We start from the raw sequence: 114,014 nt of genomic DNA, 5'->3' as shown, positions 1-114,014 counted from the left end.
CTAAACAACCCTGCCCTATAAAAGCAAGAATCGGGCTAATATATGGCTCTTTAGCCAAACTGAATCCAAACTTTAAAGATCGCCCACAGCAGAAGAAAGTGATCGGTGCAATTGCCCATGTTATGTCGCTAGAAGAAAGGGCTTCGGCTTGTATTGAGGCTGGTACTGGGACTGGTAAAACGTATGCTGCATTATTAGGTGCAGTCCCTTTCGCGCTTGAGGCCGGAAAAAAGGTACTGATTGCAACTGCAACTACTGCCCTTCAGGATCAACTGATAAACAAAGACTTGCCAGCTTTTCAGGTCGCATTTGATAAGCCTATTACTTTCATGAATATGAAAGGTCGTAGCAGGTATACCTGCCCAAAAAGGCTCTATTCAATGTGCGCTGGTGAGACTTCTAGCGATGAAAATCCCCAGGATGATGTACTCGGTAGACCATCATTCAAATTTAAGCCTACACCTGAAGATACCAAAGCCATTGAGCATATGGCTGAATACTTAAATGAGTCTCAGTGGGATGGTGATAGGGATACGCTATCTATACCTGTTTCAAACAATGCCTGGCAAGCTGTAACCACTGATTCAAACTCTTGTACCCGTAAGAAGTGTCAGCACTACAAAACGTGCCCCTATTACGTCAAGAAACGCCAGATTGAAGAAACAGACATAATCGTGACTAATCAGGACTTTCTTTTATCGGATATGAGTATGGGCGGTGGCATTATTCTTCCTGCCTATCCTGAACTTTGTGTTCTGATCGATGAGGCCCATAACTTTAGCGATAAGGCAGTTGCCGCCAGTGCTACTTCTTACACAATCAAGCTTCACGCCAATCTATTGGGTAAGGCTGAGCCATTGCTTAACAAGCTCAAGTCATCTGTGATTACTTTTCAGTTTGATACTGATGGATTAATTGAATTAGGCCTAGCTCTTTCTGATCATGTAAACCATTCATACTCATATTTCGATTCTCTGCACAAGCAATTCGCCAAAGAAGGTGAAGAGTTTCTTATGCTAAAGGTTGCTGATGAGCATGTCTCGCCTTTATTTGAAAATATCCGCACGCTTGCAAGTGACTTAAACAAAAAGCTTGGAGATCTATTGGAGCGATTTAATGATTTCGTCAAAGAACGTGAATTGCAAACTGATGTAACAGATAAGCTTGTTTCAGACCTATCCAATTACATTTCATACGTTGGTACCACATTAAAAACATTCACAGTGATATCTGAGCCAGATCCTGAAGATAAACCTCCATTTGCCCGGTGGCTGGAGAAAAACAGTCGTGGTAATGATCTGATAATCAACACTTCAGCAATCGATGCCAGTGAATTTATACGGGATGCCCTTCTTGATGTTGCATACAAGACAATCTTCTTATCTGCTACTGTTACGGATGTCTCAGGGTTCGATAGTTTTATCCAATCTACAAAATTGGACTCGCAGCGCTATTTCACCCTCAAGGTTGATTCCCCCTTTGATTTCTCAAAATCTCAGATTGTCATTCCAAATATTAAAAGTGATGTAAATGACACTAAGAATCATGCAAAAGATGTCGCCCAGGTCATCAATTCTGAGCCGCTGGAGCCTTCAACGGGTTCGCTGTATATATTTACCAGCAAAAGTAAATTAAATGCTGTTACAGCGCTTCTCAGTCCTGAAGTCCTTAAGCATGCAATTATCCAGGATGGCTCACTAAGCAAAGGTTTAATGATCGATAATCACAAGAAAGCTGTGGATGCTGGCCGCCATAGCATTATCTTTGGACTAACCTCATTTTCTGAGGGGGTAGATCTACCTTTGAAATATTGTGAGCATGTTTTGCTCGACAAACTCCCATTTAGTCCAGTGCGTGATCCATTACTGATTACTAAGACTGAATACTATGAACGTATAGGTCGAGATCCCTTTTCAGAAATTTCAATCCCTGAAGCGTTCAGAAAACTTACCCAGATTGTAGGCCGTTTAATCCGGACCGAAGAAGATGTTGGTAAGGTTACTATCTGCGACCCGAGGGCTAAGTCAAAGTCCTACGCTAAGAAAATGATCCAAGCACTTCCGCCATTTACTATCATTCAATAGTTCATCGTATTTTTAGGTAACACATAAAACAAAACCCCGGCCAACTGACCGGGGTTCCTTATTTCAGTGTTTCAGTTAAGGCACGATTCCGTTAACTCGTACTTTAGCGTCACCACTGTCAGTGATTTCAACGCTGACTGGGATGTTCGCCTTATCAGATGATTTTCTGTACTTCCACCTGAAGCTACGTGCGCCAATGTTTACGTTATCTACTGTCCAGTCGTAAAGCTTGATTCTACCGTCTGGATCAGTACAACTTACTTCTAGGTAAGCATCACGGTTATCAATTGGCGTTATCTTTAGCTCGCACACTGGAGGCACATTATCTTTCACCTCAAAGTTTGCAGTCTGTGTACCAACTTTTCCGTAATTGGTAGTCACTTTCACATTGATGTTGTGATTACCTCTTGGGATGCTTAGTACCTTACCAAAGCTCTTATTGCCAAAATCAAGCGGTGCGCCATCCAGATCATAAGCAATGTCTTTCACGAAGTCACCGTTAGCGCCGCCAGTTACCTGAGTATTCACCGAAATATCAAGTGGGGCATGAGAATGCCTAGATGCATTTGCGATGTTCATCTTCACGAAGATATCGCTGATGTCATTGCTACTCAACGGAACTTCGAGAGAAGTGCTGTTCCCACGCTTGTCACTGATTGTTACTCCAGCCATAAACGAACCACCCAAAGGGATGCTCAATTTTGCTGTTCCAGCCGTGACCCTGTTTAAGATCAATTCAGGATCGATATTCCAGCTGTAAGTAATATCTTTAGAGTTTATTTTCCTAAACGCTTCTTCGTCATCAGGTGTAACAACCAGTGTTGCCGTCGTTGGTGCCACATTCTTCGTCAAAGTAGCCTTCATCGTAAATTCAGGCCAAACGTAAGTCCACAAACCTAAAGGCCTATTGATGCTTACAAACGTTTCGTCTTTATACCCCTCAACCCAAGCTGAGTAAATCAGATTCACTTTACCTAAATTGGCAAACGATTTATCACTTGCATCTGGCATCCAGTTCAGTACGTTACCTGGTACTTTCTGTCCATCAGGCAAGGTCCATTCACCAACTGTCTTCAACTTAGTGTTTGACCCTTCAAAGTCTGTAATTACCTGCGCATTGAATGTTTGTACTACGTCCGTTTCTGCAACTTTAGGTCCAATAACTACAACTTTTGGTTTTCTGATAGCCTTGTAAAGTACAGTGAATTTATTCATTACAAAGTCTTTTACAGTCGGATCATCAATATCACTCCTTACAGCCCTGGCAGTAACGTATAGTGTCCCTGACTTACTGTTAGTGAATGATACCCTGTCCCCTGTACCCGAAGCCATCGTGGAACCATCCCTACTAGTACCACTCGTAACATTCCATTCAATGTTAGCGGCCACATCCTGACCCCGAGAATTTGTTGTCTTAATAATTAAATCAACCTTATCGTTTGGATAGTAGACATTTGCCCCTTCCATCTTTAGGTTTATAGCATCGTAAGCATAAACATCTAAGGGTTCACTGTATGACTCAGCTCCAGAATTCTTATTAACGAAATGTGCACGAACCTGATACCTACCTTCGTAGAACAATATGTTGCATAGCAGCCTGCACTTCTTGTCTTCATTCGTCACCCAGTCGCTACCATCTTTGCTAATTTCTAGGTTAAACGCGCCCAATGCAGCCACATCCGCTTTACCATCAAGTTTAGTCTCGAAACGAATGTTGAATGGTGCTGCGCCAGAAGAAGGCCTGTCGCTCTTAATTGTCAGTTTCCCATCGATAGGTTTACCTTTGACAATACGGATGTCACGATATCGAGATAGTCTTTTCACCTCAACCAATGGGTTGCTTGGTGATACAGCCATAGCCTCCACCATTAATCTCGCTACAGCCATTCCTACTACTGGCAATTCAACTTCTGTTTCTCCAATTTCATTCACTGATTTGAATTCAGATGCTGGAACAAAAACCCCATTCACTCTTGTTAGTAAACGCATTTTCCAAGTGCCCATTTCTACAGGCACGTAAGCAAAACCTCCCTTGCGGTATTCACCAATTCTCATCTTGATCTTGGCCGGACCTTCATCACCGTAGGTGTTGTTTACAATCATAAGCTCAGGTCTGACCTTTAAATCAGGTATCGATACCAGCGTTACAGTTTTTGCCGCCGCAAGAGTAGTGTTATCTTTCATCCTTAACTTAACAGATGCAGATTGCTCCGACCACAATGGTGCTGCACGCACTAACAACACTCTGCTACGCTTGCCACCTTTCACAGAAAACTTAAAATCATTTGACGCATTCTGCGTAAACGTTACCTCACCCTCGACTGATGCCCTGGTAGCATCAACCACTAATCTGGAAGCAATACCCCCCTGTTTTGGATAACCCAAAATATCGTCCGAAATGATATTTCCATCCGCAAACGAAATCTTTGGTTGCGGCGCTTCTTCTACGTCAAAGCTCGCCTGTTTCTCCTGAATCAGAGTTTTAGTACCGTTAATGTTTATGAATGAAATTGCAAATTTTATTGTTTGCACCCCCTTCTGGTTGAACATACCTTCCAGCTTTGGCAAATAAATGTCTGAATTCTGTGCAATACCATCAGGAAGCTCTGTCCACTCCACCAGGCACTTACCAGGTGCATCGGCATCGTTCCAAGTCGTTAGAGGACAACTATTTTTACCAACCTTTTTCAGACTCAGATTCACAGTCGTAATTAACTGCAACGGTCTATCAACCAATTTATCCAGGTCATAGTCGATTTCAGCAGCAGTCACATTCACACTTACATTTCCACTTTTTACCAAAAGCTTCTCAGTGCCACGTTTAAAGTAAGAAACAGTCCATCCAATATTACTTGTTCCTACCTCTGTGAAATAACCATTAAAACCACTATAAGTTTTATTAAGGCTCTGAGGCAAACTATCGAACTCAAGCAGGCATCTGAAGTTTTTATCCCCATAGCTGTTCATCGCTGATTCGAGATTCGTAGTTAATTCACAAGTGTTCTCAGAACCTTTCTTTACAGAAAAATCTGCCTTTGATAAAAATTGCACTACATCAATACTTTCAGGTGCTGAGAACTTCAGCTCAGTTAAAGCTGTGACATCAACTTTTTCAACTATTCTGCCAACAACTACTTTACCTTGTGCCGGCGAATTAACGCTTATCAACGCCGAGATGTTCTTCGTACCAAACGAATCAATAACCCCACTCATTTTTGATCTGTCCGTACTAATGTGCATCCCAACAGGCACGGTCTCCCATTGAATTAAACAATGAGTTGTAGGATTGGAATTAAACACAGCGCCACTGAACGTGAATTCACAATCTTTCACGCTTGGATCAGCAACAGTTGCAATTACTTCTTCTGTAGCCTGTACAACTAGTTTCTTATTGAGAACTATCGTCGGCAAATTGTATGGACTAACAGTTATAGAACTAAACTTAACCACTGGTTCCGCATTTGAATTCAAATCAGTACCAGTAACTACCAGTTGATAATTACCCGCATCTAAAGAATCAAAATTTATCGTTTGAGGCTGACCACCTGACACGCTTGGGAACGAAGATCCGGTAAATGTCTCCCATTCACCCGTGCTATTTCTCTTTTGTAGAACGTAATCAATTTTATAGTTAGATATGCATCCGCTAGCATTCAAAGTTACATCAACTTTACCTGCACGATATGCCTTAAGATTAGCAGGTAAAACTGTCCCTATTGTAAGTGTAGGTGCTAAACAACTAACCTTAACAGTAGCCTTACCGGTTGTATCTTCGTTACCTTTATCAGTGACAGTGATATCGAATGACTCGACTCCGCTAAAGGTAGAATTCGATCTATAAACAATTTTCCCATTTCTTACCGATGCACTGCCATTTGCTGGCTGTACAGGAACATTGAACGTAAACGATTCATTCTTATTTACATCCACTACTTTGGGTGTCATCTCAACTTCAACACCATTAAAGGTCTCGCCACTTGCGCTCACAGAACTTGCACCAAAGTTTGCGTAACCTGTAACAGTTACACTATCGCCAGCATTAGTGCCGATCCTAGGGATTACATAAAATTTATGAACTTCAGTATCTTCAATATCATTAAATCTATAGCTATATGTGTTAGTTGTTGCATCAAAGCCATTAGTCAATCCAACTATCTTGCTAACAGAATCGTCAATGACCACAATATATGAAGTAGCACTCTCTTTTTTGTCCCATTTAACAACAATCGACTCAGTTACAGTACCCTGTGAAGCACTAGCGTTCGTTACTGCGTCAAGCATTGAATATCCAGGATCAACACTAGTTTTAGTAAACACTGTACTCCCTGACATACTTGCAACTTGATAGCTGTAAACTTTACCTGAAACAATAGATGTATCTGTATAACTGGCTTTAGTGGCATCCACAGTAGCAATTTGAACACCATCTCTGAAAATAGCGTATCCAGTCGCCCCAATGGATCTTAGCCAATTCAGAACAACCTTCCCCCTAACCCCATCAGAAGCCGTGAAATTCTTTGGCGTTGCAACATCAGCCATAGTTGAACCAACATCACCACCGCTTCTTACATTAATCACTTTATTTGCCGGGTCCAGCGCTTCCACCCAGTAATTAAAAGACTTACCTCCCTGGACTGCTGCACTTGAGTCAACGTATGACGTAACATTGCCAGCAATCACTGCAAGTTCTACATTGTCACGCCATATCTTGTAGCTCTGTACATTTGTGTTTGTCGGGTTTGGCGATTGAAAAGCAAAGTTACATGGCGTATTCACGCAAAACATAACTGGCGTCCAGCTGATCGTAATCTTATCAAATGCAGAACCGTCACTAGCTTTCACATTCTTGGGTGTCGCAAGATCTGAAGAAGCGTATCCGGAAATTTGAGAACTTCTTATACCTAAAACTGCACCATTTGCCTTATAAGCCTGTACATAGTAATAATATTGAGTCGTGCCACTAACAGTGCTATCAACGTATGTCGTTCCGTATACCCCAGTTGTTGTAACACCATTTCTAGTCACCTTATAAGATGTGGCTTCCGCAACCGGATTCCATTCCAATTCAACAGCACCAAAAACAGTACCCTTAGTTGCTGTAAATTTTGTAAATGTTTGCCCTGCAAAACCATAGTTCACCGCAGAGTCTGTTCCAATTTGCTTCCCAGTCGAATCAAATGCTCTTATTGAGTATGCATGTAAATTTGTATCAGACACTAACTTATCCATGAACTCTGTTTTGCCAGTCACATTTTCCAGAACACTACCATCTCGAATAACATAGTATCTGGTAGCATTTTCAACTGCATTCCAGGTCACATAAATTTTTGCAGCAAAAGTACCATCGCTCGCATCAACGCCTTCCACTGCTGTTTTAGCAAAACCGCTATCTGCAACACTCCCTCCACCAAAGTACACACCATCTTTCAGCGCCCTTGCACGGTAGAATGCAGTATCTGTACTCACCGCTGCGTCACTAAAATTCAAATTTGTACCTAAGTAGATTTGCTTCCACTCACTACCATTTAACTTCAATAATTCATATTGAGTCGCACCCTCTACCTGGTTCCACTCAATTTGAATTCTGCTTTGGTATAAACCATCACTAGCCTTGAATGAACTAAAGGCAGCCTTTGCGTAACCCGTTTCAACAACGCTACCAACCCCATTTGCAGCACCTGAGTTATAACCCCTGACAAAAAATCTTTTTACTGAAACCTCGTCTACCAAGTAATCATAAGTGCCTACATTCCCACCAAGCACTGCAATTTGATTTTCTCCGGAATCTGTTTTCTCAAAAACTCTTATTTCATCGAAACCAGCTGCTGCATCCCATTGCATTTTTACTGATCCTACAGTGCTGCCATCACTTGCGCTGAAATTTTGAATATTCACAGAACTTGCACTCGTGAAACCTGACACATACTGTGGTTCACCCACTAACTTGCCCATAGTTGTGGTGCTTCCAACTTTATTACCCCAGAATGCAGTAATCTTGTAAGTGTGAATTCCAGGCCCAGGGCTATCTTCAAATGTACCACCCTGCACATAAGATGTACCTTCAATAAACGCATATGCATTTGTCAAAATTTGGGATGTCTTTATTACAGTTCCATCTCTTGAAAGTTGCACCCCACAACCTGCATTGGTACCGCAATTTTGGGATGACCAACTTAGTTTTACTACGCTAGGAAACTCACCCTTAGATGCCGTAAAGTTTGTGATATTCGAGAGAGCATATCCGGTATCGTAAGCCTCGGTACCGATGTACGTAGCTTTATAGGTCGTGCCAGATACTAATTCCTTTGCGTAAATCCTAGCTTGGTATTCATGAACCTTTTGATCAGCTACATAATCGACATATTGGTTAGTGCCAACCCATGCACTGCCATACTGGGTGTTATCACCTGTTAACGCCAGGCTCTGTGAAACAATGACACCATCTCTTCTAAACTCGTATCCACACCCGTATGTGCTTGGGCAACTAACTAATAAACCTGTTATAGCCTCTACTTTAGCTACAATTGCACCTTGATACTGACCTTTACTGGCTGTGAAATTCTTGATTGTTTCTCCTGCAAAACCTTTGTCTGTATCAGTAGTACCTATATAAGCGCTAGTGCCATTTGTTGTAGTTCCAGTTCTTGTTACCGAAAACAGCTTAATCTTGTACAAATGTGTAGCTGTGTCATTCAATGTTTGCACATACTCAGTCCCACCGACCCATACCTTTCCTCTGGATGTATATCCAGAAGGAAACGTAGGTGTTAAACTTTTGAACACACTAACGCCATCTTGCTCAATTTCAAACCCGCAACCATCATTTGACGGGCAAGACATCTCAATTGGATTCCATGTAATTCTTACCTGTCCTTGAGCGGTACCATCTGATGCCTTGAAATTCTGAATGCTAGGCAAGGCATTTCCATAAATCTCTGTACCATGCCCAAGTGATCTACCCACTATTACCCCGACCCCAGGCTTACTATCTGCAAAAGTATTGAATGCAAATCTTTGATATCTTGTATCGTTTAATGGGACTGTAACTTCAGTTGTTGGGTCAATCGTGTAGCCATCAACATCTATCTGACTCCTGTAAAATGTACTTCCATCCTCTGCATAAATCCAAAATCCACAACCATATTGGCTTGGGCAATCGAATGCAGGCGGTGACCATTTCAATTTAACCCCACCCGGCACACTCGTTGCGGTAATGTTCATATAGATATCACCCGCATAACCCGTGTCAGTCGCAGTTGTCCCAACCTGCGGTCCGTATATGGTTCCAGATCCACTGAATGTATCTTGGAATGTTTCAATTACATATGTATAAGTTGCATTGTTTGTAGCATCAAAATCGTCATGCGATAATTTTGAGTCCCACACGGCACCATTAGTATTAATAACTGAATTGTAAATATAGCTACCATTACGTTTTATTCTGTAACCACACCCGTAAGCGCTAGGGCAAATATCCGCAGGCATGCTCCATTCCAATCTCACAAAACCCTGCTTGTCGCCTTTAGTCGCCGTAAATTTATCGAATGTTGCTGAATTCGCGGTAAATGAAAGCAATGCAAAAGCTGCTAGTATTAATTGTTTTGCCAATTTTACGATGTTCATTTTTGATTGTCCTTTTATAGTCTCCAGGCGAGACAAGGCCATTTACAAGTTGGGATAATCTGATGATATTCTGTACAGAGGTGCAGTTATGTCTGCTAACGTGACCAATCACCCCTATTTTCTAGGGGGTTTCGCTCATAACTGCTGCTTGGCTATATATTCGCTTACATCTCTAGGCATTATTGGTAAGCAATAGAACAGACCATTACTCTCACCAGTCTGGCTCTCCGATTCAAGTGACAAGTCACCAAACCCCCTTAATTCAAGGTCTTTTTCTGCAACAACAAACCCGTCATTTTCTTCTCGTATTACGTGCAACTTGCTCATACCCTGCTCAGAACAATTTTCACTAGGAATCATATTGAAGTCCCCTACGCCGCCTGCCCGTGCAATGCGGCCACGAAGCTGATGAAGCTGGCTCAATCCAAGGTGGTCAGCTTCAAAAACACTTAAGGAAAACAAGTCTGGCAAAGTGATACCTGTTTCGATGATCGAGCTGCATATCAGAACCTTAAATTTTCCTGTCATCATTCCATCAATGACTTCAACTTTTTCATCAGTTTTTAATCGGCCATGCAGGATTGCCAGGTCGCTCCCAAACTCTTCCTGGAAGGCTGATATATGTTCATCAAGTGATCGTGCCTTTTTGCCCTTTTTAGGCTTCTCATCGGCACCCGATTCGCTGTTTTTCTTGCCCTTACCCTCTTTATCCAGCTGTACAAATACAACACCAACTTGCTTCCCGGCATCAGTGAACTTCTTAAGGTAACTGAAGAATTTTCGGTACTCGAATTCTCCGATAATCCGCGAGATGATTCTCTTTTCGACCGGGCACTCACGAAGGATGGAAATATCAACGTTGCCATACTGTAGCAATGCACCTGTACGCGGGATGCACGTTGCTGTCGAGTAAATGACGTTAGTATTGTCCTGAACTAACGCTGACTTTTGTTCTACAGAAAACTTTTGCTCTTCATCAATAACTGCAATGTCAAACTGAAGCCGGTATTTCTTCGCACGATGAACCATGGCCGTAGTACCCACAAGTATTTTCCCGTGATACATCCCATCATCATCATTTCCAGTCACCAGCTTCACATTGGCTCTTGGCTCAATAGCCCGAATCTTATCTACAATCGACCTAGCAAGAATCTCATTCGGTACCATGATGCCCAACTTTGCCCCGCCCATAAAAGCCGCAATACACGGCAGTAAGTAAGTTTCAGTTTTCCCGGTACCAACGTCACCATTCAACAAGCGAAGCATGCGCTTCTTATTCGTTAGTCCATCTTTGATTTCACCAATTGATCTGACCTGGCACCCAGTAAGACTGAATTTCAGTCTCTTTTCCAAACTCGATAGGTAGACTCCATCAATGGCAACGCTGCTATATGTAGCTGTCGTCCGCGTTGTTTCCTGTGCTTTCTCAACAAGGTATCTCACTGAAAGATCTTTAATCTTTTTAATCCCGAATTCAGCCTCACCCATGCATGAAGGAAAATGCACTGCTCTAATCACCTTGATGATCCCGCGTTCCCATGCCTGGTTAACTTCAGCATTACCAAAAAGGCTCACGTAGATTTGAGATGACACGTACTCAAGCTCACTAAAGCTTAGCTCGGTGATTGCTTTTCTGATCTCGTTTGATTTGTACTTATGTTTCCCTTTGTAAACAGGGATAATCGCTCCTAAGTTCTCATCTACAAGCTCAATTCCCTTGATGTAGTAGCTTTCGCCTAATTGCGTTGAGATACCTTCAAAACAAAATAACTCACCAGTAGGTAAATGCTCCCAATTACCAATTTCAGGACCCATGACATTCGCGTAAATACTGGCACCATTTAGGTCAAAGCTAAGCTTAAGTTTTCTAGGGCTTTGTGAGATATCAAGTCGTTTAGTCAAAAGCTTCAACCTGAATAATCTGCGTTTACCGTCAGTTATTCTCGGTGATTCAATTTTTGATAAGTCGATGTATCTAATTGGCAGCCATAATGACATTTCCTCTTCATGCTTGAAGTGAAATGCCTTGCTTACCGCTGCAAGAGAGCAATCCTTTTCAGGTGCATTAGCTTCTTGTTTTGTTGAATAGCTCATTGCGTAGAGTTAATATTTCTTCAGGTGAAAGTGTTGATATAAGTTGTCTGGCGTGCTTCATGTTTTCTGATACTTCTACGCCATTGAATATGCGCTCTTCCCGCTTCCCCATAGCTTCAAGTTCTATGCGAATATCCTCTTTTGAAAGCATTTCAAGTTTCACAAGCATTTCATCCAGGTTGTGCCTATTCACCTTGTCCACCGCCATCAAAAGCGTACTCATGCTGCACTTAGCTAGCGTAGAAAGCCTTTCGTCACGAACTCCCAGTTCAAAATAAAACTTGTGCGCCACTTTGATAAACTGATTTGCGCCATTTGCAGATAGTTGGTTGTCAGCAAGAAATTTATTAAAGCTCTCTGCCCTGCCCTCCCAGAAGCGGTGTGCTTTGATCAAATACAAAAGCACTCCGCTTTCTATACGAACCATCCCAAACTTATGCCTGGTGTCCGCAAACCTCCTGAGAATGTCACTCTGATCGCTGTTTTCAGACAGAAACATTAAGCTTGCCTCTGCTGATTTTGACGCTGCTGGTTCATGTCTGGCTTGACGTAGTGATATTGCGTGCATTGGTCTTTAATCCACTGGTGAATCAATTGATCATTGTTATCGCCAAACCAAGTTTTGATTCTTGAATACAAAAATGACTTCAATTGAGCGCTTTCAGCAAATGGGATTTTTACACCCTTCATCCCTTTTGCATTAATTGAGATATAACAACCACCATCCTGCTTCTCAATTGATAGTGTCTTCTTAATATCTGACTGACCATGCATTTCAGATATCCAACCTGCAATGTAGCCCATCAATACGCCATAAACGAAAATCATCTCATTGCATGAACACTGGAATGCAACCTTATTTCCCCAGTTATATTTTCTGTTTGACCCTTCAGCGAAATCGATATTGACCACTTCCTTGTCGTTTTTTTGTGACTTATTGAAACAACATGCGAACTTGTTTCCAAAAAAGCTCATAGACTCAAACCCGCCTTTTTGTTGGCCCCCCTCGGATGTGTCAGCTGTGTTCTCTCGATAATCATTCATGTGCGCAACATTGTCGTTACCTTGATTGTTTTGATACCCGCTTTGCTGACGATCCCCAGAACTCCTGTTGGATTGGGATGAATTGTTAGTCTGACGCTGCTCCTGTTGACGATACTCACGGGTAGGTTCCTCCTGTTTCTGGCTGAATTGGTTCTGAGACTTCCCCTCCCCTACCCTATCAGATGCGCTATTGTGATTTACATTGGATTGAGAGCCACCAGCTCTCTGACCCGCGCCATTGCTAGATGCTGCTGGCCTTACCAATCCTAAATGGTCGAAAATCTTATTGATTGCTACCTCTCTATCAGACCCTTTACTACTTAATGCAGAATTAATAAAAGATTTAAATAGATTAGCTTTTTCGCTAAATGCAATTTCAACCAATTTCGGAATCGAAATTTGAGTAACACCAATTTCTGTAATGCATTGAATTGCAACCTCTGAAACGCACTCGCAGATTGTTCTTAAAGAATCACTGCTTCTACGATCCCCATCCTCTGCTGCACTTACTAATTTAAGAAATTGATTTCTGCCAGTTGATTTAGAAATCTCTACAACTGCTGGCCCATTCATCTTAGGCATATTCAAATTAGCAAGAATACCAATTACTTGAGACAGGTTTTTAATGACGGTAGCCATGATTTATCCTTTTTAGGAAAAAATACAATAAATAAGTTATGGATTGAGTATATCAAAATAAAGCCTAAATAATCCAATTGAATAAATAAATATATAAATAAATGTTCAAGTGTTGTATTTAATATAATTAGAAATCAAATAAATAATAAATATCAATTTGCAAATAACTAATAAATAAATGTATTATGTTCTAAATGTGTGGGGCGAGGTGCTTCTCCCACAGGTGTAAATTTCGGTGTTTCACGCGTGAAACTCAATTGAAACAATGACATAAAGCTAGTTAAATGCTGTTTATGCCATTTTATTAGCATTCTATTCACTGCCTTTTGTTTCCTTTGTCTAGCTCAATTCATGTGTTTCACGCGTGAAACTACTGACGGTTTTTATTTGACAGGCAAGCTCAATCAGTACATTTGTCAAAAAATATTCAAATAATGATTTGACATATAAGCTTGTTAGAAAATAGAATTTGTGAAAATTAAGGAGACAATTTAAATGGTTGCAAAAATTATTGCTGTTTATAATCAAAAGGGCGGTTGTGGTAAAACGACTACTACGATGCAATTAGCTGGAACTTTAGGTCTGAAAAAGAAAGTGCTTGTAATTGATATCGATCCACAAGCATCTGCTACTGACTGGTATGACAATTCAAAGGGTGCTTTTCCAGCCAAAGTCATTCAAATGAATCCTGAAGACGATTCCTTTTTGCATAAAGTAGGCTCAATAGTCGAAACCCAGGAACATGATTTCCTCATATTTGACTGCCCTCCAAGCGATACAAACGCTGGTGCCAAAAAGGTGCTTAACGTTGCAGATCTTATGATTATTCCATTTAAGCCAAACCCAACTGATATTCAGCCTACATTGCGAATTCTTGAGGTAGCTTCAGAGATAAAAGCTGACAATGACACTTTGCTCGTAAAGCTTCTTCCAGTGATGATTCAACCAAATATCAACCTACACGGACAAACAATCAATATGTTGGATAGTGTGGATAACGTTAGTTTTTTTAGAAGCCAATTAGTGCAAAGAAATGCCTACCCAGAATCCTATTTAACAGGTTCAACAGTACATTCACTACCAGGCCAAAAGAAAGCTCAAATGGAAGTAACTGGACTTGCAACTGAAGTTCAAAAGCTTTTAAAGTAAGGGGAAATAAATGAGTGGAAAAAAAGTGGCAAACGAACAAGCTCTACAACAAGTCATGGGCAAATTCGCAACTGCAATGAAGAATACAGGTGAAGCCAAACCTCCGGTAGAACCTTCTAACACAGTGCATAAAGTTGAATTGCCAGACACTAAGCCTGTCGTTGCTGAACAACAGCCAGCAACTACGCCTGCTATTGAAGTAAATCCTCTAGCTGAAACACCCAAGCCTGCACTGGAAGCTAAACCTACTCCAGCAAAAACAAGTGCAACTCATGGTAAGAAGGCCACTCCAGCCGCTACCGCTGAGCCAAATAAAGATAAACCATCATCTACTCAGCCTTTAAAGCCAGCACCAAATAAAACTAAACCGGCTGAAACGGTAGTTGATGAGAATTCCGACTTGCTGTTGGTTGACCTTGAATTGTTATACGACAACCCTTACAACGCACGTTCCTTCTATGATCCTGAAGTAATCAAAGATAAAGCTGCATCAATTTCAGCGTCAAAACAGATTGTGCCAATCAAGGCTATTCCCCATCCTCAGATTGATGGTGCCTATATAATGATTGACGGCCACTATAGAAAACGTGCTATTCAATTCCTGAATCAAACTCAAGCGCGTGTAATCGTTGACCGCACGCCTATGACTGATGCACAAATGTATATTCAGTCATTTGTTACTAACAATGAGCGTACACCTCAGACTACCTACGACAACGCAGTGGCCTGGAGTAAGCTGCTGGAGCAGGGCGTGTTCAGTTCTTACGACGACCTTGCAAATGCAATTCACATTTCTAAAGGTAACATCTCCAAAACACTGTCAGCATTGAAGCTTCCTACATCCTGTCTGGAAATCATTAAAGAAGATCCTGCGAAATTCAGCCTGCGCTCTCTTTATGAATTAAACAAATATCATGAACAGTCCGAAGATGAAGCATTCATCCTAGAGCTGGTCAAAATGCTATTTGATTCTGAAGTCAGCATAGATATATCTCAGTTCATTGAGAGGCATGCTAAAAAGCAGGATAGAAAACCACGCAGCTCATCGAGAAAGCACACCCTATCACTTGGAAACAACCAGGTAGGGTACATGAAAGATTGGGGCACTGGCCGTCTTACACTTGAAGTTGAATTTCAAGGCGATGACCGCGAGAAATTCATCAAACATATGTCCTCATTTATAAACGTGAAGTAGTACATGCAGCAATCACTTAGCAAGTTAATCTCTCGTTATCAGAGAATGAATGTCATCGTTCTGTTTATTTTTGTGGCGGCCATGCTTTTTGAGTTCTATGCTCTGCATGAAACGACTCAAAAATATGAACAAGGCCAATTGCTTTCTCAAGTAGTAGATAACTACAAGATGCATTACATAAACCTGTCTCATGAGTATTCTGACATCTTGACCTTAAAGGATGCAGAATCTCATGACCAGTATCAGTACGAGTTAAATGCAATTGAAAATACACGTAAGCAGCTGGCAAAAATTATGCTGTCTTCCAGGTATCGCCATTACCCTGAAATCCACGATTACGTTCAATCATTAAACCAACTCATTGACGGTGCAGTTATCCACTTTAGGGACCACTCAAAGTTTGATCTAGTTGAAATTCGTGAACAGCTATCTTATATAGAGACACACTATACAAAGCCAATTAATGAAAAAGCGACAGCGATGGTTGCGGCAATCGCTGACATATCGGATAACACTGATTACACGTTCACCAATTTTCTTCTATTGGTAGGTGTTCAGACTGTTCTGACCTTATCCATTATTTTCATGTTTAACAGATCAGCAAACAACAACATCCTGAAACCCATTAGCAATATCTCTAACACTATCCGTGACATTCAAAACAAAAAATACATTTCAACTGATTACCAGCCATCTTCTTACATGGTTACAGAGCTGGCATTGCTGCAAAACGATTTGAGTACCATCGCTATGGGCTATATGGAAATGCAGGTCAAAGAGCAGGGCATGCGTATGCTTCAAGAAAGACTCGAAATGGTCCCTGTGGCAGCCCACAACATCATTGGCCCAATCTCAAGTATCAAATCCATCTCTGAAGAGCTTCAGTACAACTTCTTTACCGATCCAGACTCCAAAGGTCAGTTGCAAGACATTGATAATATATGTGACGGCCTGGTAAGGTGGCTTAGAAATCTGCTATTCCTCTTCAAGCAAACCAGCTTGAATCAGCAGACAACCAGGCTTGACCAAACACTAATTACTGCCATCAATTTCTCAAATCATCTGATCAAGAAAAAGAAAATTAAACTGACCGTAGCAGATATCCCACATGCCGCACTAGCTAACATTGATAAAGAATTAGTAGAGCAGAGTATTGCCTGTATCGTAACTAATGCAGCTGATGCCGTAAAACGTGTTGATGGCAGTATTGACATTACTTATACCGATGATGGTGACTCTCACATCATCACAGTGATTGATAATGGTATCGGCCTGTCAAAGAACTTCTTCGACGGTGATACCAAAACCACAAAACGAGCTGGACATGGTATTGGTGTAGCATTTGCACGCAACGTTGCAATGCTCCACAAGCCAGCCCTTTCAATCAACTTCGCAAATAATGACAATGGCGTTCCTGGTGCCAACGTTAAGTTTATTATCCCAAAACAGGTTTAATACATGCAAAATATCAGTGAGTTCAATAAAGAAAAACCCATAGTCCTTATCGTTGAAGACGAAGTGGATTTAGCAGATGTTGCCCTTAAGAGGGTAGAGCGTGCTGGATATGAGGTTCAAATTGCCGAAACAATCACTTATGGCATTGAATTAACATCACGATTCAATCCAGACATCATCGTATTGGATGTCAATCTCCCTGATGGCTCTTCACTCAAAAGTATCGACAGTTTCCTTAACAAAGGTGACAAGCTACCACCATCAATTATCCTGACTACAAGCGAGTCTAATGCAAAGGTGACTGAACTATTTGAGATGATCAAACAGGGGAAAATCAAAAGCTACCTCCAAAAGCCTTACAAAATGGATGACCTGGTTAATCAAGTCCACAAAGAAGCTGAAGCGCGCAAGCTGGCACCGGCACCTGAAATTAAACGCGAGGTAGCCAAGGTCATTGACCAGCAAATGGATCTGGACAAGCCTAATTTCATCGGCAACTCACCAAGCATGACCAAAGTTAAGAATCACATTGCGTCATTAGCTGAAGTATTCCAAAAGGCTCAAGAAAAGGGTGGCGACACAGCTACCCCAGTCGTTTATATAGCTGGCGAAACCGGCGCTGGTAAGTCCGAACTAGCGAAATACTTCAAATCGTTATTACCAGGCAAAAAATATATGCCTCTCGATTCAACACAATTAACATCAGAATTGATTGCTGTTGAATTGTTCGGTGCAACAAAAGGGTCTTACACAGGCGCTGATTCCAAAAAAGACAGGGTAGGCCTACTTGAAGATATCGGAGATGGAATTTTATTCTTAGATGAAATCGGTGAACTTAGCCTCGACCTACAAGCCCGGCTTCTCGTCCCTATACAGCAACGTTCTTTCAGGCCAATCGGCTCCAACGTTACAAAGCCATTCAAAGGCATCATCTTATGTGCAACCAATAAAGACCTGGAAAAGATGGTTGAAGAGGGTACTTTCCGTGCTGACCTTTACCACCGCATCAAAACCCATGAATTTCACATACCATCGCTGCGCGATAGAGCTGAAGACATCCCACTTATCGCCCAGGACTTTCTAACCAAATTTACTCCAGTTTACGATTTACCTGATCTATCTTTTGCAGATAGTGGAATAAAATTCATTACACAGTACAAATGGCCCGGTAACATCCGCGAGCTTCAAAATGCTTTGCACAAAGTAATGATGTTGTATGTCATTAATGAAGTTGACATTACACAACCACACATAACTTCTGATATGCTATCTTCAGTGATGAGAGTAAATCATATTGATGCTCAAATCAAAGAAGCAGCATTAGAAAAGTCTGCACTTGAAACACCTGAAATACCTGATCAACAAATAGCATTTAAACCAAATAAAGTTCAGACAAAAAGGTATAACCGTCTAATGAAAGCAATGCAGGCCAGCCCACATTTAACCCTTCGGCAAATAGCCAAAAAGCTGTCTATTCCTTATTCGACTGCACACCACACTATCGATCAGTTCGAGAAGTTAAATAAGAAGGCACCAGAATGACACCGCAGGACCAATCCCTATCTGCCACGGGAATCAATCTCATTGAAGAGCTGGTCGGTTTGTTTGTTACTAATTTCGTAAATCAAAACCACCAGCCTTTTAATGATGTTTTATCTATTGTCTATACTAAGCTCGACGCAACAGGCTTTTTTAATGAGCTTGAAATTCACAAGATCGATGAATCAGATATATCGCTGATCATCCCCTCTGAATCATCCTCAACATCAGCATCCGTTTTTCATGAAACTTTATTCAATAACAATTTGATTCAGAACAAGACCAGCGTATTTACATTGGAAAGCTCAACCGTCTTTCTCGCCTATATTCACAACATAACAAAACCAGAATATGTGATTTACGCAAACAAAAAGCTCAATATTCAAAACAGGCTAGTATCTTCCATGCTCAATGCCGTTACTACATTATTGAGCAACCTGACCACTCGCTACCCAATCTAGTTCTCTGCGCCAAGTTCTTGGCACTTTAATTGCATATTCGAGGTTAATAAACTTATTACTCTTCGATTGCTATGACCAAATCTATATACGCACTGCTTTTTTCCTTAGTTCTTCTCTTAAACAATCTATACGCCTTTGCCGAAGATGAAGTTCTCAGCGAATACCCGTTCTACCTAGAAATCCAGACCATGCCAATGCAGGCTGACTTTCGCCAGGCACGCAAAATCATTGCCTACAACAAGGGGCCGGTACCAGTCAGTATTTCACTCACTGTTACAAATCCCCAGAACGTGAGGTTTCAACCAATTATCTCAGGCGGTAATCATGCGATTGTGGTTCCAGCCAAAACACAGATGGTGCTAACGACTGCAACCAACCTCAAGGCGGATAAGCCATCCACATTTCAATATAACTACAAGTTTTTCTTTGGAGAGCCATCGTCATCACAAAAGCGCTCTACAACTTACAAAGTACCTTTCAATTCATCCATACCACTTTCGGCCAAGTCCTATAACGGTATTTACTCTTCCAATAAAAGCTTTGCAATGGATCTGGTTAATGCAATCCAGTTCTACGTTCCTCGCCAAACTGACATCCTAGCTGCAAGACGTGGAATTATTCTCGACGTAAAAGGCCTCCGCGATGGTACAGATGACGGTAAGACTACCAATCTAGGCAACTACATCCTCATGATGCATGAAGACGGCATCATGACTTATTACGCGAATCTAACCCCGCACTCAGTCTTGGTTAGGCCTTTGCAAATTGTTGAGCCTGGTGAAAAGATTGCGACCTCCGGCCATGAATTTAATCAGGATCTTAACTACTTTATTTTTTCAGTATTAAAGAATGCCGGTGGACATAAATCAAAATCAATCCAATTCGTCATAGACAACGGTTCAGATCAGCTTGAATCAACTAAACTCACTGGCTTTGTATCTGAAGCGCAGGCCGATGACCCCTACATTAAAAAATTCGAGGGTGGATACAATTCAAAACGCCGCAAAACTACAACCATTGAAGAGTTGCAAGACTCTGTGCAAACGGCCAAAGAAAAGCTGATCGAAACAAATAAGCAAATTGCTCCGGAAGCTGAGAAGGGTATAGCACATCGTATTGCATCCTATGCGTTCTATTTCATTGTTGCTATAGCGGTAATTTTTGTCTTCGGTTTCATGATCAAGGTTTTGGGCACAAAGAAAAATGATAATTCAGAGAAAACAAAGTTGTCTTTTTCTCTCATTGCTAAGTTTGAGCCTCTAACAGTCTTCATGGACGTTAATCACTACAAACTTTACAAGCGCATAGCCGCTTTATTACCGATTACGACAGATGCAAGCCTCAATACTTCCTATTCGTCGTTCCTAGCGCCCACCACGTTCAAAATCAACGTCTTAAATAATCCTATTTCCAACCTGCATGCGGATATTTTTCTATTCCAGAACACAACCCTCACACCGATTGCAGTTATCGATGTTGAGCATTCAATGTTATCCAAGCTAACTTCGCTGGTGGTACACCGTAAGAAAAGCATTCTTAAAAATGCAAAACTGCCATATGTGACTATTAAGCCTAATGCAACTGATGAAGAGATTGTCGAAGTGATTCGTGAGCTGCATTTCAGCACGCTGTCGAAAGAAAAGCGGAAGTAAAGCTAGGGTAGGGGAGAGATGCCGGCTAAGCCCGGCTTTTTTTCATTCTGCTTGTTGATGTGAGATTCTTCGACGGACTTAATTATCTTCCGACCAACTTAATTAATTATTAAGTCTCAAAACACACATTAACAAACAGCCTGGAAGAATCCAGGAACATGTTTGAAAGAATGCGACAAAATCATGCCACAAGTCGCAATCTTTTTTTGGCACGCAAAGCATCGTTAATATCACCCGTTTTTGGCGGATGATTTAAAGAAGGCAAGCCAGCTCCGGTTAATGAATCAACCAGTTCAATAGCAGCAGTTTGACCAGGATTCTTGCCATCAGCTCTACCTAAATCATTATCAAAACCAATCACAAAGAGATCGACATCATGAACACGTTTTGCTTCATGAAACCATTCTAAGCCATGCAATTTGTAAGTTTGTGTACCAGGTAAGCCCATGATGTGTTCTTTCCAACCTAAATCAACGGCAGAAAGCAAATCAATAGCACCCTCGGTAACTAACATACGATTTTGAATAATGCCTTCGTTAGACGCTCTCCAAATAAAAGGACTTTTGGAAACGTTATATCTAACTGACTTAGATTGATCCTCGTATTTCTTAGGACCAATTATTCTAAACTCAGCAGACCAGGCACCAGGCATAAAGAAAACTAATGGCCTGTAAGCAATACCAGGCATTTTTGCGTCTTTTTTCCAAATCTGAGCTAATTCCATTTCTTCACGGGTAGCAACAGACTTAAGTAATTCAAGACACTTTTTAGGATCAGAAGGCATCATCCCAATCATTCCACGTTCCATGGCTAAATCAACCGTGTTACGAGAAAGCATGCGCTCATCAAGAAGATAAGCCAATGTTTTGGGATCAATTTTACTTCTTAGAGCTTCACGAAGTTTCTTGAATATCGAACCTTTCATTTCTGAAGATAGAACTTCATCAACATCGGGTTCTTGGTTTGGATCTCTTTCCTTGATTTTAGCAACACGAACTTCATCGCTAATACCTAGAAGAGAGTTAGCTGCATCTTTAGGCGAACAACACCAAATAAAACTAGCAGCATCAATAATTGAACCACCTTTGCCGCAAGAAAAACAACTCCAGCTCAAATCTTTTAAAACAGAAATTCTAAAATGATCTGGTGAAGTGCCGCAGGCAGGGCAGGATTTGAAGCGGATACCTTTTGAAACCTTTCTTCCGGTTTCTTTGAACTGTTCCTCTAAAAAATCAACAAGGCTCAGTCGTTTCGCTTCTTCAAAGATATTTCTATCTTGAACTTGATTCATCACAACTCCTTAAAAAAAGAAGGGTGACAAATCACCCTATAGGGTAACAAGTCACCCGATAGGTTAAATAAATTAAGAATTAAGCCAGAAGGCTTATCTTTCGTGGAAACCACAATAGTGCCTCTAAATTACACTAAACACTTGCAAAAATCAAATGGTAGGGATGCGCATTTTTAAAATTGCATCGCCGCCGTTTTTCTTTAGGATATTTTCGAACATGAGTGAGGTGTAAAAATACCCGCCAATCACAATCAGAACACTGACAATTATCCGTACAGGGTCTTCTAGCCAGATTCCCACCAGCGCATACAGGAAAGGGAAGGCCGCTAAAGCTGGTATCAGGTAGCTTGCCTTTACACATACAGCCGCTAATGAGATAGCTCCCTCAACATTCTTCAAGAATCGCTCTATGTATTCAGCTGACAAAAGATACTCAAGCTCTTCACTAACCAACTCGGCAGTGGGCTTTATTTGCCTTCTGAACAAGTTATTCCTTGCCGTGATTATTTTCATATGCATATCGATACTTGCGTAGTCATTAACGCATGCGATTAGCTCATCGTAGCTTCCGCCGATAACGTTAGTGTCACTAATCACCTGAAACAAACGTTCCTCTTCATTTCCCAGAACCTTTTCAGTGAACCCCGACAAGTCAATGATTCTCTGCGTGATACCGTACAGGATTACTTCTTCAATTTTCTCAGCCAGCTTTACGTGAACAATACTCACCGGGCACGATAAGAAATATCTAGCCTTGATTAATCCATCGTCATCGATAAACAGATTACTTGTGCTGTTGATGTATACGATACCTTTACTCTTCAAATCTTCCGGGCGGCCAAATGATTTGATGATACTTTTTACTTTTTCATCAGTGGCTTCATTGAACTCCATCTCATAGACGGCTTTAATTCTAAGTTCGATTTTATGCGCTTCATCGAAAGTTTTTTTGTTCAAACACACTGGGCAATCCTGCTTGCCCTCATGGTCGCAATAACCGCAACGTACTTTTCCGTGAAGCTTGCATTTTTTACAACCAACACCTTTACATGAGCATGCAACAACCATCATGCCGCCGCACTGTTTACAACCAATTTTCCCTAATCCAGAGCAGCTGTTACACACTTCTCTGTATGTAACATAAGACTCTTCACCACCTTTAACTTCAGCTGTGAGAGAGCCGAAGTTGCTAACCCGGCTACTTGAAACAATTGTGATGTTCTGAATAAATTTAGACGCACTTGTTTCATTCGCAATGAACGTGTCGAACTGCTCTCGACCTTCGAGACTTTCTTTCACCTGGCCCTTGATATCCGAATCTTTTACTTTAGTTATGATCGGCAATACCTGGTACGTCACCAGCACAGAAAACTGCGCATCGAACGATTGGTTATCAACTACCTCGATTGGCCGTTCACTACTCGAAATCTGACCAACAAAGGCATCAACCCTTGATTTATGGTTGGATATCACGTCTTAACGCTTCCATGACCAATGCAGAATAACGGCGATCAGAAGAATGAAACCTGCGAATGTCGCTGGCAACTTGCCCATAATGAACGCTCCCATAACGATAGCTCCAATAACTGCTCCAAAGAAAACACCCATATCTATTCCCAATGCTAATTAGTGATTAAAGCTTTGTCTGCGCTAGAGCAGCCAATTAATTTTTTTACTACTTCACTTATTTCTTGTTCAAATACATTCACGTAGCCTTTAACTCCAAAAAGACACATCCGGCCAAGAATTAAACTCACGCCAAGCATCAGTGACCACACGAATGTTGTCCTAATCTGATGTATAACCTCTTTGGAGTTAACGATCCACTCAGACCAGTCATTCTGACCAAAAGCAATAATGCCAACTGTCCAACACCAAATTGCTGATGTGTACGTTAAAAAATCGAACGTTGTAAAAAACATTGCCCCTAGGTAGTTAGCTATCTGCCTGGCAATCACTGCCTTATCTGAAAGAACCCGGTTACGGATTGCTTCAAACTCATCAAAAGTAACTTCGCCAACTAGAATGCCCCTGACGTAAACTCTTTTACGAATTACGTCATGCAGCATTAGCCACCTCATTTTGTTTTTTTGGTATTTGGTTTTTAACTTTCTCAGCATCCATGATTACGAATACTTTGTACTTACCGATCAGCTGTACTGTTTCGTTATCTTTAAGCCTTTTAAGTGGCCCTCTACCTTTTGGACACTGAAGATGTTCAGCATTCGACGCGCCAAACAAACGACACATAAGCGGTCTGTCATCGTGTCTGGTGCATCCACTCTCACCAGCGAACCGACACTTTTCAGACCCTGCGATATTGGTTAATTCACCAACTTCAATGCCCAGTCGGATTGCTTCTGTCCTAGTAGTAAACACAGGCCCACAGCAATCAGAACATCCTTCAATGCACTTGAACTGTGGGATTTGCTTGTAAAGCTTATCTAGTAGCTTTTGCTCATTCATGAATCAGCACTCGCCAACTCTTTTTGAGCTTCAACAAGTGTGCTGTTGCTGTCCGCTACAATATCGAGACTGACCGGAAGATCGTCTACAACATCCGTAGCAGCTACTGCCCCGGCGATCTGCCCTTGCTTAAGTGCTTCTGCATTGCCATCAATTACACCTTTTACTAATGCTTTTTCGGTTGCTGATTGTTGGCCGCGTTTTGCTTTGGTTTGTACTGACGGTGTTGCCGCTGAAATTTCCGGCGCTGGAGCTGGCTTGTTACGTGCAGCATTTGCTTCACGTACTAGATTGAATATGCGACCACTATTGATCTTTGTAGTCGCGGTGATGCTGTGTACGTTTGCCCGGATCTTATCCAGTGCCTTAGACTTTTCTTCATCGCTGATGAATCCATCCATCCAGGCTGATGAGACAAGGCCAATATATTCGTCACACAGCTCAAAATATTTGAATACAACATTAGATAAGCGCGAGTTAACAATGAATCGTATTGTTGAAGGGTTTGACTTTTCCCCAACACCGCCCATGTTTGCTTTAATCAATGTAGTGATTTGCTCGATTAGATTATTAACCTTTTTGGTGTCTTTAATCAGAAGGTTTTCAATTACGTCAGTACACTGTCTAACAGTATCAGAGGACACTACATTGGGAGCGTATACCTGAATCACATATAACCGACTGTTGATGTACGGGAACTGGTTTGCAAAGAGTCTCGCAATCGCCGGATCACTAAAGTGACCTAGCTTATTCATAACCGTGCCGCGCATCGCAATCACGTTATCAATTCCCTTGTTTGTGATATCGATCACTTCGCTACCTCTAGGTGTAGCCTGCTTTACAGCCGCGTTACCCTGTGCCATTCGCTTTCTCCTAATTTTGTTTGTCTATATGTACCCCTCTCCACAGCATTTTCCATGCCATAAACATTTGTTGACAATTTGAAACATATACATGATGATTACTTCACTTCTTGCGCTTCGCAAAAGTCTTCACCTTCTGGTGAAATTTTAATTTTTCAACCCAATGGGGCTATTTGACCCATTGAGGGTTATCTAGCCCCTTCCTTTTTTTAGGAGCTAGATATGCAAACGAAATTACTGATTGTTTCAATCATTATTGTATTAACCTTCCATAAGGAAATCTTTTCCTTAATCGGTAGGTTTCTCAAATCCAACAAGTCCGTTAAGCCTGTAGTCATTCCAGAAATGGAATCTTCTGGTGAAATCGATTTTGTTGAGCCTCAAGTCTCAATCCAATCTAACAAGTCTGATTTGCTTTCTTATGAGCAATTGAAGGCTGGTGCTGACAGAATCATTCGTACTGATTTTGGTTCTCGCAGCAACAAGGTTCGCTTGATGTCTTACGTTTACGTTGAAGCTAACGTAGTCAGACGTGTTGTTTTTACTTCAAAGCGTGAAAGAATTTCTTTTGGAATGCTTCCGCTTTTTAATATCAACGAAGAGGCTGCAAACTTTAAATTAGCTTACTCAGCTTATTTAAATTCATCTCAACCTGTTTCTGAACCTTCAGAACAGCTCCAATCACCTGTAACACCTAAAGCTATCCCTGAAACACCAGCTAAAAAAGTAACTTTAGCTAGTTATACGGGAAAAATCGTTTCATTAGGATTTGCACCTTACAACGGCTCTGGCACTGTCAGTTATGTTGTAGATATTGAGACTGATGACGGTCCACGCAAGCTTTATGGTTCCGGACTTGAACGCGCCCTAAAGGATGCTTCACTCGGTAAAGGTGATGTAGTTACATTGACCAAAATGTCTGCTGTCGATGTTCATGATGGCAATTCTGGTTCAAAAACGTCCAAAGCTAAAATTTGGACTGCAATTAAGCAAGCTTAAATTTTTTTAAATTTATCAACCCACTGGGGCATTCTTACCCCTATGGGGTGAGTTGTCCCTTCTTTTTTGATTCAAAAAAGGAGTAACTTATGACAACAGCTTCAAATTCAAATCTGTCTGGCTCTGATGAAACCCTAGATTTAAATGGTTTTACAGAAGAGGGTGTTATTGAGCGTCTACATCTCGAAGTTTTTAACGAGGCAATGGACACACTTAATTTACCTTCAGCTAAACCAGCTGATTTAGCTGACGTTCTTGCTTGGATTCTCAGGCCAGCACGTATCTACAAAGACGGGCATTTAATTTATGACGGTATGCAAGTACCGTTTTCATGGCAATTGGCTTGTAAAGCAGTTGGCGTTGATCCCGATCTTTATCGTGAACAGTTAGTTAAGGAAGGCGTAATTGGTCAGGAATTAATTTCCATTGGTCAATATATCGCTGAATGGAAGGTTGTACAGCAACGTGATGCTAAAGCTGAGCGCAAGCTAGATAATCTTCTTGGTCCTAACTGCAAGCTGAGTAACGATGCGAAAATTGAAGTCATTAAACACCTGGCTACAATTTCTCAATTCGAGATGTTTTCGGACTTTGTAATCCCTGAAACATTACCTGCTGCTACTGTTGTTCGCTATAAACCTCAAAAGAAGCTCATTGTTAAGCCTGTTGAGTCTATCGCGTTATTTTAAATTGCACCCCGAGGCATCTTTCCTCCGGGTTTGATGCTTCTTCATTTTTCTAAATTAAGGAGCTTCATTATGCAAATTCAATCATTCACATCTTTGATTCAAGCAATTAAAGAGCATCAAATGATTACTAACCAGACTGGTATGGATATGGTTTACGGTGGCTTAAATGTTGTCGGTAGCCTTACTCCAGACGGTGAGCAAGTTGTTATTGCTTTACCTGATGAAGAAAAGTCGATTTTGTTATCTAACATCGATTCTTCCTTACCAATCGAAATTAGTGACACCATTCACTAATTTTCCACTGCTTTACTAAAGGACGACATCTTGTTGTCCTTTTTTCATTTCTGCTTCACCAAATTCATTCCGCAAAATATCCTATCAGTCTGTATATAATCTCTTACATAATTACTTACTAGGGAATCTTATGGCAGAAGAAATTAAGAAAGTCACTATCCACGCCGATTATCGTGAAGCCCGGTCTAAAATTAATTCTCTCCTTGAACAAATGCCAGGCGTTACGCTAGTCTCAGCTGACTTAAACACTGGTGATTACGTTATAGGCAATGGGGTAGGTATTGAGCGCAAGGAAGCTACAGACTTCGTAAACAGTATTATGTCGAACCACTTGTTTGGTCAGCTTGCTTTGATGAAGGAAGAGTTTTCTAAATCCTATTTGCTGATAGAGGGCGATCCGTTTTCAACGCGTTCAGCAATCAATGATGATGCTCTAATCGGCTTTATTTCTTACATTACAGAACTAACCGAAGTTAAAATCGTTCCTTCAAAAAACGTGTTTCAATCTGCTAAATTAATTCATCGGCTTGCCATACACGCAGAACACGGACTGGGATACATCCCTCCCTTAAGATCTGCCAAGCCAAAGGAATTCGGCGCATCAGTAGCGTTCGTTTGTCAGGGCTTGCCAGGCGTGGGACCGCAAACAGCAATAAATCTGATCAAGCATTTTGGCTCACTTTCTGCATTATTTACAGCCACCGTTGAGCAATTGCGTTCCGTCGATGGAGTTGGTCCCAAGATGGCAGATAAGATTTGGTCTGTGATTAATCATACCCACCTATAAATCGTTGCATTCTCGATTTATTTATGCAATTATTACCACATCTAACGGCTACGCCGATTCGCTCTTGCGAAATTTTAATTTAACATTAACTGATTGATTTCATTTAATGGGCAACTCAAGCTGATTCTTCAGCTTTTCTTGCTAAGTCAGTATTAACTTGGGATTTGTTTTCCCAATGTTTCTTACATTTTGGCTTCCTTTGGACATATCACCAAAGGGCCACCTCTTCGGTGATATGTTCATTCACACTGGAGGCCAAGATGCAAATTCACATTCTCGATTCAAAAAAGGGTTCATTGTTTTTATCCAATGGTGCCCATATACCAATCCCCGATGACATTGTTAACACTGCTCATCAAAAAGTCACATCTGATATCCGAGCCTGGGCATTACAGCATGGCTTGATTAACGATGCAGATACCGTTGCTTTCAGCATGATTTAACGCAACTGCCGCCTATGGCGGTGTATGTCTATACGCAATTGTGAACATACACGGCCAACGGCCAAAGATCATTCGTGCCATGCACAATGATTCACTGTTTCAGTGAAATTTTAATGTAACCCCATCGGGTGCACTTCATCCCGATACTGGGTGTTTGTGCGCCTATTCTTTTCTTAGGAGAAAAATATGTCCACAAATAATCAACTGTCAAAAGATGATATCCGTATGTTGGATAACATTGTCATCGTGTCTCTTGCAGGGACTCGTATCTACTCTGGTCGTTCTAAATTGACCAGAAAAGATTTAGGTGCTGAAGTTGCAGATAAACTGCCTCCAGATACACTTATTTCTTTAGGAGTTGCACGTACATGCGACTCCAAAGAACTCGCCAAATTTGCTAGTTCCCGATCAGCTGCTGAACAAGCATGCCTGGCCGTAGGAACTAGACTGTTAGGTGGGTTTGCTATGACTCCTGAATCAGCTAAAGAAGTATTGCCTAAACTCAAAATTATTAAGGATGGTTTCTACAGTTTGAAACCTGATTTCCTTAAGAACTATGAGTCCAACATTACCAAATGGGGCGATCAACCGCAGCACCAGGATTGGCGTCATTTAGTTGATGACCATTGCCATAGCGTTGAGTATGTTGAAGAAAATCTCCAATTTGGTTTCTCTGTCTTTAGAGTCTCCCCGGTTGGCGATGAAACTTTCGACTTAAACCTGATTGAGCAAGCAAAAGGCATGACTAATCAGATCCTCAATGAAGTATCCACATCTGCAAATTCGTTCTACAAGAAATTGACAGAAAAAGCTGCTGAAGAAATGACTGCAAAGGGATTAAATCCTCTACGTCAGATTCGCTCAAAGCTATCCGCATTGAAGTTAATTGATCCTAAGATTATTCCGATAATCGAACTGATTGATGCCTTCTTTAACAAGCTACCCTCAGATAACAGTATTGCTGGCAATGATTTTATGGCCGTATGCTGGATCGTTCGTATGCTTAGCAGCGTCAAGGAAATTAAAGCTTATGGCTCTACTCTCCTTGAAGGTAAAACGACAGCTTCTTCATTCGTGAATATGTATTATCCGAAAGATGAAGTTGTGCAGCCTGAAGTAATTCAACCTGAAGTCGTAGTTTCTACTGCTGTTGTACAGGAAGAAACTGAACGTTCATCATCTGATGAATTTGTACAGGATGCACCAGACGCACTCGAAACAGAGTTCTCCAGTGTTCACCCATCAGACTTGTTTGATGATGAGCCTGTAGTTGTTTTGAATGATGTTGATACTGGTATCGACCTATCAAGTTTAATTGTGTTTGACACAGCTGAACCTGACGTTGCCATAGCGTAAATCTCCCAACTGCATTTGGGATGTGTTTTTTCATTAAAACACTTCCCATGCAGGGGAAGTATTCTTTTTCCTGGAGATTTTATGTCTATTAGCACTTCTGAATCATTTCGCACCTTACAAGGCGCAACACAGATTGTCGCACAAGCGTTCGCGCGTGAAGCTGGCATTTCTGTGACTTTCGGCAATTATGCAACCGCATATATTGGCGTTAACAAACAAGGTAAAAAGGAGATCCATCTTCCTTCATTACCACCCAACCTAGAAGAAGCCAAGATTTTGACCTACGGCTTTCTCACACACGAAATTGCGCATGAAAACTATACTGATTTTGGTGTAGCTATTCCAAAAAATTCGAGCAAGCGTTCTTTGTTCATGGTTTTGGAAGATGTGCGTATTGAGTTACTTCGATCTGCCAGATATCCCGGTAGTAAGATTAATCTCATGCGTTTGCTTGAATTACTTGTTGCTCAAAACAAGTTCTGGACCTATAAGCCAGGCTTGTCTCCAAGTAATTTAATTGTTGGTTATACATCTACAGTCTTAAGGTCAGACTTACTTGGACAGGCTACAACCCAACTGGCTCAGATTTATGAGTTAGATCTAGTGAACAGCATCTCTATAGGTGCTAAGACGAAACTGGATGCACTGATATACACAATCGGTGATTTGAAAAATACGTCACAGGTAATCCAACTTGTTGATCAAATCTTTGACATGCTCGAAGATGAAAAACAGGATCTGGAAAACCCTCAACAGCCTGGTGCAGACGATTCTAAATCTGATGCAAATCAAAGCCAAAACTCACAAGGTAAAGGCAGCGATTCCAGTAACACTCAAACTCAAGCTTCCGAGCAAGATGATGAGCAATCTTCTAACCCTAGCAATGACTCAAAAGGTCAAGGTAAAGGTGACGATCAAAGCAAAAGTAGCGATAGTCCTGATGGTAAAGCTGATAATCAGAAACCCGACTCAAATCCTAGTGATTCTGACGATGGCAAAGATGATAAGCAAAACCAAAACGGCGATCAAAACTCTAGCGATGATTCAAACCATAGCCAAGACAAACAAGGTCAAGGTAAAGGCAAAGGTCAAAGCGATGATGATAGCTCTAATAGCGATCAAAACTCTAGCAATGACTCAAACCCTAATCCTGGCCCACAAAGTCAAAGTGAAGGTACAAACCAACAAAACGGCGATGGTGCTGGCGGTAAACTTGCATCTAACATCGATTCAATTCTGCAAGGAAAAGACGATTTAGGTGATGTTGACTTGGGAGACATCCTAAGTAAGCATTTGAATGAGCTTGCTCAACAACCTGCAAACCAACGCAATGCTGTTACTCCAATGCTTCAGGATTCTCTGAATTCTGGCGTTGATTCCAACTTGTTAACCGAAGTAAGAGCTTCGTCTAACGCAACTAGAATGCGAATCTTATCTTTACTTGAAGCGCAAGCAAAAGTAAGGAAAATACATTCAAATACCGGTTCCAAAATTGACCCAAAGCGAATTGCCAGGGTTGCGAGTGGTAATTTTGACATCTTTACTAAGCTGTCCCGCACTATCACTCAAAATACTGCTATCGAAATACTTATTGATATATCTGGTTCAATGCAATCAGGTGATAGGTACAAGTTAGCTTTGAATTCCGGTTTAGCAGTTGCATTGGCACTAGAGCAGGCAAAAGGTGTGAAGGTATCCGTATCTGCATTCCCTTTCGCTAACAAAGTTTTAAAACTTACTTCATTTGCCGAAAGAGCGTCAGGTACATCTGTACGTTATACGAAAGCAAAACCTAATGGTGGCACCCCTATGTCGGAGGCTATCATGACTGCAAGTTACGATTTGCTTAGTCAGGATAATGATCGTTTACTTTGTATTGTTATTACTGATGGTCAGCCAGATAACGCTGACTCTTGTAAGCAAGTGATTGAATCAGTTTCTGAAATGGGTGTTGAATTTGTGGGTTTAGGTATTGGCGTAGCCTTACCTGATTACTTCAAAGACTCACGCAGTATCTCAAAAATTGATGAACTGCCAATGACTATGTTTGAGCTTCTTAAACGTAAGTTAGTGGATAGACGTTAAATCTTAAACCCAACGGGTGTTCAACTTTCCCGTTTCGGGATTGTTGCGCTCATTCTTTTTCTGGAGAAAATTATGACTACTGCAACAAATACAAATACCAATACTCAAGTTAAACCTAGAGGCCAAGCTAAATTGCCACTTCACAGGCTGCACAAGCAATTCGCAGCTATTGATACAAGTGTCATGATTAACATTCATCATGATCTTGAAGCAAAAGCCTCATATGCATCGTTTATACCTGCTGAAAATCCAGTTTATCAGCATCGTTTAGATGAAACTCGCATGATGGTTGTTTTCCAAAATTCCAGTCACATTGCTTTAAAGCTGATTGGACCTAAAGGTACAGGTAAGACTACATTGGCCGAGCAATTTTATCAGCTAATTGGTTGCCCATTACTCACTCAAAATTGCGATGAGACAATGGACCGTAGTAACTTTATTGGATCTTGGGTTTTAACTTCCGAAATCACTCAAAAGCAAATTGATTCAAATGCTGTAATTGAGACTGATAAACAAGGCATGGCATCAATGATGGCTAAGCTTACAAAAGCTGTTGGCGCTCAACCAAAAATGAAATTTGTTCTTGGTTCTGTTCTGACTGCTGCACAAAACGGTTGGCCTGTTCTCTTAAATGAGTACAACGCTTTAAACCCTAATGCAGCACTAGCCTTAAATGACTTGTTGGAAGGTAAACCAGTTTATGTCGAGCAAATTGGCAGAACTATTACACCTAAAAAGGGTTTCAAAATCATTGCAACAGTTAACCCTGAGTCTCCTGGCTTATATGCAGGTCGCCATTCTCAAGACACATCTAACGATGATCGTTTTTGGGCTTACAACGTTGACTATCCTGAGTTTGAAGTTGAACAAAGGATTGTGTCAGAGTATTACGTTGCAAGTGGCATGGATTCAGTCGAAGCAATAGCAAATGCTAAAGCGATGGTTGAAGTTGCAACTAAAGTACGTGCTTCTTATATGGGTAGTTCAAATGCTTCCGCAGCACTAGAGCAAACCATTTCAACAAGAGGTCTGGTATCTTGGGCTGAACTGACAGTGTTTTTTAGCAATATGACTGACCGTGGTATTAGTCCAATGCATTATGCGTTGGAAATTGCGATCACTAATCATTGCAAGGCACCAGAATCTAAAGAAGCTATCCACCGGATTGCAACTGAAGTATCTGGAGCTGAATATGTCTCTTTAGCTGATGCAGATAAGAAAGCCAAAGCAGTTCAAACTGCTGCAACTGTCTAAACTGCTTAACCTTTATAAAGACAACGCCTCCGGGGGTTGTCTTTTTTTCATTTACCCACTGGGGCAAACATACCCAGATTCTGGGCGTGATTGTTCCTTCTTTTACAAAGGAATTATTATGGATTGCACTTATATTGGTTTTCAGAAACTCGTACAAGAAGCAGCAAAAGCTTACGATTACTTCACCGAAGATGAATTGGAAGCAGCTGCCGATGAATACAGAGCAAACGAAGCCGCTAAAGGGGATGCGAAATGATTTTTCATATCCTCGAAAAACAGAATACTGGTAGCACTGTAGTTTCTTACTGGGCAATTGGTATTAATGATCAGCAACAAGTTGAGGTTCGTACTTCACCAAATAACGATCTGGTATTTTCAGTTAAATCCATCCTCGATTTAAATGGCAAAACTCCCGCTTTCTTTATGAAGTCTGAGATTGTCATCAAAAATCGTGAAGGTTTTACAGTTTACGGTGAAGAAAAATACGATATTGATGAAAGTGGTGCAATCACGGCCATGATCACTAATGCTCAAACAGGCGCGCTGTTTTCAAAACCAATCATCTTCATGACCGGGCATGCAGCAAAGGACTTTGACTTCTCATTGTTCACCGCTCCACATGTTTCAGTGTTATTTGGCGGCAGGCTTGCAGTGGAAAAAGAATCTACTAAAACGACTGTTACCTATAATCACGATCTGTCTGAATATGAATTTTCCATCGTGTTTCGAGTTATTCAAACAACTGACTGCTTCAAAGTAGACTCATCGCTAAAGCATAACCATCCTCCGATGGCTGGCCTATTGATGTTGTACCTGGATTCAATTCTTCGGGACAATAACAATGGCTCAGTAAAATTTGCTGATGCAGACTCAAGCAATATGGAAATCAACCGAGCTTATAAACCATCCGAAGTTAAGAATTTTAATTTCATGGACATGCCAGACTTCAGGGACTACATGGAAGAGCTTGGTTTGATTAAGCAACTGTTCAATTTCAAACCTAAGAGCAATTCATTAGCTCACGCGGTTAGTTTTTGATTGAGAGGGGTATAGCATGTCTCAAGCTGGAAAGTTTAAGGTTTCTGCTAGTACCACCATCAAGGAATTTGCCTGGAATGGGACTCATCTTTTAGTCCATTTTCTTTCAGGCAAAACATATCAGTATACGAACGTATCTGAACAGGTGTTCGTTGATATGTCTAATGCTCCTAGTGTTGGGAAATTCCTCAATAGTCGCTTAAAGGGTAAGTACAACGAGTTTGAAATAACGCTGGCAGAATATACCGCGTTAACGCAGGACTTGTTCGAGTATCAAAATACAAGGCCTATTAAAAAAGTGTTGTTTGATTTTGGTAAGGTTTCCCTACGCGGCGCTGTTGCTTTTTAATTCTTATATGACTACTGCCTCTTTGGAGTAGTCATTTTTTTTTAGCCATTTTATGTCCTTACGCTCTGTATACACCACGCTCACGATTGACTCTTCCTTGCATGCAAACAGGACGTTTTGCAGTTCATTGAAAAAATATCGTTCAACCCGGCCATCCGGATTAACTTCAACGTACTCCAGTGTTACTTCATCAGCAAACACCAGCATAATCTTGCGCCAAGCTTCTTCACCATTTTGACCGAGGTTCCAGCGCTCAGCCACTCTTTCCATCGCGTGCATGGTCACTACAAACCATTCGCCACGAAAATCCTTTATTCGGTTATACAGTTCCTTTTTATATTCGATGTTCGATATATTCTGTAAAGCTTTCTCATGCTTGAAAGAATCATCCTGATCTACAATCACTTCGGCCTTCTCGAACCTGTTTCTCAGAAACGTACACCAGCCACCCAAGCTCTTAAAATTACCTTTCCCATTTAATGCCTTCTTCGTACCGCCCAGACTGCACTTAATAGATAGGTTAATACCTCCACATGAATCGCCCAGGAAGCGTTTATGCTCCAATACATAGTGAATGCCATGCAGCTCTGCAATAACGTCTTCCATGCCCCGTGCGCTAGGATGTACCTGCACTTTACGCATATCTAATCGCACGATACCTTGCTTTTTAGAACACCATTGCCAATGCACTTCGTAAATCCCGTCAGGATTTAGTGAAGTATTCACGGTTAGTATGTCTTTAAAGTGCATATAAGCGCTTCCCGCTTGGGTTTGTGGAATAGAAATTGCAATTTAACCCGCATGTTTAAATTAATCAACTCAATAATGGGCCTCCTTCAAAAAAGCGATGGAGTTGCATACCACCCAAATTCTGATTATTCAAAGGAACTGGACAACGTTCCACGCTGGCCTCCATTCGACAATGGCCTTCCAAATTTACCTGTCGAAACTATACTAAAAACTCAGAATGAGTTGATCGAGCAAATCCATAGGCAAATCACTAATCCGCTTGTCGATGAGGCAATATTGAATTTCGTCCGCTACGTGCATTTGCTACCTGCTACCAAAGATGAAAATCACCGTGGCGCTGGTGGTTTGTTCCGTATGGGCCTAGAGGTGGCTTATCACTCAGTACGCCAGGCAGAAGGTAAAATATTTACAGCCGCCGAAACGCCAGACGTAAGGCAGCAGACTGAACCTAAGTGGCGATTTGCTGCTTTTCTCGCTGGTCTATGTTGCGAAACCTACCGTGTTATGTCCGGCATGGTTATCACTGCACCAGATGGTAAGAAGTGGCCTGCTCTGAACACACCATTGGTAGATTGGTTGGAGCAGGGCGGCCATGAACGTTATTTCTTAAGTTGGGTTCAAAATAACTCACTCAGCTCGCATCAAGCCCAAACGATGTCCAGCTATGTGGCGAATCAAATCATCCCGGTAGAAGCCACTTTGCAGATTTCTACTGACTATAACGAAATCGCCCTCGCTCTAATGGCAACAATCAATGGTTCCGGCATGGATCACCCCAATCCACTTACCACCATTGTCCAGGATGTACGAGGCAAGATTATTCAGAAAGACATCGATGGAGACAAAAGCTCGTTTGGTAAAGCGATTGTTGGTACCCATCTTGACCCATACATCATTACGGCCATGCGTAAGCTCATTCACAATGGCACTTGGAAGGTTAACGAGAAGGGTTCCCGCGTATGGGTAGATAAGCTAGGCGGTATTTACATCATCTGGAAGACTGCTTTCCCTGAGTTGTATCAGAATCTTGAGTCACAGCAAATAAAAGGCGTACCAAACGACATGCATGTTATTGCAGACATGATGGTGAAGGGCGGCGCATTCAACCAAGATGCGGCCAAAAACAGCAACTATTTCATGATTTATCCTCCTACCTCAAATGACTCATATCCAGCTGTGAAAATCGACCGCTTAGATATCATCTTTGATCTGGATACTCAGCGTGCATTAAAGCCTGTTCCTAATGACTTGAGAAAGCCGGCACCAGCACAAATGACTGATGAGCAAATAGGTAGAAAAATATCCAAGGCAGTTACCAATGGGCAACAAAAAAACGCAGAAATTATTGGTAACATTGAAGCTCAAAAGCCGCAACAAAATCAACAAGATATGCTTGATTTGAGTGTCCAACCTAATATCCAACCGTTGGAAACAAATTCAGCTCAAATTGAGGTGGTTAATTACACTGATCCTGACCTATCAGATATTCCACCTCCTGACGCAGAATACACGCCAGATATCTCAGCACACATTGTATTTGGCGACCAGGATGATGAGTCTCACTCACCATCATCAGCGGAAGATGAGTTTATTGACCCTGATATGGGCTTGTTAATCCCGGTCAGCACATCAGAACCACAGCTCAACGCTAATCAAAAAATTGAGCTTCAAAAACTAGACCCTAAAACGGCTAAATTTATAGAATCAGCCATACTTTCTCACCAATTATCAAAAATCGATCCTAGAAATAAACCCGTTGGCTTCGTGCATACGCATAAAGATAATAGTAAGCAGTCAATCTTGCTCTATGCAATTCCATTGACCCACGCAGACACTTTAAAACTTGACCGCGTGCTTATGACAACCCAACTTCACAGCGCTAAATTCGCCTGGACTGAAGCTGGTAAGACCCAAAAGGTCGTTTCTCTGCATGTACCGCAAACAAATAAAAAAGAAATGTGCATTGTACTGAAGGCTGAAATTTCCAAGCTACTGGAGCTAACTACCTGATTGGCACATAGCTTGCTGTATCACTGGAAAATTAAACGTCAGTAAAAGAACATGGCATATTTCAGAGAAAGACCTTTTGATATCCCCTGGAGAAAAGTATATGAGGCCAAAGCCCTTGTGGTTTGGCTCATCTCCATTTCAATTACTATTTTCTATCTATTTGCTTTTGACCTACCTCAACAGCCAATTGTCCTTTCATTAATACTTTCCATGTGTTTCATCGGCTGGCGCATGAGCGCTGCCATGACCATCTGGGATTTGAAAATAGCGCTACTCGGTAAAGGCTTGCTGCTTCAGAAAACCGAAACAACCAGGCAACTCCAAGTTAAAAACGAAGGCCAGTTCATAGCTGGTCTGGGATTCGACTGGACTATTGACCACTCACAACGACTATATGACCTCAAGAAAGTAGATGTCACCCAACTCCAACCACCAAACTGGTATAAGCGGCTTCGCAGTGGTGTCTATGAACAGTCCAACTATGAGCGCGATGTGGGTTCTCCATTCATACACGGTGTAGAGCCTGAAGAAACTGAGCTATTTGTCCCGATGAAGCATCTTCAGGGGCACACGGCTATCTTCGGTACTACCGGCTCCGGTAAAACCCGCTTATTCGAGTTTTTGACATCACAAGCAATATGGCGCGGCGACGTTGTTATTGTCATTGACCCAAAAGGCGATAATGAATTGCGGGAAAGAATGAAGAAAGAGTGTGAAAGGGCGGGGCGCGGTAAAGACTTTGCCATGTTCCATGTCGCTTTCCCTTCACAGTCCGTTTTCTTTGATCCAATGTCGAACTTCAATCGGCCAACAGAACTAGCCTCACGCATATCATCATTACTGCCTTCAGAATCGCCAAACGACCCGTTTGTAGCCTTTAACTGGCGTGTAGCTAACATTATTTCAATGGCCTTGCTACAGGTTGATAAACGGCCAAACCTTAAGAAACTGCGTAAGTATGTAGAAGGTGACTTGGATCAACTGGTGGAAGACGTGATTATGTCTCACTTTGTAAAGTCACAAGTTAACGACTGGCAATCCCAGATTAAGGCATACCAGCAACGTGCTGCCAGTGGTGAGTTTGCCAAGCCAAGTAAAACTACCCGCGATGAAATCATGGCGTATATAGAATACTACCGCCAGGAAGTTGCACATACTCATCGTAATGAGATTGTCGATTCGCTGGTGAACATGTTCTTCCACGACAGAACCCATCTTTCAAAGATGATTACAACATTACTTCCAATCTTGGAAATGTTGACATCTTCAGACCTCGGAAACTTGCTGTCTCCAGACCACACCGACATTGAAGAGAATAGGGAAATTCTCAATATGTCCAAAATTATCGAAAACAATCGCGTCTTTTACATGGGCTTAGACGCGTTATCTGACCCGACTGTATGTAATGCCATCGCCACCATCGCAGTCGCTGATCTGGCGGCTACTGCCGGGCAAATCTACAACTACCAAAGCGATAAGCCACGCAAAAGAATTACTTTCATTATTGATGAGGCAGCTGCGGCTTTATCTCCACCGTTTATTGAAATTTCAAACAAGGGTAGGGGTGCAGGCATTGAGATGACAATGGCTACACAAGTATTACCCGACATCACCGCGCGTCTGGGTAGTGAAGAACGGGCACGACAAGTGCTAGGTAACTTTAACAACGTGATCGCATTGCGTTCATTGGATATCAAAACCCAGGAATATTTGATTGAGCGCGTTGGTAAAACCTACATTGGACAAATGCAATTCAGTATCGGCACTTCAGGCAGTTCAGCCATGGCCGCGACTCAATTCCAGTCCAATGAAGGCGCAAGGTTTGCAGAAGAGTTAATAGAACTGCTGCCACCAGATGTATTTGGGCAACTACCGAATTTCCACTACTTCGGTGTTTTCTCAGGTGGACGGCTTATAAAAGCAAGATTTCCAATATTTACTGATTAACAGGGAAGAGGGTGTTATATGTTTTCACTAGCTGAGATTAATCTACTTGTAATTCAACTCGTACAGTCTGAACTGAAACGCGATTACGAGACAACGCGCATTACTTACGGCTTAAGCGTTGAGGTTGCCGATACCATCAAAAATGCAACTATCAGCCAAGTACGAGAATTCACCATTAACAGCAAAACGCCACTGTTCGCAGTTGCTCAACCCAAAGACTCTAAGTTCTGGGCTGAACATGCTAATTCTGTGAAACACAACATCCCTAGACTGGATGGGATTGTGGCGATCCGTTCAATTATTTCAACGCTACACGCAGCTGCTGCATGAACTTCTCATTCCCAGAATTACGTGCTGAGATTGCCCAAATATCTCAGCACTTAAACAATGGCTCCAACAAGACTTATGAGCAGGTCCTTAATGAGACCTATGCTCGAATTCTCTACATAAATGGGGCTAAGACCTCATTGCTAATTGACCTGCTAGGTTTATCACCAAAGAAGGCCAGGGCCATCTACAAGGATATTTTTCCCGATCAGCCAAACAATACGAAGCGAACAATCGTAAGCCAAAGTTATCTTTGCCGTACTACCGAACAAAAGCTGCATGCAAACATTTTCATCCATGCGATGAACTTCGTTATGAAGCATCATGCCAATGAACACTCTGTCATCGCATTCATGATGATTTTCCACCTTTATCAGCAAGTCATTACTCAAAACCTTGTAGTAACAAAACCTCTTGATATTAATCAATGCCACTTTATTTTTAAGGTTCAGCAAGGCCGATACAGATTTCTCTCAAAAAACTGCAACCAATGTTCTCAAGTGTTCTTTCACGTTCATGATGAATTACAAACCACATGCCCAGTTTGCCTAAAGTCTGACACTGTTTCTTGCAAATCCTGCGGCACTGAAATCAATAAAGACGACACTGAGGATAGAGGTAAGCGCCCATCAAATTATTGTACCGAATGTCAGCGCACGAATAAGAACTCAAGCATTAGTTCTTCAAGGCAGGCCAAGAAGGGTGTAGAAGACGCTTTGGATATTAAGTAGAGAAACGTTACCTAAACCGCTGCAAATAGGCCACATGTACGACAAAACCAAAATTCAGTAAGCATTACCATCATTCCATAATAAACAACTGAAAAGTTATTATGGACCAACAAAACACCTCCATTGAAAAAGACCGCATTTTATCCAAACTAAATAATGAAACCCGGTCACATATTGAATTCGTTTGCGATGAGTATGATGACATCAATGATGTCATCACAAATTTCTGTGACTTCTTAACCCACGTTCTGCATGACACCGATGGCAACCTACTAGCCACTAATATCATTTCTAAAGCCTTTAAGCACGCATTCCCATCAAATGCTATTCCTACCCTTAAAGAGTATGCAAACAGGCCAAATCTATTCAAGTTGTCCCTGTTTAATGAGCTATCCATTCTTTCAAGATACAACGCAACTGGAATAGATCTTCTATCAGGTGAACCAATTACCTGGAATCCAAGGTTAGTCTCATTCTCTCAATGGTCTAGCGGTCGCGTAAAAAGCGAGACCCTAAAAATCACAATCACCAATCCAGTCGATACATCTACTGACTTCAGGATATCTGTCGCTATCCAGATTTTCGACTGCATCCAGTTTATCCAGGAGGACATTGTAAATGCTTAGAATCCTATTCGTATGGACATGCATCGCATTTTTTAACTTCATAGCCATTGCTTTCTTTATCCCGGTAGACCTCATTACCGACCATGCTAAAGAAGAGATTTCCAATACCAAAGAATTTATTGGTGACAGTTCTTATAGCTATCTAAATAACAAAACCTACATTACTTACAAGAAAGCCTTTGTCGATACCGGCATTCAGGAAGGCTCATTCAAGCTTTTCATCCCAACTGAAGACCAAAAGGATAACTCCGGTGCTTTACGCAACCTCGGCGCTCCGTTGTTCAAATGGATTGATGAAAAAATTAAGATGTACTGGAACCTAATTTACTTCGGCATGCTGCGGTTTAACTACCTTCTATTCTTTTTTCCAATATTTGCCCCTTTCATCATTGCAGCTGCATTTGATGGCTTTTACACACGAAGAATCAAGTTAATCACATTCCAGCTAACCAGCGCTACCAGGTACGGGTATGCAATGCATTCCATCATATTCTTGTTCTTTGTTCCGCTTTTCTTTTTCCTATACCCATTTTCCATACACCCATTCTTTGTACCGCTCTGGTTCATATTATTTGGGCTGTCTATACGCTTGTTGGCATCAAACTTGCACAAGATCTAATTATGCGTTCATTTTTCAGCATTTGCATTACCTCTATTTCAGCACTGGCGCTATCTCTAGCGCCATCTGTAGCTTCATCCGCACCCAAAGACATTTGGGATACGGCAGCGACTAATTCTGGAATTGAAAAAAAAGTCATCCAAAGTATTTGTATCACTGAATCCGGTATTAGGTTCGATGATGGCTTTAGACGGCCATGGCCTTACGTCCTGAATTCTCGGTATGGGCCAATGTTTTTTCACACCAAGGAAAAAGCATCAGAAATGCTTACTCACCTTATAAGCCTTAAGGTGAAGAACATTGATGTTGGTATGTGCCAGATCAATTTAGAGTATCACGGCCACCGCGTCACAAACCCTCACGATCTGCTCGACCCAGTTGTAAACCTCAACGTGACATCCCGTTATCTCAAAGAGCTAATGACTCGATATAACGGCGATATCACCAATGTCGTAGCTGCGTACCACACTGGTTCACTAGGCAAGAAAGAACAGGTCGATAGAGGCCAAAACTACGTGAACAGCGTCATTAAAGTAAAAGGCAAATTATCACAATGAAACAAATCACATTAATCTTGTTGGCTGCATTGGCAGCCTCTTGTGCTTCAACTAAGAAGGCCGAGGAACCAGTTGTCCAGGCTACAGTAAACCCAGACTTGCAGCCTTACTATGATTCTGACTATATCCAATCAACTGCACAGGCCGCGCAACTAGAACTAGCTCCGCAACACGTCATCGCATTGATGCCAAAGCGCCACTACGTTGTGGTCACGGTCGATACTTATCCACCTGCGAAGCCGGCACTCGACTTATCAAAGTTTCTGGCACCTCCAAAGCAAGCTCAAAAGCCTGTAGATCAACCAGCTGAAAAGCATCCAGAACCAACACAGTACATCCTTTACTTTGATCACGATAAATCAACTCTTAAAAAGGGTGAGCAGGAAAAGCTCGACAAGATTCTATCCGCGACCCCTAAGACCGCAAAAATCAGCATCACTTCTCATGCTGATCAGGATGGTGACAAAGGTTACAACCAAAAACTATCAGAAAAACGCAGTTCCGCTGTGAAGTCCAAGTTCGCCAAAGCCGGGTTCGACAACATCGAATCTCATGCTTACGGTGAAACAAAGCTCGCAGACCCACGGAATACATCCAAGGCAAAAGCCAAGAACAGACGTTCAGAAATCGAGGTGCAGTAATGAAAACAGTAATCCCAAGGGGTGTAGATGACCCCCCATTGATGCTCCTGTGGCCTCTGGATGAGTTTTTGTTCATTGTCGTACTGTTTGGTATCGGCATCATGATGAAAAAGCTCATGATCTGCATGGGCATTATCTGGATCACCATGAAAATCTATCGCAAATTCCGCGATGGTAATCCTAATGGATTCTTTTTCCATTGGCTGTATAGCATCGGCCTGATTCTTCCTAAATCCCATTTAGTCCGCAACCCATTCGAGGATGAGTATCTACCATGATATTTAAGAGCTTTCAAAAAACCTATAACACCATTATCGCGGAAAATAATTTCTACCGCTTCATCATCTTTTTCCTGATGCTCTTCCTGCTAATTGCAATGATGGGCTGGTTAGGCAAAGAAAATACTACCGTTCTTGTCCCGCCAACTTTGAACGAAAAAGCTGAAATATCAAATAAATCAGCTTCAGCTACTTACAAGAAATCATGGGCGCTATTCATTGCAGAACTACTGGGCAACGTAACACCTGGTAACTCAGACTTTGTTCTAAGTTCAATACAGCCTTTACTTGCCTCTGATGTTTATCAAAACGTCACTAACGGCATGCGTCAGGAAGTAGCAGTTATGAAGCGAGATGCAGTAACTGTTCAATTCCACCCACGATCAGTGTCATACGAAACCACGACAAACAAATGTTTCGTCACTGGCCGTACTTCTATCTTGGCATCTACTGGTGAGATTTCATCGTTCGACCGGACCTACGAGGTAGAAGTGTCTATACGCGCTGGTCGTCCAGTTATTGCTTACCTCGATTCTTATGTTGGAAATCCACACACCTCAGATGTTGTTGATCGTATGAATAAGAACCAGCAAATGAAGCAGAACATTGACCGCGCTAATGAAAGCAAAAAGCAATCAGATGAGCGCCGTGAATTAGAGCAAATAAAAGAACAGGTAAATCCTGAAGAAACAATCGAATAATTGAAGGTGACACTATGAAATCTACAAACAAAATTGCATGCGTTCTGATTGCTTTATTTGCAATCAATACGGCTATGGCTGAAGAGATAACTTCAACTACGCCTTCCGCTCAAACCAGCGAAGTAATTAACACATTATCAAACTCATACTCTCCTAATAAAGCATCGCTTCAGGACAAAGTTGAGATTGAAAATAACAAGAAGCCTGTCAAGCCACCAGCACCTGAAGTAAAACCACCAGCTGCTGATGGATTGCCACAGCCGTTAGGTTTGGACAATTTCAATACTAATAAGCTGCCATCGCCTAAAAAGGTAGATGCGGTATCTGAACCCGATGTGCCGGACTACTCAACGATTATTGTCCGCTCCAAGCGTACAGTGACTCAGGCCGGTGCGAATACAACTACTGCTGCTGACTACAAACAAAAGGCGGCTCCACTACCACCTGAATTACCTAAAGACTTTAATTTGCCGACTGACGGCGAATCAAAGATCGATATCACAGTTAAGCCTGGCGTTACTCAAATAGTCAAAATCTCTAAAGATTACTTGAATCGGATTATCACGCCTTTTCAGAACCCAATCCTTCCAACAATTTCAGATTTTGACTACAGCGTTTCTGACAACATTATCTACATTACTGCAAAAGGCACTGGGCCAATCTCAGCCTTTATCACTGATAAAAACAATCAGAAAACTTCAATCAACGTTCTGCTAATCCCAGACAACATCATGCCGCGCGAAATCATCTTTCACATTGAAGGCATGGAAAACAATTCAGAGAACCTTTCAACTGACGCACTTGAAGAAATGCTTAAATTAAACGGTAACAAAACTGACAATTACCTTGATCAGATTACAACTCTGATGACTGAAATCGCAAAAGGTAACGTACCCACAGGTTATGTTCCTGGCGAAGTAAAGCGCTCCAAGTCACCTCAATGTCGCTTTACCCAAATGGAAAGCGCCCCTTTGCAAACCTACGAGTCAATTAACCGCCGCATCATCGTATACAAAGTCACGAATCGTTCGGAACGCAATCAGCCAATCACTGAAAGCGCTTGTTACAGAAAAGGCGTAGTAGCTGTTTCCGCATACCCATACGTCAACCTCGAACCGAACCAAAGCACTGAGCTGTATGTTTTAACAGACAAAAACTACACAGTTGAAAACACTCAGAAGCGTGAAATCTTAGTTAAGTAAGGGTTTAGAACATGTCAATAGAATCTAAATGGGCAAATCTACGCCCGGCTCAAAAGCGAAACGTGATGCTGGCTGTTGCGGGTACACTCGTTTCAGGGGTATTTATCGCATACGCGTCTTCCGCTCCAAAATCTGCACCAGACAAACGTTCTGCGGCAGCTGCAAAACCAGAAGTTACTCTTCTGATGGGCCGAGACACAAAAGATGTGTCTACAGAAGTCCTTCAAGCAAGACTTGCCAATATGGAAAGTGAATTGTCCCAACTGGCAAGAAAACTCGCTGCTGTAGATGGCAACCAAGCAAACAAAGGAGCTTCACCTTCAGCTGACACAGTTTTGCCATATGAAGGCGGGTCCGACTTAGTTACTCTTCCTGGCACACCAATCGTCAAGAACGACCGTAATCAGCCAGGTAAGAATGCATCTCCAAACATCCCTAGCACGCCAATCAAACCACTGAACCCGCGTGAATTGACCACACCAACAAGCCAGCTGACTCCAATGCCTTATGCATCCCCATTGGGCGAGAATAAGCCAGCTGTAGTTGACCTGTCACCTATTCCTGACTTGAAAGATGACAAGCCATATTCCGATCAAGCTCAAACTGTATCTGCTGAATCACCAACTAAGTCAGGACCATCACAGTCTCGCATTCGTGGCTTTATGAGTACATCGCAACCACTGGTGCCACCCGCTCCAGAAGGTGAGGGCGCAAACGATCCTACAGTTGTAGCCGCCAATACATCAAAAAATGGCTTGCCGATGACCCAACGTGAGCGCATCAACCAATCGATTCAACGAAACAATCAAGCCTCCAAGCAAACTGAAAAGAAAGACACCTACTACATTCCACCAGGAACTATGTTGTCAGGTGTCTTAGTTACAGGTGCTGATGTACCAACCGGCCCAAACTCTAAGTCAGAGCCACTGCCAGTGCTTTTCCGCATTAAAGACTTAGCCATCATGCCTAACTTTGCGCTTCTTGATATCAGGGAGTGTTTCATTCTTGTTTCAACATATGGCGACTTAAGCTCAGAACGCGCCCACATGCGCACTGAAACCTTATCTTGCGTTACCAATGACAATAAGATTATCGATAGCAAAATCGACGCTTTTGCCTCTGGAGAAGATGGTAAAGCCGGTATACGCGGTCGCTTAGTAAGCAAGGCTGGCTCCGTGATCGCAAAGGGTGCTTTGGCAGCTTTCATTGAAGGTATGTCAAACATCTTCCAACCATCCCGTGTTCGCGCGTTAAGTATTAACCCAAGCAACACAGAACAGTTCCAAATGCCAGATCCTGAATTCGCGGTTACGCAAGGTGCTTTCGCAGGCGCTAGAAGTACAGCAAACCAGATTAAGGATTACTACATGAAGACTGCTGACTCCATTTTCCCAATCATCGAAATCGATGCCGGGCGTTCAATGGATTTCATCGTTCATCGTGGTGCGAGCATAACCCCCAAATCACAAGGCGAGATTACATCCTCCGCAGCTGGCAATACAGGTCTTATGGGGGGCAACGCTCCAAATAAAGTAAATAACTTATCACCCAAAAATATGGGTGCGGCAGCAATGGGTGCAGTGACTAGCGGCATGTTCAACGGACGCTAATTATCCCTGAGAATCAACACTAAATTGAGAAAACGCGCATCACATATTACAAACTTAGGCCCGAAAATTGCCTTATATGTGATGCATGTACGTCAAAACAACTTTTTTTGCGAAGGTAGAATTTAAATCATGGAAACAACGTTAAGAACAGCAGTTAAAGCCTCTCTAGTTGCAGTAGCTTTAAGTGCAATGATCACATCAGTAATGGCAGGGGAAGAATCCACCTCTGATGACGTTAAAAATGCGATGGGTGTTAAACAGTCCATTCGCAAAGTGGAATCACTTAAGAAGCTTCCATCTGGCGCTTTTGCTTTGGTAAAGGCTGATAATGAAAAGACTTATTTGATTTCTGAGAACGGACGTTTTGCGATTGAGAATCCAGTCATTTATGACACCTGGAATCTCTCGAAGATTACTACTGTTGAGTCTGCGGATAACGTGGATAAGTTGGATCTCAACAAAATTGGTTTTAACGGGACTGATATTGCTTATTACTCCTACGGAACCAAGGGTAAGCCGGAAGTAACAGTTTTTGTTGATCCGCGTTGCCCACATTGTACAGCTGTAACCCGCCAGATACCGGCATTGAAGGATAAGTATTCATTCAAGATTATCCCAATCCCAGTGTTAGGCGAAGAGTCAGGCCGTATCGTGAAAAACATGCACTGCGCGAATAATCAGGCTGAAGCCTTGAATTCAATCTTTGCATCTAAGTACACGAACCTGCCAATGGCTCAGCAAGATTGCAACATTGAGAAGTTAACAAAGACGATTGTGGCTTCTAGCTTATTAGGTATTAAAGGTGTGCCGTTTACGGTAATGCCAAATAACAGAACTGTTCCTGGTCGGATTGAAGATTTGTCAGTCCAGATTGAAAAAAACCTTAAATAAGTAAGGGCAGGGACAGCGATGAAAAGATTATCGATATATGCATGCCTGATAGCTTTAACTGGAATCACTTCAGGTTGTGCTTTGTTTGATTCCGGGAATAGCAAGTTTGCATGCCCTAACAATACAGAAGGTGTGCGCTGCTACTCAGCAAAACAGGTTTATGGATTGACCAACAATTCATCTCATATTACGGCCACAAGCCAAGAAGAGATGAATAAAAACATCGAAGCAGTTAATGCTGGCAAAGCTCCTAATGAAGAAGCCCACGCCCAAGAAGATGAATATGAAGGTCAAGCAGTCATGCTACCTGAAGCGGATAGACCGCTTCCAGTACGAATGAATGCAAAAGTTATACGTGTGAAGGTTTTCCCGTATGAGGATGAGCGCGGTGTGTTCCACGCAGGCGATTACCTCTACGCAGAAGTGCAAGGCCGCAAATGGACATTGACACCAGAGCAGACAAGCAAAACAACCGCTGCTGCAAACAAGGTGCTTACCCCTTTGCAAGCTAGTACAGGTGGAACCTCACCACGCAATTAAAGAATTCGCTGTTTACACGAATAGAGTCAATAACAACCCACGACTCTCACAAAAACGGGTTACTTTTTGAAGTTAAAACTTTTGGAGAAATAACATGAACAAATTGATGCAAAAATTGTTGGTAGCTGCTGGCCTGGTAGCTGTTTCTGGTGCTGCTTCAGCTACTTCTGCTGACGCTACTTTCGGTGACATCGTTACTACTCTGCGTGACTGGGCTGAAGGTTCATTGGGTCGTACCATCGCTCTGGCTATGCTGATCGTTGGTATCGCTACTGGTATCGTTCGTCAAAGCGTTATCGCAGCTGTTGCTGGTGTTTCTGGCGCGTTGGTTATGGCTTACGGCCCAACAGTTCTTGAAGGCATCTTCACTTACACAGTGTAAAAAAATCCGCGTCATGAGTGCAATCGTGACACGGCCAATTTTCTGACTGTAAAAAACCCCTACTAGCTACATACGGTTTGTGGGGTTTTTTCTTAACTGCCACTCCCGTTTAAGAAACTGCTCTTTGTAATAACCGAGTCAATAACAACCCGCGACTCCTAAAAAAACTGGTTGATACTGAATACACATTGGATGAAAAAAATGAATAAATTAATGCAAAAATTGTTGGTAGCTGCTGGCCTGGTAGCTGTTTCTGGTGCTGCTTCAGCTACTTCTGCTGACGCTACTTTCGGTGACATCGTTACTACTCTGCGCGACTGGGCTGAAGGTTCATTGGGTCGTACCATCGCTCTGGCTATGCTGATCGTTGGTATCGCTACTGGTATCGTTCGTCAAAGCGTTATCGCAGCTGTTGCTGGTGTTTCTGGCGCGCTGGTTATGGCTTACGGCCCATCAGTTCTTGAAGGCATCTTCACTTACACAGTGTAAAAAAATCCGCGTCATGAGTGCAATCATGACACGGCCAATTTTCTGACTGTAAAACCCTACCTTTTTAACCAGATGGTAGGGTTTTTGCTTATACAGGTATGTAGAAGCAAATATAACTATACCAAACATCGGTATAAAAATTGGAGAAGTTTTTAATGACTGACATATACGACCAGCTAGATCGTACCGTGGCGACCGACCTGCTCACACCACTTTCTTTCGATCCTGAATCAAAACTCTTTTATCTATCAGATAGAAAAATTGGTTTTGCCTTCATGTGTGACCCACTTAATTTCTGCAATCAGTCTGTGATTGACAAAGTAAACGTGCTGCTCTCATACGCCTTTCCAGCTGGCACACACATTCAGTTTAACTTGTTCGCATCACCAGATATTCAGAACTTCCTCGACCGAATGCTCGCAACACGTAGCAACGCTCAAACCCAAATCGTTGACGATATCACAAAGAACAAAGCCTCCTTTATTGAGTCAGGTTCCGAGCAACCGCTTAATTCCAGGGTGAAAAATTTAGTCAGAAACTTTGTCCTGATGGTCTCCGTGAAGATCCCATTTAATGGTAATGGTGACTTTCCAACCGAACAAGAAATGATTTCTTTGAACGAGTGTCGTGTATTCACTAAGCAAACTCTCGACTCCATGCAAATGATGAATGAGGATGTCACACCAGACATCTACATCCGTTACATGTCTTCAGTGTTGAACTGGGATGAAAACGCCAGTTGGCGCGATGAAGTTAACTACGACCCGCAACGCTTAATCCGTGATCAAATCTTGGATTACAGCACGATCATCACAAACAAAGACAACGTTTTAAAACTTGGCAATAAATACGTCAAAGTATTATCACCAAAGCGCCTTCCCGATGAAACCTCCGTCATGAATATGTTCTTGATGATTGGTGAGCCACGTTCCGGTACCCGTGGAATCTTTGGTAACTTTATGATTACCACTAACGTTTATTTCCCTGACCAGGGTAAAAGCCGCGACGAACTAAGCAAGAAGAAAATGATGACCGACTACCAGGCATTCGGCCCGGTCGTTAAATTCTCGCCACAAATCTCCGTCCGTAAGTCTGGCTATGACGCTCTCTTCAAAGAGTTAGATAAAGGCGACAAGATCGTTTCAGTTCAACAAACATTTTCCATGTTTACTGACTCAATCACAGAAGCCAATGAGCAGGCCGGCATGATGATTTCTTATTACCGCGAACTAGGCTATCAGATGAACGAAGACAAGTTTATCCAACTGCCACTATTTTTCAATGCACTTCCACTGCTTTCATCAACTGAACAAAAGATTGTTAATTTTTTCCGCAGATACAACACATTGGCATCATCACAAGCCTCACACATGCTGCCAATTTTGTCAGAGTGGAAGGGTACAGGTTACAAGCCAATTATTACCATGACATCACGATTCGGCCAGCCGATGTCAATTGACTTGTTTGACTCCCAAACTAATTTCAATACTTGTATTGTTGCTGCTTCAGGTTCCGGCAAGAGCTTTCTGACAAATGAAATCATCACTTCCTATTTGTCCGTAGGCGCAAAAATCTGGGTGGTTGACGTTGGCCGTTCATATAAGAAGCTTGCAAACGTAATTGGTGGTGACTTTGTTGAATTTACCAAAGACTCAGACCTCTGCCTAAATCCATTCCAGCTAGTCCAATCCTATGACGAAGAGGGTGAAATGCTTGTAGGCATTATCGCTGCTATGTCATCACCAACCGAAAAGCTGACTGACTTCCAGATGGCTGAACTACGCAAGATCGTCAAGGTTTGTTGGGATGCTCATGAAAAAGCACTCACCATCGATATCATTGCTAACTCTTTGCTTGAAAGCCCAGACACCCGTATATCCGATGTAGGCGCTCAACTCTACGCGTTCACATCAAAAGGCGAATACGGTCAATGGTTCATTGGTGAGAACAATATGGATTTCACTAATGACTTCACAGTTCTTGAGCTGGAAGAGTTGAAACCTAAACCACACCTTATGCAAATTGTACTGCTCATGTTGATCTACCAAGTTCAACAAAACATGTACCTTGGCAGCCGTGAGCGTAAGAAAGTTTTGATTCTTGATGAAGCGTGGGACTTGCTTACATCAGGTGGCGATATCACTAAATTTATCGTTACTGCATACCGTCTTTTCCGTAAGTACAACGGTGCTGCAATTTGTATTACACAGTCTTTATCTGACTTGTACGACAACCCACGCGCCACGCCAATTGCCGAAAACAGCGCGAATCTATTCTTCCTGGCCCAAAAGCCAGAAGTAATTGAGCAAATCAAACGTACAGGTAAGCTTGATATCGGTGACTGGGGTTTTGACACTCTCAAATCCGTTCACACGCAACGTGGATACTATTCCGAGATTTTCTTCTATACCAACGTTGGTCTGGGAGTAGGGCGGCTGATTGTAAACAGGTTTACTCAAATCCTTTACTCAACTCACCCTGATGACATCAATGCAGTTGATCAACGAGTGAAAACTGGCATGACGATTGCTGAAGCTATTGAAGATATTGTTCGATCTGAAGAACAACAATCATTAGCCGCATAGGAGAGTCATGTCAACGCTTAAAGCAGTGATACTTTCAGTATCCCTTTCTACAGCCATTACCTTGGGGGCATCTTATTTCGCTTACAAAAAAGCGATTGAGGTGCCAGTTCCAATCCCGATAGCAATCTTTGATGTCGGCCAGTATGTCAAGGCTGTAGATCTAAACGACCCCAACTATCAGTCTCAATCAAAGTTTTACGCAGATATGGCGAGAAACCAAGTTGAGTCACTTAAAAAGCAGGGATTCATAGTCCTAAATTCCACAGAAGTAGTAGCCGCCCCGGATGAATATTATGCAACAAACAATGTTAGCCCAAATAAATAAAGACAATACCTTCAAGTTCTACACGTTGATGGTTAACCATATTTACCGCAACATCTTCGCTTACATGCTGTTGATAGCTGTCTATTATTTATTCGCAGCAAACTACAAAATCGCTATCAATAACGATGTCTCTTTACCTGGTACTTTCTTCATTATTCACTATGGCGAAAAACCTGATATCAACGACATGGTGGCATTTAAACAAAACGCTAAATATGTCCCACCTAATCACAAGCTTGTAAAAATCCTCTCAGGCAAGCCTGGTGATTCAATCGTAGTTAAAGAACGTGACGTATACCTAAATGGAACCTATGTAGGGCATGCAAAGCCCCTCACCCGTAAAGGCAATCCACTTACACCTGTAACCGAAACCAAAGTCCCTCCCGGAAAATTCTACGTTGTCGGTACTCATAAGGATTCTTACGATTCTCGTTATGAAGAATTTGGATTCCTAGACGCTTCAGCGATTGAAGGCACTGTCTATGCTATTTTCTAAAAGCATACTGACCGCCATCCTCATTTCCTTTGCCACTCTCGTAGTGGCAGAGGATTTTGCCAATCCTGACTACTTGGATAGGTCAACCAAAGTATTGACCAACTCAATCAAGAAGCTCAATGAATCATCAGCCGATTACGAGGCTGAATCCGACTCACTAATTGATGATGCAATCAAAGCATCTAACGTCCAGCAAGGCCGTTTATACAATAGTGAGAATAGGCAACAAGCTAAGCAAGCTATTAAGCAATACCTACAAAACCTTAATGTAGGTGAGCCAGAAAATCAGTGTGACGGTTCAACAAACCTTACTGAATGCGAAATGGCAAAATTTAAGGACATGCCAAAGAATCAAGTCTATATCCACATATCTTCAACCATGCCTGACGGCCTAGTGCTGCAAGCCATGGAACAAAGCTCTAAACACAATGGCCTCGTAATTATTAACGGCCTAATTCCTGGCAAGAACATACTGGAAACCGCACGATACTTCTCTACTTCCAGGAATGCAGTTAAAGCCCCCCCACAAGTCTCTATTGATCCACGGCCATTCCGTCAGTTCAAGGTTACTTCAGTACCAGCTGTGACCGTAGTTACCCCTACAGGTCATGTAACAGTGCCCGGTACGCTTGATGTTGAATACGCTAAACGAATCCTAAGTGAAGGCTCCACTGGTATGCAGAACAAAGCTGCCAGCACATTTCCAATTGTAGAAAAAGACTTCTTGCTTGATCTGCAAGAGCGCTTCAAAAAGCTCGATATCCGCGAGCTTGCGAAAAAAGGCGTTAACGGTATCTGGAAGCATCAAAACTACATCAACTTACCTACGGCCAATAAAACAGAAACAATCGATTTCGACCCTACTTTTATTGTTGCTCAAGACGTATCGCTACCTGATGGAAGGCTTATCGCAAAACAAGGCTCTTCATTCAACCCACTACATGCAATGCCACTTTCAAAAACATACGTCCTGTTTGATGCGACAAATCAAGATCAACTCGATTTCGTTAAAGCTTTTGTGAAAGAAGCATATAAGACAGGCAAAAACGTGTCTGTAATGGCTACTAAACTTCCATCCGATACTAACTGGGACAAATTCCACAACATCCGAAATTCAATCGGTGGCGGCCTTTTCTTAGCAAACCAAGACATAGTTTCCCGCTTCAGGGTTTCCGCTTTGCCAGCGACCGTTAGCGGCAAAGATGGAAGATTAATCCGTACACAACATTCGATGCAAAAATGAAACTATTTATCTCAATACTCATCGCTTTCTTCTGCATTACAAACGCTAATGCAGCCGCCGACTATATCAAAGACGGAAAGGGCACCTCCAGTAACAATCTCTGTCCGGATGCTGAGATTTTCGGCCAGCGCCTTATAACAGGTATTTGTTGGTCCTGCATGCTGCCATTTAAGTTGTTTGGCATGGGTAGTCCAGACGGTGAACCTGATGGTGCATCTAACGCCAGCTTATGCTTTTGTGAAGGACCCCTTGGCATTCCTTCATTTGGATTCCATGTTGGGTTCTGGAATCCCCTAAAACTTGTTGAAGTAGTGCGTCAGCCTTTCTGCTCACCTGTACTGGGCGGTACTGCATTCGGATTTAACCCTACCCAATTCGGCGGTTACGCTGTTTCGCATGAGGGTGACTACACCACGTCACAACAAGGCTTCTATCACGTTAACTACTGGGCATTTCCTCTTATGTCCATTATGGAGTTGATCCTTCAATACAACTGCCAGGCTGATGCCTATAGTGAAATGGATCTTATTTCAACAAGCACCATTGACCCTATATTAAACGACCCGGAATTAGGCTTGCTGATGATTCCCGAAGTTGTATTGTTTGCCAATCCACTAGCTCAAGCTGCATGCGCTGTCGATTGCACACTTACTACCACTACAGGTAAGTCATCAAACTCATTCTTCTGGTGCGCAGGATGTTGGGGTTCTATGTATCCATTCACTACTCACAACGTCGCAGCTGAATCCCCTCCACGCGAATCAAGCCTTGTGGCTGCCAAATACATTGCTGTACAGCACAGGCGCGGCTTTGCACGTAAAACATTTGGTGACAACGCTATGTGTGGCGGTGAGATTTATCCATTCTTCCCAAAACAGCAATATCGATGGTCAATGATTCATCCGATCCCAGAAGCTCATGATGATGAGACCACCATTGCTTTTGAAAACCCAAGTGGTCTAACAACGCCATCAACCGGCGATGAAAAAAACAGCAGTGATGATTCAGTAACCATGTCATCAACTTTAAACGACAGGTGCTGCCATGCAACTGGTGAATCTACTTTTGTTTGGGGCGAGTGGAGAAACATCCCTGTGATTGGTGAAGATTTCGTCTACATGCTTTGGTCCTATACAGATTGCTGCGCTAACTAAAAAACATGAAAAAATTCCAACGATTAGTTTGTTCCTACCTCATCGTCACAATGACGATGAACCCTTTGTTAACCACATATCGTTTAATGCGTGCATTAGGCACTGTGCTAGTCCCTAGCTCGCTCTTCATCAACTCAGTAAACGCCATAGCTGATGAATTAAAAGACGCAGGAAACAAAGGGCAGCGTACTGGTAAATCAATTATCAAGAATTTCACTCTTCCTACTGTAAACCCAACCACCGGTCAAATGGATATGAACATCCAGGGAAGCCCAATCTCGCTTCAGCGTGAAGATGTGTTCCCTGGAGCAAGTTCTGAGGCGGCCACGCCAGCAAACTTATACGGACAAGACATCGAAATTACACAGCAAGCAGGGCAAAAATCTCAAAATTACTTAGATCCCGCTAATACTGACCCTACGGCCAATGCATACAAACTCTTGCGTGACCGTGATTTAGTTTCCAGGCCACGACTGACACAGGGCGATCCAATAGCTGTTAAGGCAAATGACATTTACTCAGATAGAAATGGCGACCTGTCTGCAATTCTTCAGGCATGCACATCCAATACGACCACAACTGGTGAAACCTTCATTAATTATGGCTCCCCAAAAATCGAAACATGTGACCGGCTTACTATTGCTGATGACAAGTGTGAAGTAAAACATGAGCTTCAACTAGAGACTATGTTAACCGGCATGTCCCTCTATGTTGCCGATAACAACGATTCTGGATGGAGTGCCGCGCCATGGGGTACATGCACACTAGACTTCAAAAACGGCACTTCTAGCTGCGTACCACACACCATAACTCAATGTGGTGGCGGATACATGGGTGTTCCATATACCTGCACCCAAGTAGCACGCGGGAACATCTGGTTTTCGATGTCTATTGTAAACACAATGCCATTTGCAGAAATGTGCCAGGCCGACTCATCGTACATCACAATCCGCACCACAGGCCCAAGTAACAAAGTATTAAGCCAATCTCCACAGCCATGGATTACTTACAACGGAAACGGATTCGGTTATTTAGACATTATTCAAGAACCATCATGCGCCAACGGCATGGTTGGTAAGTATCAATTCAGAACTGTTTGCGGTGAAGACCCTTGCGTATCTGGCCCTCCAGCCATGACAATCACTAATACAATTGCTCGAATCGTAAAAGACGAGTGGTATGTCGCCCCATCATGTGCTTCAACCTTCAATGCAATTGATGATGGCACCATCTGTCAAGGATCAGTAACTTGTGAAAACGATGATGCTAATGGCTGTGTAATGACAGCTGGCATTCTCAACTGCCCAACAGGGAAGATAGGCACTCGAATGAAGCCTACCCCTCCAGAATTGGTCAAATACAACATCCCAAAAACATGCACCGACATTAAGGTAGAAACCACTTGCAACACTTGTCTAAGTGATACTTACTGTGATCCTTCAAATGCACCAACACAAAACTGCACACAGTACACATCAGAAGCCGCTTGTGGAATTATTCGCCAAGATTGCTTAGATGGCTTCTCAAATCCTGATGGCACAGGCTGCTACGCATATCAGGAAACATATGACTGCGATCCAGATAAAAACCGAAATCCACAATACAAAAATTGTACTGAAACATATGGCACTGGCACTGGTACCAAAGTCATCTGCGACAAAGATGCAAATGGCATTGAGCATTGCCAGACCCACAACTTGGCTGTAGCCACCGACTCATGCGCACCTTATAAAAATAATGAGCAGTGTCGCTTGGTCTACGAAGATTCTGTTTCTGCCCTCAAGGACAACAATGAAGAGCCAGTAGGTAAACAATCCACCTACGATTGTGGTTTCCCTTTACCTGGGCAAATGAAGTCCACTACAGAAGCCACATGCAACGGTGCAACTATCCGCTGCATGGGAACTGATTGTATGGACGTTGCAACAGAGACCAACAAAGATTTTGGCCAAGTTGTAGCCATGTCTCAAATTGTAAACTTTTCACAGCAAGACTCTAACTGCGGAACCGATGGAAATTGCATCTTCTTCAAAGGGGAGTTCTTCAATTGTAAATCTGGATTCTTTGGCATTGTGGATTGCTGCTCTTCTCCCAAAGGTGTAAGTCCATTCGATTACCTTGAGTTAATTACAAACACTTGGGCACTTTCACAAAGAACTGAATTAGGTCAGGAATTGGCTGCAAAAGGTAAGGACGTTGCAGGTTCACTTCTAGATATGTCCCAAGGCACTGCTTTGCTAGACGATGTACTAAGCCCAATGACTTCAGCATTTGACCAGATTTCATCCACTATCGGCGGCTCTATCCTCCAGCCAGGCACAAATTGGTTAAATATTTCTCCAGACATATCGACAGGCATGTACAACTTCGTTTCTAGTGCCTTTGGAGATGACGTAGCACTCCAAATATTTGATCCTATCTATAACGGCACAGAACTTACCGGTCAATTCGGCATGAACGTAAGTAACTTCATGTCATTCATGCAACCGTTAATGACAATCTACATGTACTACCAGATAGCTGTATTGATTATTCAGATCATCTGGTCATGTGAAGAAGAAGAGTTCACCCTTGGCGCTAAAAAGGCCCAGCGCTTGTGTCACTACAACGGCACTTTCTGCGGAGACAAGATCCTCGGTGTATGCGTTATAAAGAAAAAATCATATTGCTGTTTCAACTCCCCATTCGCCAGGATCATGCAGGAGCAAATCAGACCTCAACTCGGAAAACCATGGGGTAGCGCCAAGCATCCTGATTGTTCTGGCATAACAATTGCTCAATTAAGCTCTGTAGATTTCTCGAAAGTGGATCTAGGTGAATGGATATCTCTGCTTCAAGTAGGCGGAATTCAGGATACCAGTATCGCTAACGCCACTCAGAAACTATCCCTAGAAAATATGACTAAATACAGCGACAAGGCTGCTTCTAACAAAGACAGCATATACGACAGGGTTGAAAAGGGCGTTGGTCAAGTTGACCTCATACAGATTAAAGATTCAGTCACACCATAACTATGAAAACAATACTCGCATCGTTCCTGATTTTCACTAGCCTATCGGCTAATGCTATTGATCCATTCTTCTCAGACAAAGAGCGCGGATGGTATTGGCGGGAAGAGCCTCCAAAAGAGGTTGATGAAGAGATTGTCCCTGAAAAGCCGGAACCACCTAAAGAAGCTAAAAAAGAACCTGAAAAGGAACCTACAAAGCCTGAAGTCGTCACGCCACCGCCACCACAGCCTTTTACCGCAAAGTGGTTTAAGGAAAATATGGATAATCTCCGCGATGCGGCTATCGACAACCCTACTGAAGACAACGTTGCTGCCTTTTACTATGCTCAACGCGTAGCAATGGATAAAGCTGAACGCTTTGCCCAGGTAGCGACTAACGTAGTTACCGCTGATCCATTTTTGGACGCTAACTCACGCACGCCAATCTCTACTGCTGGCCGAAATATGCTTGAGCAAAGCGCAACAGTAAACTCAAATGTCACCCTAGACACTATCGCTCAAAAAACCGGTATCTGGTTCTTTTTCCGATCAGACTGTGGATTCTGTCACTCTCAGGCAAAAATCCTGAAAGCATTAGCACAGGCTCACCATTTCAAGATTCTCCCAATCTCACTAGATGGCCTTCCACTAGGTAACGACTTCCCTGACTACCGTGTTGACTCCGGCCAGGCAGCAAAAATGAATATCACCGTAACGCCTACTATCGTTATGGCTACACCTCCAAGCAAAACAGTTGTCTTGGGTGAAGGCTTTATCCCATTGGATGAGCTGAAAACACGAATCGTAAATCAGGCAGGCAGCAACGGCACTATTAGCAATGAGCAGTTTGCTACTACCAGAATTGCGACAAAACCATTAGTACCGAGCGCATTGGGTAATGATGCAAGCGCTACAGACTTGCAAGATCCCAAAAAGCTAAAAGAGTACATCCTAAAATCTGTAAAAAAATAACGAGGTGAATCTGTGTTAAATAATCTTTGGAGAAAAATAAAGTCCTTCTACGCCATCAAACCAGATGTGGTCAACGTAGACGCGACTTCAGGTACTACAGACAGTCAACTAATGAGCATTCTGTCTAGTTCATTGGTATCAGACTTAATTAAGGAAAGAACTTCCGAAAGACGTTGGAAAGTCTTCAAGCGCAGCATGTTCACAATGGCCGCCGTAGTCATGTTCTCTATGTATTTCATGTTCAACATGACTAGCATGGGCTTTGAGTGGGTTCCATCCGACGATCTTATGGGTGTGGTTCGTATCGATGGCGAAATCAAAAGCAATTCAAAAACAACCTCTGCCGACAAGTTGATTCCTATCATCGAAGAGGCCTTCGAGCGCAAGAACGTAAAAACAGTAATGTTGCTGATCAACTCACCAGGCGGCCAGCCAGCTGAAGCAGATCGAATCACTGAATACATCGAACACAAGAAGAAAGAGACAAACAAAGAAGTCTTGGCCGTGATCACCGATTTGGGTGCTTCAGCTGCCTACATCATCGCTTTGCATGCCGACAAAATCTACGCTTCCAAGTACAGCCTTGTAGGTTCCATCGGTGCAATCCTTGCTACTTGGGACTTCCACGAACTTGCAGACCGCTTCAATGTTAAGCAACACACTATCACCTCTGGTGAACTTAAAGACATGCTCAATCCAATGCGTGAGGCTACAAAGTCTGATTTAAACAAAGCTCAGACACTTGTAGACAGCATTGCAAAAGTATTTCTTGATGATGTTAAAAAATATAGAAGCAACACGTTGAAAACTGATCTTAACTATGGCACTGGAGAAGTATGGACAGGTGAGCAATCACTGGCTATTGGCTTAGTTGATGGTCTTTCAAGCCCAGACAAGCTTGCAAATGAAATGGGTCTCAAGATCCATGATTTTGGACCTAAACCGCGCTCTGGTGGCTTTGGCTTCTCATCATTCCAAAATGTTGTTGATTACTTGTCAGAGTCAATCAGCGAAAACTTAGTTTTAAGCCTTAAATAACGAGGTCATACCATGCGCTACCAAACATTCAAAAACACGGCCATATATGCACTAGCGTTTGTGCTGTCTTTCTTTTCTTTGGCATCACATGCTGACCTCCAGGAAGAAATGGACAGCATGTTTGGTAGCTATGTAAACGTTACTCCAGGTCAAGTGTACGAAACACAAAGACGCGGCGGCTTTGCTGCCGGCTCAGTGTTTATTCGCAATAAAGTATCCAATCCACAGCTGGTCAACTTTGAACCACCAAGCTTCAAAGCAGGTTGCAATGGTATTGATATGTTCGGTGGCTCTTTCTCATTCATCAACAAAGAACAATTTATCAATGCTTTGAGAAATATCGCCTCTAACGCAATGGGTTATGCCTTTGAGCTGGCAATTAAGGCCTTATGTCCAAATTGCGCGCAAACCATGACTGAACTTAGGAATTTTGTTAACCAGTTAAACCAGGGCATGCTGAACTCCTGCCAAATGGGTAGGGCGCTTCTAAATAAGTCCGGTGTTGACAATATGATCACAGACTCGATGACTGGCGTGCGCGACACAATCTCTCGCGGCCTTACAAACCTGGGTTTCGCAACTGATAACAACGCTTCAGGCGCTTCAGGTGGTGATAGTGCAAAATCTCCTACCAAAATTGCTGATGAAGCTGGCGAACTCGAAAAGCAGGAAATTAATGTCGTCTGGGATGCTCTCAGCAAGTCAAACGCAGCCTCATGGTTCAGCACTACTGATATGCAGATGAAAGAGGCTTTAATGTCTGTAACAGGCACCATCGTACTTAAAAAGGGTACTGATGCAATTGGTGAAGTTGATCTTGTGCCACGGCCAATCGAAAGCACGTTGAAGCTAATGGATATCATCAATGCAGGTGCTGGTACAAAAGTTAAAGTCCTTGCTTGCGATGAAGATGTTCACTGCTTAAACCCAGTTACAACTGAAATCACAATCTCAAAAAGCTTGCGCCAAAAGGTCCAGCAGGCAATTGGGGATCAATCAAGCGGAATTATCGCAAAAATCAATGAGAAGGGTAGTACAGGCGTTTCAACGTTAACTACAGCTGAAAAGCAGTTCATTTCAGCAGTGCCTCAACCTATTTATGCTCAATTGAAAAACTTATCCCAAGATAAGCAGACAACCTTGCTCTTCGCAAATTACATGGTCGATTGCATCACAGCTGAACTCGCACAAGTCTTCTATGATGAGTTGCAACGCTCTGTTGAAATGGCTATCCCTTATTCTAATCATGAATTTGCAAACAACATGATGAACAAACTCCAGTCTCAGCGCCTGGAGATGAATGCCATGAAACAAAACGCTGTAAATAGCCTGAACATGTTGAGTAAAGGCTTTGAGGTGTACAACACATTACGCGTTGCAATCTCTCAACAACAAATGAACTCACGCTTAAACGTTACAGGCAGATAATAAATGGATTACACCATCGTCACATTTGGCGACTTCGGCTTAATGGTAATGGCCTTGAATGGTATCGCTGCCATTACAAACCACTCTTCTTTCATGTTCATCCCACTAATCGGGACCATGACAGGCATGTTCTTCTTGACTGCCAGGTACTTAACCTCCATGAAGGTAGACCTGCATCACTTGCTGACTGGTGTAATTTTATTCAGTGCCATGTTCGGCCCAAAAGTTGATGTCCTAGTTGAATCTGCGACCGGGCAAGTTCAACCAGTAGCCAACGTGCCAATTGGCCTTGCAACGCCGCTGTCTATAACAACCATCATGGGCCGATACTTTGCCGAGCAATTTGAGACTGTATTTTCAGTTGCTTCCAACTCAGCTCTACTTGAGCATGGCTATATGGACGCACTCTCCATACTTATCAAAGTAAGAGACTTTGACATACGTGCAACAGACGCAAATAGCTCTGAATCAACTGGAAACAAACAGGATGTACATAAAACCGTTCAATCCTATCTAACACAGTGTTTTCTATACGACATAAACTCAGTAAATGCAGAACACACCTGGGATCAAGTCAAGAATTACAGCGGCGCGAACATCTGGGAAGCTGTCAAAACAGAGTATGTTAACATCGACGGTATGAATTACTTGGGCACCGAGGGTGTACCAAGGAATTGCGCATTACTTTGGGACGACTTGAACACAGCTGTTTTCTCAAATCCGAGCAAAACTGGTGACATCAGTAAAGGCGTGTTGAAAAAACTAGGTAACGCCAGAATCGCTTCCATGACATTCGATGAGCGTATTGGTGAAGCTCTGGAAGCAATCCGCATAAATTCCGATCAAGCTCAGCGCTATATGTATAACTCGCTAATGGCTAACTGGCTAAATGAAGCTGACTCCCTATATTCAATGAAGGCATCTGACATGGGTGCCACCATTATGAAAACCCAGGCATCTGCCCAGAACAATCTACGTTGGGCAGCAGAACAAAGTCAATTTGAACGCTATGCCAAGCCTATTATTTCCTTTATCGAACTGTTTGTAGTCGCCGCAACTCCTATTATGGCCTTTGTCATCGTAGCGTTCGGTACAGCTGGCCTATCCCTAGCATTCAAATATTTACTCATGCTTGTTTGGGTAGCTTTCTGGGCACCGACTCTCACAATAGCTAACTTTTTTATTCACTATAAAGTAGTCGAATACATTGAATATCTAGCCACACAAAGACAAGTCCCTGCAACCAACGATGTCATTTTAAACCTGGGTGAGCTACCTTACTTATGGACCCAACTTCAAGACTGGGTAGCAGTCGGCGGAATGATGGCCGCAGCTACTCCTGCCCTCACCCTTATGTTGATTTATGGTACTTCCCAGACCGCCGTGAATCTGGCCGGTAAGCTAAATCAAGGAGAACGTGTTGACGAAAAACTCATGACTCCAGACATTGCTAAACAGGCTCCATTAACTTCAGTTACATCAAATAACGTAGGTAACTCTGAATCTGGTATTGCGCGTACAAACGCTGGTATTTTCGACACAGGCATTAATCTTGACAGGTCTGCCTCCACTTCACTTAAGTCTGCCCAGTCTGCACTGCAAAGCTCTTCAGAAACCATGCAAACCCAGTACGGCCTAAACAATTCCACAACAGCTTCAGCAACGCTAGGTGAAACTTTCCAAAAAGGAATTACAAACTCGAAAGACTCAGCGCTTACCAGTCAATACAACCAGACTCTACAAAAGCTCCAGTCTATTGGTAAACAACATGGTCTATCTGATGAAGAATCAACCGCAGCTGCAAAACAGGCTATTGCAAGTTTTGGAGTTGGGCAACCATTACCACCAATAACTGCAAGCGCCCAGTTTCAGAAATCCCACAACACACAGCAAGCTGCTAGAGCATCGGAAACATATAACGAGGATGTAAGAACTGTTTTAGGTGACTCCGAACTGTTTTCTAAATCCAATTCAACCAGAACAGCCTGGCAAGATTCATTTAATCAATCAAATAGTGCCCAGATCCAGAACGCTAGGCAAGAGTCTAAAAGCCAATCAGAACTGTTCGCTAATATGCAATCCCAATCAAGATTGGTATCTGCTACCACTTCACTTGATGGCTCTGAAGGTGCTAAAAACGTCAGTACATTGTCTCAACTCGCACAAAAGTATGAAGAGTCTGACAAACTGGATGGCACATCTTATATGTCACAGATGAGAAATAAAGTTGAAGAACTTAAACAACAAGACCCCGATTTTGCCAGAAGGTTTGAACAAAACAAGAAAACCTTCTCTAAAAACTTCTCAAATTCCCCTGAGAGAAATGAGGCAATTGCAAGCCTTAAGACACTCTCCATGTCTAAAAACCCAGAAGCAAGCGGGTTCTTCTTTGACAATGTAGGTAAGCTATTAAATGTACCGCAATACGATTCAACCCAAGGTTATGCAGCTGAAGCTGCATCTCAGGGTATGGACACATCAAGGCAAGGCATTATTGATTCTCAAGCCCCGCAGCAAGGCGCTATTTCCTCACAAGTTGGCAATAAATCCTTTACAGATAAAACACCTTCAAAACAGGACCTTTCCAACTCGCCAATTAACAATGGTGCAGATAAGGGAAAGATAAAACAAGCCACTGGTTTCTCTGGTCAAAAAATGATCCACAGCGGAACCCATGATTCACCAACTGGTTCTCTAAATTCATCTCAGGCACCTGGTATTAAAGAGTCTGGAAATAGCACTGGTGGTATAACCACTCCAAATAACCAATCTACATCACCAGCCTCAGCCGGCATAGTAGAAAACCCACCAGCTTCAGGCATTTCTGATTCAGCCCCACCAGCTACGGCCAAGCCTTCTTCGTCTAAAGGCAGCTCCAAGCCTAAACAAGCATCCTCTGGTGGAAAATCAGGTGACATGTCTAAGCCCTCTGCCAGTGACGATAATTCAGTCACTATCGGAAAACCAAATGAAGAGCATCTTGATGGAACTGCAAACATTCTTGCTTCTGCCGGCTCTGCCGTAGCATTGGCAGAAGCGCGGGATGCTAAAGCACCAATCTACAAATCTGGTGTAACTCCAGCCCTTCAAGGCAACAAGTTTGCTGAAGATTTTAGACAAGCCAAGCGCTCATCAAATGACCAAGCATTCGTAGACGGAAAAGAAAACATTGGCCGAAATATTAAAGGCTACGACGCTAATCAAACTCCAAGTGAAAGACTTGTCCAAGATGGTTTAGAACAAGACAGAAAAATTGGTGATTGGTTTGAAGAAAAAATACCTGGCGGTGGCCGCGAGATCTGGAATAACGCCTCAATGGTCATGGGCGGCATGGGAGTGGGTCGCTCAGTAATAACTAAGGGCGCAAAACAAATTATGAAATCAATGCCAAAAGGTGCATCTAAAAAAGTTCAGGAAGCCTATGCTAAGAAGGCAACTGAATCCATGGTCAAAAGAAGGGGCGCTGTCGCGGCTGTTTCAGTCGCTGCTGAAGGACCAACTAGACAAGGCCTTGAATGGTATGCTCAACCTGATTCTCCATCAAAACCTACAATGCCACCTCAATACATGACACCAAATCAAAGATAACGAACATTCACTTTTCTCTCATAGGCTCACCGTAATACGTGAGCTTTTTTTTATTCCAGATTTCCCTAACTTTGCCGTTATCAATATATGACTTACGAATGTTCAATGACAGGCCATTACTACATCGATTCCGGGGAAGGGATCATTGATGATGGTGAATTCATATCGTGGGACTGGCTCAACCAACACATTCACGATCAGGATATTCGTGCCCAGTTTCCAAATGCTTCACCAGCACTAATTGAAGTCTTCAATGACTTGGTGAGTGTAGCAATTGAATACAAGGAATTAACAGGACAATACCTCCAAATTTGGGGAGCCATGGGCGAAGCATTCTCTCAGGCTCACTATGGTATTAAGCTACACAAGCCTCACACACCAGGTTCCGACGGAAAATTAGGTAATGACTTTATAGAGGTTAAAACAATTTCCCCAGAAAAGGGTAGTGCAGAAGTATCAGTCAAAACCTCTGGAAATTTCAATAAACTTCTAGTGGTTAAAATCAATGAAGATTTTACTTTCGATAGCGTACTTATCGACCGCAAAGACTTAATAAAGAAATCTGAAACTCAAATCCCTAAAGCCAAAATTACTTGGGACCAGGCATCATTAATTTCAAAACCTACAGACGAAAAAAAAGCCGTTTAAAACGGCTTTTCTAATCATCGATATCACTATCGATTATGTTATCTCTCATGTCGTACCAGGACATGCTGCTACTCCACAAGATTAAACCAATGATGATAGCAAACACTACGATACTAACGTATGCCATTACACCCAACGCGACCAAACCAACAATAACTCTCAGATCACGAAAGCTGTGTATATCCATACTAAGCAAGTCTGCCATTTTTTTATCAAACATATTTAACAGCATAGCGAACCTCCATTTCAGATTCATTTTTCATAACATTAAACTAAAGCAACCTTACTAGCAAACAGTAAAAAACTCGCACCCTTTGCAAATGTTTTTGTTATCACATTTACCTGGTTCAATTAACCTTGCCTGGATCTGTTTATAACGCTCATGTAAAGCTACGACTTGCTGACGGTCAAGTAATTTACGTTCCAACCACCTTGTTCCTTCAGGTGTTACTATTCTAACAAATCCCATTTCAGAAACTGCCGATCCGTTTTCTTCCAGAATTACACGGCCAACTGACATCTGAATAATGTCAGACTCGTACACCCTGAAAAACTTTCTTGTCTTGTTTTCACCGATGATTTTTACACCTTCATGCTTAAAAACCACGTCCGGCTTACAAACCAGCTGCAACTCTTTATTCCTAATTTCACCTTCCTTCAGGTGAATACTGCTTTGTCTGATTACTTCAGGCACGTTGTCAGCCGCAAGTGAAAAATCACTCGAACTGGAAAATGTCCTGATCAAATACAGCGCACAAATTACAAGAAGTGCAATCCCCGCTAAAAATGCAAAGGTCATTGATTACCTTCCTGCAACTTTTCAACTTTACCGACAATACGATCCAGCACCCATCCTGCACACTTGCGTAGCAGGGTAGAGCGCTCGATCAGCAATACAATGTATGGTGAAAGTACATAATATGTATATACAAATGCTTTACCTGGAATCGAACCCATAAGTTGTTCATCCCGGAAAGCCCTAAGTAAATTTGTTTCTGGAGCTGTCTGGCCGTAAACACACGTAGCAATAAAGCACCTTGAATCAGCCTTTACTTCACGGTAGTCGCCGCGCTCTGCACGCATGTGTACTACATTGCCACGTTGCATTGCAGATTCACGGCTTTGACTGACTTTCAGGTTCCCATGTTTTGCTCTGAGATAGACTTTTCTCTCACAGGTTCCCATTTCTGAAAGCCGGGTAGCCGATGTGAGCTTGCTACCATTTCCCCGTTTACGCATATCTATCCCAGATTCCGTTAGTGCCCGACGAAAACGAAATTAACCAGGTACAGGGCATCAACTGCCAACGCACCTCCCGCACGGTATACCGCACCTTTAAAACCACCGTTAATACGATCTTTAGCTTTAACAAAATCAATCATGCTATTACTCCTTATGAAAACTCATCAACATTAAGGCCAGTTGCTGACAATCCAGCTTCCTGGGGTTTGACCTTACCTAAATTAGTCTCTTCCGAAACCGCCTTAGATACTTTCGCTTTTGCCGGGCTTTTTTTTGTAGTGCCGGCAACTACATTTACATCATCAGTATTTGGTACATATGTACCGCTTCTTACCGTGTGAGCAATAACTAAAAGCGAGTAAATAAATTTCGCACGCTTCCGTTTATTTTTCCCCTTAATTTCAGCAAACAGTTCCGGATGAATATCACGCTCAAGTAGAAGATTTACTCTAACCTCATCTTCACTATCCAGTTCTTCAGCTTGGGTCATGAGCCACCTTTCCGTAGTAATCACGTTTTTTCATAACCTTTGAAAATACAGGATCATTAACACTTAGATCGTGTAGCATCTGGTCAACATCCAGCTTTGCGCCACGGCCAGCTAACTGATTTAATCGTTCTACATCCGGGGCCAGCAAACCTCCCAAAAACAGATCCAGAAAAAGGTATGCAGTCCGGCTATTAAAGTCACCAGCCTCCAGACGTTCATCAATCTTATTCATGAACTGGTCGATACTTCCTTCTTCACCATCAAAAGTATCAACCCCTAAACCGCCTGTGAATAATGTACCAAGCCAATCTACTAAGAAGTGCAACTGTTGAGTAGCTGTAGGTACTTCTACAATTTCAACCTCAGTTTCTACCGCTTGTAAATTACCTGCTAATTCCATTGTGTCTGTCGTCATGTTCAATTCCTTATTAAGCAGTAGCGGCTTCAGCTTGTTTGATTTTCTTCAGAGTTTCAAAACCGAACATCTGGAACCCGATTACATTTGAGAAGGCACTTTCACCTACCAGGCTAATTTTATGGCGAGGGAATTTGCTCTTTAATACTTCTTCAAAGAACCAACCACCGCCACCTACTAATACGATGTTATCGATATCACTACCATTACCAACCGTGTTGATCATTTTATTCACTGACTCCATCACAGCAGCTTGACCAACTTTCATGAAGTCATTCAGGTTATATTCCACACCAAAAATCTTCACTACCTTTGATTCTGTTCTCAGTGCATTATCAATACGATGGTAAATGTTGTGATCCAGCTTCTCACCAATCTTCCTGCTAATCTCGCTCGCAATAGCGTGAACAACTGATCCCATCCCGCCGTTCTCAGCTGCACCACAACGAGGTTCAACCGGGCGCATGCTACTGCACAGAAACCAGTCCAAAGTATAGAAACCCACATCGATGATCAGGTTAGTTTCCTTTTGGAATTTGTCTAAATTACCTTCCTGTGAACCGAACTGAAAAAAGCCACCAACAGGTTGGGCGATCACTCGGCAGTTCTTAATCACAACTTCACGGCCAGGCAAAATGTGAGTACCTTCCATTTTCTTCGCTAACTGTTCTTTGTATTTCTTGTGAGCTGACACTGGCAGTCCCAATACAAGCATGTCGATTTCTGGTTGCTCCATGAAATAAAGCGCACCGTTTACCAATGCCATATAGTTATCAGTCATGCAGAATGACGGGTCCATCGTGCGACCGTAGTTGGATGCAATAGCCGACTCAACATCGTAGCCAACTTCAAATTGCTTGCCGCCAACATCAACCTTCACGTTTCTCTTTTTTTTCATCATGTCGCTCAGACCACTATCGCCACTTGCAATCGGTGTGAGGGAAGGGAAGAGGTCGCAACCGATACCACTACCACCATTACCAACCATCGTAAATTTCGTATTACAAAACCCAACGTCAATTGCTCGCACAACAGATTGCTGATTTTTCTGTGACATAAACCATCTCCAAATTCGTTATCAAACTGACTCGCATCACTCAAAGTAATGCCCAATTTCAAATAGCAATCCACATGCCAATAAGTCGAATTCGACTTGAAGCGAGCTATTTAATTAGGTTTTAATGCTGCAATATTCGCGCTACGACTGCTGTACAAGTTGTAGTGACTTTCTGACTATCTCTAAAACATTGCTCTCAACTTCTGTTCGACTTCTAAACTGCTAATTTCACACCTTTATAAGCATCAAACACAATTTCTAGGTGTCGGCTACAACTTCAGCACAACATCTGGTTTTGCTACTCTGTTAGGGCGAAGTCTATATTTGGTCAACGATCAAGTCTTGAAAGCGCACTGTTTATTTTAAAAAACCTCATTGAGTTGGCATTTTTGCAACACTCAAATACGCCTCAATCCAGGATAAATCCCACCAGCCCACAGAGTAAGTAATCGACATTTCAGACATCAAAATCAGCCTGAATAGAGCGAGACTTTCTCTTTACAAAAGAATTTCAAATAAAGGATGTCAAAGGAGAAACCATTTTTCAGGCTCTGAAACGCCGATTCAATAAGGCTTTTGGTCAGAAATTACAAAATCACTAAAGGGTAACAAAATTTGAATCTCATATATTTCTATTGACTATGCTAAAAATATCGATGTAAGATTCATCCCACTTCAGTCGAGAGATATCGACAGCGCATCGCGCAATTTTAACGAGACCTCAATGGGAAAGAATGCCAAGCGCGTTCGGACCAATAGGTACTTTTGATTCTCAAATCAAAGGCTCTACACCAGCCGGATTGTTTTAATGCTTCATTAATTCAATCTCTACTAGCTATAACGTGAAATATCCCAAAAGCGGGATTACTTTGCGCCAATAGCTAATTCATCGGTTCCCAAAAGGAATACCGAAATAAATCCCCACTGTATTAAAGCTAACAAATTGCGAGTAAGGCAAAACTGATTACTGAACGAAAAAATTCGTAGGTGAATATTTTCTAGTATGGGAAAAGTAGTCTTTACGTTCGCGGGAAATCTAACCATCTCAAAAGGATGTGGAAAAATTCTGGCACAGTTAGTAACTTGTTCCTTCGGCTGGTGCGAAGGTGGGACACAAGCGTAGTAAATCAGGCATTCAATAGTTTCTATTGTCTAAAGGGTGGAAAGTAATCGAAAGATCAACTACTACTGCCTTCTCTGTACTTAAAAACTCCGACCGTTGTTTTCTTCCCTGGGATTAATTGCGTTACCCCGGCATTCGCGCGCCTATATAAATCAATCTCAGATTAAAACGACTATGAAGTTTAAGTACGAACGGAAATACCAGGATGCCGACTGGAAAGGGCGAATGAAAGAAATCCTAACTGGATTTGAAAGAATCAGTTTCAATCGCTCATACAAAGTGAAGGTTTCACATAGGACCATACAGAAGCGTAGGGACGTGATGTATTTGTCTTTTGAGACCTTACGCAAGGGTGGGTTCAAGATAAACGACCCGTTGAACATTAAACCAAAGCATATCGAGTATTTAGTCTCTTTCTGGGTGAGTGAACAACTCTCTGCGTCTACGATTAGTAATCGGGTTTCGATTATTAATATTTTCCTGAAATTTATTGGAAAAGAAATCATGGTCAAGTCACCTCAAGACTATGTAGATGATCCTAAGTTAGTAAAGCGTACTTACGTGAATACTGAAGATAAGAGCTGGAGTGCAAAGGAACTGGATTTTGCTGACCTGGTAGTTAAAGCATCAGACATCGATGTTTATTCATCCATGCATCTTGAACTGATGCTCGCCTTTGGATTACGTGTCCAGGAATCTATATCACTACAGCCATTTAAAAGTGATTACACAAATTACTTATTGGTTATGCATGGGACCAAAGGTGGCCGTACCCGTATTGTCCATATCGACTCAGGCTACAAGGCTGATGTTTTGAAGCGCGCTAAAGCGTTATGTGGCGATATCAATAGAAATATGTCGAATCCAGATAGAACCCTAATGCAAGAGATAAACAGGCTCTATTACGTCATGAAGAAATTGGGTATTACTAAATCTGGATCAGGCGCTACACCTCACGGCTTACGTCATCAATATTTAAATGATCGATACGAAGAGGTTGCAGGTCATGCCAGCCCGGTAAGGGGAGGGGTTATTGTTGATAAAGAGATAGATGAGCAGGCCAGATTATTTACCATGTTAGAAGCTGGTCATGGCCGTACTAATGTTGGAGTCAATTATTATGGTTCTGCTAAACAAACAAAGCAACCTAGTTAATTCAATGTTTGATATTTATTGATTTGGAGATTTTATGAAATTGTTTGCCTTTCGTTTAGTGATACCGGCTTTAGTGATTGCATTGACTTACTGCATAGTGAAGTATCAGGGCGTTTATTTGAGCTGGTTTGATATTACCCCTGCCAAAAATGATATTCATGGCTCTGTGTTCATTGTTATCGCTTTGGTTGCTATCCCAGTGACAGTTTTGCACATTTATATTGAGGACTTATTGTTAAAACACCGGGCCACCAATTAAAAAGCCTGGTCAGGGTTAACTGCCAGGCATGTAATGATTAAAATAATGCGATTTGTCTGGCTAGTCTGTGTCGCTCTTCTACTCTGTCTCTGATCCCTTCATTGATCTCTGGAGGCGTTTTTCTATAGCCAAACAATTTATTCATATCTTCAACCGCCTCATATTCATCATCCTGGCTCATTGCCAATATTGAAGATGGTATCGGCCAATTCATCGGAATTTCTTGCATCGCAGAAATAGAACTTAGATATCTCCAGTTAGTTTTTTTATGTTCTGTACTTCCAAATTCAAACTCCAGAGTGAAATTGTCTATCAAGGTTATATTTGATAAAAACTGAGATGTATTCAACCTGTTATTTTTGAGCGCTTTTAAAAAATATAAGCTATCAATTACATCATCGAAAAAGAACAGTTTTCTTTCTCCATTACTTTGTACCATCTCTCTAATAAATGGCTTATTAATCGAACATCTATATTTGTTAGCTAACGCTTTAAAAGTATTCCAGTCCTTGAACCCAAATGTCACCGCAGTTATTTCCAATATTTTCGACAGCTTTAATTCAATTCCGTATTCATCATTTAGAAAGGATCTCATAAAGCCTGGAAAATTTTCTACCATCGTTACTAAAGCTGGTGATGGCCTGTGTACCTCATTGCTATGGTTTACAGTAATTTCATTAAATCCATCAATTTTCTTAAGCCGTGCATTTAGCTTTCCTGAATTGTCAAAAAGCCTGATGCCTTTTAAAGCCTCTATAAATTCCTTCCTGTCTGAATCTTCAAGCGCCAGTGTTCTCACTTCTCCAACTCTGAAAATCACATCTTTTCTTAATGTTCGCTTGTGCAATATAAGGTGATCGTCTTCTTTTGAATGTTCATAAAACTCAATCTCACTTCCAGCATCAATAAAATCAAATACGTCATTACTATAGTCATATTCCACTCTAGTATGTGTTCCGGTTTCATCTACTTCCTCAAATACATAGGCGAAAGCTTCAATCAGACTCCCTGCAAAGTAGAAACTGCTTTTTTTATTAGTTATCTCTTCTACATAGTAAATAGCATTATCGGTTGATTGCCCCTCATGTATTTTGCTTATGAATTTGAGGTCTGTTTCACTGAAATAACTTTCAGCTTTATTTTCTATTACGGATATATCTGGTGACTCTATGTTATGCAGAGCGAGAGCACGCACTAAGTTTCTTGCAATGGAAGCGTGGTTGAAATTCGAGGTCATTCATTTTCCAATCAATCAATCTGGCCCAGTATATGAGTACGGTGTGCGCATTGCCGCTATAGCCAATTGTGTTGAAAAATAACAATAGGTTTTTTAGTTTGAAACTCCCTGGTTCGCCATAGTCATTAATTGACTTGCGCACGGCTGGTTTGGGTACCGTGTCTATAACAGCAATTTGAATGCCAATTTATTCCAACATTGATTAATTCGTATCCGGGATTGAATACAAAAAAGCCCGGTCAGTTTTACCTGCCAGGCTTATATTGATACTGAAATTTAAGCGATTTTAAGTTTGCACAATTCCGCAAGTCGTTTAATGCTACGTCCGCTTATATTTTTAAATTGCCATTTAATTATTTCGTTGTCTGTTTTGGCAACAATCGAAGCATTTTTACCATGTATTTTCAGTTCTGTATCTTCAGAATTGAAATGAACGCCTGGAGAGGGGTTTGCAAAGCTGTTATTAGAATTTAATCGACTACGATGACCGCCCCAAGCATTACTGATAAAAGGCTTTGTAACTTGCGTTCTGTATTTATTTAAATTTCTTATTTCAATATAGCCGTTATGTCTAATAGTCACTAGGTTGTTATTTAAAATGATTGAATTCTCATTCATCCTTAAATCAGTAGCTTTGATTTTCTCTTCAAGACAGCTTTCTAATCTAAGCTCCTGTTTAATTTTTGTTATTGCCTCACTTATGTTATCTAAACTCAAGCCTTTAAAATTAACGGTTTCCTCGTAACCACTTACATCCCTAATCCCATGAACAAAGTAAGCGCGTGGCTTCACAGTTTCATCTAAGTATCTGAGTCTCAAAAGCAACCCTTCCCCCTCTAAATCATCTGTTGATCCCAATTCCGCTCTACCAGCAATTAAATCGTCGTATTCATGCCTATAATTTATGAGAGCAGCAATTGCAGCACAATTGTCTTTGTAAAAAATGAATTCTTCCCACCCTCCAGGATGCGCATTAAACGTTATCATAAATGGGGTGTAGATCTTTGATTTGTACTTATCGTAAAGCCCTTTAAACACGTTCCAGTTGTCTGCGCCAAACATATTTGCAACAATTTCTAAAGACTGCGATTGTTTTAACTCAATATCAAAGTGACTTTTTAACATTTCCCTCAAATCGTGTGGAAACGTTTCTAACATAATGAAGAATCTATTGGTTTCACTAGCGCTCATCGGAAACTCAAGTTGTGGAATCGTTTCAAAACCATCAACCTTTTTTAATCTATCGTGTAAAATTTCAAACTCTTCAAATTTATTAATCCCCTTGAAAGCGTTAACTACACCCTCGTACCTGAGTTCGTCCACTTTTTCGAACTGAATACGACCGATTTCGAGAACAAACTTATTATCTAAGTAAAATCTAATCGTCCCCTTATGCTCAATTACTCTGGGATAAACATGCGCTCTATCAAATTCACCTATGACTGCTAAAATCGCTTCTGGAAAGCTATGTGCTACATTGATATAGCTTAAGTTTCCAAATCCAAAGCCCAATTCACCGATATTTCCAGTCTCAATGTAATGCCAATCGTAGTCGCCAGCCTCGCCACTTATTATTGCGTCAGCGAAAGCTATTTCTGGATAGTCGAAATAGTTGTGCATGACATCAATCAATTCGGCTACGAAAAGTGATTGGAAACCGTGTTTTTCAAGTGAAGTAGAAAGTCGAGCTGCTATTGGCTCAAGATAATCATGTGACATTGTTTATTCCGTTCATAAGTTAAGGCTATTTATTACGGTGTGCGCGTTGCCGACAAAAAGCCAAGTTATGATGAAATAACAATCATGCATTTACTATGGGATGTGTTTACTACGCCCGGTTCGCCATTAATCAATATTGATTTGCGCACGGCAGGTTGGGTACCTTTTGATAAATGATATCTAAAAGGGATTCAAAAATCCATCAGGTACGTTAATTTAATCCAGCCTGATCGTGCTGGCCTTCAGTGCCCCAGAACAAACCACCCCGGTAACATCTCTCCCGGTCGCTCCAGTCGCTGAGAATTTCATTCTGAAACTGTCTGAGTTATCGCAGCCGTAGACCGTGCTGCCCATCACTATGATGTTGCTGTATCCGGCATCCTCCAGCTGGCTGCGTGTGTCATCTTCCTTCTGCATGATACTTGCTCCAAAACCGACAGCCAGGATGCCTACAGCACACACGCACACTGACCATAAGAGAGCTTTTCGGATTTTGTTTAGCATTTGTGTTGCCCAATAAGTATTTGATAAGACTCATTGTAGATTTTTAGATAGACTTATTTGCCGATTGATAATGGTCGTATAAGCTCAGTATTTCCATTTAAATCTAACATAGATTTTAATAGCTAAATATTAGCTCGATGTAGTGTTTATATGCCTTGAATGCTGTTGTATTCATTGACAACAATGCTGCTTGTTGTTATCATTTACAACATGAAAGCAACCAAATTATTGGATCAAAGAATTGTTCTCAGCGAATCATCATTTGCTGAATTGGTTGTCCATCAAGTGCCTGCCCCAGTTAAAGGTTCTGACCACAGTTATAAATACCGCCTGGCTTATGTATTCAATGGCGTGTGTGTAATGCGATTAGATAACGAGTCCGGGAAGGGTAATCATATTCATATCAATAATGTTGAAATGCCTTATGATTTTGTTTCATACGATCAGTTAATTAGAGACTTTTTGAGTAAAGCAATGGAAATGGAGAAAGCACGATGAAAACAGTTACATTGTCCGTTCAAACAGTACAGAACGTTATTGATTCGACGTTAGATGCTTTTTCTGGGAAGCCTCAAGGTTCTCACATCACTTTTCTTTCCTTCGATTTACTCTGGAAAGTGTTAGCCCCCAATCGCATGCATATTGTCAAATGCTTAACTGGCAGTGAGCCGCTGGCATTGAGAGAGGTTGCGAGAAGAGTTGGCCGGGATGTTAAAGCCGTACATACTGATGTCCAGTTGCTTCTTGGCTCTGGCATATTGGAAAAGGATAAAGAGGGGAAAATCAGTTTTGGCTATGATGCCATACACGTTGACTTCATGTTGCAAGCTGCTTAAACGTACTCCCGTTCCCAATTGAATAAGCCCTCCAGTTGAGGGCTTTTATTTTGCTCATTACTTGTATGTAATTTAACTTGAGATTTTTGCAATCTAACTTAAGACCCTCATTCTAATAAAATCAGTCACTTAAAAGCTTTCAAATGATTTTTATATATAATCTATATTTTTTATGACACTTCTGGCCTGTCACAGCTGCACGATCTTGAGTTGAATTGCGAAAAACCTGCTGAATCTTGACTTGAGTTGCAAGCATCTTAACCAAATGAGTTGCCAGCTTGTTTTAGCTGTATATGTGAGATATCGAATGCAGATAAAAGAAAAGGACTCGATTTAATCAAGTCCTTATGTTGTGTGCTGCCAAGTAGGTATTGCTTAACGTTCAGTCCAAGAAAACAATAAGCTTCCGGCGTTGCATCATTGCCTGCTCAAAGCCAAATCTTTTCAGTATCGAGTAATCCTGAGTTGAAATGGCAAAGTGCTTATCGCTTACGGCCATGAATAGCTCATTTACTTGTTTAGCATCAAAGTGTGAAAGCTCTTCTATTGAAAAGTAGCTTTCCTGATTGATACTTGATTCTAAATCATCAGAGCTGGTGTCCTGTAGCTTCAGAACGGACAATGAAGCGCCTGGCGATGTCTTTTCAAGGATGAGACTCTTGTTGCCGTATACAAGGCCCGGCGTAACCTTTTCGAGAATCAGTGTTTTACCACTACACGGTTTACCTATCAGCACGGGCACAAAGCCAGCGCTCATTGATAAACGCAACCAGAATGCAATGAACTCAGCGTATCTGTGCATCCAGGCGCTACGTTTGAATCTCACCGGGCTTTTTAAGCGAATGCTGTAACTACCTTTTCCTTCGTTCAAGTGTCTCCATGTGCGATCACCATGCAGGCTCAGTCCAATAAAAAAAAGCACGAAACATAACGTAAATATCCCAAAAACTAATTGGTCTAATTCACCAAAAAAACGATAGGCTGCATACCCTGAGATGGCCGTTAATATGGCAAAAAATAAGCTGATGGAGTATCCAATTTTGACTCTTTTAGTTAATTTCTGAACGAACATTGAATAATCCTTATATCGTGATTCTGTTATCGCCAATTCAAGCTTTATTATAAATGGCTTTGACTGCCTGGCAATTCAGCTAATTTTTCTCGATGACGTGCTGAAGAGGCAACATGTTTAGATGCAATGTCCACAATGGCGTTATAGCTCATCGGTACATAGGATAGGTCAAGCCAGTATCCCTGTTGCTTAAGCTCGTAGATGCTGATGAAACTGCCGTTAAGGTTCTCAATGCCCACGTAATCGACATCAGCATAACCATACGCCTGATTTTGCTGGCAGCTCGTTGCTGTGCCCTTGTCTTTTTCTTGCACCCAGACAATAGAAATGCCATTTTGATATCGCAGCTGCATGACAGGATCTATAGTGCCCACGGTCAAATATAAGGAAGGCATTTCCTTGATGGTATCTACCACGGCCAATACCTTGGCAATATAGTGATTGTCATCGCTTTGATCAGCATGGATCATGTCCTGCACCTCGAAGCGCTGTTCTTTACTCATGAAGTCGAAGAGGGTGCCGTTAGAACTCAGCTCGTATAAGGCCTGTTGTCTGTTTTGATTCATATGCATTCCAGGTTACGTTTAGTTATTTGTAGTTTAGCGAATCACCCTGGTTAAAATGCCGATCCGATTTTGATAATATGAAAACGGGATTGCTGAATAAATCGAATGTAGAAAATAAAAAAGGAATTGTTCGATTCAAGTCCTTTTTGTACTAATTTAATGTTTCGTATACCGGCTCATCGACTTTGAAGTGATTGCCTTCAATCCACATCACCGCTCTGGCACTTGCTAGTTTGATTGCTTCCGTTCTGGTGTGGTATTTAGCCAGTACAATCCAACCTTGATCTGTATCAGCTTTAACAGTAAACGGTTTATGGTTTGTAAAATTGACTTCGATTTCGTAGACTCTTCCACAAGCATCAATCTTCGATTCAATATGGGTTTGCATATTCTTAACCACTCACACCATTTACCACAGTGCGCCCTAATGTTTTATATGGTGAGTTACCACTTGATAAATGGTCGATGTCATCTGGGTTAAGGGTCTGAGTAACAAGAATTTGAATCTCACCATAGAACCCACCTGACAAACTGCCACCTATCAACGCTACACTGTGCTTTTTACAAATTTGTTCCAGATCATGAATGACTGCATGCTCATTTACACTATCTGAGATAGTTAGGCCAACGGATTTATTAGTCGAGTCAGTGCTAATGATGTGTGCGATATCAGCATCCGTTAAATCATCATTACCGATTATCTGAATTTCTCCATAAACACCTTTGGCTTTGTTGCCGCCTACCAATGAAACCCCGTGTTTAATGCAAATGAGTTCTATATCCTCAATTACTTCCTGGGCTTTTTGAATATTCATCTTTTTTCCAGTCACTAAATTTATATGACAACCAATATCTGCAATTATTCAACCTTAGATAATTCTTTGTAACGTGCCCGGCCAAGCTCAGTTAACCTGTAATGGCCTTTATCGTTTCTGATCATATCCCCGGACTCAACCGCCTTCTTACAAATAGGGCTGCCATAGGCACTATGCTTCTCAGGGCCACCAACAATTTTCCCAATCTCAGTTGGTCCAAACCACTCTTGATTTTCTGTCGATAGTTTATTTCCCATATGAATAACAGCCTGGTCAATTTTTTCTGCCATTTTTACCATGTGTGTCCTTTTTTTTAATGTCAGTCAAGTCAGGTTTGCAACCAACGATTTCTATTGGTCGTAACGCATGTAAGTAATTTGCAGGTGACTAGTTTTTTTGGATGTTAACAGTTCTACAGTCTTTTTCTGCTCTCTTATTGTCGCCAGCGCTTTCGCAATCTTTGATTCGCTGTAGAAGGTTTTCTGAGCCACATACTCAAATGCCTCCCTAGCGCATCCGGTAAGCTCGCCCATGCACGATTTAAGCACGTAATCTGTATCATCTACCCATCCTGCAAAGTCTGGCCTGAATACCCCAAGTATGTTGCACTCTAGCAATATATCTTCGACCGTATAAGCTGATGCACCCATCAGGCAGTAAACATTCTGGGCAATGGAAAGTAAGTTTGGATCTCCGTTTAGCCTGGCGAGCATAAAATCGCCATGGCTTCCGTAATACCGATCTAAACTGACGTTGGATATTAACAAAATGCCCCTATGTCTTCAGGATACATTTCCTTAGAATCGAACATTGATTCCAGTGAGAAAATTAGCCCAGTATTTTTAGCGAAGTGGTGATTAATCACGTATCTGAGTGCGTCATGCGGTACACCTGTCATTTTCTCAAGCTGACGCAGCACCCTATATTCACTTTCGACAAGCCACGCTGTATACACAAACACGTCTTTTTTGTGATTACAGCCCTCTGTGATGATGTCAGCCACCGTCACAACTTTGTTATTAATCAGGCATTGAACTTTGTTTGCAGTTTCATAGGCTGTCTTGCAGTCCGTGAACTCAGCGAGAACGAAGTCAGCCTGTGACTTGTAGTATTGTTTCCAATCGATGTTAGAGGATTGCATGCTCACGTTCTCTAATAGGGTGCCCATTTACCTTAAACTCCGCTACTAACAGGTCCAAATCTGCCTTGGCCTGCGCGTAGGTAAGTTCCATGTTGTAATTGTTTTTCGCAACCAGCATTATCGCTTCCCTTGCTACGCCAGTTAATTCATTGGCGGCTCGTCTTAGCTTGTCTACTGCCTCATACTCCCAGGCAAGTGGTGCATTACCAAATTTTTCATGGCAAGTGCAACGCATGTGAACCTCTTTAATTGTCACCAGCTCGCCAAACATAAAGCCTTGGACTTTCATCGCAACCAAATAAGATCGCTCCGGTGTGATCATCTGTGATATTTCAAAATCACCGTGGGACTTGAAATAGGCCGCCCAATCGATATCGGTATTGTTTTCCATGACTATTCTTCCATACCTGCGTAAACGCGGTGTTTGATTTCTTCAATAGCATTCAGGGCATTTTCGCGGGATTCCGCCTGTTCTTGCAGGCTTTCTTCGCTTTGCTCTTCATTGATCACAAAAATCAATGCTTCTCTTGCGATGCCGGTTAGTAGTTTGAGTTGGCCGTCCAGCCTGATACGGGTCACTTCCATCCATGCCTTGTATTCGGCTTGGCTGGTGTGGTGTTTGGCGCAAGACAGCATGATGCTATCGACCGTATAGGTCAGACCGCTAGGCAGCATGCATTGCACATCCAGCGCGGCCTGATATGCCGCATCCTTACCCTTTAGTTGGGCGAGGATGAAATCCCCATGCGATTTGAAATAAGCTTGCCAGTTGATATCGAAATCTAAATGCATTTGTGCGGCCTTTGCGTGATTAAGCGTTTTGCTCAATGAGTGTTTTATAAGTTGCTGGAACAAAATCAATATCAAGTTCCATGCCAGCTTGTAGGTATTCCTCAATGCACAAATAACCTAACTCCGTGCTTTTTAGCCCATGACCATATAGATCAACGTACCCAAATGCTTGCAGCTGCATGTTTTCAGTATTACTGCCAGAATCTTTTTCGATCACCCAAGCTGTAATTCCTTGCTTGAAGTATCGAAGCTGGATAACTTTGTCAGGATTGTCAATAAAGTTGGTGCCGTAAGAGCCTGGCATTGTTCTGATTGTCTGAGAGACCGCAAATAGCTTTTCAGCACACTCAGTTGATTCAGGAAGATCGCTGGTCAACTTTGCCTTTAGATGCCGGCGTTGTTCTCTACTCATGAAGCCAGAAAATACGCCTGAAGAGCTTAATTCGATTAATGCCAGTTGGATTTTGTTATTGCTCAATTTGTACCCCAAAAAACGTTATTCAATGAGGTAATTTTAAACAATCAGTTCGGTCTTTTAGCCGATTGGGAAGGGCGGCCACTTTTTACATATGGCCTATATTGGATCTGCTTTACAGAAAGTCTATCGAGTCAATCTACTGTTATATCCAATCAATAAATCGAACAAAGATATTAAAATGCACATGCCGGTTGACTCCAAATCACCATATTTGGATAGCTCCCAACTGAAGTCATACCTGAAGCGGCCAAACCGTGAATGCCAAAATACTTTCCACATTTCAACATCCACCGAATAGATTTTCCTTCGCCATCGTAATCTTCATCCCTGATAATTTGATCATCTGGAATGCCAAGATGCTGCCCGATAGCCCAAGCCCAGGCTGTTGCTTCAGGGTCTGAACATTGAATTAATACTTTCTGAATAGGGTGTTCAGGATCTAGGTGAGAGGTCATCTTAAATATACCATCGAAACTTTCATCCAGGTCTCCATTAGCCATGTGTCGTAGGTTTGCAGGAATAATTGCAAGATGGCCTGCTTCATGCAGTAGGTTTGAAACCTGTGTATTTGTTGTGATGTAAATGCTGCCATTCACAATCTCAATATCATCCATAAAGCCATTTTGTAAGCTCTCTACTTTGATGACTTTGATACCAATACTTTCTATGAAAGAATTTACTATATCCATGTTGTTTTACTAATAATAGTGATCGAGTTATATCTAATAAATTTGAAGGCGTAACTCAACTAATTTTCATCCTCAGTATGAGCTAAATAGACAAAAACTATTCCCCTGTAAATCCAATATGTAAAAGTGATTCCAAAGATAATCGAAAAATCGAGATTAGAAACCCAGAATGGTAATTTACTGACATCCATAACTCTGGAAGCCAGTAAATAGGCACCTTTAAATGCTACATATGTCATCGCTGAAAATATCATACTGACCAGCCAGCAGACAGCCACAATACAAAACCAGTATCCAAAAGACACTTGATCCATAGCCTTTATGAAGATGCGGTACTTGTTCATGATCGTTTTAAAATCAAACATGGAAATATATTATTCTTTATCTTTGATTGATAAGAAATTGCAGTGTGGGCACGGGATTCCACGCACGGCCTCTCGGTTTGTTAATCCTGGAAGCCACTCCGATTCCCGTTTGCATCTCCTGCATCGAAACATGAAAATAAGCCCATCTGAGCCTGATTCACCAGCATCACAGATGTGCATCAATTTTCTATGGTGGATTTTTCGAGGTTTTAAAGCCTCAAACATGTCGGCAGTGGTTGCACGCATTGTAAAACCGATTACCGATTGCCTTCAACCCATTCAGCTACTGCTCGTTCCATCATTATCTTCAACTGAAACGTGGTATCAATACCCAAATCCCCAGATTTCAATTCTGGAAAGTTTTTTGCTACCGTTGCCCAGAAGCTCATTGAAGCCTTTTCTACTACTTCCTCAATTTTATTTTCCATCATGGCACGTACACTTTCGCTTGCAGAATGACAAATGTGTTGCGAATGCCCTTAACCTGGCTGATGACTTTATTCATCCGGTGAATCGCGGTGCCCTCATCGGTGCAGTCAGCATCGGTCGAGCATTCATTTACCAGAAAGCGTAGCAGTGTGTCGCCGCAGTTATTCAGCTCTTTCACAGTTTTGATGTGGGCTAATTCCCCATTTTCATACGTGTCCAGTACCACGCGCTGAAGGCTGTTGAACTCATCGACTACAGGTTTTTGAGCAAGTGCTAATGACATATAAATTCCTTAATAAATCGAAAATGGATTAAATAACGTAACTGACCATTGCGGCGATCAGGCCAGCAAAGATGCCTACAGCAACCTTGTCAATAAAGCCCATTGGTGCCGCCACAAAGTCAGATTCCTTCAGGCACACATAACGAGGGTCTAGCCACATATTTCACTCCAGCAAGTTAGTTGTTTCAGTGATTCAATTTTACCGTTTCAGGGTCGGTGTTTTGCCGATTGGTAGCGATGTGATAGCAACATTCAGGCCTGTTAACTATCTATGCTGGTGAAATAAAAAAACCCTCAAAATCGAGGGCTTTTTGTTTTGGTTACTCTAAATACAGGTCTGGGTAATCAATGTCAGCCAGCAAGATTTTCATTTCTTCAATCACCGCCTGGACTTCTGGTGACTTGCTGCGCTCATGGTATATGCGCAGGAACTCACTGCGGCAGCGTTGTGCCATTCTCAGCGCTTCTTTAGGCACGCCTTCTTGCATGTCGATATGACTTTGTATCAACTGTTCGGTTTTACAGCTCCAGTCCTCGTAATTGATCTCCTGTGAGCGGTCTGTATGGTCACAACAACGGTTAATGATTGCCTTAACGGTCAATACTTCCCCATTGTTCAAAATGCAAAGCACTTCTTGCGCTGCTTCTACTGCCGCTTTAGGCGTAGTAAATGCAGCTGCAACAAACACACTTTGCGAATTGAATACTTCTGTCCAGTCAGTCATTGATTGCCCATACACTTTGATTTACTTAACGCCAGTGTATAGGTTTTGAGTGGCTAATTAGCCGATTGAACTAGGCTGTAATTGAATCTATCTTGGATATATCTCGACGAATGGTAGGTTGCGAACCGCGTTGGAATCCATCATGATTATTCTTGCCATGATTTGCCCGGATTGTCTGCCACGTCCACGGTAAATGCGCTCAATTGTTCCGTCTTTTCCCCGTGGCGAGCCTACACTGCATAAACAATCTTCAAACTTGGATAATTCTATAACTTCGTGATCAATTTCTTTTGATTTTGCGAGTTCTTTTTGCTTGTGCCTGGCCGCCATTCTAAGCCCGGTATTCCAGTCTTTGTAACGCTCTAGGTTTTCTGGCAATAAGTATTCTTCAGGCGCGCCTTTAGTCACCAGCATGCCCTTGTAACGCACGCGAAGGCCTTTCATGCCCTCAAGCCAGCCAGCTTCTACATCTGCGTTATGCTTGCCGACCACACTAATGATGGTTTCTTTCAATAATTCTGACTTTGATTTTTTCATGGTGACGGTATTAAATCCGGCTGCCCACCCGGATGAGGTTGTTTAAGGTTATCTATCCACGCTTCCATTACCCCGGAAGGTTTATACAGCACGCCTGCATAAGCATTAGGTGGTTCCGCGTCAGCTAAAATGCCTGCAATCCAGACTGCCCAGAATTTCTTTCCTGCCAGGTCAATGAATGAGTCCAGTTCAAGCCTGGTAGTTGCACTCACTTCCATTAAATCAAAATTAGGCCTATTACTGCCATCCCACGGGTGGCCTGCCAGCCTGGTTACAGAAAATTTGATCATATATTTCAGATATCGAAATCTATTACCAGTCACCGCCACCTGCATTAAGGTTAGCCGACACAATGATTGTTTCCTGATCGCCAACATCTCCTATGGATTTTGTGCCATCAAGCAGATGCAGGCTGTCATTACCATCAAGATATGCAAAACATCCCGGTTGCTCTTTTTTACAGGTAGAGATGACTTTATTCAGCGCTGTAACAGCCTTTTGGAAATCCTTAATGCTTTTATCACTGACTGGCATGGCTTGCATCCAACTTTGCTTGAGCCGCTTCAAGATTTAATACAATTGGAAGAGGGTCGAACAAAATGTCCTTGCATTCATCGCACCCAAAATGGCCTTGCCCATCCATGTGTCCAATAACCCATCCGGCTTTTGTCGCATCGATATCAGATTGTTCTGAGCTAGTCGCTTCAGGGCTGGTTTGCTCGCAGTTAAAGCATGTGTAAACCCATCCCATAGCTATCCCTCGTTTATTTGATTAATTGACTTCAAAGGCCCAACAGCTAAGCAATACATTTTGTAATCTCCATAAGGCTTAGACAGACTAACACATTGATTATGCCAAATTGGTGCTGGCGGCCTGCCGATTGAAATTCAAGCATTAGTTCCGCGTAATCGCCAATTCAAGCACTTTATATCCCATGTGATACAGTTTTCCTGCCTCATTTTCGCTCATTCCAGCGTCTAGGCCGCGTTGAAACAGTGGTCCTGAAGGCTGACTACTCACTTTGGGATATTCAAGCTTTACAAGAAGCCCCTGAAAATATAGCTCGCCTTTAACAACAAATAGTTGCGCTCTGGTTTTGTCAAATTGATACACCAACTCGGGATCAAGTATAGGCGCTTCTTTAACTGGGTCGCCTGCAATTTCAGCATCATGCTCTTTCAATGCTTCCTGGAGTTGAATTGTTTGTTCATAATTGGCTAGGTTGTGTTGAAGTTGAGCCTCTCCCAGTCTGTATTCCATGTGTCGTTCAACGTCATATCCAAATGCACCTGAATGGATAGTGAGCACTTTAGATTGCGTATGCTTGTCGAATTCAACAACTATGTAATCAACAAGCCTTTCAAGGTCCGTATAAAAAGTAGGGCGGTGGCCTGCAATGTATAGTTCGTCAATATCTTCTAAACGCGCATTGAATAATTTCTCTTGCGCCATTTCATATGTTGTCACTGCCTTAGACTGCATGACAACCTTGCCTGCCCCATTTCTGTGGGTTAAAAACCATTCCCCGTCATTTTCAATGATGGAGTGCCTGCATTGAAGTTGACCATTTACCAGCACTTTCACTTCATTGATATCCAGAAACATACCTACTTTCGTGCGGTAGATTCTGTGTTCATCATCAATGATGTATATAGATGTATTTTTATCTAGCATAGATTTTTCTTATTACGCTGATGTAGCGTGTTCCCCTCTCATGTGATCTAGTTCAAGCATCCGATATCCGATGTTGTAAATGTCTTCTGCTGATTGTGGTGCCAATCCTGCATTCAATGCAGCTTCATAAAGTGGCCCTGAAGCCTTCATGTTTGGTTTGGGGTATACAATGTCGATCACCTTGCCGTCGAAAAGAATTTGATTATCGGAAACGGCCAAACGCTTCCGCAAATGACTGAAAAAGATTCTCTGTACCCGAAGATGCGCTAGGGTGGCGGCATTATTTTCCGCTACGTTCATGGCATCGACCAGCATTTGACGCTGTTTGTGCGCTTGCAGTGCAAGTTTAAGGGTGTCCACTGGCATAAACTTGCAATAAGCATTTATGAGAAGCCACTGCAATTCCTGATTCTGTATATTCTGTTCGATGATGTTAATGCGCTCGAACTCATCGAATGTAGAAAAAACGTAGCTCACCAAATCATCCACGTTCTCGTAGAAGTTGGGCGAATAGCCTTCGATGTACATTTCTTCCATGTCTGCCAGGCGCAGCGCGAAAAGATGTTCGATAACTTTGATGTGGTTTTTGAATGTCTTGGACTCTGATTCAGGCCTAGCCATGTAATCCAGCGTGACAACCTTCCAATTGCCATTGGTCTGAACAATGGAATGCCGGCAGTCATAGCCATTTTTGACGGGCACTTTTACCTCGTAGCGATCAAAGAAGTCGCCAATGCTTGTTTTAATGACTTTGCCATCCCGCTTTAGCTCGTATATTGGCGTTAATAAATTCATGATGTGCCCATCAACATTGATATCTTCATTATGCCAAAAGTAGGGTGCTGATTACCCGTTTATCGGTCTAACTCTCTATCTAATCTATATTTCCAACTTATAAATATCTCATTTAGCGACACCAGCACGGATGTTGACGCACAAATGGCGATCATGAAAAAAATCATACTGTTGCAGTAAACGTTCTTTGCAGCTGAAAGATGTGAAAAATGATGTGCTTCCAGCCCTACGGTCCCGGCCATATAAAAGCCAAAGCGATATGAGAAGAAAAGATAAACAAGAACAGCTAACATATTAAACATGTTCAGCCCCGCTACCAGTGTTAGTTTGTTTAATATTCACCATGGAAAATTTACCCACGTTGCTCAAGATATGGTCGCGCACCGCGCCGCAAATGGCTTCATGCATTGGCACCTCGATTGACTGACCTATCTGCTCAGATTGGATAGACCTTCCAACACTGTTGAAATCAAAGTCAGCCGGGATGCCATTCAAGGCTGCAAGCAATGGCAGCGATGGTAAATAAAATCTGTCATCGATATTAATATAAACCGAATCTTTAGCTTGCCTATCCTGCGACTTAAGAATAGTAGGGGCTAATTCGCTATCCTTCTTGATAAGCCTTATTCTGTTGGTTTTGATGCCTTCTTGTACTGAATTGGTATGCGTCACATCGCGGCAATCCTGCAAATGACGTGATACCACATTCCAAAGAGGTTCATTTTTGCCATGGCCGCTTTCCGGCATTATAAAGCCCGGCCATACCGAAGCCACAACGTAATAACGCTTGCGCTTGGTATAGCCGCCAAACTCCGGGGCGCTGCAAATTGATTCAGAAACGTGATAACCCCACTTACGCAATTTGGTAATGAATAAGCGACCTTCATTTGATGTAGAAAAGTTTGCAACTTGCTCCATGATGATAGTCGCCGGGCGCACCGTTTCTACCAGTCGTAATGCATCATAAACAAGGTCTGCGCTGGTGCTTAAATCTTCCAGTGCTAAAGCCTTCAGCGAGCTGGCCTTGCAGTTTGAGAAATCATCGCATTGCAGCGAGATATGCAGCGTGCTGATCACCGGCCCTTCATTTACCAGACGGTCTACCGTTGCCATTGAAATTTTGCTTATATCTTCGTTGTACAGCACGCGCGGCGCACTGTTTGCCAGCACATTCAATACACCTGTTTCAGACAGGTCCACAGTGTCACGCCCTTCAGGTGGGCGGTACTCAAGCACGCTATCAATGGTGAAACCGCAATCCATTAAGCATCGAACATCGATACCACCAGTCATCGCCACGAATGCGTTTAGCTGGTCTTTCGACTCGAATAGTTTCTTACGGATTGAAAATGTTTCGTTGCGTAATGGACGCACCAGAATACGGCCATGGCGAATTTCAAAATGCAGGCGCTCTGTGTAGCCCGGAATAGCCCGGTTAATGACTGATTGATCCTGAATGTGGATCTGGCTTTCAAAAGCGTTATTTCTGCGTGAGGTGTAGCTGCGCTCGTAAACCTTCTGTTTGCCAGTAGGCGTGCATTCCAGTGCCAAACCACTCATCACACCATCAAGAGGGGTAACGCTGTGCCTAACGCCCGGCTCAAAGCCATACATACGCAAAAAATTCGAGGATAGAACGATATTGCGACCGTTTGCTTTATGCGACATCGCCAATTCTTTCGTGGCGATATCTGGTACAAATGCTCTTGCTACTATCGGGCTGTGTGTCGCGGCGTTCATAAGATTTAGTCCAGTTAGGTAATGACTAAATTATGCCAAAATGGGTTAGGGAATTAGCCGATTGAACTAGGCTACAACCTTTGCGTGCGCCTCTTCATCTGCAACTTCAGCCAGAATTTCTTTAAGCATTTCACTGGCCGCCACTTCAGCCTGTGTCCTCTCTCCATAGTCATCGCATTCCCTGTCAAGTTTTCGATACTCTTCACGCTCCCAACCGCCTATCGTTGTAATGCGCGTGCTTGAGCCTGCCGGAATGAATTGAGGCGCATCCAGACAGCCTATAAAGCAATAATCCAGTGACAATCCGCATTGCTCCGGGTTTGCATATAACATGGCATCAAAATAGCCCCTGTCCATGTCGTTTGTATAGTCTCTACTTGCATACGGATTGAATTTATCAATCGTCATTGAGTGCTTGCCCTCATGGACTGCAAGCTCACCAAAAGGCTTCAATGCTGGATTTACCATCTCTACCCCGATTAAATTTCTAAGATAGCTGATTTTGTAACGGAAAATAACTCGCCGCTACTAAGCAAACGCCCCAAGGCTTCAGATTTACTATCTTTTCGAGCATTGATATTTCCGTACAAAACGCCCGTGTCCATTTCTTTCACTCTGGTGTTTATGGCCGGATATGACTCACCAGCGCTTGGACCATTCATCCAACGGTTATTGCTGTGGCAGTCCATGTTGCGGTCAAGCTTGTAGCCCAGTGCGTTTAGCTGCTGCTCCATGCTTTCAATAGTCACAGGGAAATGGCCTGCTTGCGCTCGCCGGGCTAATTCGTTTTGTAGTTGATTCATGAGTCATCACCTTTATGTAATGACCTCATTATGGCAAATAGGGGTAGCGGATTTGCCGATTAGGTAACGAATGTTCTTTTGTCTAGTGTTGGTAAAAGATTTAGAGCAACCAATACTTTGGAAAGTGAGTCCGGAATAACATTTAAAATCCATGGTGGATCATTTACGTTTCTGGTGAAATAAGTGCCATCAGCCGAAACAAAATATTTACTCAGTGTAGATTTGTAAATAAATGCGCTAATGTTACTTTGCGATTTTTTTGCTTGTTCAATACGATGATTTCCATCATGCACAATGTACAAATTAAATCCGCTTAAATCTACCTCGATTAAAGATACTGGCTTATCTGTATCAAGTTTACGATTCACTACGCGGTGCCCCGCATTGTATGCGATCAATCGAATATCTATAAATTGCATAACGGGGGTAGAATCAGAAATTTTAACAATCCGCATTAATGCATCCGTCAGCTGCTCTCTACCTTCGGCAGTATCTAAAAGACTACGGATATATTCATGCAACATAAGTGATTTTTATCACTTTGCAGGTGTGTTTACTGCGGCATGTGCAGCTGACATTCTTTTGTACAAAGATGAATGCACAGTTCCAAGCTTTGGATTATTACCAAACGGCATTCCTGGCGGTGGTTTAAAAAACAGGTCACTGAATGGCAGCTTTCTCATGTGACTAAAGCTAAATTTAGTGGGGTATGAAAGACCCGCAGTAGTGTATGAACCAATATCTGACTTCGTGATACTAAATTCACCTGATATTAAAGCATCTACTCTCTTGCTAGTGCCATAAGCAACGGTTACATAGATATTGCCATCATTATCTTTTGAAACTGTAACTACAATTACCGGGCGAGGTTTTGGGCCTGGCTCACTATCCATACCTTCAGGATAGTGACACCAGACAATATCTCCCGGTGCAGGCATTGACCACCAAATAGTTTGTCTTTCAACCATATTAGAATAAAGTTGCCAGAGTCGTTGTTTCGATGTCTTGTGGCGTAATTCTTCCAATAGCATCCATTTGCGCTTGCGTCGGCAAACCATCGTCTGCTGGATACGCAGGCAATACAAGAGCTGCATAAGCACGCAAAGCCATGTGGATTAACTGAGTTTCATTTCCGGCCCCAGTCAATTTGACCATTTTCTTTACTGTGCTTCTGCTAACAGTTGAAAGTGTATCTGCCTTAAAAGAAACTAATAATGCGTTTTTAGACATACCATTTACCTTTCATTGATATATATATTAATTATATATCATTGGTGGATTTTTAAACTAAAATGGTTCCCTCGGTGTTGTTACTGGTTGTAATTGAGGTTTTCGCACTCACCAGTTTCATTCTTGCAGTTTTCGCATGCTTTACAGTCAAAACACTCGGGGCATCCGCATTTACTGTCGCTTCCTGCGTCATCATTGCCACCGCAACGGCAACAGTTAAAGAAATAATGGCAGTCCCTTACTTTTTCCTGAAAAGTGATCATGCAGCCTTACTTAGTTCTTGCTCTTGGGCGTTTCCGCTCTCTAAAGCATCCAAAGCGTTTTCATAATTAATTCGAGCATTGATATAACCTACGAGGTGATGCATCGCTGAGCCTCGCTTGCTGAGATTAATCCCCATAGTGCCATTGGTTAACATCCGGTTGCCGGCGATAGATTTAATCTCTCGGAAGCCTTCTTTAATCTTGTCATCAAGCTCTTGATAGCTTGAATCACTTACCAAGACATCACGCTCTTTCAGAAAACGTTTTTCACGTTCAGCTTGGCCTGCTGTGCGATTTACTGCATCCTGAAGGGGGTTGATGCCTGCCCACATCATTAATGCGCTCCATGTGCCTTTCTGCGTGCGTGGCAACGCAATCCCCGTCACTTTTGAAAACACTTTTTTCCCAGTTTCGTTCAGTCCGTTTGCCAGGTGTTCCAGTGCGTATGCATTCTTTAATACTACAGCTTCCGCGAATCGGTAATGGTAATCAACTGGTTCTGGGCTTACACCCACGCGGCCTTTAGCCAGGTTTGCAGCATAGATTCTCGCCGTAGCTTCTAAAGTGATTGTAAGAGCTGCTTGATTTGCTTGTGACATGGTTTTCACCTTGATTAAGTATGTCACCATATTAGCAATTCACCTGTTAGATTTTGCCGAATGAAAAACCCCGGTCATTGCCGGGGTCTGGTGAATGTACGACTGCAAGTTAAGGCAGTAATTTAAATGCTTCATTAACTGCTAGTTTGGCCGTCCTGATATCTTTAAAGGCGATCACGGGACTTTCCTTGATGCCTAATTTGCCGTCTGGTGCATCATTGTTTGGAACCCACATCCATCCAGGAATGCTGACGATAAAATCTTTGCTTAACGTGTTGTGCTTGATTGAAACAACGTTTTTGCCTTCAATGAACCCAAAGTGGGTTTTAAGGCCGCCAGTGCTTAACGGGCTTTGCCACTTAATTTTTCCGCGCTTAATGCCCTCTGGTTCATTCCATCTGCCATTCGCAACAATTGGATCTGTCTTAGATTTTTTTGCTTTATCTATCAATGCTGCATCTTGCCCTGCACGCCAGTATGCATAGGCTAGGGTGGTCCTGCTCTCTTTGTCATGGTCAAAGCCAATGCCCAAACCAGGATGACCTTCGTAACCCTTCCAAAAGTAACTTGCAAACGTGCTGCTCGTCTTCTTGGCCGTGCCATCAGGCGCGAATAGGTTTGGATGTTTAGTATTGAACTGAAACATCGCCGCATCGTACTCATTTCTCAATGTACGGTCTCTGAATCGATTAGGCATGACTATTTAACAGCGCCTTTTCTTTCAATCGATCAGCATTACATTTCCAATCAGCCGGTAATTTAGTTTGACCGTCTTCCAAATTGTTATTGATCCAATCTCTTTTGCAAGGCACCTCATCTGCTGTGTGACATTCAGCGCAGTCCTGGCACACCGCAACGTCATTCTCAACAAACCAATATCTCGTTGGCTTCTTGCAAAATGCGCACGCTTCAGCTGGCATCCATTTTGGTTCCTGGTCGTGTACCACTGCGATCATGATATGTGATTCCTAAATTTCAATGTTGGATTAGTACCACTTAATACGTTATTGCGTACTTCCAGCACTGGGCGACTTTATTTTCCAGCCATCTTTGCTATTAAATTCCAGCTTTCCAGCTTTCCTCAATTTTTGAAGTTGACCATCAATAATTCTGAAAGCTTCACGCCCGGTCGAAGACATTAAGCGATCACACTCTACTCTAACCTCCTGTGCATTCAGGAAAATTAGTTTCATTGCACCATGTTCACTCAACCTGGCAATAATCAATTTATTCAAATTTTCGTATGTAGACATAATTTTCTATTATTGAAATTATTTCTTAATTTTGCTCGGATCAATCCAAGTCCATTGCACCGGGCCTCTTATTAATTCTTCGTAATGCCGTCTAAGCAAGCCACGTTGAGCCATTTTTCCAGCCATACCGCCAGCTACCACTGCACCACGGCGAGCGCCGTCATTTCGACACTTAAGTTTGAGCCAATCTGCATCCGGCCAGAAAATTTTAGCCATCCATTGCAAATTCATGGGGTTATTTTCTGGGTTTGCTGCTCTCAGCCTCTCTGCCAGCTCTTCAATGGTTGCCATTTATATAACTGCTCTATCTTCTTCAGTGTGCGGCACACCGCCAAAATTTAACGTGTTGTATATTTCGACCAATTCTTCTTTGCTAGTTGAATTGATGTGAACACTTGGAAAGCTTGTGTTTCTGAATCTGCGCTGACTTATTATTGGTAAGTTCTTCCAGAATACTTCTCGCCCCTTGATATCTTTGGTCGAAAACTCATTATTCATGTAACGCTCAATTGCGTATAGTCGCTGCTGTCCATCTATTAACCAGCCATCAAATGGATGGTTAGAGCGGTCGTCAACTACGTTTAGCATAAAAGAACCGATTGATGCTCTGCGCCATATATTGTCGATCAGTTTAACGCATTGTTCATCAGACCATTTTATCGGCCTCTGGAATGGTGGCAGGGGGTAGCCCATGATGTAGCGATCGGATTTTCCAGTGTACGGGCTATCACCTGATTTCCAGTTTCTCTGCTGTAGAACTATCTCGTCAATTACACCCAAAAACGTCCGTCCACGCACCAGTTCTTTAGGCATAATATCTATGTGATTGGCCTGATTTTCCATTATCATTTAAACCTTGCTGATTTTTTAATAAGCTGATTATCGCAAAAATCAACTAATAATTTGCCGATTTGACCAGACTCAAGGCAACCCAGAACACTCAAGCCATTCAAGTCTTTCTAACGCTGTAGGTTCCGCAGGCAAACCTTGTGAAATTCTAATTTCACGTATTTTCTTAACCTGACCAGGATACCAAGTCACATTCTCAATCGGAAACATGCCTAAATGTTTTGATATTTCCTTCTGGGATTCATGCAGTAATGTTATCGAACCAAATTTCTTCTCAAGCTTATCCTCATCGTTTGTTTGAAAAAGCCTCTCTAGGTCACGCGTAATTGCATCAAAGATTTTGGAGAGCTGAAGCAATGATAATTCTGTAGTTGTAGCCAAGTATTTTCCCTTACGATTCTGTTTGTGAGTGCCATATAGTGTAATGGCTAATACGCATTATTCGATTACGCGAAAATGCCGGGGTTGCGGAATAACATCGATTTATATCAAACATCGAATACTTGCGGATGATTGATAGGGCGGGGCGGTTATCTCGCTTTTACCTGGGCTTGGAATTTCATTTGGGGCTTGCATACGCAGTCAAAAATCATAAGTATGTGTGCCTTCTGTGATCAGGGTTAAGGTCGCTCTATATTTTGACATTTAATTAACCTCCGCTGGTGCTTCAGGTTCGAACACACAATCGTTGATGCCAGCACTTTCCATCAATGCCTTAAAGCTCACTGGAATCAGTTCACGATCTTCAGGTGGGTTATCATCATCGTATGTAACCACCTGTATGTGTTCGTCAGCATAGGTTTCAGCTGCCCCACGGTGTACATGTACAAGCACTTTTGCTTCGCGCGCTTTCTTGTAGCCTGGGTCATCTTCAGATACTGCAATGATTGGGAAAAAGTTAGCGTCCTGCGCTGCCTTCAGTGCAGCACCATAAATTTTTGTGCGCTGTGACTTATCTTCACCAACCTCAATCGAAACAAAGCGTACATCACGTTCCGTACCGCCTTGAACGATCCCAAATACCATGAATTTTTTAAGTGTAGACATTTTCTTAACCTTTATTGAATATGTCCAATCGTAGCAAAGCAAAGCACCCATTCTGCCGATACGTCCACCTGCAACTACGGTTGTGGCCAACAATCAAAAATCACCGTAAGTGAATGATAATTTGATTCAAATATTTCAAACCTCGATTAAATCAGATCTCATTTTCCTGAAATGAAAAAAACCCTTTAAAGGGTTTTTATTCATTCAGTTCTCAGATTGAAATAAACATCTTTCGCATCTACGAAATACCGCTATTTGGCTGCGGATCGCCCCAAGTGACCAGGTTGGCCTGTTAGCGGTTACCGCCGCTACCGGGATGCTGACCTCATTGTGCTAGCCAGCTTTTAAAGCTTTACTGACAATGCTTTGCTGCTCTTGTGCATATGCCATTTTTGCCCACTCCATGCGCTTATCCAGTGTATCTTCCGCGTTTTCCAGCCAGAACTTAAAATAATCGTTGTCAAAGCGTACTAACTCTATTTTATATTCAATTACCAGGGCTGCCATAGCGCTGCAATGCGCACGCCACTTGATAGGTACTGACATTGGTAGTTGAAACCAATCTTCTATGGTCGTGTACAGCGGGAAAACCTTCGGATCACCATCGGGCATAGCCTTAATCAAGTCAAGCGATTCTCGATATATCTGGTTCCGATAGTCAACCAAAGCATTGATCTTCGCTATAACGTCATCAGGCGCTTTATTTGGCAAACTTTCCCATGTTCTCCAGCTGCGCTCTGCTACCTCACCGACAAAGCGTGCAGCGTCCGTGATGCTCATACATAGGAAAAGGCGTACCGCCATCAGGTTAGGCCCGGTCATGCTGCTTTATCCTCTGTAGATGCGCCTACAAGCCATTTATGCATCAACGGGAATATCTCACGATCTGTCATCCCGTGATTTGAAAGCTCTGAAATGCCAACAAACGAATTGGTTGCCAGCTGTTTTTTGATGAATACGCCGTTGAACTCGAAATCTCCATCATCGAAAATTTCATGTTCATGGAATCCTAGTTTTTTACCCGCAGCCCAAGCCCACGCCATAGCACAGCATTGAATCATGTCCAACTCAAGTAACGTCGGCGCACGGCCTTTACTGATAATTGAAGCCTTTAATGTCCAGTTATCAAAATCTGAGCTTACCAGGTGCCTAAGTTCAGCTGGTGTAGTCGCAATTAGGCCAGCTGAATACAACACAGCCCCGAACTTTACTGATTTGCCTATTGTTAGGCCACCACCAGAGATATCGACACCCGATTCAGACTCAATCAAATCCTCTCGTTCTAGTTTATGGCTTACGATGCCCATGTTATTGAGGTGCTTTAATAACTGGCCCATGACGGCAGGGCGAACATCATCTTCAGAGTCAATAAACCCACCTTCGCACAATACTTTTATCAGCTTGTCATTCTGATTGCTATTATTTTCAATCCACCGGACCGCCTGAGATATATCTTCAAAAATCAAATGCGATTTACACATCGCGCGCACAACGTTGATAGCCCAAAACAACCCTGGCACATCGAATTCGTGCAAACGAAGTGTTTCACTTTCTTGCTGCTTTGTTTCACTTAACGCGTTTTCTGTCGCGTTTGTATCACTTTCTGTATCACTTTTCCAATAAATGAGGCGTTTTGTTTCACTTTCCGACACCCAAGCATTGTTAACCTTGTAGATAACCCCATCACGCTCAGCCAGTGCCATCAATTCAGCCGGCAGCTTCATTTCTCTTTCTAGGATTTCCTTCAGCGTAAACGCGTCAAAATTGTATTTACCAGGCTTAAGCGTGCGAGCGTAATTCACAAATGAGGCAATGTCCTTGAAATTGACTGCCCATGCTGGTAGTGATTCAGGGATTAAAAATAAAACGAATTGCTGCGCCGCGAATGGCTTCAGCACTTTAAAGCGAATGCCTTTGTAGTCGAAATGGCTAGGGAAGTCTGACATTGATCTCTCCAAGAGTTACATCGCGCTATTCGCAATGTTATTTATGTTAATTCTACACGCTGATGTTATGTTTTCAGCCGATTAATGCCGTGTTACTTTTCCACGAAAATGCTCGGTATTGAAACCTTCTCCCCATGGACTGAATGTGCATAACAGCGCATAGCAGACAATTTCAGATCGTCACTCATAAAGTGCTGCTCTTGCCATCCGAATGGCCCGTGGTCAACGGACAATCGTGCAAACCACTTATTGTCATACTTACCAGGTACATGAGGGCGCTTAACCATTTCGCGGTTGAATCCTTTCATGTATTCAACTGAATCGCCTTTGGTTGCATCAAAATGACGTTTTTCAATAATTGAATATGGCCGTTTCTTGTGCTGATGCACGTCAATGCCAACGCGGGAAATGATGTCCAGAGCTTGCTCGCCACACACCGATGGGTAATAGCATTTACGATGATCTTCATTGAATTCTACTGGCATCCAGAGATAGCAATGACCATCCACATGCTTCTCTACTTCTTCAATTTCAACGTTTTCAATTTGAGCAATAACCCATTCCAGTGCGCCTCCATCAAGCTCACGCGTATTTACTTCCACAAAGGCTGTGAAGGGCGGTTTGTGTTTTGTGTAAACTGGTCGTGTGTCTCGCATGGTCTGTACCTGGTGAATTTAATAACTTAATTCTATCCAAACAGGCCATAAAATCTGCCAAATGAAAAAGCCCGGATTTACCGGGCCTAGAGCGTGCATATAATCTACTTTGAATCTTCACCAAATAATCGACGTTCAATATTTTTAGTGTTCTCTTCAAATCCAACAACTAAAACCCGTGATTGATTCTCGGGATTGTTAAAGGCATCAGCGATTGTATTTAAACCGCACTGGCTGACTTCATTTAGTTGCGTAATTGCCATGCCAACATTACCAATATTATTCAAAATGTCATTTTCCATGACTGCTCCAATATTCATTAAGGCAATTTAAATATTCTAACGTCTATTTCTTGACTCTAGGTAGTCATCGACCGATTTTGACGACCAGCTTAGATATCCAATTGTGCCGCACTTAAGTATCTTGTTAAAAAGTAACGACGAAATGATTGTCGCTTGCTCACCATTTAAGCGCTCTACAGGTTCAATGGTCTCGCCACCGTTGTAACTGTCATCAACAGTGCTACGCAGTGTGTCTGCAATCAATTTAACTGTTTGATCAGCATCCATTGACCCTATCCCTTGCTTCGTTTGCACCTCGCGCATCACAAAGTAAAGCAGTTTTTTAACTTGCCCGATTGAGTAGAAGGATAGGGCATATATCAGCGTTGTAAATATCGTATCGCATTCCAATTCTTCTTCGTCCACATTCAAGCCAATGCTCTTCCGAATAAGGCAAGACAGTACCTCGCCTAATGCCGCATGCCCAAAAAGCTTTTTGACCGAAATTTGATCGTGTGTACATGCTCTCATGAACACGCCGTCCAGAATCGATAGCACATCTGTAATTTCACGGATATTAGGGTTTGTTGTCGCCAGCGACCACTGAAAATCATCAGCACCAACACTGTCTTTTATTCCAACATCGATAATTAAGTCTAAATCCACATTAGGTAGCATTGGGAAAATGATTCCCTTTTCCTGAAGGCCTTCAACGATGTCCCACATCGCGTCCGGGTATGGATGGACCAAATGCATGTTGTCCATTTTGATTTTAAATGTTTTACCCTTCCAGCTGGCCTTATTAGCCACCAGCAACCCATGCAGGTACATTGCATCAAAAGCATCGATACCCGGATAGTGATAATCGCGCGTAGTAAGGCTTGTGACTTTATTGCGGTCGTCAACAAATGCGTTTAGCGATTTGATCAGCGGATGTTTTTTAAGCTCTTTAGTTGTAGATTGCAAGTAAGCTTCAGGGTCATTATTCATGCATACTTGGCAGACGTGTATTCCAGTCTTTTCAAAGAATCGACGCACGTTCTGATAGTCTTCACGGGTCACAAGTGGCTCTGAAACCTCGCAATTGCTGCATAGTGTGTCATTCTCATTCAAGCATGCATGCACTAGCCCTGCTGCATGGCCGGGCACGTCCTGCGGCTCCAAACCAAGCCTTGCAGCCACTTCATTGACCGTAAACACCCATTTATCAGTATCGTCCTTGAGCCAGTACCGCTTTGCGGCCTCCACCTGGTCATAAATAGGGTTTCCGCTCTTATCTTCCACCTTGAATGAAAAGAATAGGTTTCCAGATGTCTCGGACAATGTTCTTTGTTCAGCCATAAATATATCTAATCTCGATTTAAAAAGCGTTATCTAATGAGGCCAGACATATGCGCAAGCACAGTCTTAGCAAATGCCGGTGCTGCATTCTTAGCTTCAGCCATCGATTTAAACCCGCATGTTTTAAAGCCCAGGTAGTGCAGGTCAAAATAAATCGAAGAGTCGCTGATCGCCCTCAGTTGTTGCCCCGCAAATACTGCGGTTTGCATCACCGAATCGCCAGTCCAGTTTTGCTGTGGCCCAGACATTGCTACTTTGCCACCTCCATCAAGAGTCACAATCATATTAGTTGCGCTCAATCTTCCACCAGCTACGGTACTCATTTTCGTGTTCATCTGAAGCGACCAGCTCACCCTCAATGTAATTCTGCATGAGAAGATCCTTAAAGTGTGCAAATCCATTGGCACCGGCGTGAGTGTGAATGACTTCTTTTTGCTTCTGTTGCTGATTACTAGCTGCGCCATACTGATGGCCTTTTGAATACAGGTGATCGATTAACTTGTATCCATTATGACCAATTGCACCTCTATTTTTGCCGATTCCTTCGGCTGCTCCCGATTAGGTACTGTTCTGCCAGCAATTCTGTGTAGTGCGTTTCATCGACAACTTCAATAGTGTTATCAGGGATTAAGTTTGCATAATCCCCAGTCATCAAAAGCTTCAGGTCGTAATTCTCTGACAGCAAACACCCCAAATAGCCCCTGGGCACTGCTTTGCCTCGCTCTGAGGCTTCATAACAAAGAACTGGAATCATGCCTCGCTGCTCGACCCGATAAAGGCAGAATTTGCCATGTAGCTCTTGATTAATCGTACATTCCATTTTCACCAAGTCACCGATTTTAATCGGCTGTGAGTTTGAATCGATAAGACCCGTTTCCATGCTTTCACACTTCTTTCGATCTTTGAATATTTTGACGTTCATTCTCTCGGTGCTGTAGCTCCCGCTGAATGTCGTTGTGAACGTGGCTTTGTTTTTGATCAGGGTGCTTTGCTTCAAAGTCGCGCGTATCCTTCGCAATCACGGCCAGCTGCTGCTGTGATAGCTTACGCGTCCATTCGCTCCGGCTCACTGCTTTGCCCCTGTGCTAATCACCATAGATGCCACTCTTGCAGCTGCATACGCTCTTGCGCGGTGCTTATTGTTGCTATGGTTGATGATGCGCTCAAATGCCACTAGCGGGGCACTAAGCTTATCTGGATGGTCCACAAGAACTGTAACCCCGTCTGCATCTGTCAGCACAGAAAGTGTATAGCTCTCAGATAATTTCGATTCAACCTGGTACGCCACGTCAAAGTCCATAACTGGGTCCCAGATGTACTTCTGACCTCCAGCCGAATCAAACGTGTGCAGGATTGCCAAATGTCGCTCTAAGTCAGGGTTTGCCAGTGACTTGCATTCACCGGTAATGCCCATGAATTGACCAGCAAGCTCAATGACTTTCTGCTTAACGTGTAATTCTGCCGTTTCCATTCCGATTCCTATCTATGTTTGATTTTTTTAAACTGCCATTGTGGTGGAAATTTTAACCTTGCAGCTGATCGCGTCTTTCTTGATCCCGTCTTCAGCTGAAGGAATATATCCACGCAAGCGGTTTGCTTTATCCTTGCCCAGTACCAGCAACCCTAATTCAATCGCACCCTGCGAGCGTTTCGCAACAAACAGATCAGTACAACGCTCACTTGGCGCTTTAATACCCTTGTTACTGCTCACAATGCGCTCTAGGCGCGTTTCAAGCTCTGTATCCTTAACCAACACTATACCAACCGATTTTCCGCCCTTGTACGTGTACACCGTGAATTCTTGCTCGTTTGCTGATACTTGAAAGGCGAGGGCGGCCATAGTAATTGCTGTAAATACCGATAGATGCTTTTTCATAATCAATCCTAATAAGTGAGTAAGGCCACTATAGCAATTCAAGCCTTGCAGTTTGCCGATACAACCTATAAGCAAAAAAAATACCCCAAATGGGGTATTCGATTAATTTAGCGCCGGTTATCCAATAGTGGCCGCGTTTACCATGCATTCACCTGTACTCCAGTCGTAACCTCTTTTCGTAAGCACGCGCCTGGCCGCTTGTACTGATTCAAATTCCGGATCGCCACTGGCACGATCCAGCAACCTTTCGATTTGTGTGAGCGGTCTGTATACGCCAGCTCCAACAAGGTCGTCATACTCATCGCGCAACTCATCACGCTTTAGTATGACTAAGTGATCCTTCCTGGCCTGCGCCAATACCTGCATGCGGTGAGTGTTTGGGCTTTTATTGAGCGAGCTACGATGTAATGCAGCTTCTCCAATGTCTTGACGACTGCCTCCGTTAATCGCCGCGTATGTCTCAAAATCCATGACGATAGGGCTAAACAGTGAAATCTGACCTTGCCTTGATACTTCCATACGACCTCCAGCGTTTATCTATGACTGGAGTTTACCAATTCAGTGGCTACCTTTTACCGAATGACGTTCTAACACTGTCCAGAAGGTTGTATCACCTGAAACAACCTCTTTAACAAGCCAGCGCTCGCTCTTAATTGCGTTCATTGTCCAGTATGTCTTGCTCGGCAAGAAACTAAGTACAGCGTGTGTATAAGGCGCTTTCCACCAAACTGCATCAAACCATGGTGATTTTACTTCCCTTAATTTCAAATCATGAAAGTGATGTGCATCTAACATCACTATTGGAACCAGAAATAATAGGCTGTAAAAACCTAATACTTTACCCATAATATCTAACCTCGAATTATTCTGAATCACTTACCCGATACATCGGCATTTGCGGTTTGAAAATACACACCTTTAATACCTTGCTCATCAATTTCAATGCCTTCATCTTGATTGAATCCAAGCTGCTCTATAGCTTCATCCCTGGCTTTTCTTGTCACGTAAATTGATTTGCCAGCACTAAATCCGCTAAAGCCAAATTTATCGCGCATCAAGTCACTTGGTACGCTCCTGAATGCATCAAATTTACCTGCTACTGAAAAGTAAACTGTTTTTCCACTGGACATATCTTTTACATGAGCAATGGTATGCAATTCGTAATTTTCCGGAATTTTAGTGCCATACATCTGATCAATAACACATTTACCATCTACGGCTAACCCACCGTGTAGGTAAGTTTTCTTCACGCCAATAGTCTTTTTATCGAAGTCGTATTCAAATCTACGGCTGATGAACTGTTCATGTGTTAACTCTTCTTCGTGTGCAGTTGCTAAATGCCAAGACTTAGAGCTAGGTTTTACGCCCCAGACCGCTTCTACACATGAATTCCATAGATTTTTTTCTGCATACTGATTGAAGAATCTATTTGCAGCTTTTTTATCCTGGTAAATCTTAATGTATTTGACTCTGAACTCTTCCCGGCATTCTTCGTTTGGTGCTAAGTGATAAAGCAATCCCGCATGCTCACGGCTTAAATAGATCACGTTAAGTCTTACATTGCCATCACTGATATAACCATCGTAGTAGCCGCCAATAGGCGCAAATATTAAAGGTTCAACAACTTGACCTTTACTTAAATCGCTTCGCTCCATGCCCCATTTATACACCTCAAGCTTAAATTGTTCTGGGCTTAAAGCCTTGCTGTAATCTTTCAAGACTTGTACACCATCATCCAGCATTTTCATGAACCGCTCCTTTACTTTGTAATCAGTAAATACAGAATTCTTATAGAACTGGGAGATATCAGGAGAATCGTACAAGCCTTTTTCAGACGCATTCATTTTCCGTAACACGTCCATCGTTTCAGACTTTACAGTGAATCCGTCCAGTGACTCGCTAAGCGTCAGCTTGTTTACGAACGGAAAATCTTCAAGCACGTTGTCAAATTGCTCTGGTTTAGCTTTTGTATATGCCACAAACTCTGACTTACCATTTAAAGCAATTTTTAGCAGTTCATGACCCATTCCGATCACAAAAGCTTTTACCGCTTCAACCTTGTGGCTATTGTCTGTGGTGACTGCTGCCATGTGATTCAGTAATGATTTGATATCTTTGCTGCTGCATTCGCCTACTACTGGCAAGGGTTTACCGTTATTTTCAGCGCGCCAGGCTGCCACTGTGTTTGAAACAATAGATTGTCTGTTTCCGGGTGATCCAATTTTTCCTACTTCTAACGATTCCAGTAGATATGCCCGTGTTTTGGCTTCAGCTTCTCTTTCAGCCTTAATGTGCCCAAGCATCAGCTTAAAAAACCGAATATATTGAACATGGTTTTTTCTCGACCCCCGGTGGTGTATGTAATACTCGATGTCAGATGGTTCTACTGCATCAATGCATAAGCCGTTAATGCTTTCTGATTTAAGATCTTCCAGCCTCAACTTGATATTGGCGTTAAACACTCTTGAATTGTTATTCCAGTGGCTTGTAGCTGGAACCTCTATAAAAAGCTCATTAGCTTTTCTGTAAACCACTTTTACGGATACATCTTCAGTAAATTTGTTGATGCGGCTACTATTGTGCCTGCTGCGACTATACAAAATCGGGCAATTCTCACTTGTAGCATATCTAAACCAATCAGCAATAAATCTGCTGCCATGGCGAATATTGCGATTGTGCGAAAAAGCCCAGTCAATCACATCTGGCCTCACGTCCGGATTAGGCAACATTCCCTCGCCATCATCATCATGCAAGAAGCTGCAATGCGTTTCCTGAAACTTCATTGATATGAAGTCTATGTTTTTTGGACCTTCATAGAATTTGCCGAACAGGTTTTCTCTGTGATCTAAGCCACATACCATAATTAAGAAGCGCTTGTAATGCAGTGCGTGCGCCTCATGCTGGCTAAGCTTGTTAGTGTAGGCGATTGACTCAAAGCTAATTTCAGATCCATCTATACCCCTGAAAATGCTGTCCTGATCGCTTTTTGACGGGAAAAGCCTTGATGTACCCAGGTGAGATTCGATTGGCGATACAATCTGGAACAGGTTGTCACCATCGCGCGCCAGCATAAATACCTTCTGGTTTTCCTCGTTCATCATGGCATTCACATAAGAATTATCTGAATAATTTTTGTAATGATTTGTGGTTGCCATTACGAGTATGCAGCGTTCTGTCGGGAATATTTGATTTACCAAATCAATATTCTTTTCTAACTCTGCAAAAAATAGTCTGTGCTTCGAGAAGTCGAACCAATCCTCAATATCTAAGTGGCTTGCAAGCTCTTCATCCATCATCAGCTTACGCTGTACAAACGTTAATGGAATATCGCTTGCAGCCGAACTTCCTGATTTAAGCCGGTTAACATGTACATTTTTACCAACATACAAATCAAGTGACTCAATTCCCTTCATTAGCTTGTCAACGTATGTCCGTATATCTTCAGTCTGTGCAAGCGCCAGGGCTGCTTTTTCCTCAAAATACGGGGTCATTTCAGCCAGTGTTGATGATATCTTTGCTGTTGCTCCTTTAATCCAGTCAGCTTTTATTGTTGCAATTTTGTGTTCGCGTTGAGCTGTGAGTTTTATGCCCTCTATTGCAGCTGGTGTAATACCTGTGCTGATCGCGCCGGCTACGCCACCACGAACAAAATCATGTGCATTCTGTGCTGAAATTGCTGGCAATCCAGCTGATCCCTCACTACTAAGCCGACTCTCTACGATTGCGTTAAGGATTGTAGGGTTTGTCTGAGCTTCCATAAGCTCTTTTTGATGGAGTCCAGCCCGGTTTTGTATCTCCAGTAATTCTCTGTTTCTGGTCTCGTCCGGATTTTCCTCAAACTGAAAGTTATCCAGGAACTCAGCCAAAAGGAACGGATGCTCTCTGAAGACGCGGCTAGTTTTGCTTTCAGGACCACCAACTTGAACATATTGGCCGAATATTGAAGGATGAGTCCGCAGAATAATGGTGTGCGGCCTTTCGTCAACATACTTGATTGACTGTATCATCAACACGAAACCTTCATTGATGCCATCATATTTTCCGTGCATTGCGCGCCAGAACTGACCAGATTGTAATGACTGGAATTTTTCTACACGGTCGATGTTGTTTTGTTCAGCTGGTGTATTCACTTTTTATTGCTTTCTCAAGTATCTATGCATCAATATTAGCAATTACACCTTGATTATTTGCCGAATCAATCTTCCGCCGAAGGCGTAGGTGGAATCTTGTTAGATTGCACTTTAACCGCTTCAGCAAAACGATCCATGTTCGATTGCCCTATGTATTCAAGCGCATATTTCTTCAGCCCCCACACATCCTGAATAACTCCAGCAATTTCTAAATGCTCACCAAGCCTATTTGCCTCGTCAATATTGGCTAAAAAGTAATCCAGACCGCCCTGCAACCCGTTTGCATCGCAAGTATCCTTTAGCGCGAGCGAATGATCACCGTTTAAAACTAAGAAAATATGCCCATTAAGTACCAGCGCAGTAGTAGCGCATCCATAATTAGCTGAATATGCATTGTAACTAAGGTGATACCCAGTGAAACTCAATGTCACATTTGGGCTTAACTCATTGGTTACAGGTATGCGTGCAGGTTTAAATCCAGCTTTAAGAGTGTCTAGTGATGGCATTTCTATTCCTTTGCTATGATGTGTACAGCATACCAACTCTATGATGGAGATTAGCCAAACAAGACGTTAGATTTTAGTCTTATGCCCTTCATGCACTGCATTGCCGGCTCTATTGCACGCCGCCATTCTTGCCTGGAAAAGCATATTTGAATGTTTTGTTATCTCGATACGTGACCATGAGTAATGTCCACGATCTACGCCTAAACCATAAACTGCTAACGTCTTCCGAAGATTTTCTGATCTGCCTACCAATTCCGCAAACTCACCTTCTGTTGTATTAACCAGTTCATTATTCTCACCCACTTCTTTAATTGCATTAACCAGAGCGCTTTCTATTTGTTCGTTGTACGCGTAATAGGGTGTATTAACGTAATATGCCCACTTACGGTCATCATCAGCATATTTTGAATTGACAGATTCCCTTAGATACTTGATCTGGTCAACGATCACGAATGCAATCCCAACATCTACCTTGGCATCTAATCCATCCTTGAATTTAACTGTCATTTCTTTGCTATGCGTTTTACTACCAACATCATCAAATAAGACAACACAATTTGAATTCAGTCTTTTCACCTTTACCTTATATAAATCCCACAAACTCACAAATTTGAAGTCAGCAGGTTTAAACTGCTTCCATGTAGCCCCGCAGTCATGGCTGTAAGCTATAAGTCCTGTGTCGGTACCTACTTCAAATTCCACATAATTTTTTGAATCTTGATATTCCCAAAAAAAAATCAGCCCTATAAATGCCGACAATAAATAGGGCGCGGATTTAAAGAAACCATTAATCATAAATACTCCATTTTATTTATTTGATGTAGCTCATCGTCTAGAACCCGCCTACATTTATTCAATAGCCCTTGTGTCCCAATTCACTTTTCCAAGTGGACTATATCCGCCCACTATACCAAGCACGGCTTGGAAATTTTCCGATACAGTAGGCTACAAGTGGCTGCCCTAAACGCGGTGATAGCGTGCCTACGACCACGCAAACAATCAATGCGATAAGCTCAATAACTGCGATACCAGGCAATAGAAAAATGCGTAGCTTCTTCATTACAGAGCCGCATTCTTCCTGTTAATGTATCCGGCGATATCGCCATTGATCAAATACTCAAAGCTAATTTTTGCGTAAGAGTTTTCCACGGTCTCCAGCATTTTCTTCGTGGTGTACCAGATAAGTGCAATAAACCCTGTCCATGCCAGCGTCATTTCAAGGTAGTGGGCAAGGTCGTGAGACTTGACCAGCATTACAAAATTGCCAACTATCGCAAGTGCGACTAAAAATATAACAAAGATACTTTTAAACGTTTCGCGGCTGCGCCCATAACGATTGTATACAGCCGCACTAAAGGTAATGGTACCGAATACCCAGGCAATACAAATTAAGAAAACTGCCACACCCAGACCGCTTTCACTTTCACGCATGGACCAGATCCAATTAATCACTTCGCCTTGCGCTTCTGGATGTAAAAACGATACTGCTGCTGAAAACAGCACGGCCAAGCAATATGTGACCCATAAAACCGTTGCCAGTCTTACAACCTGATGTTTAAGCTTCAACATTTCACCCTCCCTTTATTATCTATTTTCGATTTATTCAGTGATACTCAACCGCAGTACCGGCTCTGAAGCTTTATTTCGCTTTAGCTGACCAACAACGTTGCCAGTACGGTCAGTAATGATTATGCCGCTTTCAGACACGCTTTTAGCCGATAGGCCAAGGCTTTCATCGTTCTCCCAATCTACCTCGTACCTATGCAGGAAGTATCCACGTTTGATGAGAATCAACTTGTGGCGGCGCATGATGAAATCATTTACCAGGCTACGGCCAAGCATGAAAAGTAGCCCAATAAAATTGACAAGGATTAACCCACCTAGCAGGCTGTCATTCAATGTAATGTTCATTATTAAACTTTCCGATATCTTGTTCAATTTCGTTTAAAGATTTGTTCTGCTCAGCTGGTTCAAGCCTCAGACCTTCTTCATCAATACCACTGTGGCCGCCCACAAACTTCTTGCTCAAAATGGATGTAATAGCTGCTGTTACCGCCATCTTACGATGGTCTAAGTGACCAATCGTACCGACCCAGATTGTTGGCTTAGTGCGCTCAAACTTACCTTTAGCCATTGCCTGCCTTAATCAATGCGCCCGGTATCAATAAACTTTTGAAGCTGGCCTACAAGTGCAATGGCTGTTTCGCGGTCTATCTCAACTTTCGCGTGCTGGAATACTTCTGAAGGAATAGGGTAGATTTGGTGCCCAACGTTACTTTCAGGCTTCAGCCCTAGCTTTTCTGCGTCACGGCAGAAGATTGTGTTTTGAACCCTTACCGTACCTATCCACAGTCTTTTTTCAACCGTGCGGCCAGTCTGCAATATGCACTCTGTACCGTTACAGTCTGTGAATGTTAGGTGAGGGAAGTTGCCCTCTGACGATCCTGCTGTAAACCCTTTAAACATTAAAGCGCCCTTATTATTTGATAACTGATTATCTCAAATCGACCCATCGTATCCGCCGATTGAATAAGGCATACATAAGCAATAAAGAATCCAACATCGATATTTCTACAATCAGCTTGGCCCACAGCTTCCATGCGAGAACGCACCAGCTGGCATCACCCACTGACTTGAAGGCACTATTATTGGTAAGTCGTATTCTTTCTTAACCGCCTGCAACAAGGCTTCATGGTCGTGAATCACCAATGGCTTAGCTTGTTTAGAAATATCTACAATGCTTATTTTGCTGCGGCTGATCGTGGTGTTGAATCTTCGCTCGTATCCCGCAATATCATCCAGCGAGCCGGGGAAGTATTCTCTCAATGTTGCCCAAATCTCTGGGGAGTTGAAAATGCACTTCATGCAGGAACTGCGGCCCCATCCTAAACGGTAGGGCACAGGTGCTGACACACCATGACGGCGCAAGATATCCCACACTTGCTCTTCAGACCACTCCAGTACAGGCCGCCATGCATCAATATGACGTGCTAGGCGACCGCTACGCCTGTCGCATACATGTGCCTCAAGTTGATTGTATTTCGCGCGATTAGGGCTTTCTTCTCTGCGCTCCCCGGTAATGAATAGCACCTTCTGGCCGTTGAATCTTGATTGATTGGTTAAAGCTCTGCGTCCAACGTCGATCTTTAAAGCAGAACTGCACCAGCGTGTTTGCAGGCTGGCTGATACTTGGGGAAACTTTAAGCGTGTACCAGGCTGCGCTCTCTCTGTATCCCGCTCCAATTTAACTAGACCGTCGGGTGTTTCAACCCAGTGCGGTTTGCTGAAACTGTTCTCTTTGAGCATTTCGCCCTCGAATCCGCCTTCAAGCCATGAAAAATAAATAGGTATCCCAAATGCCTCGGCAAATTTCTTGCAGTAGCTTTCTGTGAATCTCCAGTCCACCAGAGTGGACCCTTCACGGCCATCAACATCGTGATGCCAAAGCTCCATCTTGCTGCGGTCTACTCCCAAATCTAACAGATGGAGTAGGGATGCGATACTGTCCTTTCCTGAAGAAAATCCGACTATATACATGTCGTAATCCAGTGTTATCTCAGGTGCGCTAAAGAATGTGCCGGCCTTTGCGGGTTTTACGTCAGTGCCAGGGAAAAGCCCTAGCTGATGCTTCAGTGAAGGGATAACGACAGTATCATCGTACTGATGGGATACGTTCATACTAGAACTCACATGCCAAAATGACTAATGCACGCAATTGGTGTGCCGCAAGCGCACCCTGATCCTTCAATGCTGCCGTAATTTTTTCTAAATTGGATGCTTTAGACGCGTATCTCAGGACCAGTAACCACTCGCGTAGTATTTCACGGCGGTCACGCTTCATGCGATTGTGTATGGCTTGATTGCCAACGATAATCTGAGCGTTTCTGAATGGGAAATTTCCGCGAATAGCGGTTTTGCTAATTTGGATTAAATCTTCTGGCTTTGTTCTCATGTCGCACCCCTATAATTGATAACCAATTATATTAAAAAGGGTGCTTCATAATGCCGATTGGGTGATTAGCCTGCTAGATATGAACCTTCATACCGGCTCATAAGTTGATGCCTTTTGAAACCCGTGAAATTCTTCATTTCATCGATTTCGGCCCTTATTAATAAGCGACCTTGCTTCTGGACCGATTCCCAATATTTTTTGATCTCGGGATCATTCGCCAAATCTCCTATGATTACTTTTGCCAGGGAGTGATTAATCTCTACAAATTTGCTCCCGACTATATCTGAATCTTTGTGAACATACTCAGTTTCCATAAAGGTAATGAGCGCGAATAGCAAGAAACCTGCGGCCAGCAACATGATAAGCAGTTCCTGCCTGGTTGACACAAGTAATCCGTAGTATTGCTTACCGGCCAGAAATAGGCCTGCCACGATGAACAGTACAGCGCCAAACCATTTAAGTAGTGACCAGCCTAGATATACCCGATCTCTACTCTTACGCGCTCTGGCAATAGCAAACTTACTAATTGGTTTGTTTCTAATATCGATTTTTACCATCATCGAAACTCACTATTAACAAACTGAATCTTATCGAACGATTACTTAATATTTGTTTGATTAAGCAATTATTTTGATTGATTGAATACAGGATTTACTCCTGAAACATTAGATGACATTCCTATACTATTAAAAATTCCCGCGAAGACGGGTAAAGGTGGATTTAAATAGATCCCGGATATGTCTGGCTGTACTCTTGAAATCTAATAAGACGAAAAATACCGAAATTACAATGCAAGCATTAACCATAATAACGCCGATGCCATAAGCCCCGTATAGCGCTAATTGGTTAAACCCAGTGTTGAACATTAGCCACTCTGATCCGAATTTCAGCAACGTCCCCACAGCTAAAGTGATCAGCCAATAAATGTGAAGTCTCATCATTGCTGCTCAATTGCACTTTTAGTAGAAAGTAATACGGCCTTTGCCAGTCTTGATTCAATCCGCGCAGTCTCTGTGCTTTTCAAGTATTCATCCAAGCTCGCAACAGCAACTTTGAGATTCCTGTTTGTTTTTGCTTCTGAAAGATTCTTCACCAGTTCCACCGGCAATGAGTGTCCTGAATTAACAGTGTCTTCAAGCAGTTTACTGATTACTCCCTTTTCTGAATTCGTTATTTTCTGATTCGCCCAACTTTGAAATGTCCAAAAAGCTGCCAATAGCGCGAGTCCACCTGCTATTAAGCCAATTAATCCAAAAGTGCCAACGTTGCCAGGCTCCAATTCTGAATATTCAGGCCAGTTTTGAGGTAGTTGATAAAAAGCACTCGAAATGAGTATAAGAAATACACCTAAGAAAATCAGCGCACCCACAAAATCATTCTTGTGATCAACACAATTTGGCATTCCGTCTTTACTGCGTCCGTATTCCATACTTTCTCCTTAAGCAACTGCTTCCAATTTATGTAGACCGGCTGCCAATTCGTTACTCACTGTCTGGTTAAGTGAATTGCAAACCCAATCTAATATCGATTTTTTGAATTCTGGCCCTGGATTAGTATCTACATCGAGGTTACAAATCCTCAGCGTGCCACATACCAATGTTTCATTCCCGTGGTGCCAACGCCCTGTAAGTGGCGCCGGATTCATCCTGTTTGTTGATGAATGCTGCTCTATGACAACGCTCAGTGCACCTAGACTTTCAAATAAACTGTAAGTGGCAGCCGTGCTTTTGCCTACAGTTCCTTCATCAGTTAAAACATGAACCTGTTTTGTCAGTTCATCAACCTCGATTTCCATCGGATGATTCCACTTGCCAGTTGCCTGGTTGAAAGTCCAGATTGATCCATCATCATCTATAAAACACTTAATTTGCATCGCTTACCTTACTGCAACAAAAATTCTGCTACCACTGAAGTTAAAATCATTGAGATCACAGCAAAGAGTGTGAAAACAGCTAAATGCCTTGCGCCTTGCGTAATACGCACGCCAAACTCGTTTAAAAGCGCACCAGTCAAGAAGCTACTCAACATCACAAATGCTGAAGACTTTGTATAGTCTGCACCCACCAATTGCATCAATATCGCCCAACCAATCACTGATATTAAAAATGCTCTAGTGATTGCGTTGAAGCCTGGATATTTGAGTTCTACACCTAAAATTGTCATTGTTAATACGCCTTAAAATTAACATCGATTGAATGCTGTAATTTTACCAATCAACCTATCTCCTTGTGCCGAATCTAGGCTGCAATCCTTAACCCCTGATTGATTTGCCTTCCGCGCTCTTCCAGCTGCTCATTCCAGAATGCTTTCATAGCTTCCACTTCACCATTTACTAGCACTCGGCCATGCTTTGCCACATTACGGTAATAAACCTCGTTCTCAGCGAATTGCATATATTCACTGACTTCTATAATTGAATCAGTCCCGGTGTATGTGTACATGTCCAGTTTGTTATCAGCTACCTGTTTGCTCCGGACAAGCTTTTCCGTGACAAATAGAATAATCAGGTACACCGACACAAACAGAAAGAAATTAATGTTCGGTTTATTCACGTAGATTTTGAATAACGAAACTATTAAGTATGCTCCAAGAAAGCCGCGACAAAGCCCTCCGAATATAAAGTCGTTAAGCTGAATTTCCTCCCATCGAATATAGTCTGGCTTCAGATATTTAAAATTACCAAAATATCCAACAAACAGCATGGTGGAAAACACGCCGGCGAGCATTTTGTCGTTAAGGCTCAACTCCATTATTCCCATAATCGAAAATCTTGCCGTTGCATCATCCAGGAAGTATTGAAAACCAAAGTTGACCAAAAGCAGGTAACTCGCAGCCATAAAGATATACGCTTTCCATTTCGTTTTCATGGCATCACGCGCAAGCTTTGTGCGCTCCACGGCTAGTTCCACCGCAGATAATGGTTCTTTTGATATGCTGAAATTATTCATTGCTTAGTGCTTTCTGGTACATGCTTTATGTGCTGAACACATTAATTTATGTGCTGGAGTAGGGGATTAGTGCCACGAATCAAATTTATAGGGCGAAGTGACGGCCACTACGATCCGACTGCCGCGCAAATCCTCATCTTTTGTATTACACGCTTTATTCAGCCGCTTGATGTCTTTCAGCTTATTTAAATTAAGGTCTAACAAAATGATTTCTGGTTTTTTCTGGATGCACTCGAAGTAGATATCTTCTACTCTGATCAGCTTTGCTTCTGATTTAGTTTGAATGAGAGGCCCAAGGTAAACATCACCTAGTACGGCCACCATTGCCGCCAGAACAATCAATTGAATGCGGTTAACCATTGGCCTTACCTCCAATTGAATTAACGCTTAACAGGCTGTGTTGAGAATTCATCTCATATCCTTTTATATTTCGTCTTTGCTTCTGCAAATTCTGTACCAATGTAATAGCCCGATTGGGCTAATAGTCCGATTGAAATATATCAAAACAGGATGTGATTTTTGCCGAACAAAAAAAAGCCCCAGTAACGGGGCTTTGAGAGAGAGAGGTTATGGCTGATAACCTACTCGGAAGTGTGCTTGCTCATAGAACTATGTTGAATGATACTCTGCAATAAAGTGTTTGGCTAAAACTTAACCGAATCCATCAGCTGATTATTTGCTGCAAAGCCGTTACCAACGCTCACGATGCCTTTAATTCTGCTTATGCACTGTTTGATCCCTTCAGCCGTAGCCAGTAGTTCTTTGAACTTTACCGAATCAATAGCAATTTTATCGAAGCAATCGTTCATCGACCATTCAAGCTGCGACACATCCCCGGTGGATAGCTCATCATTAGCCGCTTTGATCAAAACCATAGCACGGGCAATCTGGTAAATGAATCTATCTTCGACGCTTCTTGATTCAACCTCGGAATCACGTTCGATAGCTTTACAAACGCCAACCAGCATATTTGCATTCTGCTCAAATAATAGCTTCATGACTGACAATATACCTACGCCAACCATGCTATTGCGTTTAGCGGTAGCATCTATCAGTTTTAAAACCTGGCCGTGGAATTTAACCATCCACCATGTCTTGCTGACAACGATTTTCAGCAGGCCGCCCATTAACCCATGCTTTGCCATACTAGAACCTAAAACTAATATCCAACATTGAACCCGCCCAGTTGATGCGGCTTCTCCAGCAATACTCTGCAACGTTCCACCAGGTCGTTATTCTTAACAGTGCCATCTGCCCCGTGCGCAACGATTTTCTTGAATATGACCCTTAACCTTGATTCATCAATTTCAAGCGCTCCAAGGCTCAGCATGCTGATTTTAGATGTCATTGTTTGTTCAAGAACTGCCAAGTTGATACTCTCCAATTTAACCGCCAATGACGCTAACGCGATTATCGTTAGCCCCAACGCAAATACTATAATTAACCTCAAAAAAACCAGGCTTTTCAGCTGCTGCTTTGAAATACAAAGTGCCTTCAGTGCTATCCCCTGTTGCAATTGCTTGAGCTGCATTTTCCAAGATGGTTACTAATTCTTCTCTACTTTTTATTACCATGAAAATTCCTTGATTAACATCCGTCAATAAGCAATTTCCAATCCACTTAATACTCCGATCTCCTTTTTTCGACTTCGTAAGTTGCCAGGCACGATTCCGTAATCAATTCTTTGCTTTTTGTTGCCCTAAAAAAAGAAGCTCTCTGACAATTCATCATCAGTAACTGCCGCTCAGATGGATGCTCTTCCGCATACGCTTTCACGTCATTGAAACATGCCCTCATGACTGATTGTTGCTCGCATGAGTCCATATATTCAAGCGACTTATCAGGAAAAAGGGCGTTGTATGTGATGTAGAGCAAGAATGTCGTAAACATTGCTAATACCCAGTATGTTCCTGGATGTGGTTTTGTGCTCAACGCTACATCTTCACTCATGTTAATTTCCATTTATGCTGCTACGCTTGATGATTCTGTGTTTAATCCAACTTCGATTTGTTTGCACAAGAACTCAAACGGATTTTCTTCAATTTTCGCCTGGTTAATAGCTACTTCCATGTTTTCCCATACCGCGCGCTTATAGTCTGGCTCGCTAACATGAATACCACGGCAGGATAACAATCGCTCCAGCTCAGCAATGATGTTTTGGCGCATGTGTTCCGGTGTAAATTGAAGCCCCGACTCAATATACCTTGTTGCACGGTTAATAATGCCCATCCACGACCGTCCCATGCCATGCATCATGCAAAGGGTGAGTATTTGATCAATAAAAATGCTCAGTGCATTTTCAGTTACCAGGTATTTTTGCTCTTCCGGATTTGGCTCCCGGCCAAGTGCAAGTGGTTGCGCGCCTGAATCAACAAAAACCTTAGTGAAATTCACTGACTCCAGCAATTCAGTCACTAGGGCAAAGCTGGTGCCGCCTTGCTTCATCATGGCTTTATACTCATCAATTACACCAGCTGATTGTTTAATCAATGACAGCATGTGTTCCTGCTGCAAATAGAACTGCGTCTTGTTTGCTTCCGTGAAGTGCTGATAGGCTTCTACGCGCTCCGGCAGTACCT

At 42.4% G+C, this 114,014-nt stretch carries 133 protein-coding genes and 1 pseudogene (2 of these 134 only partly in view); 49 read left to right on the top strand and 85 right to left on the bottom strand.

Translation table 11 applies throughout. The annotated features are described in order from the left end of the window. Positions 1-2,084, top strand: partial view of a helicase C-terminal domain-containing protein gene (locus tag ACTS9Y_RS01025; RefSeq protein ID WP_442584167.1) — the 3' portion only. 13 nt of this gene lie to the left of the window's left edge; 2,084 of the gene's 2,097 nt are visible here — the last part of the coding sequence; its start codon lies off the left edge, out of view; it ends in the stop codon at positions 2,082-2,084. A 75-nt stretch (positions 2,085-2,159) separates the two neighbouring features. Here ACTS9Y_RS01025 and ACTS9Y_RS01020 read toward each other — a convergent pair whose 3' ends face one another. From ACTS9Y_RS01020 to ACTS9Y_RS01005, 4 genes are all read right to left on the bottom strand, one after another. After that, the gene (locus tag ACTS9Y_RS01020; RefSeq protein WP_442584166.1) at positions 2,160-9,707 is read right to left on the bottom strand and encodes a hypothetical protein; all 7,548 of its coding nucleotides are present in this window, start codon (positions 9,705-9,707) and stop codon (positions 2,160-2,162) included. Positions 9,708-9,842: 135 nt separating this feature from the next. Beyond that, positions 9,843-11,801 carry a helicase-related protein gene (locus ACTS9Y_RS01015; protein ID WP_442584165.1) on the bottom strand — a complete coding sequence of 653 codons (1,959 nt, stop codon included), beginning with the start codon at positions 11,799-11,801 and terminating at the stop codon, positions 9,843-9,845. Then, positions 11,773-12,300 carry a hypothetical protein gene (locus ACTS9Y_RS01010; RefSeq protein ID WP_442584164.1) on the bottom strand — a complete coding sequence of 176 codons (528 nt, stop codon included), beginning with the start codon at positions 12,298-12,300 and terminating at the stop codon, positions 11,773-11,775. Before ACTS9Y_RS01010 ends, ACTS9Y_RS01015 begins: the two co-directional genes overlap by 29 nt. After that, positions 12,300-13,484, bottom strand: a complete 1,185-nt coding sequence (locus tag ACTS9Y_RS01005) for a hypothetical protein (RefSeq protein ID WP_442584163.1) — start codon at positions 13,482-13,484, stop codon at positions 12,300-12,302. The genes ACTS9Y_RS01010 and ACTS9Y_RS01005 overlap by 1 nt, the downstream gene beginning before the upstream one ends. A 495-nt stretch (positions 13,485-13,979) precedes the next feature. On the opposite strand from ACTS9Y_RS01005, the gene ACTS9Y_RS01000 reads away from it, so the two are divergent. From ACTS9Y_RS01000 to ACTS9Y_RS00975, 6 genes are all read left to right on the top strand, one after another. After that, on the top strand, positions 13,980-14,633 hold the full coding sequence (locus ACTS9Y_RS01000; RefSeq protein ID WP_442584162.1) for an AAA family ATPase: 654 nt from the start codon (positions 13,980-13,982) through the stop codon (positions 14,631-14,633). A gap of 10 nt (positions 14,634-14,643) precedes the next feature. Further along, a complete protein-coding gene (locus tag ACTS9Y_RS00995) occupies positions 14,644-15,828 on the top strand; it encodes a ParB/RepB/Spo0J family partition protein (RefSeq protein ID WP_442584161.1) in 1,185 nt (394 codons plus the stop codon). A 3-nt stretch (positions 15,829-15,831) separates the two neighbouring features. After that, positions 15,832-17,283: a sensor histidine kinase gene (locus ACTS9Y_RS00990; RefSeq protein WP_442584160.1), complete on the top strand. Its 1,452-nt coding sequence runs from the start codon at positions 15,832-15,834 to the stop codon at positions 17,281-17,283. Positions 17,284-17,286: 3 nt separating this feature from the next. Further along, complete coding sequence (locus tag ACTS9Y_RS00985) at positions 17,287-18,825, top strand: sigma-54-dependent transcriptional regulator (protein ID WP_442584159.1); 1,539 nt, start codon at positions 17,287-17,289, stop codon at positions 18,823-18,825. Then, the gene (locus tag ACTS9Y_RS00980) at positions 18,822-19,283 is read left to right on the top strand and encodes a hypothetical protein (RefSeq protein WP_442584158.1); all 462 of its coding nucleotides are present in this window, start codon (positions 18,822-18,824) and stop codon (positions 19,281-19,283) included. Before ACTS9Y_RS00985 ends, ACTS9Y_RS00980 begins: the two co-directional genes overlap by 4 nt. A gap of 71 nt (positions 19,284-19,354) precedes the next feature. Further along, on the top strand, positions 19,355-20,935 hold the full coding sequence (locus tag ACTS9Y_RS00975; RefSeq protein WP_442584157.1) for a M23 family metallopeptidase: 1,581 nt from the start codon (positions 19,355-19,357) through the stop codon (positions 20,933-20,935). 181 nt (positions 20,936-21,116) lie between these two features. On the opposite strand, the gene ACTS9Y_RS00970 is transcribed toward ACTS9Y_RS00975, so the two are convergent. The 5 genes from ACTS9Y_RS00970 to ACTS9Y_RS00950 form a co-directional block, all read right to left on the bottom strand. After that, entirely contained in the window at positions 21,117-22,226 is a 1,110-nt protein-coding gene (locus tag ACTS9Y_RS00970; protein WP_442584156.1) for a toprim domain-containing protein, read from the bottom strand. A gap of 150 nt (positions 22,227-22,376) precedes the next feature. Then, positions 22,377-23,699: a hypothetical protein gene (locus tag ACTS9Y_RS00965; RefSeq protein WP_442584155.1), complete on the bottom strand. Its 1,323-nt coding sequence runs from the start codon at positions 23,697-23,699 to the stop codon at positions 22,377-22,379. A 149-nt stretch (positions 23,700-23,848) separates the two neighbouring features. Continuing rightward, positions 23,849-24,295 (bottom strand): hypothetical protein, encoded by a 447-nt coding sequence (locus ACTS9Y_RS00960; RefSeq protein ID WP_442584154.1) that lies wholly within the window; start codon positions 24,293-24,295, stop codon positions 23,849-23,851. Then, on the bottom strand, positions 24,285-24,692 hold the full coding sequence (locus ACTS9Y_RS00955) for a YkgJ family cysteine cluster protein (protein WP_442584153.1): 408 nt from the start codon (positions 24,690-24,692) through the stop codon (positions 24,285-24,287). Before ACTS9Y_RS00955 ends, ACTS9Y_RS00960 begins: the two co-directional genes overlap by 11 nt. Further along, a complete protein-coding gene (locus tag ACTS9Y_RS00950; RefSeq protein ID WP_442584152.1) occupies positions 24,689-25,555 on the bottom strand; it encodes a hypothetical protein in 867 nt (288 codons plus the stop codon). The genes ACTS9Y_RS00955 and ACTS9Y_RS00950 overlap by 4 nt, the downstream gene beginning before the upstream one ends. A 222-nt stretch (positions 25,556-25,777) precedes the next feature. Here ACTS9Y_RS00950 and ACTS9Y_RS00945 point away from each other — a divergent pair, with 222 nt between their 5' ends. The 11 genes from ACTS9Y_RS00945 (at position 25,778) to ACTS9Y_RS00895 (ending at position 34,849) form a co-directional block, all read left to right on the top strand. After that, entirely contained in the window at positions 25,778-26,554 is a 777-nt protein-coding gene (locus ACTS9Y_RS00945) for a hypothetical protein (protein WP_442584151.1), read from the top strand. An 89-nt stretch (positions 26,555-26,643) separates the two neighbouring features. After that, on the top strand, positions 26,644-27,243 hold the full coding sequence (locus tag ACTS9Y_RS00940; protein ID WP_442584150.1) for a hypothetical protein: 600 nt from the start codon (positions 26,644-26,646) through the stop codon (positions 27,241-27,243). 69 nt (positions 27,244-27,312) lie between these two features. After that, positions 27,313-27,537: a hypothetical protein gene (locus tag ACTS9Y_RS00935; protein ID WP_442584149.1), complete on the top strand. Its 225-nt coding sequence runs from the start codon at positions 27,313-27,315 to the stop codon at positions 27,535-27,537. 130 nt (positions 27,538-27,667) lie between these two features. Then, a complete protein-coding gene (locus ACTS9Y_RS00930) occupies positions 27,668-28,324 on the top strand; it encodes an ERCC4 domain-containing protein (protein ID WP_442584148.1) in 657 nt (218 codons plus the stop codon). 260 nt (positions 28,325-28,584) lie between these two features. Further along, the gene (locus tag ACTS9Y_RS00925; RefSeq protein WP_442584147.1) at positions 28,585-28,767 is read left to right on the top strand and encodes a hypothetical protein; all 183 of its coding nucleotides are present in this window, start codon (positions 28,585-28,587) and stop codon (positions 28,765-28,767) included. Positions 28,768-28,953: 186 nt separating this feature from the next. Then, positions 28,954-30,123 (top strand): DUF3150 domain-containing protein, encoded by a 1,170-nt coding sequence (locus ACTS9Y_RS00920; RefSeq protein WP_442584146.1) that lies wholly within the window; start codon positions 28,954-28,956, stop codon positions 30,121-30,123. A gap of 81 nt (positions 30,124-30,204) precedes the next feature. Then, a complete protein-coding gene (locus tag ACTS9Y_RS00915) occupies positions 30,205-32,208 on the top strand; it encodes a hypothetical protein (RefSeq protein ID WP_442584145.1) in 2,004 nt (667 codons plus the stop codon). Positions 32,209-32,280: 72 nt separating this feature from the next. Continuing rightward, complete coding sequence (locus tag ACTS9Y_RS00910) at positions 32,281-33,462, top strand: AAA family ATPase (protein ID WP_442584144.1); 1,182 nt, start codon at positions 32,281-32,283, stop codon at positions 33,460-33,462. A gap of 118 nt (positions 33,463-33,580) precedes the next feature. Beyond that, a complete protein-coding gene (locus ACTS9Y_RS00905) occupies positions 33,581-33,718 on the top strand; it encodes a hypothetical protein (RefSeq protein WP_442584143.1) in 138 nt (45 codons plus the stop codon). Then, entirely contained in the window at positions 33,715-34,500 is a 786-nt protein-coding gene (locus tag ACTS9Y_RS00900) for a hypothetical protein (protein ID WP_442584142.1), read from the top strand. The genes ACTS9Y_RS00905 and ACTS9Y_RS00900 overlap by 4 nt, the downstream gene beginning before the upstream one ends. Positions 34,501-34,516: 16 nt before the next feature. Next, a complete protein-coding gene (locus ACTS9Y_RS00895) occupies positions 34,517-34,849 on the top strand; it encodes a KTSC domain-containing protein (protein ID WP_442584141.1) in 333 nt (110 codons plus the stop codon). Between the two features lie 3 nt (positions 34,850-34,852). Here ACTS9Y_RS00895 and ACTS9Y_RS00890 read toward each other — a convergent pair whose 3' ends face one another. After that, complete coding sequence (locus ACTS9Y_RS00890; protein WP_442584140.1) at positions 34,853-35,599, bottom strand: hypothetical protein; 747 nt, start codon at positions 35,597-35,599, stop codon at positions 34,853-34,855. Between the two features lie 51 nt (positions 35,600-35,650). Here ACTS9Y_RS00890 and mobH point away from each other — a divergent pair, with 51 nt between their 5' ends. The 27 genes from mobH to ACTS9Y_RS00755 all read left to right on the top strand — a co-directional run bounded on the left by mobH (position 35,651) and on the right by ACTS9Y_RS00755 (position 65,616). Beyond that, positions 35,651-37,609 (top strand): MobH family relaxase, encoded by a 1,959-nt coding sequence (gene mobH / locus ACTS9Y_RS00885; protein ID WP_442584139.1) that lies wholly within the window; start codon positions 35,651-35,653, stop codon positions 37,607-37,609. A 51-nt stretch (positions 37,610-37,660) separates the two neighbouring features. Continuing rightward, complete coding sequence (gene traD, locus ACTS9Y_RS00880) at positions 37,661-39,556, top strand: conjugative transfer system coupling protein TraD (protein ID WP_442584138.1); 1,896 nt, start codon at positions 37,661-37,663, stop codon at positions 39,554-39,556. 18 nt (positions 39,557-39,574) lie between these two features. Further along, on the top strand, positions 39,575-39,886 hold the full coding sequence (locus tag ACTS9Y_RS00875; RefSeq protein ID WP_442584137.1) for a hypothetical protein: 312 nt from the start codon (positions 39,575-39,577) through the stop codon (positions 39,884-39,886). Next, positions 39,883-40,614 (top strand): hypothetical protein, encoded by a 732-nt coding sequence (locus ACTS9Y_RS00870; protein ID WP_442584136.1) that lies wholly within the window; start codon positions 39,883-39,885, stop codon positions 40,612-40,614. Before ACTS9Y_RS00875 ends, ACTS9Y_RS00870 begins: the two co-directional genes overlap by 4 nt. A 101-nt stretch (positions 40,615-40,715) precedes the next feature. Beyond that, the gene (locus ACTS9Y_RS00865; RefSeq protein WP_442584135.1) at positions 40,716-41,240 is read left to right on the top strand and encodes a hypothetical protein; all 525 of its coding nucleotides are present in this window, start codon (positions 40,716-40,718) and stop codon (positions 41,238-41,240) included. Continuing rightward, positions 41,233-41,859: a DUF4400 domain-containing protein gene (locus tag ACTS9Y_RS00860; protein ID WP_442584134.1), complete on the top strand. Its 627-nt coding sequence runs from the start codon at positions 41,233-41,235 to the stop codon at positions 41,857-41,859. The genes ACTS9Y_RS00865 and ACTS9Y_RS00860 overlap by 8 nt, the downstream gene beginning before the upstream one ends. 2 nt (positions 41,860-41,861) lie before the next feature. Continuing rightward, a complete protein-coding gene (locus ACTS9Y_RS00855) occupies positions 41,862-42,416 on the top strand; it encodes a lytic transglycosylase domain-containing protein (RefSeq protein WP_442584133.1) in 555 nt (184 codons plus the stop codon). Then, positions 42,413-43,057, top strand: a complete 645-nt coding sequence (locus tag ACTS9Y_RS00850; RefSeq protein WP_442584132.1) for an OmpA family protein — start codon at positions 42,413-42,415, stop codon at positions 43,055-43,057. The genes ACTS9Y_RS00855 and ACTS9Y_RS00850 overlap by 4 nt, the downstream gene beginning before the upstream one ends. Further along, positions 43,057-43,335 carry a type IV conjugative transfer system protein TraL gene (traL, locus tag ACTS9Y_RS00845; protein WP_442584131.1) on the top strand — a complete coding sequence of 93 codons (279 nt, stop codon included), beginning with the start codon at positions 43,057-43,059 and terminating at the stop codon, positions 43,333-43,335. The genes ACTS9Y_RS00850 and traL overlap by 1 nt, the downstream gene beginning before the upstream one ends. After that, entirely contained in the window at positions 43,332-44,036 is a 705-nt protein-coding gene (locus tag ACTS9Y_RS00840; protein ID WP_442584130.1) for a TraE/TraK family type IV conjugative transfer system protein, read from the top strand. The genes traL and ACTS9Y_RS00840 overlap by 4 nt, the downstream gene beginning before the upstream one ends. Positions 44,037-44,050: 14 nt before the next feature. Further along, a complete protein-coding gene (locus ACTS9Y_RS00835) occupies positions 44,051-45,238 on the top strand; it encodes a hypothetical protein (protein ID WP_442584129.1) in 1,188 nt (395 codons plus the stop codon). A gap of 11 nt (positions 45,239-45,249) precedes the next feature. Continuing rightward, positions 45,250-46,848, top strand: a complete 1,599-nt coding sequence (locus ACTS9Y_RS00830) for a TrbI/VirB10 family protein (RefSeq protein WP_442584128.1) — start codon at positions 45,250-45,252, stop codon at positions 46,846-46,848. A 129-nt stretch (positions 46,849-46,977) separates the two neighbouring features. Beyond that, complete coding sequence (locus ACTS9Y_RS00825; protein WP_442584127.1) at positions 46,978-47,739, top strand: thioredoxin fold domain-containing protein; 762 nt, start codon at positions 46,978-46,980, stop codon at positions 47,737-47,739. A gap of 18 nt (positions 47,740-47,757) precedes the next feature. Then, the gene (traV, locus tag ACTS9Y_RS00820) at positions 47,758-48,279 is read left to right on the top strand and encodes a type IV conjugative transfer system lipoprotein TraV (RefSeq protein WP_442584126.1); all 522 of its coding nucleotides are present in this window, start codon (positions 47,758-47,760) and stop codon (positions 48,277-48,279) included. Between the two features lie 94 nt (positions 48,280-48,373). After that, complete coding sequence (gene traA / locus ACTS9Y_RS00815; protein ID WP_442584125.1) at positions 48,374-48,661, top strand: TraA family conjugative transfer protein; 288 nt, start codon at positions 48,374-48,376, stop codon at positions 48,659-48,661. 201 nt (positions 48,662-48,862) lie between these two features. Further along, complete coding sequence (gene traA, locus ACTS9Y_RS00810; RefSeq protein WP_442584124.1) at positions 48,863-49,150, top strand: TraA family conjugative transfer protein; 288 nt, start codon at positions 48,863-48,865, stop codon at positions 49,148-49,150. A gap of 155 nt (positions 49,151-49,305) precedes the next feature. After that, positions 49,306-51,735 carry a type IV secretion system protein TraC gene (traC, locus tag ACTS9Y_RS00805; RefSeq protein WP_442584123.1) on the top strand — a complete coding sequence of 810 codons (2,430 nt, stop codon included), beginning with the start codon at positions 49,306-49,308 and terminating at the stop codon, positions 51,733-51,735. 7 nt (positions 51,736-51,742) lie between these two features. Further along, positions 51,743-52,060: a hypothetical protein gene (locus tag ACTS9Y_RS00800; protein WP_442584122.1), complete on the top strand. Its 318-nt coding sequence runs from the start codon at positions 51,743-51,745 to the stop codon at positions 52,058-52,060. Next, entirely contained in the window at positions 52,029-52,556 is a 528-nt protein-coding gene (lepB, locus tag ACTS9Y_RS00795; RefSeq protein WP_442584121.1) for a signal peptidase I, read from the top strand. Before ACTS9Y_RS00800 ends, lepB begins: the two co-directional genes overlap by 32 nt. Further along, on the top strand, positions 52,543-53,799 hold the full coding sequence (locus ACTS9Y_RS00790) for a TrbC family F-type conjugative pilus assembly protein (RefSeq protein ID WP_442584120.1): 1,257 nt from the start codon (positions 52,543-52,545) through the stop codon (positions 53,797-53,799). The genes lepB and ACTS9Y_RS00790 overlap by 14 nt, the downstream gene beginning before the upstream one ends. Next, positions 53,796-54,953: a TraU family protein gene (locus tag ACTS9Y_RS00785; RefSeq protein WP_442584119.1), complete on the top strand. Its 1,158-nt coding sequence runs from the start codon at positions 53,796-53,798 to the stop codon at positions 54,951-54,953. Before ACTS9Y_RS00790 ends, ACTS9Y_RS00785 begins: the two co-directional genes overlap by 4 nt. A 5-nt stretch (positions 54,954-54,958) precedes the next feature. Continuing rightward, complete coding sequence (traN, locus tag ACTS9Y_RS00780) at positions 54,959-57,964, top strand: conjugal transfer protein TraN (protein ID WP_442584118.1); 3,006 nt, start codon at positions 54,959-54,961, stop codon at positions 57,962-57,964. 2 nt (positions 57,965-57,966) lie between these two features. Then, entirely contained in the window at positions 57,967-58,914 is a 948-nt protein-coding gene (gene traF, locus ACTS9Y_RS00775) for a conjugal transfer protein TraF (RefSeq protein ID WP_442584117.1), read from the top strand. Positions 58,915-58,926: 12 nt separating this feature from the next. Beyond that, the gene (locus ACTS9Y_RS00770; RefSeq protein ID WP_442584116.1) at positions 58,927-59,952 is read left to right on the top strand and encodes a S49 family peptidase; all 1,026 of its coding nucleotides are present in this window, start codon (positions 58,927-58,929) and stop codon (positions 59,950-59,952) included. Positions 59,953-59,964: 12 nt separating this feature from the next. Beyond that, the gene (locus ACTS9Y_RS00765; protein ID WP_442584115.1) at positions 59,965-61,380 is read left to right on the top strand and encodes a conjugal transfer protein TraH; all 1,416 of its coding nucleotides are present in this window, start codon (positions 59,965-59,967) and stop codon (positions 61,378-61,380) included. 3 nt (positions 61,381-61,383) lie between these two features. Further along, positions 61,384-64,968: a conjugal transfer protein TraG N-terminal domain-containing protein gene (locus tag ACTS9Y_RS00760; RefSeq protein ID WP_442584114.1), complete on the top strand. Its 3,585-nt coding sequence runs from the start codon at positions 61,384-61,386 to the stop codon at positions 64,966-64,968. A 105-nt stretch (positions 64,969-65,073) separates the two neighbouring features. After that, the gene (locus ACTS9Y_RS00755; RefSeq protein WP_442584113.1) at positions 65,074-65,616 is read left to right on the top strand and encodes a hypothetical protein; all 543 of its coding nucleotides are present in this window, start codon (positions 65,074-65,076) and stop codon (positions 65,614-65,616) included. Between the two features lie 286 nt (positions 65,617-65,902). Here the strand turns inward: ACTS9Y_RS00755 and ACTS9Y_RS00750 are convergent, their stop codons facing one another. The 6 genes from ACTS9Y_RS00750 to ACTS9Y_RS00725 are packed head-to-tail and all read right to left on the bottom strand — an operon-like array spanning position 65,903 to position 68,820. Then, positions 65,903-66,415 (bottom strand): Dna2/Cas4 domain-containing protein, encoded by a 513-nt coding sequence (locus ACTS9Y_RS00750; RefSeq protein WP_442584112.1) that lies wholly within the window; start codon positions 66,413-66,415, stop codon positions 65,903-65,905. Beyond that, positions 66,412-66,855, bottom strand: coding sequence for a CFI-box-CTERM domain-containing protein (locus tag ACTS9Y_RS00745; RefSeq protein ID WP_442584111.1), 444 nt, complete (start codon positions 66,853-66,855; stop codon positions 66,412-66,414). Before ACTS9Y_RS00745 ends, ACTS9Y_RS00750 begins: the two co-directional genes overlap by 4 nt. Positions 66,856-66,872: 17 nt before the next feature. Then, positions 66,873-66,998: a hypothetical protein gene (locus ACTS9Y_RS00740; RefSeq protein ID WP_442584110.1), complete on the bottom strand. Its 126-nt coding sequence runs from the start codon at positions 66,996-66,998 to the stop codon at positions 66,873-66,875. Positions 66,999-67,009: 11 nt separating this feature from the next. Then, positions 67,010-67,348 carry a hypothetical protein gene (locus tag ACTS9Y_RS00735; RefSeq protein WP_442584109.1) on the bottom strand — a complete coding sequence of 113 codons (339 nt, stop codon included), beginning with the start codon at positions 67,346-67,348 and terminating at the stop codon, positions 67,010-67,012. Then, positions 67,335-67,763, bottom strand: a complete 429-nt coding sequence (locus ACTS9Y_RS00730) for a hypothetical protein (RefSeq protein ID WP_442584108.1) — start codon at positions 67,761-67,763, stop codon at positions 67,335-67,337. Before ACTS9Y_RS00730 ends, ACTS9Y_RS00735 begins: the two co-directional genes overlap by 14 nt. A gap of 13 nt (positions 67,764-67,776) precedes the next feature. After that, entirely contained in the window at positions 67,777-68,820 is a 1,044-nt protein-coding gene (locus ACTS9Y_RS00725; protein WP_442584107.1) for a PRTRC system protein D, read from the bottom strand. Between the two features lie 1,348 nt (positions 68,821-70,168). On the opposite strand from ACTS9Y_RS00725, the gene ACTS9Y_RS00720 reads away from it, so the two are divergent. Continuing rightward, positions 70,169-71,098 carry a phage integrase N-terminal domain-containing protein gene (locus ACTS9Y_RS00720; RefSeq protein WP_442584106.1) on the top strand — a complete coding sequence of 310 codons (930 nt, stop codon included), beginning with the start codon at positions 70,169-70,171 and terminating at the stop codon, positions 71,096-71,098. Between the two features lie 34 nt (positions 71,099-71,132). Beyond that, positions 71,133-71,357, top strand: coding sequence for a hypothetical protein (locus ACTS9Y_RS00715; protein ID WP_442584105.1), 225 nt, complete (start codon positions 71,133-71,135; stop codon positions 71,355-71,357). A gap of 37 nt (positions 71,358-71,394) precedes the next feature. Here ACTS9Y_RS00715 and ACTS9Y_RS00710 read toward each other — a convergent pair whose 3' ends face one another. From ACTS9Y_RS00710 to ACTS9Y_RS00700, 3 genes are all read right to left on the bottom strand, one after another. Beyond that, positions 71,395-72,594, bottom strand: a complete 1,200-nt coding sequence (locus ACTS9Y_RS00710) for a hypothetical protein (protein WP_442584104.1) — start codon at positions 72,592-72,594, stop codon at positions 71,395-71,397. A gap of 276 nt (positions 72,595-72,870) precedes the next feature. Then, complete coding sequence (locus tag ACTS9Y_RS00705; RefSeq protein ID WP_442584103.1) at positions 72,871-74,313, bottom strand: hypothetical protein; 1,443 nt, start codon at positions 74,311-74,313, stop codon at positions 72,871-72,873. Between the two features lie 216 nt (positions 74,314-74,529). Next, positions 74,530-74,775: a hypothetical protein gene (locus ACTS9Y_RS00700; RefSeq protein ID WP_442584102.1), complete on the bottom strand. Its 246-nt coding sequence runs from the start codon at positions 74,773-74,775 to the stop codon at positions 74,530-74,532. Between the two features lie 252 nt (positions 74,776-75,027). Between ACTS9Y_RS00700 and ACTS9Y_RS00695 the strand changes: the two genes are divergently transcribed. Together ACTS9Y_RS00695 and ACTS9Y_RS00690 are read left to right on the top strand one after the other, a co-directional pair. Further along, on the top strand, positions 75,028-75,315 hold the full coding sequence (locus ACTS9Y_RS00695) for a toxin-antitoxin system TumE family protein (protein ID WP_442584101.1): 288 nt from the start codon (positions 75,028-75,030) through the stop codon (positions 75,313-75,315). After that, positions 75,312-75,653, top strand: a complete 342-nt coding sequence (locus tag ACTS9Y_RS00690; protein WP_442584100.1) for an HVO_A0114 family putative DNA-binding protein — start codon at positions 75,312-75,314, stop codon at positions 75,651-75,653. The genes ACTS9Y_RS00695 and ACTS9Y_RS00690 overlap by 4 nt, the downstream gene beginning before the upstream one ends. A gap of 382 nt (positions 75,654-76,035) precedes the next feature. On the opposite strand, the gene ACTS9Y_RS00685 is transcribed toward ACTS9Y_RS00690, so the two are convergent. The 66 genes and pseudogenes from ACTS9Y_RS00685 to ACTS9Y_RS00360 form a co-directional block, all read right to left on the bottom strand. Continuing rightward, positions 76,036-76,725, bottom strand: coding sequence for a hypothetical protein (locus ACTS9Y_RS00685; protein WP_442584099.1), 690 nt, complete (start codon positions 76,723-76,725; stop codon positions 76,036-76,038). Between the two features lie 47 nt (positions 76,726-76,772). Beyond that, positions 76,773-77,291: a hypothetical protein gene (locus ACTS9Y_RS00680; RefSeq protein WP_442584098.1), complete on the bottom strand. Its 519-nt coding sequence runs from the start codon at positions 77,289-77,291 to the stop codon at positions 76,773-76,775. A gap of 151 nt (positions 77,292-77,442) precedes the next feature. Beyond that, positions 77,443-77,679: a hypothetical protein gene (locus ACTS9Y_RS00675; RefSeq protein ID WP_442584097.1), complete on the bottom strand. Its 237-nt coding sequence runs from the start codon at positions 77,677-77,679 to the stop codon at positions 77,443-77,445. A 4-nt stretch (positions 77,680-77,683) separates the two neighbouring features. Continuing rightward, positions 77,684-78,106, bottom strand: coding sequence for a hypothetical protein (locus tag ACTS9Y_RS00670; protein WP_442584096.1), 423 nt, complete (start codon positions 78,104-78,106; stop codon positions 77,684-77,686). 44 nt (positions 78,107-78,150) lie between these two features. Beyond that, a complete protein-coding gene (locus tag ACTS9Y_RS00665) occupies positions 78,151-78,405 on the bottom strand; it encodes a hypothetical protein (protein ID WP_442584095.1) in 255 nt (84 codons plus the stop codon). Between the two features lie 51 nt (positions 78,406-78,456). Beyond that, positions 78,457-78,819: a hypothetical protein gene (locus tag ACTS9Y_RS00660; RefSeq protein WP_442584094.1), complete on the bottom strand. Its 363-nt coding sequence runs from the start codon at positions 78,817-78,819 to the stop codon at positions 78,457-78,459. A gap of 47 nt (positions 78,820-78,866) precedes the next feature. After that, positions 78,867-79,247, bottom strand: a complete 381-nt coding sequence (locus ACTS9Y_RS00655; protein WP_442584093.1) for a hypothetical protein — start codon at positions 79,245-79,247, stop codon at positions 78,867-78,869. Next, complete coding sequence (locus ACTS9Y_RS00650; RefSeq protein ID WP_442584092.1) at positions 79,234-79,638, bottom strand: hypothetical protein; 405 nt, start codon at positions 79,636-79,638, stop codon at positions 79,234-79,236. Before ACTS9Y_RS00650 ends, ACTS9Y_RS00655 begins: the two co-directional genes overlap by 14 nt. A 2-nt stretch (positions 79,639-79,640) precedes the next feature. Continuing rightward, positions 79,641-80,039: a hypothetical protein gene (locus ACTS9Y_RS00645; protein ID WP_442584091.1), complete on the bottom strand. Its 399-nt coding sequence runs from the start codon at positions 80,037-80,039 to the stop codon at positions 79,641-79,643. A 19-nt stretch (positions 80,040-80,058) separates the two neighbouring features. Continuing rightward, positions 80,059-80,517 (bottom strand): hypothetical protein, encoded by a 459-nt coding sequence (locus ACTS9Y_RS00640; protein ID WP_442584090.1) that lies wholly within the window; start codon positions 80,515-80,517, stop codon positions 80,059-80,061. 173 nt (positions 80,518-80,690) lie between these two features. Then, positions 80,691-81,206 (bottom strand): hypothetical protein, encoded by a 516-nt coding sequence (locus tag ACTS9Y_RS00635; protein WP_442584089.1) that lies wholly within the window; start codon positions 81,204-81,206, stop codon positions 80,691-80,693. Positions 81,207-81,265: 59 nt separating this feature from the next. Next, on the bottom strand, positions 81,266-81,571 hold the full coding sequence (locus ACTS9Y_RS00630; RefSeq protein WP_442584088.1) for a hypothetical protein: 306 nt from the start codon (positions 81,569-81,571) through the stop codon (positions 81,266-81,268). Positions 81,572-81,828: 257 nt separating this feature from the next. Then, positions 81,829-82,002 carry a hypothetical protein gene (locus tag ACTS9Y_RS00625; RefSeq protein WP_442584087.1) on the bottom strand — a complete coding sequence of 58 codons (174 nt, stop codon included), beginning with the start codon at positions 82,000-82,002 and terminating at the stop codon, positions 81,829-81,831. Further along, positions 81,999-82,283 carry a hypothetical protein gene (locus ACTS9Y_RS00620; RefSeq protein WP_442584086.1) on the bottom strand — a complete coding sequence of 95 codons (285 nt, stop codon included), beginning with the start codon at positions 82,281-82,283 and terminating at the stop codon, positions 81,999-82,001. The genes ACTS9Y_RS00625 and ACTS9Y_RS00620 overlap by 4 nt, the downstream gene beginning before the upstream one ends. 28 nt (positions 82,284-82,311) lie before the next feature. Then, positions 82,312-82,443: a hypothetical protein gene (locus tag ACTS9Y_RS00615; RefSeq protein ID WP_442584085.1), complete on the bottom strand. Its 132-nt coding sequence runs from the start codon at positions 82,441-82,443 to the stop codon at positions 82,312-82,314. A gap of 160 nt (positions 82,444-82,603) precedes the next feature. Then, entirely contained in the window at positions 82,604-83,008 is a 405-nt protein-coding gene (locus ACTS9Y_RS00610) for a hypothetical protein (protein ID WP_442584084.1), read from the bottom strand. 87 nt (positions 83,009-83,095) lie between these two features. Beyond that, entirely contained in the window at positions 83,096-83,545 is a 450-nt protein-coding gene (locus ACTS9Y_RS00605) for a hypothetical protein (RefSeq protein WP_442584083.1), read from the bottom strand. Beyond that, positions 83,542-83,835: a hypothetical protein gene (locus tag ACTS9Y_RS00600; RefSeq protein ID WP_442584082.1), complete on the bottom strand. Its 294-nt coding sequence runs from the start codon at positions 83,833-83,835 to the stop codon at positions 83,542-83,544. The genes ACTS9Y_RS00605 and ACTS9Y_RS00600 overlap by 4 nt, the downstream gene beginning before the upstream one ends. A gap of 22 nt (positions 83,836-83,857) precedes the next feature. After that, positions 83,858-84,088: a hypothetical protein gene (locus tag ACTS9Y_RS00595; protein WP_442584081.1), complete on the bottom strand. Its 231-nt coding sequence runs from the start codon at positions 84,086-84,088 to the stop codon at positions 83,858-83,860. Positions 84,089-84,440: 352 nt separating this feature from the next. Continuing rightward, positions 84,441-85,220, bottom strand: a complete 780-nt coding sequence (locus ACTS9Y_RS00590; protein ID WP_442584080.1) for a hypothetical protein — start codon at positions 85,218-85,220, stop codon at positions 84,441-84,443. 12 nt (positions 85,221-85,232) lie between these two features. Next, positions 85,233-86,015 carry a hypothetical protein gene (locus tag ACTS9Y_RS00585; protein WP_442584079.1) on the bottom strand — a complete coding sequence of 261 codons (783 nt, stop codon included), beginning with the start codon at positions 86,013-86,015 and terminating at the stop codon, positions 85,233-85,235. A 294-nt stretch (positions 86,016-86,309) separates the two neighbouring features. Then, on the bottom strand, positions 86,310-87,755 hold the full coding sequence (locus tag ACTS9Y_RS00580; protein WP_442584078.1) for a DNA cytosine methyltransferase: 1,446 nt from the start codon (positions 87,753-87,755) through the stop codon (positions 86,310-86,312). 66 nt (positions 87,756-87,821) lie between these two features. Continuing rightward, on the bottom strand, positions 87,822-88,223 hold the full coding sequence (locus ACTS9Y_RS00575) for a hypothetical protein (RefSeq protein WP_442584077.1): 402 nt from the start codon (positions 88,221-88,223) through the stop codon (positions 87,822-87,824). An 11-nt stretch (positions 88,224-88,234) separates the two neighbouring features. Next, positions 88,235-88,558, bottom strand: a complete 324-nt coding sequence (locus ACTS9Y_RS00570; protein ID WP_442584076.1) for a hypothetical protein — start codon at positions 88,556-88,558, stop codon at positions 88,235-88,237. Between the two features lie 59 nt (positions 88,559-88,617). After that, positions 88,618-89,082 (bottom strand): hypothetical protein, encoded by a 465-nt coding sequence (locus ACTS9Y_RS00565; protein ID WP_442584075.1) that lies wholly within the window; start codon positions 89,080-89,082, stop codon positions 88,618-88,620. A gap of 12 nt (positions 89,083-89,094) precedes the next feature. Next, the gene (locus tag ACTS9Y_RS00560; protein WP_442584074.1) at positions 89,095-89,526 is read right to left on the bottom strand and encodes a type II toxin-antitoxin system PemK/MazF family toxin; all 432 of its coding nucleotides are present in this window, start codon (positions 89,524-89,526) and stop codon (positions 89,095-89,097) included. Between the two features lies 1 nt (position 89,527). After that, on the bottom strand, positions 89,528-89,788 hold the full coding sequence (locus tag ACTS9Y_RS00555) for a hypothetical protein (RefSeq protein WP_442584073.1): 261 nt from the start codon (positions 89,786-89,788) through the stop codon (positions 89,528-89,530). Positions 89,789-90,047: 259 nt separating this feature from the next. Then, a complete protein-coding gene (locus tag ACTS9Y_RS00550; RefSeq protein ID WP_442584072.1) occupies positions 90,048-90,650 on the bottom strand; it encodes a hypothetical protein in 603 nt (200 codons plus the stop codon). Between the two features lie 109 nt (positions 90,651-90,759). Continuing rightward, a complete protein-coding gene (locus tag ACTS9Y_RS00545; protein ID WP_442584071.1) occupies positions 90,760-91,347 on the bottom strand; it encodes a hypothetical protein in 588 nt (195 codons plus the stop codon). After that, the gene (locus tag ACTS9Y_RS00540; RefSeq protein WP_442584070.1) at positions 91,340-91,606 is read right to left on the bottom strand and encodes a hypothetical protein; all 267 of its coding nucleotides are present in this window, start codon (positions 91,604-91,606) and stop codon (positions 91,340-91,342) included. Before ACTS9Y_RS00540 ends, ACTS9Y_RS00545 begins: the two co-directional genes overlap by 8 nt. A 48-nt stretch (positions 91,607-91,654) precedes the next feature. Beyond that, the gene (locus tag ACTS9Y_RS00535; RefSeq protein WP_442584069.1) at positions 91,655-91,903 is read right to left on the bottom strand and encodes a hypothetical protein; all 249 of its coding nucleotides are present in this window, start codon (positions 91,901-91,903) and stop codon (positions 91,655-91,657) included. A gap of 18 nt (positions 91,904-91,921) precedes the next feature. Then, complete coding sequence (locus ACTS9Y_RS00530; RefSeq protein ID WP_442584068.1) at positions 91,922-92,194, bottom strand: hypothetical protein; 273 nt, start codon at positions 92,192-92,194, stop codon at positions 91,922-91,924. Further along, on the bottom strand, positions 92,195-92,746 hold the full coding sequence (locus ACTS9Y_RS00525; protein WP_442584067.1) for a DUF262 domain-containing protein: 552 nt from the start codon (positions 92,744-92,746) through the stop codon (positions 92,195-92,197). A gap of 78 nt (positions 92,747-92,824) precedes the next feature. After that, positions 92,825-93,133, bottom strand: coding sequence for a hypothetical protein (locus tag ACTS9Y_RS00520; protein WP_442584066.1), 309 nt, complete (start codon positions 93,131-93,133; stop codon positions 92,825-92,827). A 264-nt stretch (positions 93,134-93,397) separates the two neighbouring features. Then, positions 93,398-93,799 carry a hypothetical protein gene (locus ACTS9Y_RS00515; RefSeq protein ID WP_442584065.1) on the bottom strand — a complete coding sequence of 134 codons (402 nt, stop codon included), beginning with the start codon at positions 93,797-93,799 and terminating at the stop codon, positions 93,398-93,400. A 333-nt stretch (positions 93,800-94,132) separates the two neighbouring features. Continuing rightward, positions 94,133-94,621, bottom strand: a complete 489-nt coding sequence (locus ACTS9Y_RS00510; RefSeq protein ID WP_442584064.1) for an Aca2/YdiL-like domain-containing protein — start codon at positions 94,619-94,621, stop codon at positions 94,133-94,135. Next, positions 94,618-95,745 carry a hypothetical protein gene (locus tag ACTS9Y_RS00505; protein ID WP_442584063.1) on the bottom strand — a complete coding sequence of 376 codons (1,128 nt, stop codon included), beginning with the start codon at positions 95,743-95,745 and terminating at the stop codon, positions 94,618-94,620. The genes ACTS9Y_RS00510 and ACTS9Y_RS00505 overlap by 4 nt, the downstream gene beginning before the upstream one ends. A 92-nt stretch (positions 95,746-95,837) precedes the next feature. Beyond that, on the bottom strand, positions 95,838-96,401 hold the full coding sequence (locus ACTS9Y_RS00500) for a hypothetical protein (RefSeq protein ID WP_442584062.1): 564 nt from the start codon (positions 96,399-96,401) through the stop codon (positions 95,838-95,840). Between the two features lie 104 nt (positions 96,402-96,505). Further along, positions 96,506-96,703, bottom strand: coding sequence for a hypothetical protein (locus ACTS9Y_RS00495; protein ID WP_442584061.1), 198 nt, complete (start codon positions 96,701-96,703; stop codon positions 96,506-96,508). 36 nt (positions 96,704-96,739) lie between these two features. Continuing rightward, the gene (locus tag ACTS9Y_RS00490) at positions 96,740-98,023 is read right to left on the bottom strand and encodes a hypothetical protein (protein WP_442584060.1); all 1,284 of its coding nucleotides are present in this window, start codon (positions 98,021-98,023) and stop codon (positions 96,740-96,742) included. A gap of 29 nt (positions 98,024-98,052) precedes the next feature. Next, on the bottom strand, positions 98,053-98,487 hold the full coding sequence (locus tag ACTS9Y_RS00485; RefSeq protein WP_442584059.1) for a hypothetical protein: 435 nt from the start codon (positions 98,485-98,487) through the stop codon (positions 98,053-98,055). 62 nt (positions 98,488-98,549) lie between these two features. Further along, a complete protein-coding gene (locus ACTS9Y_RS00480) occupies positions 98,550-99,020 on the bottom strand; it encodes a hypothetical protein (RefSeq protein ID WP_442584058.1) in 471 nt (156 codons plus the stop codon). 69 nt (positions 99,021-99,089) lie between these two features. Then, positions 99,090-99,494, bottom strand: a complete 405-nt coding sequence (locus ACTS9Y_RS00475; protein WP_442584057.1) for a hypothetical protein — start codon at positions 99,492-99,494, stop codon at positions 99,090-99,092. A 27-nt stretch (positions 99,495-99,521) separates the two neighbouring features. After that, a complete protein-coding gene (locus tag ACTS9Y_RS00470) occupies positions 99,522-99,899 on the bottom strand; it encodes a hypothetical protein (RefSeq protein ID WP_442584056.1) in 378 nt (125 codons plus the stop codon). 117 nt (positions 99,900-100,016) lie between these two features. After that, positions 100,017-100,418, bottom strand: a complete 402-nt coding sequence (locus ACTS9Y_RS00465; protein WP_442584055.1) for a hypothetical protein — start codon at positions 100,416-100,418, stop codon at positions 100,017-100,019. Between the two features lie 39 nt (positions 100,419-100,457). Beyond that, on the bottom strand, positions 100,458-100,745 hold the full coding sequence (locus ACTS9Y_RS00460; protein WP_442584054.1) for a hypothetical protein: 288 nt from the start codon (positions 100,743-100,745) through the stop codon (positions 100,458-100,460). Positions 100,746-100,771: 26 nt separating this feature from the next. Beyond that, the gene (locus tag ACTS9Y_RS00455; protein WP_442584053.1) at positions 100,772-104,029 is read right to left on the bottom strand and encodes a hypothetical protein; all 3,258 of its coding nucleotides are present in this window, start codon (positions 104,027-104,029) and stop codon (positions 100,772-100,774) included. 65 nt (positions 104,030-104,094) lie between these two features. After that, positions 104,095-104,535, bottom strand: coding sequence for a hypothetical protein (locus ACTS9Y_RS00450; protein ID WP_442584052.1), 441 nt, complete (start codon positions 104,533-104,535; stop codon positions 104,095-104,097). Positions 104,536-104,601: 66 nt separating this feature from the next. Next, positions 104,602-105,330 carry a hypothetical protein gene (locus ACTS9Y_RS00445; RefSeq protein ID WP_442584051.1) on the bottom strand — a complete coding sequence of 243 codons (729 nt, stop codon included), beginning with the start codon at positions 105,328-105,330 and terminating at the stop codon, positions 104,602-104,604. A 264-nt stretch (positions 105,331-105,594) separates the two neighbouring features. Next, positions 105,595-106,104 carry a hypothetical protein gene (locus ACTS9Y_RS00440; RefSeq protein ID WP_442584050.1) on the bottom strand — a complete coding sequence of 170 codons (510 nt, stop codon included), beginning with the start codon at positions 106,102-106,104 and terminating at the stop codon, positions 105,595-105,597. Between the two features lie 30 nt (positions 106,105-106,134). Continuing rightward, a complete protein-coding gene (locus tag ACTS9Y_RS00435) occupies positions 106,135-106,446 on the bottom strand; it encodes a hypothetical protein (RefSeq protein WP_442584049.1) in 312 nt (103 codons plus the stop codon). A gap of 76 nt (positions 106,447-106,522) precedes the next feature. Then, positions 106,523-106,669: pseudogene (gene tuf / locus ACTS9Y_RS00430) on the bottom strand (elongation factor Tu); the annotation flags it as partial. An 8-nt stretch (positions 106,670-106,677) separates the two neighbouring features. Next, positions 106,678-107,001: a hypothetical protein gene (locus tag ACTS9Y_RS00425; protein WP_442584048.1), complete on the bottom strand. Its 324-nt coding sequence runs from the start codon at positions 106,999-107,001 to the stop codon at positions 106,678-106,680. 111 nt (positions 107,002-107,112) lie between these two features. Continuing rightward, the gene (locus ACTS9Y_RS00420; RefSeq protein WP_442584047.1) at positions 107,113-108,213 is read right to left on the bottom strand and encodes a phosphoadenosine phosphosulfate reductase domain-containing protein; all 1,101 of its coding nucleotides are present in this window, start codon (positions 108,211-108,213) and stop codon (positions 107,113-107,115) included. Between the two features lies 1 nt (position 108,214). Then, positions 108,215-108,487 (bottom strand): hypothetical protein, encoded by a 273-nt coding sequence (locus ACTS9Y_RS00415; RefSeq protein ID WP_442584046.1) that lies wholly within the window; start codon positions 108,485-108,487, stop codon positions 108,215-108,217. 65 nt (positions 108,488-108,552) lie between these two features. Next, positions 108,553-109,047, bottom strand: coding sequence for a hypothetical protein (locus tag ACTS9Y_RS00410; protein WP_442584045.1), 495 nt, complete (start codon positions 109,045-109,047; stop codon positions 108,553-108,555). Between the two features lie 377 nt (positions 109,048-109,424). After that, complete coding sequence (locus ACTS9Y_RS00405; RefSeq protein ID WP_442584044.1) at positions 109,425-109,916, bottom strand: hypothetical protein; 492 nt, start codon at positions 109,914-109,916, stop codon at positions 109,425-109,427. A gap of 9 nt (positions 109,917-109,925) precedes the next feature. Then, positions 109,926-110,360: a hypothetical protein gene (locus ACTS9Y_RS00400; RefSeq protein ID WP_442584043.1), complete on the bottom strand. Its 435-nt coding sequence runs from the start codon at positions 110,358-110,360 to the stop codon at positions 109,926-109,928. Between the two features lie 8 nt (positions 110,361-110,368). After that, entirely contained in the window at positions 110,369-110,650 is a 282-nt protein-coding gene (locus ACTS9Y_RS00395) for a hypothetical protein (RefSeq protein WP_442584042.1), read from the bottom strand. Between the two features lie 74 nt (positions 110,651-110,724). Next, the gene (locus ACTS9Y_RS00390) at positions 110,725-111,435 is read right to left on the bottom strand and encodes a hypothetical protein (RefSeq protein ID WP_442584041.1); all 711 of its coding nucleotides are present in this window, start codon (positions 111,433-111,435) and stop codon (positions 110,725-110,727) included. A 66-nt stretch (positions 111,436-111,501) separates the two neighbouring features. Continuing rightward, positions 111,502-111,795 (bottom strand): hypothetical protein, encoded by a 294-nt coding sequence (locus ACTS9Y_RS00385; RefSeq protein ID WP_442584040.1) that lies wholly within the window; start codon positions 111,793-111,795, stop codon positions 111,502-111,504. A gap of 284 nt (positions 111,796-112,079) precedes the next feature. Further along, complete coding sequence (locus ACTS9Y_RS00380; RefSeq protein ID WP_442584039.1) at positions 112,080-112,580, bottom strand: hypothetical protein; 501 nt, start codon at positions 112,578-112,580, stop codon at positions 112,080-112,082. Positions 112,581-112,594: 14 nt separating this feature from the next. Continuing rightward, complete coding sequence (locus ACTS9Y_RS00375) at positions 112,595-112,804, bottom strand: hypothetical protein (protein WP_442584038.1); 210 nt, start codon at positions 112,802-112,804, stop codon at positions 112,595-112,597. Between the two features lie 16 nt (positions 112,805-112,820). After that, positions 112,821-113,009 carry a hypothetical protein gene (locus ACTS9Y_RS00370; protein WP_442584037.1) on the bottom strand — a complete coding sequence of 63 codons (189 nt, stop codon included), beginning with the start codon at positions 113,007-113,009 and terminating at the stop codon, positions 112,821-112,823. Positions 113,010-113,055: 46 nt separating this feature from the next. Further along, entirely contained in the window at positions 113,056-113,385 is a 330-nt protein-coding gene (locus ACTS9Y_RS00365; protein WP_442584036.1) for a hypothetical protein, read from the bottom strand. 12 nt (positions 113,386-113,397) lie between these two features. After that, positions 113,398-114,014, bottom strand: partial view of a hypothetical protein gene (locus ACTS9Y_RS00360; protein WP_442584035.1) — the 3' portion only. Its footprint extends 754 nt past the window's final position; only the last 617 of its 1,371 coding nucleotides appear in the window; the start codon falls outside the window, past its right edge; it ends in the stop codon at positions 113,398-113,400.

The organism is Methylophilus sp. (assembly GCF_052173275.1).
Classification (GTDB): domain Bacteria; phylum Pseudomonadota; class Gammaproteobacteria; order Burkholderiales; family Methylophilaceae; genus Methylophilus.
Note: the sequence above shows the minus strand (reverse complement) of the source record. Positions and strands in the feature narration are given on the sequence as shown.

Bases quoted from the DNA above. Each gene is read 5' to 3' on its own strand.
- ACTS9Y_RS01020 (WP_442584166.1), bottom strand. From the start codon at position 9,707: ATGAACATCGTAAAATTGGCAAAACAATTAATACTAGCAGCTTTTGCA.
- ACTS9Y_RS01015 (WP_442584165.1), bottom strand. From the start codon at position 11,801: ATGAGCTATTCAACAAAACAAGAAGCTAATGCACCTGAAAAGGATTGC.
- ACTS9Y_RS01010 (WP_442584164.1), bottom strand. From the start codon at position 12,300: ATGTTTCTGTCTGAAAACAGCGATCAGAGTGACATTCTCAGGAGGTTT.
- ACTS9Y_RS01005 (WP_442584163.1), bottom strand. From the start codon at position 13,484: ATGGCTACCGTCATTAAAAACCTGTCTCAAGTAATTGGTATTCTTGCT.
- ACTS9Y_RS01000 (WP_442584162.1), top strand. From the start codon at position 13,980: ATGGTTGCAAAAATTATTGCTGTTTATAATCAAAAGGGCGGTTGTGGT.
- ACTS9Y_RS00995 (WP_442584161.1), top strand. From the start codon at position 14,644: ATGAGTGGAAAAAAAGTGGCAAACGAACAAGCTCTACAACAAGTCATG.
- ACTS9Y_RS00990 (WP_442584160.1), top strand. From the start codon at position 15,832: ATGCAGCAATCACTTAGCAAGTTAATCTCTCGTTATCAGAGAATGAAT.
- ACTS9Y_RS00985 (WP_442584159.1), top strand. From the start codon at position 17,287: ATGCAAAATATCAGTGAGTTCAATAAAGAAAAACCCATAGTCCTTATC.
- ACTS9Y_RS00980 (WP_442584158.1), top strand. From the start codon at position 18,822: ATGACACCGCAGGACCAATCCCTATCTGCCACGGGAATCAATCTCATT.
- ACTS9Y_RS00975 (WP_442584157.1), top strand. From the start codon at position 19,355: ATGACCAAATCTATATACGCACTGCTTTTTTCCTTAGTTCTTCTCTTA.
- ACTS9Y_RS00970 (WP_442584156.1), bottom strand. From the start codon at position 22,226: ATGAATCAAGTTCAAGATAGAAATATCTTTGAAGAAGCGAAACGACTG.
- ACTS9Y_RS00960 (WP_442584154.1), bottom strand. From the start codon at position 24,295: ATGCTGCATGACGTAATTCGTAAAAGAGTTTACGTCAGGGGCATTCTA.
- ACTS9Y_RS00955 (WP_442584153.1), bottom strand. From the start codon at position 24,692: ATGAATGAGCAAAAGCTACTAGATAAGCTTTACAAGCAAATCCCACAG.
- ACTS9Y_RS00950 (WP_442584152.1), bottom strand. From the start codon at position 25,555: ATGGCACAGGGTAACGCGGCTGTAAAGCAGGCTACACCTAGAGGTAGC.
- ACTS9Y_RS00945 (WP_442584151.1), top strand. From the start codon at position 25,778: ATGCAAACGAAATTACTGATTGTTTCAATCATTATTGTATTAACCTTC.
- ACTS9Y_RS00940 (WP_442584150.1), top strand. From the start codon at position 26,644: ATGACAACAGCTTCAAATTCAAATCTGTCTGGCTCTGATGAAACCCTA.
- ACTS9Y_RS00935 (WP_442584149.1), top strand. From the start codon at position 27,313: ATGCAAATTCAATCATTCACATCTTTGATTCAAGCAATTAAAGAGCAT.
- ACTS9Y_RS00930 (WP_442584148.1), top strand. From the start codon at position 27,668: ATGGCAGAAGAAATTAAGAAAGTCACTATCCACGCCGATTATCGTGAA.
- ACTS9Y_RS00925 (WP_442584147.1), top strand. From the start codon at position 28,585: ATGCAAATTCACATTCTCGATTCAAAAAAGGGTTCATTGTTTTTATCC.
- ACTS9Y_RS00920 (WP_442584146.1), top strand. From the start codon at position 28,954: ATGTCCACAAATAATCAACTGTCAAAAGATGATATCCGTATGTTGGAT.
- ACTS9Y_RS00915 (WP_442584145.1), top strand. From the start codon at position 30,205: ATGTCTATTAGCACTTCTGAATCATTTCGCACCTTACAAGGCGCAACA.
- ACTS9Y_RS00910 (WP_442584144.1), top strand. From the start codon at position 32,281: ATGACTACTGCAACAAATACAAATACCAATACTCAAGTTAAACCTAGA.
- ACTS9Y_RS00905 (WP_442584143.1), top strand. From the start codon at position 33,581: ATGGATTGCACTTATATTGGTTTTCAGAAACTCGTACAAGAAGCAGCA.
- ACTS9Y_RS00900 (WP_442584142.1), top strand. From the start codon at position 33,715: ATGATTTTTCATATCCTCGAAAAACAGAATACTGGTAGCACTGTAGTT.
- ACTS9Y_RS00895 (WP_442584141.1), top strand. From the start codon at position 34,517: ATGTCTCAAGCTGGAAAGTTTAAGGTTTCTGCTAGTACCACCATCAAG.
- ACTS9Y_RS00890 (WP_442584140.1), bottom strand. From the start codon at position 35,599: ATGCACTTTAAAGACATACTAACCGTGAATACTTCACTAAATCCTGAC.
- mobH (WP_442584139.1), top strand. From the start codon at position 35,651: ATGTTTAAATTAATCAACTCAATAATGGGCCTCCTTCAAAAAAGCGAT.
- traD (WP_442584138.1), top strand. From the start codon at position 37,661: ATGGCATATTTCAGAGAAAGACCTTTTGATATCCCCTGGAGAAAAGTA.
- ACTS9Y_RS00875 (WP_442584137.1), top strand. From the start codon at position 39,575: ATGTTTTCACTAGCTGAGATTAATCTACTTGTAATTCAACTCGTACAG.
- ACTS9Y_RS00870 (WP_442584136.1), top strand. From the start codon at position 39,883: ATGAACTTCTCATTCCCAGAATTACGTGCTGAGATTGCCCAAATATCT.
- ACTS9Y_RS00865 (WP_442584135.1), top strand. From the start codon at position 40,716: ATGGACCAACAAAACACCTCCATTGAAAAAGACCGCATTTTATCCAAA.
- ACTS9Y_RS00860 (WP_442584134.1), top strand. From the start codon at position 41,233: ATGCTTAGAATCCTATTCGTATGGACATGCATCGCATTTTTTAACTTC.
- ACTS9Y_RS00855 (WP_442584133.1), top strand. From the start codon at position 41,862: ATGCGTTCATTTTTCAGCATTTGCATTACCTCTATTTCAGCACTGGCG.
- ACTS9Y_RS00850 (WP_442584132.1), top strand. From the start codon at position 42,413: ATGAAACAAATCACATTAATCTTGTTGGCTGCATTGGCAGCCTCTTGT.
- traL (WP_442584131.1), top strand. From the start codon at position 43,057: ATGAAAACAGTAATCCCAAGGGGTGTAGATGACCCCCCATTGATGCTC.
- ACTS9Y_RS00840 (WP_442584130.1), top strand. From the start codon at position 43,332: ATGATATTTAAGAGCTTTCAAAAAACCTATAACACCATTATCGCGGAA.
- ACTS9Y_RS00835 (WP_442584129.1), top strand. From the start codon at position 44,051: ATGAAATCTACAAACAAAATTGCATGCGTTCTGATTGCTTTATTTGCA.
- ACTS9Y_RS00830 (WP_442584128.1), top strand. From the start codon at position 45,250: ATGTCAATAGAATCTAAATGGGCAAATCTACGCCCGGCTCAAAAGCGA.
- ACTS9Y_RS00825 (WP_442584127.1), top strand. From the start codon at position 46,978: ATGGAAACAACGTTAAGAACAGCAGTTAAAGCCTCTCTAGTTGCAGTA.
- traV (WP_442584126.1), top strand. From the start codon at position 47,758: ATGAAAAGATTATCGATATATGCATGCCTGATAGCTTTAACTGGAATC.
- traA (WP_442584125.1), top strand. From the start codon at position 48,374: ATGAACAAATTGATGCAAAAATTGTTGGTAGCTGCTGGCCTGGTAGCT.
- traA (WP_442584124.1), top strand. From the start codon at position 48,863: ATGAATAAATTAATGCAAAAATTGTTGGTAGCTGCTGGCCTGGTAGCT.
- traC (WP_442584123.1), top strand. From the start codon at position 49,306: ATGACTGACATATACGACCAGCTAGATCGTACCGTGGCGACCGACCTG.
- ACTS9Y_RS00800 (WP_442584122.1), top strand. From the start codon at position 51,743: ATGTCAACGCTTAAAGCAGTGATACTTTCAGTATCCCTTTCTACAGCC.
- lepB (WP_442584121.1), top strand. From the start codon at position 52,029: ATGCAACAAACAATGTTAGCCCAAATAAATAAAGACAATACCTTCAAG.
- ACTS9Y_RS00790 (WP_442584120.1), top strand. From the start codon at position 52,543: ATGCTATTTTCTAAAAGCATACTGACCGCCATCCTCATTTCCTTTGCC.
- ACTS9Y_RS00785 (WP_442584119.1), top strand. From the start codon at position 53,796: ATGAAACTATTTATCTCAATACTCATCGCTTTCTTCTGCATTACAAAC.
- traN (WP_442584118.1), top strand. From the start codon at position 54,959: ATGAAAAAATTCCAACGATTAGTTTGTTCCTACCTCATCGTCACAATG.
- traF (WP_442584117.1), top strand. From the start codon at position 57,967: ATGAAAACAATACTCGCATCGTTCCTGATTTTCACTAGCCTATCGGCT.
- ACTS9Y_RS00765 (WP_442584115.1), top strand. From the start codon at position 59,965: ATGCGCTACCAAACATTCAAAAACACGGCCATATATGCACTAGCGTTT.
- ACTS9Y_RS00760 (WP_442584114.1), top strand. From the start codon at position 61,384: ATGGATTACACCATCGTCACATTTGGCGACTTCGGCTTAATGGTAATG.
- ACTS9Y_RS00755 (WP_442584113.1), top strand. From the start codon at position 65,074: ATGACAGGCCATTACTACATCGATTCCGGGGAAGGGATCATTGATGAT.
- ACTS9Y_RS00750 (WP_442584112.1), bottom strand. From the start codon at position 66,415: ATGACCTTTGCATTTTTAGCGGGGATTGCACTTCTTGTAATTTGTGCG.
- ACTS9Y_RS00745 (WP_442584111.1), bottom strand. From the start codon at position 66,855: ATGCGTAAACGGGGAAATGGTAGCAAGCTCACATCGGCTACCCGGCTT.
- ACTS9Y_RS00740 (WP_442584110.1), bottom strand. From the start codon at position 66,998: ATGATTGATTTTGTTAAAGCTAAAGATCGTATTAACGGTGGTTTTAAA.
- ACTS9Y_RS00735 (WP_442584109.1), bottom strand. From the start codon at position 67,348: ATGACCCAAGCTGAAGAACTGGATAGTGAAGATGAGGTTAGAGTAAAT.
- ACTS9Y_RS00730 (WP_442584108.1), bottom strand. From the start codon at position 67,763: ATGACGACAGACACAATGGAATTAGCAGGTAATTTACAAGCGGTAGAA.
- ACTS9Y_RS00725 (WP_442584107.1), bottom strand. From the start codon at position 68,820: ATGTCACAGAAAAATCAGCAATCTGTTGTGCGAGCAATTGACGTTGGG.
- ACTS9Y_RS00720 (WP_442584106.1), top strand. From the start codon at position 70,169: ATGAAAGAAATCCTAACTGGATTTGAAAGAATCAGTTTCAATCGCTCA.
- ACTS9Y_RS00715 (WP_442584105.1), top strand. From the start codon at position 71,133: ATGAAATTGTTTGCCTTTCGTTTAGTGATACCGGCTTTAGTGATTGCA.
- ACTS9Y_RS00710 (WP_442584104.1), bottom strand. From the start codon at position 72,594: ATGACCTCGAATTTCAACCACGCTTCCATTGCAAGAAACTTAGTGCGT.
- ACTS9Y_RS00705 (WP_442584103.1), bottom strand. From the start codon at position 74,313: ATGTCACATGATTATCTTGAGCCAATAGCAGCTCGACTTTCTACTTCA.
- ACTS9Y_RS00695 (WP_442584101.1), top strand. From the start codon at position 75,028: ATGAAAGCAACCAAATTATTGGATCAAAGAATTGTTCTCAGCGAATCA.
- ACTS9Y_RS00690 (WP_442584100.1), top strand. From the start codon at position 75,312: ATGAAAACAGTTACATTGTCCGTTCAAACAGTACAGAACGTTATTGAT.
- ACTS9Y_RS00685 (WP_442584099.1), bottom strand. From the start codon at position 76,725: ATGTTCGTTCAGAAATTAACTAAAAGAGTCAAAATTGGATACTCCATC.
- ACTS9Y_RS00680 (WP_442584098.1), bottom strand. From the start codon at position 77,291: ATGAATCAAAACAGACAACAGGCCTTATACGAGCTGAGTTCTAACGGC.
- ACTS9Y_RS00675 (WP_442584097.1), bottom strand. From the start codon at position 77,679: ATGCAAACCCATATTGAATCGAAGATTGATGCTTGTGGAAGAGTCTAC.
- ACTS9Y_RS00670 (WP_442584096.1), bottom strand. From the start codon at position 78,106: ATGAATATTCAAAAAGCCCAGGAAGTAATTGAGGATATAGAACTCATT.
- ACTS9Y_RS00665 (WP_442584095.1), bottom strand. From the start codon at position 78,405: ATGGTAAAAATGGCAGAAAAAATTGACCAGGCTGTTATTCATATGGGA.
- ACTS9Y_RS00660 (WP_442584094.1), bottom strand. From the start codon at position 78,819: ATGCTCGCCAGGCTAAACGGAGATCCAAACTTACTTTCCATTGCCCAG.
- ACTS9Y_RS00655 (WP_442584093.1), bottom strand. From the start codon at position 79,247: ATGCAATCCTCTAACATCGATTGGAAACAATACTACAAGTCACAGGCT.
- ACTS9Y_RS00650 (WP_442584092.1), bottom strand. From the start codon at position 79,638: ATGGAAAACAATACCGATATCGATTGGGCGGCCTATTTCAAGTCCCAC.
- ACTS9Y_RS00645 (WP_442584091.1), bottom strand. From the start codon at position 80,039: ATGCATTTAGATTTCGATATCAACTGGCAAGCTTATTTCAAATCGCAT.
- ACTS9Y_RS00635 (WP_442584089.1), bottom strand. From the start codon at position 81,206: ATGGATATAGTAAATTCTTTCATAGAAAGTATTGGTATCAAAGTCATC.
- ACTS9Y_RS00630 (WP_442584088.1), bottom strand. From the start codon at position 81,571: ATGTTTGATTTTAAAACGATCATGAACAAGTACCGCATCTTCATAAAG.
- ACTS9Y_RS00625 (WP_442584087.1), bottom strand. From the start codon at position 82,002: ATGATGGAAAATAAAATTGAGGAAGTAGTAGAAAAGGCTTCAATGAGC.
- ACTS9Y_RS00620 (WP_442584086.1), bottom strand. From the start codon at position 82,283: ATGTCATTAGCACTTGCTCAAAAACCTGTAGTCGATGAGTTCAACAGC.
- ACTS9Y_RS00615 (WP_442584085.1), bottom strand. From the start codon at position 82,443: ATGTGGCTAGACCCTCGTTATGTGTGCCTGAAGGAATCTGACTTTGTG.
- ACTS9Y_RS00610 (WP_442584084.1), bottom strand. From the start codon at position 83,008: ATGACTGACTGGACAGAAGTATTCAATTCGCAAAGTGTGTTTGTTGCA.
- ACTS9Y_RS00605 (WP_442584083.1), bottom strand. From the start codon at position 83,545: ATGAAAAAATCAAAGTCAGAATTATTGAAAGAAACCATCATTAGTGTG.
- ACTS9Y_RS00600 (WP_442584082.1), bottom strand. From the start codon at position 83,835: ATGATCAAATTTTCTGTAACCAGGCTGGCAGGCCACCCGTGGGATGGC.
- ACTS9Y_RS00595 (WP_442584081.1), bottom strand. From the start codon at position 84,088: ATGCAAGCCATGCCAGTCAGTGATAAAAGCATTAAGGATTTCCAAAAG.
- ACTS9Y_RS00590 (WP_442584080.1), bottom strand. From the start codon at position 85,220: ATGCTAGATAAAAATACATCTATATACATCATTGATGATGAACACAGA.
- ACTS9Y_RS00585 (WP_442584079.1), bottom strand. From the start codon at position 86,015: ATGAATTTATTAACGCCAATATACGAGCTAAAGCGGGATGGCAAAGTC.
- ACTS9Y_RS00580 (WP_442584078.1), bottom strand. From the start codon at position 87,755: ATGAACGCCGCGACACACAGCCCGATAGTAGCAAGAGCATTTGTACCA.
- ACTS9Y_RS00575 (WP_442584077.1), bottom strand. From the start codon at position 88,223: ATGGTAAATCCAGCATTGAAGCCTTTTGGTGAGCTTGCAGTCCATGAG.
- ACTS9Y_RS00570 (WP_442584076.1), bottom strand. From the start codon at position 88,558: ATGAATCAACTACAAAACGAATTAGCCCGGCGAGCGCAAGCAGGCCAT.
- ACTS9Y_RS00565 (WP_442584075.1), bottom strand. From the start codon at position 89,082: ATGTTGCATGAATATATCCGTAGTCTTTTAGATACTGCCGAAGGTAGA.
- ACTS9Y_RS00560 (WP_442584074.1), bottom strand. From the start codon at position 89,526: ATGGTTGAAAGACAAACTATTTGGTGGTCAATGCCTGCACCGGGAGAT.
- ACTS9Y_RS00555 (WP_442584073.1), bottom strand. From the start codon at position 89,788: ATGTCTAAAAACGCATTATTAGTTTCTTTTAAGGCAGATACACTTTCA.
- ACTS9Y_RS00550 (WP_442584072.1), bottom strand. From the start codon at position 90,650: ATGTCACAAGCAAATCAAGCAGCTCTTACAATCACTTTAGAAGCTACG.
- ACTS9Y_RS00545 (WP_442584071.1), bottom strand. From the start codon at position 91,347: ATGCCTAATCGATTCAGAGACCGTACATTGAGAAATGAGTACGATGCG.
- ACTS9Y_RS00540 (WP_442584070.1), bottom strand. From the start codon at position 91,606: ATGATCGCAGTGGTACACGACCAGGAACCAAAATGGATGCCAGCTGAA.
- ACTS9Y_RS00535 (WP_442584069.1), bottom strand. From the start codon at position 91,903: ATGTCTACATACGAAAATTTGAATAAATTGATTATTGCCAGGTTGAGT.
- ACTS9Y_RS00530 (WP_442584068.1), bottom strand. From the start codon at position 92,194: ATGGCAACCATTGAAGAGCTGGCAGAGAGGCTGAGAGCAGCAAACCCA.
- ACTS9Y_RS00525 (WP_442584067.1), bottom strand. From the start codon at position 92,746: ATGGAAAATCAGGCCAATCACATAGATATTATGCCTAAAGAACTGGTG.
- ACTS9Y_RS00515 (WP_442584065.1), bottom strand. From the start codon at position 93,799: ATGTCTACACTTAAAAAATTCATGGTATTTGGGATCGTTCAAGGCGGT.
- ACTS9Y_RS00510 (WP_442584064.1), bottom strand. From the start codon at position 94,621: ATGACCGGGCCTAACCTGATGGCGGTACGCCTTTTCCTATGTATGAGC.
- ACTS9Y_RS00505 (WP_442584063.1), bottom strand. From the start codon at position 95,745: ATGTCAGACTTCCCTAGCCATTTCGACTACAAAGGCATTCGCTTTAAA.
- ACTS9Y_RS00500 (WP_442584062.1), bottom strand. From the start codon at position 96,401: ATGCGAGACACACGACCAGTTTACACAAAACACAAACCGCCCTTCACA.
- ACTS9Y_RS00495 (WP_442584061.1), bottom strand. From the start codon at position 96,703: ATGGAAAATGACATTTTGAATAATATTGGTAATGTTGGCATGGCAATT.
- ACTS9Y_RS00490 (WP_442584060.1), bottom strand. From the start codon at position 98,023: ATGGCTGAACAAAGAACATTGTCCGAGACATCTGGAAACCTATTCTTT.
- ACTS9Y_RS00485 (WP_442584059.1), bottom strand. From the start codon at position 98,487: ATGGCGCAGCTAGTAATCAGCAACAGAAGCAAAAAGAAGTCATTCACA.
- ACTS9Y_RS00475 (WP_442584057.1), bottom strand. From the start codon at position 99,494: ATGGAAACGGCAGAATTACACGTTAAGCAGAAAGTCATTGAGCTTGCT.
- ACTS9Y_RS00470 (WP_442584056.1), bottom strand. From the start codon at position 99,899: ATGAAAAAGCATCTATCGGTATTTACAGCAATTACTATGGCCGCCCTC.
- ACTS9Y_RS00465 (WP_442584055.1), bottom strand. From the start codon at position 100,418: ATGGAAGTATCAAGGCAAGGTCAGATTTCACTGTTTAGCCCTATCGTC.
- ACTS9Y_RS00460 (WP_442584054.1), bottom strand. From the start codon at position 100,745: ATGGGTAAAGTATTAGGTTTTTACAGCCTATTATTTCTGGTTCCAATA.
- ACTS9Y_RS00450 (WP_442584052.1), bottom strand. From the start codon at position 104,535: ATGCCATCACTAGACACTCTTAAAGCTGGATTTAAACCTGCACGCATA.
- ACTS9Y_RS00445 (WP_442584051.1), bottom strand. From the start codon at position 105,330: ATGATTAATGGTTTCTTTAAATCCGCGCCCTATTTATTGTCGGCATTT.
- ACTS9Y_RS00440 (WP_442584050.1), bottom strand. From the start codon at position 106,104: ATGTTGAAGCTTAAACATCAGGTTGTAAGACTGGCAACGGTTTTATGG.
- ACTS9Y_RS00435 (WP_442584049.1), bottom strand. From the start codon at position 106,446: ATGAACATTACATTGAATGACAGCCTGCTAGGTGGGTTAATCCTTGTC.
- ACTS9Y_RS00425 (WP_442584048.1), bottom strand. From the start codon at position 107,001: ATGTTTAAAGGGTTTACAGCAGGATCGTCAGAGGGCAACTTCCCTCAC.
- ACTS9Y_RS00420 (WP_442584047.1), bottom strand. From the start codon at position 108,213: ATGAACGTATCCCATCAGTACGATGATACTGTCGTTATCCCTTCACTG.
- ACTS9Y_RS00415 (WP_442584046.1), bottom strand. From the start codon at position 108,487: ATGAGAACAAAGCCAGAAGATTTAATCCAAATTAGCAAAACCGCTATT.
- ACTS9Y_RS00410 (WP_442584045.1), bottom strand. From the start codon at position 109,047: ATGATGGTAAAAATCGATATTAGAAACAAACCAATTAGTAAGTTTGCT.
- ACTS9Y_RS00405 (WP_442584044.1), bottom strand. From the start codon at position 109,916: ATGGAATACGGACGCAGTAAAGACGGAATGCCAAATTGTGTTGATCAC.
- ACTS9Y_RS00400 (WP_442584043.1), bottom strand. From the start codon at position 110,360: ATGCAAATTAAGTGTTTTATAGATGATGATGGATCAATCTGGACTTTC.
- ACTS9Y_RS00395 (WP_442584042.1), bottom strand. From the start codon at position 110,650: ATGACAATTTTAGGTGTAGAACTCAAATATCCAGGCTTCAACGCAATC.
- ACTS9Y_RS00390 (WP_442584041.1), bottom strand. From the start codon at position 111,435: ATGAATAATTTCAGCATATCAAAAGAACCATTATCTGCGGTGGAACTA.
- ACTS9Y_RS00385 (WP_442584040.1), bottom strand. From the start codon at position 111,795: ATGGTTAACCGCATTCAATTGATTGTTCTGGCGGCAATGGTGGCCGTA.
- ACTS9Y_RS00380 (WP_442584039.1), bottom strand. From the start codon at position 112,580: ATGGCAAAGCATGGGTTAATGGGCGGCCTGCTGAAAATCGTTGTCAGC.
- ACTS9Y_RS00370 (WP_442584037.1), bottom strand. From the start codon at position 113,009: ATGGTAATAAAAAGTAGAGAAGAATTAGTAACCATCTTGGAAAATGCA.
- ACTS9Y_RS00365 (WP_442584036.1), bottom strand. From the start codon at position 113,385: ATGAGTGAAGATGTAGCGTTGAGCACAAAACCACATCCAGGAACATAC.